Below are 95,922 nucleotides of genomic sequence, written 5' to 3'. Positions count from 1 at the left end.
TGTTCCACCAGCATTCTCCTGAGACTACTCGGATGCCAACCTGTTAATTCTGATACTTGACTAACTCGTGAAAATTTCATTATTATTCTCACCTCATTGAATCTAAATTAGCACATACGTTCGATAAATTCAATGAAGTTTGATAGATTCAATAAAATTTATCTCGTTCAACTAAGGGCGCAATTCCTTAGCCAGTTCTCTTATGAACTTCTCATGTTTTCACATGAGCGCAGACTATATGTTTATCTCTTTAGAGATAGAGGATTTTTCCACCACCATAGGCTTGTGATGTACTCTCGTCAGTTATACGAGATAGTCGTTGAACGTTCATCCTATCAATTTTGACTTAGATGATTCGAGGCGGAAGACCCATTGTTCTAGTGTTTAGGATTTAACCTTGCACGATCTGATTGATTTTTTCTGCTTTCGCGACATTCACGCCCGCTATTTCTAGCCACGTTGTAGTTCAATCAGCTTTAGGGATTGCCCGCAGTTAACCCTCACTACTAGCCAGTCACTTGACTAGCAGGGCTTACTGATATATTTAATTAACTTTCGTTATAATTGGTTAAATAAATCGTAACAGTTAGTTACCCTTCCCAGCGAAAATCAGGATCTAACATGAACCATTCTTCCTCTTTCTCTGTCTTCGATATCATTAAATAATGTGGAAACGGTTTTTGATGAAATTTATTTTCCCTCTCTGGTAATAGAGACATATCAACCATTACAATTACGTAACGATTTCCCGGTTTATTTTCTACTAATTCTAAAAATGTTTCTACATTACTACTTTTATCTTTTGCATGATCATACCATTCGTTCACTTTAATACCGTACAATTTTTCATACCAAAGTAAGTAATTATCATGGTTAATATTTTCGGAATGATATGAAATAATTCCGCCTTCTGTTATATCAAAATCTCCATCCCATAATCCAAAATAAAATGGACGAAAATCTATATCGCTACGCCTTTTTATAATTTCACAAAAACAACTCACTAAGCAGTGCACTTTTATTGAAGTCATACTCTCATCCACTTTCTCCAAGGTTAGTTATTCACATTTACTTCTTGTAACGGCTGTAACTCCTCCATGAAATCCAGCAAAGATCCTACAGTAAGAAACGCTTTTGGATCTACCTCATCCTCTGGAACACATAACTTCAAATCCATTTCTATGTATACGATGAGCTGCAATATCATTACCGAATCTATATATAAATCTTGATTTAAGCGCATCGTTTCTTCTAAATGCGTTACATTTTTCAGTTCCATTTTCCCTGTCATAATTTTCAACACTGCATTCTTTAGCGTTTCACGTCTCATACTGTAACCTCTCTCATTTCTAGTAACTTTCTACTTACTTTTCCAGTTTTATTTTTCGGAATTTCAGTTACACTTTCAATTTCATGCGGAACTTTATATGACGGTAAGTGCTGCATACACCACTCCCTTATTTGCAAGGGATCTATTTGAGAGATCACCTTCGCTTTAACAATTTCGCCCATCACAGGATGTTTGCCTCGATATACAATCGCCTCTTGAACGCCTTCTAATCGAAGCATCGTTTCTTCTACCTCTATAGGAAAGACTTTTAATCCCGAAACGTTAATTACATCATCCATGCGCCCCATGAAATGAAGACCACGCTCAGATTTATATCCTAAATCTTTCGTGAAAATTTCCTTCTCGTTCATTTTCACTATGATTTCTTCAGGTACATTCTCATCTGAACCTATGCATATACTCGCATGAGATAGTGGCTTTCCTAAATCTAAATGACTTTCCATATCATGGCATATACTAATACAACCAGCTTCAGAACAACCATATTGCTGCATCATATAAGTCGTCATTTCTTTTAGTTTATAAAATAATGTTTCTGGCAAAGATGATCCCGATGTCATAATTTTATGAAACTGAAATGTTCCTAGCGGAAAACTCCCCATAATATGTAGCATAAGTGGCACTGCATATATAATATGTTTTTCAGTATTGCGAACAACATTTAATGCGAATTTAGGGTTTTTATTCGTAATGATAATCGGTTTGCTCCCCCGCGTAATCGCAGATAACGTACCACATATTAATCCGTATGAATGTGAAACAGGAGCCATAACGATTGGCACTTCATCTACTTCACAATTTAAAGCTTCATTATAAGCAGCAATTTCTGTATCAACTTCCGTCCATGCTCTACGAATCAGTTTCGGTTCTCCCGTTGTTCCTGAGCTATATTGTAATAAAGAGGGCTCTTCTAATAATGGTTTCACTACTTCTAATTTTGTGAAGTCGCTATATTCTCCATATAAAAGCCCCGTACAATTTGCATGTCTTGCCATTTCAATAGCCGTATCTTTTGGCGTATCTTCATGTATAAGCAGTACAGACGATTGTTTTTCTTTTAAGAAATGTACAAGTGTAATAATATCAAATGGATCTTTGAGACAAAGTGCAAATCTATGTCCCTTTACTTCTTGGAATTGTTCCATTTCCTCGTAAACTTGTACTCTCGATTCAAAATCACTTTTGCTATACTCTTGTTTATTAACAATTAGCATAATTCCCCCCTGTAACAACTGATTTTTGTATGATAAGTTGCCTTGCTTTATACAATGGATTTGGGACTTCATGAACAAGTGATTCCACGTCCAAATATAAACGACGCTTCGTTAATTGCTCGGCATAGAATGTAGGAGTGTATAATTGAATGTTTTCAAATCTATCTTTCAAATGTGGATATTTTCTTAGATGGTTTTCAATTTCTTCGACAACCATCATCCAAAAACTGTCTTCGTTCCATTCATATTCATCCGCAAGTACGAAAGCTAATTCTCCTAAATTAAATAAGAAAAGTGCATCTAATACCATCTCATGCAAACATTCGATACGATCCATTTCAAAGAAATCATTCATTTTCCCCTTCGCATACGTTTTATGCATTTTAGTAAAGTCTGGACATTTGTCAATTTCTTTCAAGAATGGACGATAAAACTCAATTCCTTCATGAAAGTCCTTTAATGCAATACGGACAGGGACCCCTTCTCTATGAACAAAAATCATATTTTGGCCGTGTGATTCTAATGCAATTCCGTGCTCTACAACAAGATGCAAAACCGGTATTATCGCTTTTTGAATAAGTAATTGCAGCCAATTTTCTATTCCATATTTGTTTAACCATGCATCAATAATTGGTGTCCCATCTTTCTCTTTTGCATATAAGCCGTTAAAAGGAACTGCATCCTCTTTTGTATCCAAATACTTATGAACGCTTTCACGCCAAATACATCCTAATGAACCATATACAGATTTCTTATTCGTATCATACGTTACACTCGAGAACTCATGTAACAAAATCATGCGCGATTCATCTCTTAAATATGGATCATGACTTACGACATCATGTAACCAATTCGATATAGCTGGTGCACTCACAACAGAATATGGTTTCAACGTACGGAGCGTTGAAGTGTTGAGTATATTCAGCGATAACTTTACATACGGTTTCTTTAGATTCGTAACATTTCTTAACGTCCTCATAGATTGTTGCGCACAATAATCATCTTCTGATTTCCCTAAATAAATAATACATTTACCCTGTATATGATCAGCATAATTCGGAATGATGAAATTCTCCCACTGCCAAGGATGAACAGGTATAAACACGTACTGTTTTGGATTACATCCTGCACTGTGAATTAGTTCCATAAAACCCTCTAATTTACGCTTGCCAATCTCCTCTATTAAAATTTTGTCATAAATTACTTCATTCTCATAACCTACACTTGTGTATTTTTTATGAGCTGCAATCCATATGAGTTTTATTGGCTGCATAAACTCATATCCGTATTGAAAATTATCACGATATTGAAAGCCAATACGTGCTTTATAGCTAGGATGATAGGGATGGCCATCTATTAAATAACTTTCAAACTCATCGTAAGATTTTTGAGTGTATTCTTCCTTATTATTTCTTTCATATTGTGCAATCGTGTCTTTAAATATCGTTTGTTCTAATTCGTAAATAAAAGAATCTAATTTAGTTTGTTCCACGTTAACAACGCGAAAAACTTCTTCCAAAAATTGCGACACAGATTGTACTTCTTGTTGTTCATCTTGGACTCTTACTATTGATGAGTCTAAAGAAATACGACCGAATGTCATTCGTACTCTTCCATAACATTGGTACGAAACACTTTTGTTTTCTTCATCAAGTCCTTTTATAATAAAAAGAATTTGTTCTTCCTTTTCTATGCGAACCGGTGTAATAATCTCCTCATAAATTAACGATTCTACTAATTGACGTAGCACTCTTCTTCGCACTAAAATGTAATCTTCTGATTCGAGCGCCTTCAATATTTTCGTATGATACATGTCCACTCTCATAAAACCCTCCACTCCATGAAAAAATACCATTATTTGTATTACGTGAAATTTTAATGTCATTTATGAACGAACTGCCACTTCTCTTACAAGTGGATTATCTACTTGTACATAAATTGCTTGTTCTAAAGGATTTGTCAGTTCATCAACATCAAAAAATCTCGTGAGTAAATTCGCTTTACATGCCAACTTATCCTCTTCCAACAATTCTCTTAAAAATGTAGAAGGTTCACGGTTATATGGAAGGAATGATTCAAGTACAGATCTTAATTCAGAGAGAAGAATTTCCTCCTTAATTAGTCCTGCTGTACCAAAACCATTAATGAGTCCAAACATATGATTAAAAATTAAATAGTAACGAAATCTTTCATCTACAATATAATCGTCATATAAATTCCCAGTACGTTCTCCAATACCAGCCAACTCATTATTAAGCATCTCTTTCATTGAATTGCAGAAATAAAACCCTTGATTATCACGGAAATAATATTTTACCGGATAACCATCCTTCAGCTGAACAACACTATTTTGCTGATGAGCTTCTAATGCAACACCATACTGTAAATACATCCATACCATCGGTTTTAAAGAAATATTTATATATCGTCTAAACCACTCTAAACTTACTTCTTCACAGCTTCTACTTTCCAAATTTGCTAGGCGATGAATGATATTCGATAAACGAGTACGTTCCTCAGGTATAGCGTCTTGAACTAACCCAGCAATTAATGTAGCGTCATTTGCATGTTCACTATAAAAAGGATTCTCTCGAATAATCACTTCAAATCCAGATTCTTTTGTTCCATAATTTAATGTAATAAAGGCTGGGTCACAAATAAAATCAAAGCCTGGAAATCTTTCTCGTACTTCACCGATTGCCGTATTTAACATTTCCTTCCCTTCAAGACCACTCTCAAGTTCTTTCAGTTTATTAATACGCATTGAATTCGTTACTTTCACTGGAAATGAAAACTTAAGCATATACTTCGAATCGGGATGATATAGCGTCCTCAGTGATGATGTTGCCATATAATACTTACCTACAGGACCAATATACTCAAGCAATCCTTGTTCTATCGAATCTTGTACGTAAGCTTGATGTAGTAGCCATTCTGCCTGAAGCGGATGAATTGGAATTAATGAATATTGATCTTCCTTACAGTACCTCGCTATAAATTCCTTACTAACCATCTCATCATTACTTAATTCTTCTTTTATAATCGTTGTTGTAGAATCTGATAATAATGATTTTTCATTTACTATACTTTTATGTGCCCGAAAATAATGAAGCTGGCATTCTCCTTTTAATTCTGGAGAATACATTGCGCTTTTCCAATCCAATATACCTTGTCTACTTTTTGGTGTAGGATGAGTTAAATGCCCAAATAATAAAGACTGCTCTGCTTCTATAAAAGTTGTATGGAAACCATATAATACAGATGTATCTTCTGTTCTCTCTTTTGTAAATTCCTCAATATTTTGACAACTACGAATCACTCGAAGCATCAATTCAGCTGGATTCGTCCCTTCTCCGTAGTTGATAGACATCTCTTTTATTAAAAATGTAATAACTGTAACGTAATCTGCTTTTATAACCGTTTTACTTTCTCCAATTTGATAATAAAATTGTTCTCCAAACAAATGACGATCTGTTGGAGATTTATATATAACCTCTCCATACAAAGTAACGTTCTGTGCCGATAGCCGACAGCATAAATAAATAGAGCAAGTATCTCTTTGAAATGAATGGTAGAAAATATCCTCTATCCTTTTATCCTCTGTAATCCATTCTCCACTCCCTGTTTCTCTTAAATAACAATTTAAAAAACTTTGTATTGTTGCATGTTCCGCGATTTGTTTCGCACACTGCATACTTTGCCTCCTCTTTATATGAACGCTATCGGAATTTCATATTACAATTAATTATTGAATATCGTTATCAATTAAGATTCTAATTGATTATCATTATCAATTCAATAGTTTATTTCAGAATTTTTAAATCAGAATAAATATTCCTTTTAATCAGACTCCCTTGGATCTGATTAAAAATACACAAGAAAGCTTCTCACTTTCAAACTACATACTTACTATTTTTCATTATTAATTCATTAAAAATAGTGAAACAAAAGAGGTATACCTTTTTTGGTATACCTCTTTTTAACAACAAGTTTACATAATAATATTATTTATATCTCTCCAACAATACGCTGTTTCTTCTACATTTAATCTTTCTAAAAATTTCGTATCAATTTTTTCAGGATTAAATTTTTCATAAAACTTTTTAGAAGGATTATTCGTAACGACCCAAACTACAAGAGATTGTATATCATGTTTTATACATTCCGACAGTAACGCTTGAAATAACTTTTGTCCTATTTTCATCCCTTGATACTGTTGTAAAAGGTAAATCGCATATAATTCCCCATCGCAATTATATGTACCAGTTCTTTCTATACCTCCATCGATGAATCCAACTATTTCTCCATCTAACGTCTCTGCTACAAATCTATATTGATGATCGCCCTCTTTTTGAAAAATGTTTTTCCATTGTTTTTCTCGTTGTTCATATGTTTTACTTTCTAAAATTTCATTAGCGAATATCCCTTTGTACGTTGTTTTCCAGCTATCAGTGTGTACCTTCGCTATACCTGATATATCATTCTTTATCGCTTTTCTAATATGTATCTCCATCATTTTCTCCCCCTTGTTTCCTCATCATTATATCAATTCATTTCCTTAAAAATCCAAATAAAAAAGAGTGAATTTACTTCACTCTTTTTTACTTACAATTATCTACTTTCCACTTCAACTGAAACAACTCGATCAATCTCTTTTAAAGAGCTATATAACTCCGTTGTATATAAATCTTCTGGAGCTAAAATGACCATCTCCAATTGCTGAAAAGCTCCACTATCAATATCTTTAATTTTCACTCGTTTCACATGCATACCTAAAGTTTTAATTTGCTTAAATATACCATCTAACTCTTGATGCTCTTTTACAGTAATTTTTATAGATAAGTCCTTTTGTCTTAATGAATACGGGCCTGCAATTTTCACAAGATGAGGAAGTACGTTAATCGCTAAAATAATTAAAATCATAGCAACCGTCGCTTGTATATAAAATCCCGCGCCAATTGCAATACCTAAAGCTGAGGCAGCCCATACCATGGAAGCTGTCGTTAATCCAGAAATAACGTCATTACTTCTTCGTAAAATGACACCTGCACCAAGAAAACCAATCCCACTCACAATTTGAGCAGCAAGGCGCATTGGATCCATATTTGTATGTCCTGGAACAGAATATACATGCACTGATTCAATTGAAACCATCGTAATTAAACAACTTGCTACAGAAATAACCATACTTGTTTTCACACCAAGCGGTTTATTCTTTAACTGCCTATCTATCCCGATGAATAATCCTAAAAAGAGTGCTAAACCTAATTTGAATAAAAATTCATATGACATATTTCAATCTCCTTACTTCCTAATGTTTCCCTTGGAATAATTCACTATAACTCTTTTATGATATCAATTCCAGTCTTTTCTATTCATTTAACGTAAAAAACCGAAAAAACATTTGTGACGATGTTTCTCCGGCTTTTTATTACGCTTAAGATTCTTCTTTATTTCTGATCTTTAATCTTAATCTCTGCATCTTTGTAAAATGCTAATTTATTGTCATTATACTCTTTTGTATAATTGTTAAATTGCTCTTTCGACTTTTGTGCTTCCACATTTAACTCATTGACAGTTTTAACGTTTTCACCAATCTCTTTTAATTTCGTTTCTTTTACCTTTAATTTTTCATACAGTTCTTTTTCAGTCGCTAACGCCTTCGTATAATTTTCATTCATCTTTTGGAATGCATCATAACGATTTTTATACGACTCTTCTACTTCTTTCGCTTGCTTTTGCAATTTCTTATCTTCAAGCTTCTCTATGTTACTTTGAACAGATTCCGTTTCCTTCTGAGCTTTTTCTAGCATTTCTTTCTCATTTTTTAATGCTTTTTCACGATCATCTACATTTGCAGTAGCTTTCTCTATCTTCTTCATAACCGCTTCATTATGATCTTTACCTTCTTGTAAAATTTGAGAATATAGTTCTTGACCTTGTTTTTCCAAATCCTCTAATTTTTTCGCTTCATCAACTAAAGACTTTTCTTGTGTCGCTGCTGTTTCAAAAGCTGTATATAGATTTTCTTCTGGCTTTTCACCAAAACAACCTGTTAATAGCCCTACTGATAATGCTCCGACTACTGCTACTTTTCCATACTTCAACGTACATTCCTCCATTACATACGGTTGTCATGCCAGAAGTTCACCGGGAAGTGACTCTCTTCATGATAAGCTTCAAACTCATAACCCTTTTCTTTTAATCCCTTTAAAATTGCTGGTACTGCAGCGACTGATTGCGGATGAATGTCATGCATTAAAATTACTTCTTGTGGTTTTGTTGCATTTGTTATTACATTTTGAGCAATTTGTGCTGCCGCTGCATCAACTTGCATTTTATTATATTTCCAGTCTAATGAATCAATTGTCCAATCCCATACTTTAAATCCGCCCTCTACTACTTTATTTCGAAGTCCTTCATTTAATCCAGGCATCGAACCATATGGGGGACGTGTTAATTTAGGTGACTTCCCAATAATATTAGCGATTAAACCCTGATCTTCTTTCATCTCATTTACATACTCGCCATTTTTATATAACTTTGCAAAATTATGCGTCATACTATGCATTCCTACATAATGACCTTCTGCATTTTCACGTTTTACTAAATCAGGAAACTCTTTTACATTTGCTCCAATTAAAAAGAATGTCGCCTTCGCATCATGTTGTTTTAACGTATTTAACAATTCAGCCGTATATTTCCCTGGGCCATCATCAAATGTCAAATAAGCAACTTTTCTTTCCATTCCATTAAAACGACTTGGTGCCGTTTTATTCATTTCAACTTTCGGTTGTTCACTTGCTAGCTGTACTACATTTTCTTGTTTCGCAACAGCTTTTGCTGGTGAAGTGATTGATTGAAACATAAAATACCCAATAGCTACTACTGCAATCGCTATTAAAACGACTACTGCTCGTTTGATTTTAGAAGCTTTTTCCATTCTATCGAATCCCTCTCCCTATTAATCTTATATATAAATCACCCAATGTAATTATACATCTATTTATTTTTTTACACTATATAAATAGACTTTATATGTATTACAGTGGGAGTTTTATCAAAACGGTTGTTCCTATTCCTTCTTTACTTACGATACTAAGCGTACCTCTATGAAGATCCACCATTTTTTTTACGATAGCTAAACCAAGACCTGCACCTGTAGCATGATTATTAATCTGGTAAAACGACTGTTCTATATATGGTAAATGCTCTTTAGCAATTCCAATTCCTTCGTCTTTCACCTTTATTACTGCTTGTCCTTCATTTTTAGTCGCTTCAATGTATACTGTACCATTTTTATGTGAATATTTAATTGCATTTTCAACGATATTTAAGAAAACTTGCTTTAGCCTATTTCGATCTCCCATCAATTCAATTCGTTCTATATTATTGATGAATTGCATTTGCTTCTTTTCAGCTTTAGGAGTTAATTGCCAAATCGTCTCCTCTAGTATATCGTATAATTGCACCTTTTGTTTATATAAATTAAAATGATTTGATTGTAATCTTGAAAAATCTAGTAATTCTTCTACTAAATGAATCAATCGGTCTGTCTCACCTGAAATAATTCCCATGCCTTGCTTTATTTCTTCTTCCGTTAAATGATCTACTGTTTTTAACGTCTCACTCCAACCTTTAATTCCTGTTAAAGGTGTCCGTATTTCATGAGATATAGAAGCAATAAATTCATTTTTCACCTTTTCTGCTTTTTCCATTTTATCAGACATATAGTTTAAACTATGTGCTAATTCACCTAATTCCCCAGGATAATCTTCTTTAATTTTATTTTTCAATGTTCCCTCTGCGATTTGTGAAGAAGCTTGAATGATAGATTCAATTGGCTCCACAAATGAATTTGCCAAGCGTCTGCTTATTAAGAAAACAATACCTGAAATAACAATACCTACGGAAATAGTAAACATAATGATTTCAATAATCTTTGCATTCATATGTGTTAATACTGTCGTATATTTTAAAACACCGATAGTTTGTCCTTGATGTATAAGCGGGCTCAGCACTTCTAGTTGTTTTTCATTATCTTTCGTAGTAGTAACTTGATTATACATTTCACCTTCCAATAAAGATTGTGGGATATTCACTTTACCTTCTACCTTTTCACCACTTGAAGATTGTATAACCGAACCATGACGATCAATTAACTGTAATTCCGTTCCTTCTAATTGAAAACTACTAATTATGTCACCACTATATTCTTGCAAGCGAATAAAATATAATGAATTGTATTCAGAGAAAAATCGTGTACTCGTCTTCGCATGAGATTCTATATATTGTATAATCCCATTGTAATAATATCTATAAATTGAGACTGAAAATACTATTTCAAATAATACAAGCATTAGGGTAATGACCGTCATAAAATATAAAGTCACTTTCCGTTTCATCTTATAGTTTCCTTCCACACATATCCTTTTCCCCACACAGTATGGATAAACTCTGGTTCTGACGGATTACATTCTATCTTTTGACGTAACCGCCTCATATTTACATCTACTACTTTCGTCTCGCCTACGTAATTGGTTCCCCAAATCATATTTAAAATTTCATCACGCGAAACCGGCTTTGAAGCCTGATTCATTAAATACTGTAATATCATATACTCTGTAGGGGTTAAATCAACTGATTGTCCACCTTTATATAATCTTTCTTCTATGATATTTAACGAAAATGGACCAGACGTGATTGTATTCGTTTTTTCTTCATGTACTTCTATTCTTCTTAATAAAGATTGTATACGTGCAGTTAATTCCACTGGACTAAACGGCTTTGCGACATAATCATCCGCACCAATTCCTAGTCCTTGTACTTTATCCTCATCTTGTACACGTGCGGTTAACATAATAATACCCATCTTTTTATTTTCTTCCCGGATAGCTTTACAAACTTGAAAACCATCAATCCCCGGTAACATTACATCAAGTAACGCTACATCAACAGTATGTTCACATAAAATCTGTAACGCTTCTTCGCCCGTACTAGCTTCTAATACATAAAATCCAGCACGTTTCAAATTTAAGACAATAAAACTACGGATTGGTATTTCATCTTCTAAAACTAAAATTGTTGACATAATTCCCACCTCCTTACTCTTATTGATAATCCGCTAACGGTTTTATATATGCTTTCACTTTTTTAAACTTTGGTTGTTTCGGTACTGCATATACGTGAGAAGCCGTTTTAACTGCTGCCTCATATCCTTTTATTTTGAACCATTCTTTCCGCTTAAAAATATGGACTTCAAGCCATATTTCATTTGTACTTACATTCAAAAACTTTTGAGCATTCGATTCTTTTTGCTCATCTGGGATAGTAATCTTTCCTATTAACTCTTCAGGAATTTTTACAAAATACCCTTTTTCTATATCGATATATCTTTCTTCTATCGGTTTAATTCCCGATTCACTCCACTGTATGTACCGTTCAAAGAGCGGACTCTCACCATGTGATTTATCTTCCCAACCTTTTGGACGTACAGTACGAACAAATTCAATTATGCCGTCCTCATTCACATCTTTACTTTCCACAACATACTCATTGAATAAATCTTCTTTCCCATCCAAAGGTAGTACCTCATAATGATCCTTATCAAATTTTGCTACATAAGTTATACCTGAATGTGCCCCAATTCCTGCATCAATTACAATTGCCTTTAATGAGTTAGAAATACGTCCCATTTGTATCCTTTGAATATTATTAATAAATGGATCAAATGAAACTTCAGATATAGTCTTAAACTGCTCAATGAACTCAACTGTCAACTTCTCATCTTTTTCATAAGTAACGAGGCTTAAATCATTAAGACCGTTTCTATTTAGATCATCTATAAATAACTTTGTATAACTTCGATTATAAATCTCCTTCATATCATCATTTTCTTCCGAAAAAGCATACATAACATGTTCTAAAGATTCACGATTTACAGCGATTCCAATTAATAATTCTCGCTTCACGTTCCCTGTAAAATCACCAACTTCAACGATATCTATATCCTCACCATCAAACGTGTGAGTAGATTTTATTTTCCAGCCGTTGCTGATTTTCTCATATACAGCTAAATACACGCTATGATCTTCATTCGGCAATTTATAAAATAAGATGGCTTCTTTTTTATTATCTTGTTTAAAATCCATTGACCAAATCATCTGTTTATCTTTATTAGACATTGGAGTAAGCAATCGATAATTAACAGGCAAATCTTTATCTATTTGCTCTTTTAGTTCATTAATCCACTTTTCATTGGTAGGAGCTCCCATTAAACTTGTTGGAGCTTCAGACATTTTACATCCAGTCAACATAAAGACGATTCCCATAATGCCTATCCATTTCTGCATATAATATCTTTCCTTATTACAGATTTTAAGTATTTCTCTTTACTTTTTGCTTATCCAATATTCTCATACATATGAGTATAATTTTTCTAAAATAAAAAATCGTTACAGAAAAGTTACAAATCAATTGCCATAAAAAAAGATTGGCAAAGGCCAATCTTTTTTTACTATTCGTTTCGAACTGGTTTTGGAGCTACACCTAAATGCTCATTTAATTTTTCCGAAATCTCTTCCACATTTTTTTCATTTGGAATGTAATAATAAATACCACCGATACGTTTATCCGTACCTTCTACTTGCATTTTTTCCATTTCCAAATTAGATCCTGCCATATTTTTCGTAATAGCAAGCATATCATCAAACGTTAAGTTGGTTTTCATATTGTTATCCACTGCATCAAGTAACGAGCCCATTTTGCTAATTGATTGAACAGACATCGCTTTTTTCGCAATTGCTTCAATTACAAGTTGTTGCCTTTGACCACGCATTGCATCACTATCAATTTTACGTGTTCTTGCAAGTGCAAGTGCTTGTTCTCCATTTAAATGTTGGTAACCTTTTTCTAAATGAATCATACCTGCTTGGTCTTTACTATCTTGCTCTGTGAAAGTAACTGGTACATCAATATCAATTCCACCAAGTGAATCTACAATTTGAACAAATGATTCAAAGTTAAACTTCACATAATAATCAACAGGAACATTTAAAAATCTTTCCACTGTATCTCGTGTACTTTCAACACCACCGAATACGTGTGCATGAGTAATTTTATCTAATTTTTTTCTAGATGGAATATAAACACGTGAGTCACGTGGAATGCTTACTAACTTAACAGACTTATCATCTTTATTAATTGTCGCTAGTAAAAGTGCATCTGTTCGAACCGCTTCACCATATTGGCTTTTTCTCATTTCACTTCCATCTACACCCATGATTAATATTGAAATGTTATCCTTTAAAGGTTCAACTTCTTTATCACGCTTTGATGACTTATCAATTTCTGCATACGCATCACTTACAACAGCTTTTGCTTTGTTATATATAAACGATCCATATCCTACTCCTCCAAAAATAAGTAGGAAAAATGGAATAATAATGAACCATTTTATTGACTTTCTCTTAGAACGTTTTTTATTACTTCTTGTATTTTGTTCTAATTCAGAGCTCATATCCATTCGCCTCTCTTTCTCTTTCCCTAGTATAATGTATGTCTATTAATCTTCATATTGAATTTCCTTTCACTTACCTTACAATTTTGTAAGGTTACTTCATGGATCCAATATGTATTCCATTTCACATTATACTCTTGTACTTATTTTTGGCAAGTCACTATTCATTAAAAATAAACATTAAATCCATATATATTAATCATATTAATTTGGTTTATATATAATTTGCTTCCCGTTGTTAAGAATTAAAGCTGATTTTGCTTTTATTTTCGTTTTTTCTATCTCCACTTCATCATTAGAGAAATTCACAATGATTTTAATGTTTTTTCCATATGAAGCAGATTGCACTAATTTATTTTCTGACAGATATACAAAGTTTGTCATTTCTTCTTTTACTGCTTTTTCATGAACTTCATTCCAAACTTTCAGATGCTGTGTAATTTCTTTTTTATGCTTCTTCCACTCTACTTCATCTAAATGGTATAACGGGGGAACATTATACAATAATTCATATAACATTCTATTTTCAACCTCATCTTTTATCTTTAAACTTCCCCATTCCCAGTGATGCGTTGTAATAACGGAATCATTGTATACTAATTTATATAAAGGTACCGAATATACCGGATTTAAATACACTTGTTTATACTCTTCTTTTAATGGTACTTGTTTTGCATATTTTTCTGGAATATTTTGATTTGGTGACCAATATCCACCAACATAATACGGACTAGTCTTATTTTTTCTCATATCTTCATCGTCCCATTTAATTACAGGTGTTTCAATTCCATGGGCAAATGCAATCGTACTACTTGCAAAATCATTTCCACCCTCAGAGCCAACTACCATCCCTTTTTCTTGCGCAATATAATCCATTCGTTTTAATCTTGCTTTTAAATCTTGCTCTTGTGTTGTTATATGTTTTGTTGAATAATCATCGTAAATTTCACCCGTCGCATCACAATCAATAAACCATGAATTGTATTTAGGGCCATTTTGTAATATATCGTTCATTCGTTCTTTTACACTAGGAAGTGATAATGTCGGGTTTAGTTTTCGTCCTCTACCTAAAAATCCTTGCACTTTTTCTCCATTTTTCTTCGTTACAGTTCCTTCTTCATATAATGATGGATCATTAAAGACAGCTGTATTCCAATTTTTATCACCTTTCTCATGAATAGAGTGATAAGAATCATATGGACCAACTAAATACCCCAATTTCTTAGCCTCTGTAACAAAATTAGGTTGCATATATCCTTGTTCCCAGTTCGGTAGACCAATCCACGCTTTATCTATTCCTGCTTCTTTCATTTCCTTTATAATATCCGTTCCATCTGCGTTACCCCATTTACTTACTTCTTCAACCGCATCACTGAGTACTGACCTTAATAAATGTTTATTTAAGCTATACAGCTCTGTCTTCGATAAGCGATCTAAACCTTTCTTTAAAAACGCACTAGCTTCCTGATCAACTTTCGGGAAAACATCCTCTTTATACAATTCCCTCATTGATAATGCTTCGTTTACATAGCGCAAAATAACATTTTTTTGATACTTATCAATGAAATCTTGTTTACTTACTTGATCAAATACATTTAGTTCTCCAGGCTCTGAACTATTCTTTTGAATAAGCTCTTTTATATGGCTAAATACAGGGCTATTTATTTGCTCTCTTAATATTGGCCAATTTACGTTACTTTCTGATAAACCATTTTGATTCCAAAAATACAAATGTGCTGCGCCGTAAAGCTTTTCTATCTCTTTATTTTTTCTAGCCTTTTCTTGTAATGTTTTAAATTCACCTTTTCGAGCAATATTATCCTTATACAGTTTGGCAATACTTACTGCATCACTATTTGTCACATATAATTGAAAGCCATATGTTTTATTTTTATTTATACTCGGGAATTCATGTGTAAAATCAAACCCTATTTTCGAGTCCGAGTGAAATTTCAATTCATTATTAAACATATTGTTCACAATATATACAATCGAATATTTCGAACCATTTAATGCGAAAAACTTCATAGAAAATGATTCAGCAAATGAATATGCATCATCCTTTAAAAACTTCTTCCAATTCTCATCATTACTTGGAATTTGCTTACCTTCCCATAACGGAAGTGTATAATTTTCAGCCTGTACTTTCGGCCATGTAAAGTTTTCTGCACCAGTCGATTCCACTTCAATATTCAAGTGGTTTTTTTTCTTTTCTAAGTTCACTTTTATTTTTTGATCTGGATATTCCCATGATGTGTGATTCTTGTCTTTTTTTACATTCGACACCTTCATTTTCGGTAACGGTTGTGATGCCTGTTCCTTTATCCCGTCATGTTCTACAGTTAACGCGAAAGTCTCTGGATTTACATCGTAAGTAAAATCTTTATACGTTGCTTTCTTTATTTTAGACTCTTGTACCGCATTATTACCTTTTACATCACAACCGACTAAAATCGAAAATGACATCGTTGTAAGAAGACATATCGCTATCATTTTTTTCATCTTCTGCACCTCCACCACTGAATATACAGGTGCTTTGTTACAGGAATATGGCAAAAAATAATAGAGCTAGCATATTGCTAACTCTATTTTGAGTATTAAAAAGTTGATATGAACAACTATAACCCGCTCAGAATGGATATATCTCCATAAACTTTTATGTACATATTCTTCGAATATCATCCAAATCTTTAATTTTCAAACATATCATGTATTAAATGTTCACTGTACATAAAAGTTTTTCTGTACATAAATAGAATACATGTCTTCGAAGGAACACATTTCCTATTTTACTTTTTACCTTTTTTACATATTTAAAATAGTTTTAGGGAATTCTTCTTACAAAAGGTTCCTTAAAAACCTTATTTTTCAACCTTGATTTTGTATACAAATGTATGCAATAAACGGAGTGGTATAGATGGCAGAAACATTTAGAAGAGGCAAAATAATCGATCATACTAAACGCCTTATTTCCCGTAAAGAGATAATCTCAAGTCAAATGACACAAAATGAATTCTCTTGTATAAGAGAGAGTCTCTTAGGCCAAGCTCAATGTTTAGACTTTATAATAAACGAACTTATTATTGAATTTGACCTTAAAAATGAATTATAAACATCATTCAACTTACATATACCTCAAATTATCAAGATCCTTTATATGTATACATTTGTATACCGAATTTACTTGATGATCACTCCATGAAAAATCCCTTCTTAACACCATTAAAAGAAGGGATTACACTACCAGTATATTTTTCAATTCTTGACGTTATCCATTAAAACTTAAATCTGAAAAATCTACTTTTATCTTCTTTGGTTCTATCTAGTTTTGCTACGATACATTCATTCTCTTAATGAAAAAATACGCTCAAAACAAGCTCTTTTCTTTAGTTGATTTATCAATATTAATAGTAATATTTCAAAGCTACACTAAGACATAAAAAAACACTAATTTCCTGTAAGTGTTTTAAAAGATAGAAAACAACTGTTTACAGTATAAAAATAGTGCTATTACTAAGAGAAATTTTTTACTTTTCCTTAGGATAGCACTACACTACATTAAATAACTTTATTGTCTTTTTACATTTGAGACTTAGATGAATTATACATATAAACGTTTCAATACTTGTTTCATTTCTGGTTTGATATTAATACTTGAACGAATTTCTTTTGCTTTTTGTTCCGCTTCTTCTACGTTAGATGCATGCCCTAATTCTACTAATAATCCAGTTGCAACTGTACCTGTACGATTACGTCCACCGGAACAATGGAAAAATACTTTCTTTTCTTGTTCAACAGCTTCTTTGACAGCTGCAATTGCAGTTTTCACTGACTCATCTTGTCCCTCTACACCTTCTACAATCGGATAAGCATGACGTGTAGTTTCTGCTGGAAATCCTTCTGGTTCTTCTCCTCCGGCACGTAAATCAAATACCTCAGTGATTCCATGCTTTTTTACTGCTTCTTGTATCGCGTCCACTCCACCGATATATACTTTTCCTTTTACGAGTTCGTGATAGGTAGTCATGTTTGTTAGTCTCCTTCAATTTTTTGTTTTTGGGCATAATAAAATTCTTAAGTTGATGGCTGTGGGGTAGCACCACATGCCCATCAACTTAAAAATATTAATTACCTCCAAGTGTAAAAAAACGGTATTTTTATCTGTTAGTTTGATGGACATGTGACTGAACCCCTAATACTTTACTTTAATAATGACTCTTTTCATGAAATAAAACTCAGTTATCAGTCTAAAACATTTTTTAGATCTAACAATAACAAGCGTACATTTTTACCTTTCAGATAGTCTCTTTTATTCTAATTTCTTCATTTCTTTCAGCCGTTCTATATCCTTTTCTGAAGCATTTTCTATTTTATACAGTTCATAGCTACCCTTTATCTCATTTATTACTGCAAATTCAATTTCATTCCGAACATAGCTTTTAGTTTTTCCCTTTTTATAACCAATAACATTATCTAATATAGTTTCCCCACTATCTTTTTTATATAAATTATAGCTAACAGGTGGATGACCAATTACATACTTATTATCAGAAAATCCGACTATATCATCCCTCCCTAATCCTGTTGAAACACTCCAGACAAAAATAATCTGAAATATAGAATAAACAACAATACCGCATAAGAAAAAAAATAGGATTGATTTAAAAAATAACTTTAAAAGTATCCTGCCCAAAAACATTCCCTCCCATTTCATCTCGGAGTAGCAAGAACAAAACACGAATTTTGTACGCTAAGGAACCGAATTTTTTAGATTGTTGAACTCAATCCCCCGTTAGTGCCATAAGAAAAAGAGTTACCGCAGTAACCCTATTGTTTATAATACACGTCATTGGGAAAAGCTATGGATGAATAAAGTCAATCTATTCAATTTCCCACAATCTTTTAATCTCCACCAATTCCTGTCCATTGAATTCCATTCTGTATATATCTGGTTTTGATGTCTGTAGTAAAAAATTCAAATCATACTTACTATCATAATACCCCATCATCAAAGTCATAACAGCTCCATGGGTTCCTAATACTACTTTCTGTCCTCGATAGGTGTTTAATAATTCTTTTAAGACTTTTATAGCACGTTTCTGACAGTCGACATTAGACTCTCCTCCCGTTAAAGCAAAGTCGGGTTCTAAAAATGATTTTGTTATCAAAGGGAATAATTCTTTATCCGACATTCGTTCCTCTTCAGCAATAAAAATTCTCTCTTTTAAGTCTTCAAATACTAAAACTTCTTGTCCTATTTGCTTCGCTAACTGCTGAACAGTTAGAATTGAACGATTGTATGGACTTGAGATAACAATGTCAATTCCCTCACCTTGTAATACATCTGTTATTCGTTGAACATCTAATTTTCCTTTTTCAGTTAATCCTCTTGTTTTTTCTTTTCCAGATTTCGGTGAATCCCCATGTCTCACCATATATATGAAAGTTTTCATAATTCCCTCCATTTTTCCAGGTTCCTTTACAATTCCTTTCTCATATTAGCATATATATCCAATTCAGTTCCCTTATACATAACAGAAAACTGTGAATTCGAAATAAAGTCACGATATTTGTAAGAAAGACGCGAAGTTTTCACTATCCTCTGGTATAAAAAAGCGTTATTCTTTCTAAACAAGCTAGATTAGAAAGGATGATGTTTTTTATGAATCTTTCGATTCAAAGTGAACCCCAATTATTTGCTGAAGAATTATATGAACATCTTACTCCTTCATTTCTGGAAAATCTCGCTAAAGAACTAGGGTTTGTACAACGGAAACGAAAGTTTTTAGCTCATGATTTAGCTACTATCTGTGTTTGGGTTAGTCAACGGGTAGCAAGTGATTCTTTAGTGCGACTATGTAGTCAACTTCATGCTGTTACAGGAACACTTATGAGTCCAGAAGGACTCAATAAGCGTTTCAATAAAAAAGCTGTTTGCTTTTTAAAACATATTTTCTCTACATTACTAAAAATTAAAATTTGTGAAACATCAGCGATTCCAAGCTCTTCAATCGCTTATTTTCAGCGAATTCGTATTTTAGATGCAACAATTTTCCAGGTACCAAAGCATTTAGCTAGTGTGTATCCTGGATCAGGTGGTTGTGCTCAAACAGCGGGTATAAAAATCCAGTTAGAATATGATTTACATAGTGGCCAGTTTTTAAATTTTCAAGTGGAACCAGGGAAAAATAATGATAAAACATTTGGCACAGAGTATTTACCGACATTACGTCCTGGTGATCTATGTATTCGGGATTTAGGCTATTATTCACTGGATGATTTAGATCAAATGGACCAACGTGGTGTGTATTATATATCAAGGCTCAAATTAAACAATATGGTATATATCAAAAATGAGTTTCCTGAATACTTTCGAAATGGGACAGTAAAAAACAGTCTCAGTACATCAAAGTTGATTTAGAACACATTATGAATACCTTAAAACCAGGCCAGGTTTATGAAATAAAAGATGCTTATATTGGAAAGGATAAAAAACTATTCACTAGGGTGATTATGTATCGATTAACAGAAAAACAACTTCGTGAACGTATGAAAAAACAAGTGTATACGGAAAGTAAAAAGGGAATTACGTATTCAGAAAAAAGCAAACGATCAGCTGGCATGAACCTGTATGTTACCAATACACCTTGGGAGATTGTTCCGATGGAACAAATACATGATTTTTACTCTCTCCGCTGGCAAATAGAAATCATCTTTAAAACTTGGAAATCTCTATTTCAAATTCATCATTGGAAAAATATCAAACAAGAGCGATTAGAATGTCATGTTTATGGAAAGCTTATTGCCATTTTTCTATGCTCTTCTACTATGTTTAAGATGCGACAATTAATTTTACAAAAGAAGAAACAAGAATTAAGTGAATATAAAGCAATTGGAATGATTCAAGATCATTTACACATTTTATATCAATCCACACAGCAAAACACCCAAGAAATAACAAAGATCCTAGTCCGCCTGTTCAACCTCCTACAGAAGAATGGACGGAAATCTCATCGATATGAGAAGAAAACAGTCTTTGATATTTTGGGTGTTGTCTATGAGTATAATGGATTGAGAAACCAAAAGAAAGCTTCATAATTTTTAAAAACGATACCTATCTAGGCTTATTTGTTGTGCTCATTTTTAAATATACAAAATATTTTAAAAGTTTTTCCGTTTATGTGAACGAAAGTTCATTTTGTTTCCATTCTTAAGTTGATGGGCATGTATGGTGCCCCCTATTATGTGAAATATTCCAATTTTGCATTTGGGAAAAACTTTTTCATATAAGAATAAAAATGATTTTTTATATCCTCCTCTTCTTCTTTTTGATAAATATATTTTCCAATTCCATATTTCCCCCATTTATATCTTCTTCTCTCTTCATCTAATTCTAATTTGGTCATAGGGTAGTTTTTTTCAATTACCCTCTTAGCTGGCTTTGTAAAACGATGTTGAATAAATTCAAATGTAATATCATCCCTTACATCGAGGGGTAATTCAGCATCAAGGCGTTCAAACATATGATAGTACCCGTCCTGCCAACCTTCATGTAGATAAATAGGAGCTACGATGAACCCTATCGGATATCCTGCTCTAGCTATTTTTCCTGCTGCTTCAATTCGTTTAGCCAACGGAGAGGTCCCAGGCTCAAAGTTTTTAATAACATAATCGGCGTTTACACTAAACCGAAATCTTGTTTTCCCATTATGTTTTGCATCAAGCAAGTGATCCACATGGTGAAATTTCGTCACGAATCGTAATTCCCCATATTCCGAGGCTCCAAAATGTTCAATCGCTCGCTTAAGAGTATGAGTTAAATGATCAATTCCTACAATATCTGATGTACAGGAAGCTTCAAACCTTGTTAATTCAGGCTCGCGATCCTCCATATATTTGTCAGCAGCTTCTAGAATTTCATCGACATTTACATAGGTACGGATATATGGCTTACTTCCCATGGTTGTTTGTAAATAGCAATAGTGACAATGGCCCATACAGCCCGTTGCAAAGGGAATAGCATACTCTGCTGAAGGCTTTGAAGTATCAAATTTCAGTGTTTTTCTAATCCCAACGACAAGAGTAGATTTTGCTACTCGATACTTCTGGAAATCGTTATCACCTGGCAAATCTCTCACTTGATTATGGGAAGTAGTATGCCGAATTTCAACATCCATCTTTGAAAATTTCTCGAAAAGCTCTCTCCCTAATGGATAATCTAATGCTTTGGGTTCAAAATATACAAGTTTAGGCATGAATGGATTATTCATTCTAACATCCCCTCTGAAATATCGCCGTAATAGTAAGTATAGGCTTGGTTTGCCTCTTCTTCAGTAGAATAAACAGCCATCTCATTTGTTAGTGGATAATAAGTTTCGTAAAGAAATAATGCTAATTCATTTGGTCGCTCAGGGTTATTTACAACTGCTGCTGCTTGTATATTGGCTACATCTTGTGTGTGGGGATTTCGGTAAAAAACATAGACAATATCTCCAGCATAATAAGTTTTACTTTTATTAGACAATTTCATTCCATCACCTTTTCTTTTTATAGAATCCACTGAGCAATGTTATTCATTACTAAAATTTTGCCTTTAGTGCGTATAATTATGTTTTCTTTATTATGAAAAAAATAGACGGAATTAACTAAATTTATATAAAGGTGTTTTTGCCGATCCCCTTTTTCGAAGTATTGAAAAAAAAAACCATCTTACATATTTTATAGAAAAGATGACACACTATCTATTAGCTATTACTTAAATAGCTAAATTAATTGTTCATTCAATTGGCAGGTAATACATATTTTTATCTGCCATACTCTTTCCATATGCTTTTAATTTTTTAAAACTTTAATGTTTGGAGGTTATAAAAATGAATTTTCCACATTCGAAAAAAGAAGAGAGTAGTAATTCTAAAAACTTAAAATCAAATACTACACAAATTGGACTTCAACCAGTAGAACAAGCCATGAATGGATTGTATGGAATGCCAGAAACTGATATTGAAGACAAAGAACATCAAAAAAAGGAAATTTGAAAAATACTTAGTATTTCAATATTACTTTTATTATTCATACATATTTCAATTGTAATAAAAAACAAGGGAAATCAAAGTTCCCTTGTTTTTTATTACTCTTTATCCCATGTATTTTGTTTGTGCTTATACGCACCCCTCGAATTCTCTGTTAAATCTACTATATCTGTTTCCTTACCAAATTCAGTACTATAATTAAGTTTTCCATATTCTTTACGATTCATCTCTTGATTCGCATCCTTCATTGGTTGAAACAACTGTGTTAAGCACATTAACCCACTTATTCCAACAAGAGCAAAGATTACTCTTGCTAAAAAGGCATTTTGTCCACCAAATATTGTTCCTACTAAATCAAACTTAAAGAAACCAATTAGCCCCCAATTAATAGCACCAATAATAACTAAAGCTAAGGCAATTCGCTGTATAGTTCTCATTCATATAACACCTCCTTCAGCCTCAACTTTTAAAACTATGTACAGGAATATTCTGTATTCTTCCTGCTTGAATAGTTAGCTTTAATTTCCAATCAAAGTGATAGCTCATAATTCAACATAATACATTCCAGTACCATAATATAAACTTTGACTAACATTTTAATGTTTTTATTATTTAATACCGCGATAAAACTGCATGGTATTGCGGTTATCGGTACTGCAATAATTAACCCTATTTGTACTATCTGCATTATATTAGCTATCATGTTAGTTGCTAGGATTCAATCTTATTATTAGAAGTTAACAATGGTTTCATACACAAAATATCTAATGCATACTCAATTTATTATTTTAATTCTACAAAGTATTCATGATGTTGCATAACCTAACCTTTTCTGAAACAACTTGCTTCTTTTATTTCTTTACTTAACTTTTTTCTAGGTTGAAATCCTACTTGTCTTAAAGACTCATTCCAATTTTCAAAATTTCTTACATAAGTAGATAAAGCAGGTATATTAGGATCTTTTAATATTCCTTTGGCAGTCGGTAATTTTTGATAAGAATGAGCCCATTCCTTTAGCCTGGATAGCAAAATCCTTCTTGTATACATATTTAGCTTGTAACCACCTTATCGTTATAATACATTTAATCATTTAATTCGTTCTTAATTTATGGATTACTTTCAAAAAAATAAACAAAAATAATAAATACTGACGATATTAAAAAGGCAAGCATCAAAATGTGCTTGCCTTTTCTTCTAACGACGATGTTCCACAAGATCAATTACACCTAAAACAACGTGAGCTAAACCAAATCCAAATACTGTATTTGCAATCATCTTATTAGATCCACGAGTTTGCTTCAAGGCATAACCCGCAGCTGTAACTGCTGTACCTAATGTAGTCGGAATTAATCCTTCACGAATATTCATAGTAACGTCCTCCTAGTATCGCAGTTAGTAATCCTGCTTTAATACTTTGGAATTAAAGTACTAAAACAAGTATTAGTATTTTCCTGTCTTGTGAAAATATGTGGCGTTATTTTAAATATCTTCTTTTAATTATGATACAGCGTAACTAAAAATGTTAATGCGTAAGTTTTTTTAATACATTTACATGTTCCCTATCTTTATCTAAAATATCATGTATTAACATATGACTTGCTGGATCTAAATCACCATGTACAATTTCTTCTGATATTTGAACACCATAATAACCTTCGCCCTTTAACGCGCTACTTACAATTCCTTCTGTTGTATCTGGTACTGTAAATTGACCTATCAAACCTTGAACAGACCCAACGATTCCTTCATTATCAACTGGCACTCCTCCAAGATTTTGTATTCTTTCTGCTACTTTTAAGGAATGTTGTTTGTGAGCTTGTTGTATTCTTTGAAATTCCTTTTTTATTTCTGGATCTTTTAACTTCTCTATATAATGCTCATAGGCATGAATACCCATGTACTGCCCTTTTAGAAAGGCATTTAATGTATTGACTACACTCTGTTTTTCCATATCATCACTTCCTTTTTACGTTATCCTTTTACAGAATTCGATGGATTATCCATATCGTGTATGCAATACTATCAGTTAATTTCCTGTTATATTATATCTCTAAATCTTCGCTCCTCTTTCACTCACCTTGATATAAATATCATTTTTGTTTAATCAATCCCCATTAGGCTCATACTAACTTTTGTTTAAAAAATATGAGAAATGGAGCTGGATTAAATATGGAATTTGAAGGTAGAAATTCTACAGAATCTGCACTTCTTCATTATAAGTATGGTTTAGGTTTATTTACTGAGAAGATGCCTAAACTAGCCGAACAATTTAATTCCTTTACAGAGGAATGCTTTAAAGAGGGCACCTTATCAAAAAAACAAAAACAGTTAATTGCTTTAGGTATTAGTCTTTATTCTCAGGATGAATATTGTATCATTTATCACATTAAAGGATGTCTAGATCAAGGAGCTTCAGAACAGGAGATCTTTGAGGCGGTGGGAGTGACAGCTGCATTTGGTGGTGGTGGCACAATAAGTCAGGCAGTAACTCTTGTACAGGAGTGTATCCAAGAGTTAAAGCAGTAATAGGAATATCATTATGAATTGAGGAATATATTTCTCGAGTTGATGTGTTGCTATCTTTACACAATAAATAAAAACAAAAAAACTTGGNNCCAAGTTTTTTTGTTTTTATCCTTAATTCATACTATGAATTGCCCAAGATAAGTATGTGGCAAAGGTAGCGCATAACAAGTAGGGCATTAGAAGCAATGCAGCCACTTTAGATAACATAATGAATAAATGATAAGAATGGAATGTAGTAACGTCCACCAGCAGACAATCTAACGTAGCTAATATTAAATCTTTTTGGTTGAACTGAAAAAAGCTAAAAGTCAGATTTAGAATATACTTTAGAACTAATAGAGCAATTATGTTATTTTTCATCGTGAATAAAAAAACTAGCTCAAATTCATATTTTACATCTTTTAAATGAATAAATAAAAAATCAATAACGCTGTCACTTTACTCATAAGTTGGCCGAAAGTTTTAATAAGAAGCGTTATTTTGCCACAATTAAAAAGAACCATAACCTTGCCACAGTGTAGAGTTATAGTTCGAATCACACAAAAGTTGCTTATTGCTATTCTAGTCTACTTTGCCTCGCTTAAACGGACGCTAGTATTATCCGAATAAATAAGTAAAGTTGTATTTTTAAGACGAAGTGCTACCTGAACCGCCAAGTAAACCACCAAGGGACTTTATCAACTTTTTCAATACTGGTGTAATATCTTCTTCGGAAGTTATTCTAATACACGGTAATTCAACTTGGAGTTTCGTCCCCAAAAGAACAACTGTAATTGGAACTGGAATTGAAACACAAAGAGCTTCTTTCCCATCACATTGACACTTATATTGCTGTTGTTGCTGTTGCTGCTGTTGCTGCTGTTGTTGCCATTGTTGTGGTTGTTGCCATTGTTGTGGTCTTACCCCTCTACTCATATCTATATTTCTGTTGTCCATTACAAAAGGATAAGACTCGTTTGGATAATATTGATGAAAAGAATTTTTGTATTCATAATGACCATTATTCATTTTTTCATCTCCCTCCCGTTACATCGTATTAACCTAGTAGCCAATGGGTTCATTGGATTAACATTATCATTCGCCCATTATTTTATAGTAAAAAGCTTCCATCACTTACCCATATCTTATATTGTGTGTAACTGACCCATCTGGTGAATCCCTTGCTATCATTGACTTAATTAAACTTTCTCTTTTGAGTTACACAGCACGAAATTTATGAGTAACTGTATAGGAGTACCACCAGCATTTTGCAAAATAATCTACACTATGCGGAAAAATACAATAAGCTGCCCATGTGGACAGCTTATTTACATAATTCTCGTTAGCGGAAGTCAATATATCTCTTTATATTAGGAACCAATAATTGTATAATACCGTGTGAAATATCTATAAGAAACACTTTCTGTTACATCTCCTTTTTGAAATGCTAGAGCATTTCTATATATATCTCTGTCTAAAAATTGCCATCCATCTTTTTCTTTCATTTCAATATAGGGCTCTAGTTCCCCTCGTTTTACTAAATAGGTATCGGAAATATCGTCCTTTTGTACTTCCATTATATTTTTATCTGTAAGGATCATCTTTGACATAGCAATTGCGAGTGGTATCGGATTTCCTTCTTGAAAAATGACATCCTTTTTTTGTACAAAGAATACACATGCTATACTGAATATCACTAATAAACTTATGGAAAATATCTTTAATTTCATTAAGTTCTTCCTTTTCCTTTTAATTCCATTCTATCATAAGTGATTTATTTTGATAGAACTATTTTTGATGTATATTTTATTCATGTGAAGTTAACATAACGTCTCATTATCGGTAGCAAGGAAAACAGCGGACCCTTATTCTCACAAGGAATCCGCCTTTTTTTCTTGCTATCAATCTATGCAATTTTTTATACATTCCTATCATGGTGCGGTTTTCCGGTTCTCGTTTGTTACTGGATTAACCCAAAAACTGTATAAAATCTTGTATGCTCGTAGCGTGGGTTTTTTCAAAAATGCTGGCGATACTCCTAAATTTAAAACGAAATAAGCAATGATTAGATTTTAAACCTAGTCATTGCTTTATCCATTGCATCTTGGTTTACACCGATATATCTAAGTGTCACTTTCTCGCTTGAATGATTGAATATCTCCATTAGCAAAGCAATATTCTTCGTTTGCATGTACATATGGTACCCGAATGTTTTACGTAATGTATGAGTGCCTATTTCCTTCAATCCAAACTCTTCTGCTGTGCTTCTGAATATCTTATAAGCCATGCTACGTCCAATTGGTCTATTAGTACCTTCACGACTTTTAATTACATACTCACTGTCATCTCGTTCTTCAATGTACCAACGTAATTCTCTTTTTAACGCTGGAGTTAACTGAATACGTTTTTGTTTCCCTGTCTTTTTTCTCTCATTGAAATATGGCTGCCTTTCAAATCACCTATCTTCAATTTGAGAATGTCACTAATACGTAAACCTGCGTTAATTCCCATTACAAACAAAATAAAATTACGTTCGCTGTTTTCTTTCAGATATTCTTTAATCTGTTGTATTTGCCCTGGATCACGGATAGGTTGGACAAAGTTCATAGGTTATCCCCTCCATTCTGTTCTTCCGTCTCATATATTTCTAATCTAAGAGCAAAAGCTAGTTTATAAAAAGCATTAGATTTATTTCGTCTATATGTACGTTCACTCATACCAATCTCGTTATAAACCATGTAATCAAAAACTTCTTCATCCTCCAAATATCGTTTTACAATAATGTCCCTTTGGGTTTTGCTAAAACGACTTAATGCCTTATCAATTTGAAAAGATAAACGTTGTAATTTCACTTCTCTTTCACTCATAGCAACATTTGCTAAAGCAACATCTTCAGCTGGCTTTCCTATTATGTTTGTTGGACCATGATATCTTACCTCACCAGAGGCTGTGACCTTCATCTCGTTTCTAATCATCCCAAATTGTCTGTAAATACGAACGTTTTCTAAAATCTCTTCTAAACGAACCTGTGTTGCTTTTCGGTCAATTTTAGGTAAGAAAGTTAATTGCATCATATATATAAACACCCCTTATCTATTTTGTTAAAAAAACCAAAAAGCGGACACCAAACTATAGAGCAATACCACTAATGCTCTTTATAGTTTGATGTCCGCTGGTTCTTCCAGTAGGACTAAATGTGTAATTGATATTATTATATCATTTTCTCATATTTTAGTAACTTTCTTATTAGAAAAGGATTATTTTGTAAAAAGTTTATAAAATCCATCTTCATTGAGCAATTTATATCTAAAAGGAGTAATTATGAAAATTTTGAAATACATATTACTTAGCATTGGTTGGATTGCATTATTCGCAATGTGGTGGGCTATATTTTTTCATTAAATACATCTACCCCCTGGATAAAACTCAATATTCCGTCAATACTGTAGATAGGCTGTTAGCCAGAACTCATTTAAAGTAGTTTTCTCTGTATCTCCTTGTAGGGAGCAGTTAGCTTTTGCTAGCTGCTCTTTTGCATACTTTGTTATATTTAAACCCATACTAAACATTAGTTATGTTTATACATGATCAAAATTTCTAATAACAAATTTACTGTTCAAATGCATCCTTTGGTTATTCTCCTGTTGGATGCACTTGAACTTTACAAAATGAGATTTTTATTAAACTCATTTTCACTCCCACATAATATCTTTAATTCTGCTTATACTATAGCTGTAACTAAAAGTTACATATCATTTACTTGTAGGGCCTAATTTTCTTTTGTACAACAAGTAGTTAGCTAATTGAGCTAGCTACTTTTTTGTGCAATATGAAGTTTTTCAATTCACTTTACCCGATGAATAAACTTTTAAGTTTCTAACCATACTACTCATGAGCTATTACAGATGTAGCTCAATCTTTCCAAATCACATTTGTTCGTTCATTTAGCAGGCAGTTCATTTACCAACTGTCTGCTATCTTATTTTCATTGATTCTTTATTATAAAATTCAAGAATTAATTTCCACAAATTGTAGATACTATAGGTAAGCTAACAGCCATTTTAGTTTTCCCATGAAATTGTGCGAATCACATATCCTTAAGAGAAAGTACTAAGAACATTGCAGTTAGCTTAATTAGCTAGCTGCTTTGTTTGTTAACCATTTTTTGCACGAATACAGTTTATATGCATAACTTTTAAATTGAAATCCATACTATATTTAGGTCTTAATATCTAAAACCCTTATTTCAACCTTAGACCTAACAAATCGCTCCTCTCCCTTCCCTGGAGCTAAGCAGTTAGCTATTGCTAGCTGCTCTTTTATTTTTATTAGATTGATGCACCAAAAAATTAAGAAAACTATGGAACTTCCAATGAACATTAGGTGAAAAACATAGAAAACGCAAACCTAAAAAGGGTAAATATAATATTGATTGAGCATTTCAAACGTAAAGTAATACGATAAAAACCCTATTTTATTTTTGGGTTTTACATTGTAAAATTTAATTTTCATCCCAAAGTAAGGGTTTCACTCCTACACTTCGTAATATCATTATCTCGTGAATTATTTTAAAAAAATTTATTTTTATATATAAATTTATATGTATGAATTATTTTACATTCAATTGAACTAACAGTTGCATGTTAAAAATCCCCCTTTAACTAAAAAAGGATGCTTGTCCATGTCAGATAGGGTATTTCTTTCATATCTTGTAATATCTTCATAGAAAGGAGAGAAGATCCTATGGAAAATGTTGTGATACAACAAACTGAAGAATGTCCTACATGTCCAGAAGGCACTGTTTGTGAAGCGAGTGATTTACTATGTATAAACATTCCTTGTACGACTACGGTAGTATTGTTGGGATTGATTCGGTTAAATATTGGTCCATTATGTATTCGAGTTAGTTCAGTAGATGATTTGACAAAATTCTCAGATGAAGAGAGACTTGCCAAAGAACGACAGATATTTGATGAGCTAAGAAATACTCTCCCACATTTAAATTCACTGTTTAAAGAGTAACAATTAGGTGGTCTTCAAACAACACACTCATCCAACCTTTGACATTGAAAATCTCTTGAGTCCTTTCTCGTTTAACCGCCGAACTCGCATGGTCTTTGATATCTGTTCTAAAGTTTCTAGTTTTGATATCGAGTATAAAATCACCATTTTTTATCCTTCGTGTTGCTTGCGTTCTTATGATATTAACAACTTCTCCATTGCGAAGCCCACCCATAAATTGCATGTAAATTCCTAAAGTTATCCTAGGCGCTACCAAGATGGATATCTCTATCAGTAAAGTCAGGTATTGTATCGGAAAAATGTGCTCTTTTTTTGTATTAGCCGATTTAGGATACTTAACTCCCTTAAATGGTGATAAATAGTATTTTTTTCCCCATTGATTCTGTTTTTTACAAACTGATTCAGTGGAGTTTCAGGTAGAAAGCCCTTCGTGACTAAGAAGACGTAAAAATTAGTCAACGTTCTTTCGTACAGCCTTACAGTTCCATTACTCACCTTTACGTCTGTCCCCAAATGATTTAAAAACTCTATACCATGAGATATCTTCAATCCGGAAAGAGAATCTAATTTTAAGTGTTTTCTATTCTTCTGGATATAGTTTAAAAAAACCACTAAAATGTCCGCATACTTCTTCATCGTATTAGGTTTACTGGATGCATATTTACTTAAAAGGAATTCCGATACCGGATGTATGACTTTGACTGTTGCTCCACTTTCTTGATCTATCCTTCTCACTGATATCAATGCAAACTTCTTTTCATCGCCATACCAATCAATCCACATAATATCTGTAAAGAACTCAAATTTATACATAGGCAAGACACCTATGCTTTTGTTATTCTCCGCCATATTCATATTCATCATGTATAAATCTCCCTCAACTTTCTTACAGTTGTTCTATATGTATTTAGCTGTTACTGCTTGTTTTTAAATTCAAGGTCCTCGCACCGAGGCTATGTCCTCCTAAAACTGAAACAAACAATCCCTAATTTTGTACAATTATTATTGGTATTGTTTTACTCTGATAACTCTTAATGCCATGATACTAAAGAAAAAAATATATGTACAAGCGATATCACTCGCATAAAACAAAAAAACCTCTTATATCAAGAGAGATAATCACTTTTAAGAAATTTAATACGTCCAATATCTTTATGTACAATATTGCGGTGATATAGATATGTAATACAATAACTGCGTTTTTTCTCACTAATTATGAAACCAAATAATTCAAAGTTTTAACATGCATTTCTTAACTGAAAAAATAAGTGTATATAATGTAACCTAAAAGTAGTATTAAAATGATTATTCCTGTACCCTTCCAATTCATACCACCTGCCATATCAACAGGACTACCTGATTCCGCTCTATTGAGTCCATCATTTAAAGAACCAGTAGGATTATTTTTTAATTCACTTTGTCTCATACGTTCTCTTTTTTCCTCTGGTGACTCTTTATTCATATAATCACCTCCAAAATGAATGCACTCTTTACTTACATTATACAAAACTTCTATTAAAAATAGGTTTGCAACATAAAGAAAGCTAGCAATGCTAGCTTTCTTTATAATCCAATATGCTCTTCGTTGTTTACAGTAATCCCTTTATGATCGATTTCAAGCTCACATACTTTCATAACTGTGAATACTTTCGCTAATTGCTCAGCAATTTCTTGCCTCTTCTCATAAGGCGTTAATATAAAAATGGATGGTCCCGCGCCGCTAAGTGCTGTGCCATATGCCCCAAATTCTTTTGCACATTTACGGATAGATGGTAATAACGGCACAAGCTCTAAACGATATGGCTCGTGAAAATGATCTTTCTCCATCATTTCCCCTACAACTTCCCACTTCTTTTGGCAAAACGCAGCCACTAATACATTACTTATCGCACTAGCCTTAACCGCTTCATGAAACGGAAACACCTCTGGTAATACAGATCGACTTTCATCTGTATTTAGCTCTTCATTCGGAATGAGAGAGATTACGCCTAACTCCTTACTTTCAATTCTTACAACCGAAACATTCTTTCCATCAAGTGCTCCAATTACAGTTCCGCCTAAAATAGAAGCAGCAACATTGTCTGGATGCCCTTCAAAATTTGTAGCAATTTGAACTTTTTGATCAGTTGTTAAGCTCAAATTGCCAAGTTGATTCGCAAGCTCTATTCCTGCTACAATCGCTGATGCGCTACTTCCTAGACCTCTTGTAAGCGGAATATTACTAGTAACTTCTATTATATGGGGCGATAAAGAAGGACACACTTTACATGCCGTGCTAACGATTAAATTTTTTTCATCTGTTGGAATTGAATCTTCAAAGGAATGGATGACTTGCCATTTATCAGCTTGCTCTTTTACTACCACATCTAAATACAATGACAAAGCTATTCCCACCGAGTCAAATCCAGGTCCAACATTCGCTGTACTAGCAGGAACACGAACGCTTAATGGTATCACGACATAATCACCCCTTTTATATGATCTTTGATTTGTTCTATATCATTCGCAACACTTGCAATGTCAAATTTATTAGAAGAAATAGCGATATCAGGATCTTTCAAACCATTTCCAGTTAATACTGCAACAACTGTTTCTCCCTTTTTGATTTTTCCAGATTGAACATGTTTAATTACACCGGCCAATGAAGCATTTGATCCTGGCTCAGCGAAAACTCCTTCAGTTTTTGCTAACAATCTATACGCATGTAATATTTCCTCATCTGATACCATATCTATTTCACCATTTGACTGCTCAGCAGCCTCTACTGCATACGACCAACTTGCTGGATTCCCAATACGAATCGCTGTTGCAATCGTTTCAGGCGCCTCAATTACATGTCCTTTAACAATCGCTGCTGCTCCCTCCGCTTCAAAACCGTGAATTCTTGGCTTCTTATACCCTTTCTCTTTCTCGTATTCACAGAATCCTTTCCAGTATGCTGTAATATTTCCTGCATTCCCAACAGGGATAGCTAGAACATCTGGCGCTTTTTGCAACTGGTCACAAATTTCAAATGCCGCTGTTTTTTGTCCTTCAATTCGATAAGGATTCACTGAGTTTACTAATGTAATTGGCTCTTCTGCAGCAATATTTCTTACCGCTTTAAGTGCATCATCAAAGTTCCCTTCTATTGAAATGATCTCTGCTCCATAAGCGACTGCTTGCGCTAATTTCCCGTGCGCAATCTTCCCTTCTGGGATTACGATAATACACTTCATTCCGAGACGTGCCGCGTATGCTGCAGCCGATGCCGATGTATTACCTGTTGATGCACAAATGATTGCCTCTGAGCCTTCTTCTTTCGCCTTAGCAACCGCCATTACCATGCCACGATCTTTAAAAGAACCTGTCGGGTTCGCTCCCTCGTACTTCCCATATAACTGAATTCCTAATTGCTTTGATATATTTAATAATGGAATAAGAGGTGTATTCCCTTCCATTAAACTAACATCTGGTGTATTTTCACTTACCGGTAAATATGAAGAATATTGTTTTAAAAGTCCTTTATACATATTGTTTTTCCTCCTCAATACTGTAGTAACTGTTTATTTCACTTGCGATATCTTCAATCGCTCTTAACACTTGTTCAAATTGATATTTTGAAGTGTGATGTGTCACGATAACAACTTCTGCAAGTTCCCTATTCAGCGGCAACTGAATTACCTCTTTTAAACTTACAGAACAATTAGCGAAACATTCTGTTATTTTTTGCAACATCCCAGGTTCATCACTTAATGAAATACGTAAAAAATATTTAGAAACTACTTCTTCATCAGCTTGTAATTCATATGGCTCTGGTTCTTTTAATACACTTTTATGTTTCGGTATTTGATTCATATTTTTAACGACTGAAATAATGTCACTAACTACTGCAGATCCAGTTGGCAGTTTCCCAGCGCCTGGTCCGTAAAACATCACTTCTCCTACCGCTTGACCATGAACATATACCGCATTAAATTCGTTATTCACATTCGATAATGGGTGGTGACTTGGCAATAAAGTCGGTTCTACACTTAAATGAATAGATGATCCTTGCTTCTCCGCTTTACCAATTAGTTTCATAGTAAACCCTAACTTTTTCGCCATCTCTAAATCTTCTTTTTCAACCTTTCGAATCCCTCTAACTTGAACATCATCTAAAGAAACATTCATCGAAAAACCTAAGTTAGCAAGAATCGCTACCTTTCTTGCTGCATCCAGACCATCTACATCTGCTGTTGGATCTGATTCTGCGAAACCTAATTTTTGTGCCTCCTGCAGAGCCTCTTCATACGACCATCCATTTTGACTCATCTTTGTTAACATATAATTAGTTGTTCCATTTACGATTCCCATTATTTTTTCAATTTGATCTGAGGCCAGTCCGTCTGCCAATCCTCTTAATATCGGAATTCCACCTGCTACACTTGCTTCATAAAACAAATCACAATTATTTTCATTTGCTAATTGTAGAAGCTCAGCCCCGTATACAGCCATTAAATCTTTATTTGCAGTTACAACATGTTTTTTACTTTGTAATGCCTTAATAATATGCTGTTTTGCTTCTTCAATTCCGCCCATTACCTCTACTACAATATCTATATTTGAATCATTTAGAACTTCATCCACATTACGCGTAACTACGATTCCATCAATACAAACGTCACGTTCTTTTTCTAAATCACGTACAACGACTGCCTTTACCTTTACTTCACACCCTGTATCAAGTGCGATTTTTTGGTAATGTTCTTTCAAAATATGGACAACACCACTTCCGACAGTGCCTAAACCGATTACCCCAACATTAATTACATTATTCATCTTCTAATCTCCTCCTAAAATTTTATTTTGTTTGCTCTATCAATCACCTTGCTCTGCCATTTTCCCATGCAGGTGGTGGTTTTTTCGGTACGTACTAATCGTTTCATGTTACAGCACCCCCTTTCAAAGTAATAAAAAAACACACTCATCCCTAGGAAAGGGACGAATGTGTTTTCGTGGTTCCACCCTTGTTCCAACCTAGGCTCAATTTCTTCTAGATTGCTCAAGTTCAGATAACGGCTGATACCGTCAATAATTACTAGATTACTCGTTCACTATTGAAGTTCAAAGGTGGTAAAATCATTTCTCGTGTTAGGAAGCTCACACCCTTGGCTTCCCTCTCTGTAAACCGTAAAAATGATTTCATGTCCTTATCGTTACTTTTTCGCTCATGTTCATTTGTTAACTCATTATACTCGCATAAAAAACAAAATCAATACTATTTTTTAATTATTTTAAATTTTCAATCTTAAAACCTATAAAAAAACACACTCATCCCTAGGAAAGGGACGAATGTGTTTTCGTGGTTCCACCCTTGTTCCAACCTAGACTCATTTTCTTCTAGATTGCTCAAGTTCAGATAACGGCTGATACCGTCAATAATTACTAGATTACTCGTTCACTATTGAAGTTCAAAGGTGGTAAAATCATTTCTCGTGTTAGGAAGCTCACACCCTTGGCTTCCCTCTCTGTAAACCGTAAAAATGATTTCATGTCCTTATCATTACTTTTTCGTTCATGTCTATTTGTTAACTTATTATAGTTATCAACTTTTTAAAAAGCAAGCCTATTTTTACTAACTATTTTCAAAATAATTTTTCATTATATTTCACAATAACATTTTACAATGGCTACTTCATTTACCTATTTTGTAATTTTTCAACTTGTAAATCTATGGTCCATATATTAATATCCCATTCTAAAACGAGTAGATTTCCACCCTCTAAAACTATATTAATAAATAATTTTTAATATAATCTTTTCGTATAACTTTCTTCTAAAGAACGTGCAACCTCTTCTTCTGAAGCATTCACTTTCGCATGTTCCATTAACATTTTTGCTGCTGAAGGTAACTCTCTTTTATTTAACCAAGATTCTGGATCCCACATCTTAGAACGAATAAAAGCTTTTGCGCAATGAATATAGCATTCTTCAATTTCAACAACGATTCCAAGTAACGGATTACGTCCATTCGCCTGCATTTCTTTCAAAGTTTCTTCATCGTTTGTAATATATGCTTTACCGTTTATTCGGAGTGTTTCCCCAAGACCAGGAATAAAAAAGATTAACCCTACGCGTGGATTTGAAATAATATTCAAAATGGAGTCTATCCGACGATTGCCCGGTCTTTCTGGAATGATGATTTTATTATTATTTAATATATATACAAATCCAGGTGCATCCCCTCTCGGCGAAGCATCACACTCTCCTAATTTATTTGCAGTAGATAACACTAGAAAAGGAGATTTAGACAGAAAATCTACGCAATGGTGGTCTAGTGATGAAATAACTTTTTTTAAGGCCCGCTCACTTGGTTGCCCCAATATTTGCCGTAATTCTTCCTCTGTTGAAATTATTGATTTTATTTCCTTACTCTCTATCCCCACCTATAACCACTCCTTTTTCTTTATTTTCCCAAAATTCAATATAAATATTGTATAATATAATTTGCAGAAAGGGGAATTAAAATGACAGAGTGGTTAACAATATTTGATTCTGACAGAAATACACTTGGGAAGAAATTACGTGATGAAGTGCATCGTGACGGTGATTGGCACGAAACATTCCATTGCTGGTTTGTAGAAAAAGATGATGAAGATATGTTTTTATACTTCCAATTACGCTCTAAAAACAAAAAAGAAGCTCCGAGTATATGGGATATTACGTCAGCTGGACATATTATGCATAATGAAGATGTACAAATTGGCGGCCTTCGTGAAATTGAAGAAGAATTGGGGCTTTCCTTTCAAACTACTGATTTAGCGTACAAAGGAATCTTTAAAATAGATTATGAAATTTCAAACCTTACTGATCGTGAGTTTTGTCATATGTATTTTCACAATGTACTAAAACCACTTCCATTTGCACCAGGTGAAGAAGTAGACGATGTGATGAAAGTACATGCAACGTCTTTTCTACAACTATTAAAAAGAGAGATTTCATCTTTTACGGCTATTTCTGTTTTAAACAATAATCCGATAACAATAATGTTTGAAGATATTTATCCGTATGATCTTGCATACTATGAATTTGTTGTAGAACAAGGAAAAGAATTGCTGAAAAATAATAGTTTGTAAGTCAACTACCCCACTGAGATGAAACGTTTCAATGGGGGCTTGCGTTAGAACACTAGGTCTTTTCATCTATCGCTAGACAGTTTGACGCTCTAGCATTCATGCCACCTTATGGTAACACCCCAAGTAATTTTTTGGTTGGTACTGGCAACGAACGATTATTTTCCCACTTGCACCACCCTTTCGAAAAAGAGCAATTCATCCTTGCGGAAGAAGCCACCACTCAGATGAATCCGGCGTGTGCTACAAGCCCCGACAAGTCGAGTACACGTTGTCTTACGATATATCCCCTCCTTATCTACGACAGATTATATCGTAAGACAAAACGAAACAAATATTCGCCCTCAAAAAATTGTTATGAACGAAACAAAAGGGGTCAACCTACCTTCTGACGGCAATTCATCTCCACCTGAATTGTTGGGCTTTACCCGTAACACAAATCAGATGGAGTCTTCTTGCCGAAAAAGATAAAATAGGACTCCTAGCCCATATTCGCTGTGAGTCCTATTTTTCATTATTGTTCAAGTGTCTTCAATCTTTTCTCTACTCGAATAAATAAGCGAATGATTAGCAATAGCATAACAACCATAATCGCTATCATTGTATGTGGATATCTAAACAGTATACTAATAACACTTCCAATTAACATCATGATGAATCCATTTTGCTTCATCACTTCTGCACTATACCTATTACCCGCATCCCATAATTCTTTGTTTTTCATAGATCGTTTCGTACGATAACCATATGCCGCGTTAATATCTGTCGGTGGATTTTTTTGAAGTATAAGTGCTGCAAGTATAAATATAATACCAATCAATATGCTTATTCCTATGTTTACTAGTGCATCAATCAATTATATCCCCCCTAACTTACACTTTTATTATACGGCACAACCCTAAATTTCCCAATTCATAACACATTCACTTTCTTTCTTTCGATGTCTGGAACATACTTGAAAGTGTTACAAAACGTGCCCCTTTCGTTTTTAACTGCGGAATGATTTTGTCTAGCGCATCTACCGATCCTTGCAAATGCCCGCCTGGAGTTGAATGCTGAAGTATGACACTACCAGGAAATGAATTCCCTAACACATTATTTGTAATCGTATCAGCACTTACCCCTTTCCAATCAACAGTATCAACACTCCACTGTACAATCATAAAATTTTGCTCTGTTGCCCACTTCAATTGATTTTCAAGTATTTCACCATACGGCGGACGTATAAATTTAGGAGCATAGCCGGCTAAACCTTTTAATATTTCTTCCGTTTTTATAATTTGATTACGGTACTCAGCCTCATTTACTTTCGCTAAATTCGGATGACTATACGTATGATTACCAATTACATGCCCTTCATTCGCGATACGCTTTACTACATTCGGAAACTTTTCAGCATTTTCACCAAGCAAGAAAAACGTAGCTTTCACATTATGTTGTTTTAACTTATCTAATATTTTTGGCGTAAATACTAAATCTGGCCCATCGTCAAATGTAAGAGCTACTTCCGCTTTATTATATGGTCCTGAAAATGCATACGCATATTTTTCAACCCATGAAAATGGTGTCCATGACCCTCGATACTCTTCTTTCATTGGGACATGATAATGCTCTGGGATATTTAATGTATATGGCAATGTATTTATATAGTCTCCATAATAAAATAAGTTATATGGCATATAAGCATACGAAACCTCTCGTTCTAATCCCCATTGAAATGGAACGAAATTTTCTGGTGTATAAAAATAATACATGATAAAAACCTCCCTAAAATTTCATATGTGATTCATCTGCACTTTGTTAGAAAAATTCTTATTCATGAACAAAAATAAGACTGTCCATAATTGGGACAGTCTTACTGCTTTATATAATTAATATATCGATGTACTATCTTTCGGCAAAACTTTCACATATTTTAAATAACTCGTCACTTTATCATCGTCATCTTGCGGATATTGATAACCATAAGTGTCAGCAATTTCATTCGCAACTTCTCTAAATAAATCACCCATTACAAAGAATGACTCCCAAATACTCTCATATTCTGCATTAGAAAATGTCTGTTTAAATTGCTCCCACATATCTTTGTCAATATATTGCTCGAAGTGCTTCCCAAACTTCCCTGTATTAACTGTAAAGTCTGTTTTCATACCAACATGCCATTCTAGCATTACGATTAACATATCTCGTACTGGACCATCAAGCATTCCTTTTACATAAGAAAGTTCTTCTCTCCATAGTCCTTTCGCTACATTCGTGCTGCACCACCAAAATTCATTACAGCAATCCAGAAGCTCTTTTTCTGTAGGCTTTTTTATTAAGTAATCCTTATCGCTTGCTGGTGGGAATTCTTCCATACAATTATCTTTATCAAAAAGAAGTTTACTTAAACTATCTTTTCCAACAAACTTATTTATTAAATGAACTGGAACTAGCGTTAAATCAATTCGATTCCCATCCATGAACTGCATTAAATACGGAAATTTGCCGTCTTCATCAGCTGGGAGTAATGACATTTCTTCTGGCATTTGAACAATCATTATTTCTCCAAATCTATGAATCCAATCATGATTAGATGTAAACGGTTGTACTTCTTTTACAACATAGATAATATCATAGTCTTGAAAACAATCTTTTTTCACATTCGGATTTACACGTGATCCATTCATGATGACAGCTCGAATTCTTTCATCCTCTTTAGCTGTATTTATAATTAAGTCTAGCATTTCTTTTTCAGTTCTCATCTTTTCCTAACCTCCAATTTTTTATATAAACTTATATTGTTATGTAAGTTGGAGGTCCACGAGCTAAATACGTTACACGCGATACACGTTATAAATTTTGAAACTTCTTTTTCATCCCTTTTTCCTCCTTACATCACTCTTTTACGATCGCCATTACAAATCCATCATACCCTTTACTTCCGACAGTTTGAAGCGCCGTAGCACTTACACGCGGCTCAGCAGCTATTAATTCATAGAAACGACGTATCCCTTGTACACGAGGATCGTTACTAGTACTATTAATAACCTCCCCTTCAATTTTTCAATACTTTCTACCATTCACTTTTGATTATACCGAAAATTCTGTTTCATATACAAACAAAGAAGGGACACCCATTCCATTACAGAATAGATGTCCCTTCTTTGTTATAAATTTAGCACTTACGGATTAGTAGACCAAAGTCCAGCTGATTTAATAAATGTACGTTTATTTAATTTCAGCTGCGCTACGATAAACTCTGCAATATCTTCTGCTTGCATTACTTTATCGGGATTCCCATCAGTTAATCCTAAATCTACAGCCATATCAGTTGCTACTGTACTTGGTGTTAAAGCTGTTACACGAATGTTATGTTTGCGAACTTCCATCGCTAACGATTCTGTTAAGCCAAGAACACCAAATTTAGAAGCACTATATGCACTTGTTACAGGTGCACCTTTTTGTCCTGCTGTAGATGAAATATTAATAATATCACCAGATTGTTGTTCAATCATGCTTGGTAAAGCGGCACGAGTTGCATAGTATACACCCATTAAGTTTACTTGAATGATTTTTTCCCAATCAGCAACGTCTAGTTCTAAAAATTTGCCGAACTTAGAAATACCAGCGTTATTAATTAAAATATCGATAGATCCTAAACCGTTCTTTAACGTTTCAATTGCAGTAGTTACCTCTTCATATGAAGATACATCCGCAGTCGCAATAACAGCTTTTACGCCTTCTGCTTCTACTTCTTTCGCTACTGCTTTTAAATTTTCTTCTGAACGAGCTAAAAGACCAACATTTACGCCTTCTTTTGCTAATGCGATCGCTACAGCGCGACCAATCCCTCTACCCGCTCCTGTAATTAAAGCATTTTTGCCTTGTAATAATTCTGCCAAGTATAACACCCCTTAATCATCTCAGTTGTTTATTATATTAAAAGTGTATCTATGTTTATGCAAAAAGGCAATGATGCACTTTCATGTGCGTAGGTTACTTGTAAGTAACTATAGTAATGGTAAATGCATATTTAAAGAAAAACTACAGTAATAAATCGATAACTAATCTTCTCTTCAAAAAAAATAATAAGACAATTATGACTACCTCTCTTTTCAACATAAAAAAGTCCTCTCTAAGTCTCATTCTTTTCTCCACATTACCAGGAGTTTTTGAATTACTACTTAAAGGGGATAGTCTCAAACGAAGTTGTTTTATACACTACAAAACATTATAGGATTTAATCAACTTTTTTAAATTCTTTAGATTCACTTTTGGAATTTCCGGTAAACCGCGAACTACTATAAACAAATGAGGGTTTTATTCAACATTGCTAAATTTTGAGGGCGTAAGTATACTGCTTAGCTAGGATTCGGTAACAATATAAATTATGTAGATAAATGATTTTCTACTAAATTTATTCACTACATTATAGTTGGTTTCGAGTTTCTCTTGAATTGCTTTTGCCATCTTCACAGCATATTCTTCAAGTACATTCTTATCATAAGCATATGAAGATGACGCACAAGCTCATAGTGCTGTTCCTGTCCTGTTCTTCTTCACTAAATCCAAAGCTCTTCCCGAATGGAAGTGAACTGTTACCATCAACAGAATCTATTTCCCTAATTTCACCAAACTGTAATTTTTTTTACCTTTACGAATAATGATAAACCTTCCATCGAATGAGTTTCCAACTGTAACATCTGTATTTACATCCGTTACCTTTTCACCATTCATAGAAATAGCTCCATTATTAATGTCTTCCCTTGCTTGACGTCTAGAAGGCTCAATCCCTAGGTCAACTAACCACTCAACAATATTTTTTGTTTCGTTTGAAGCATGGAAAGTTGGCATATCTTTAAATCCTTGTTCAATTTCATCTGCAGTTAATGATTGAATATCCCCACTAAATAACGCTTCTGTAATTTTTAATGCTTGCGAAAGCGCATGCTCACTATGAACAAATTTCGTCATTTCTTCTGCTAATACTTTTTGTGCTTCACGTTTATGAGGTTCTGTTTGAACCTTAACCGCTAATTCATCAATTCTATCTTTCGTTAAGAAAGTGAAGAATTTTAAGTATTTAATTACATCGCGATCATCTGTATTCACCCAGAACTGATAGAATTCAAATGGTGTTGTTTTTTCTGAATCTAACCAAATCGCCCCACCTGCTGTTTTACCAAACTTTGTGCCATCTGCTTTTAGCATTAAGGGTATTGTTAATCCAAATGCTTTTACCTCTGCCCCTTCTAATTTACGTATTAAATCTAACCCACTTGTTATATTGCCCCATTGGTCACTACCACCAATTTGTAGTTGTACTCCTTCGTATTTGTATAAATGATGGAAGTCCATAGCTTGTAGTATTTGATATGAAAATTCTGTAAAAGAAATCCCGCTCCCTAATCGACTTGCTACAATGTCCTTTGCTAACATCGTATTCACACTAAAATTCTTACCGTAATCACGTAAAAATTCAATAATATTTACCTGATGTGTCCAGTCATAGTTATTTACCATCTTCACTTTACTATTACCACCAAAATCAAATAACTTTTTCATTTGTGTCGTCAATGCCTCAACATTATGCTGTACTTGTTCTAACGTCTGTAATTGACGTTCTGTTTGACGTCCACTTGGATCACCGATTGTCCCAGTAGCTCCTCCAATTAAAATTACTGGATGATGCCCTTCTAATTGGAAACGTTTCATCATCATAAATGGGATTAAATGTCCAATATGCATACTATCACCCGTTGGATCTACCCCACAGTATAGGGAAATTTTTTTCTCTTCTACTAACTCATGTAACCCTTCTGCATCTGTTTGTTGATTGATAGCATTACGCCATTCTAATTCGTCAATGATGTTCATGCTTTTCTAACCCCTTTCATTTTTAAGAATTCGCTTTTTAGTGTGTGTGAAAACAAAGGTCCCTATGTCTAAAAAATACATAAGGACCATTCTTAATCGTATTGCCGCCCAGATTGTACCATTAATATTACTCTCAGCAATTGTATCTATAACTACTGCGCTGCACTTCTTCAACGTTTATCGTATACTACACCTTAAACAGATTCATCATTACTTTTATTTTTCACATTGTAAATTATTTCAAGCTTTTCTTGAATTGCGCTTTCAATCTTATTAGCGTATTCATCGAATACATCTTTATCATGAGCGTACGGAGATAATGCACAAGCTCGTAGTACTGTTACTTTTCTTTCCTTATCCCATTCTTCTTCACTAAATCCAAGACTTTTCACAAATGGAAGTGGGCTATTTCCATAATCAGGGATAGCAAAGTCTGTATGAGAAGTAAGAAATTCATTATAGTATATATTTCCTTTTACATAAGAAGATTGACCAAAAAAATCATGATTTAATTTGTTCATTTTTGCTAAACTTGTGTTTCCTTCTTCATTAAATACATAGTCAACCATATTAAAATCAGGCTTTGTTAATGGATAAACATGAATAGTTTTATCTCCAACTTTAAATTGTTTATCCTGTAAAAAATGATAAAAATGGTAAGCTCCTTCAATACTTGCACCTAGTAATTTACCATAACCAGTCACGTTTAATGGTAATACTTTATGGGCTGTCCAAACTGAGGCTGCAGTTGCCCCCGCTTTAGAACCTTCAAGCATATATGCACCAAGTAATGCAGGAATATCAGCTCCCTTTTCAAACACATATGTTGCGAAGTAAGAAATTACATCACGCATTCTAATATCTTTTACAACAATCCCACCCGCTGAGTATGGTATATACCCCATTTTATGTGGATCGATTGTAACGGTTTCAGCCTGGTCTATTGCCTTGAAAGAATTGTAAATATCTTCTGTTAACCATTCATTTTCTGAATTGAAAATACCATATTTTACATATGTTTCATCGATTTTGTTATAGTCAATAAATTCATTGTTTTCATCTAAGAAAATCGCTCGAGCATACCCGCCATAAGCAGCATCTATATGAATGTAAAAATAAATACCCTCTTGCGCTAATTTTTCACGCAACGCAACAATCTTATCAATACGATCTACTTGTCCTTCTTCTGTTGTACCAATAACAGCTACCACACCAAGAATAGGTATTTTTTCTGCAGCTAATTCTCGGATTTTTTCTTCAAGTTTATCAATGTCCATGCGATAGTTATGATCAACATCAATTGTTTCCACATTATCAAGGCCTATACCAATAATATCCGCTGATTTTAGCCAAGAATAGTGTTTAGTTTGTGGAATCAACCATTTTCCCAGCTCTTGTAGATGTTGACCATTACGCGCAGAATGTGCTTTAATTTCATCAATTTTTCCAGGTATTCTTTCTAAAATATCTAAAATTTCCTCTGTAGACATATTTAATAATTCCCATTCTGATTTACCTTCTACAAATTCAGGAGCTACTTCTTTAATCGCTAAAGGAAGGGATTTCATGTTTCTTGCATACCAAAGGCCTTCTAGATTAGCGATAGAACCATCTGCACAAATATGCCCCCAACTCTCACCTTTTTTATAACTCATAAGAGCAGCAAATTCATGCCCTACTTCTTCTTCCATTTGAGAAGTGCCTGGAGAAGATTCATATGCCACGTTATTCCCATTCCATAACATTGCAGCTGTATATGCAATAATAGCCGGCATTAATGTTTCTGAATTCATATGTCCCCAAAACCGCCCTGCCGAATGCCATGGTAATGAATTGGTACGAAGTTTTGAAGATAACACATCCATTACACTGCGGATATGGTCAGCAGTTTCTACGAAATTTTTCGAGCTTTTATCTTGCGGGGTAATAACTGGTAGGTCTTGTGGTTGGTAATTTTGACGCCAACCTACATGTTCATCTACCATTTTAATTAACAACTCTTTAAATAAATCGGCATTTTCACCTTTATCACCTAAGAATAATGCTTTTAAATTAATATCCGGTATTTTATAGTTCATTTTTCATTTCCTCCAAATTATCACAAATATTCCCTAAGTAACCTCGATACAAAATACATTATTATTTTTTAGTTTTTTCTGCACAAAAAATTCACACATAAATTAATATCTGCCATCAAAAACGGGATATAAAACACTGTTAATCAAATAAACCAGCTCATTTGATAACAAAACTTAAGGAATATGTACCAAATATTTATTTGTTCTTTAGCTTGATTTCCTTATATCCTCTGGTGAGCTATTATCTTTCTTCCACTCTGGTTTTTTAAATTTGTTGATGATAAGTGCTATACCAATCATTACTAATGTAACGACCACTTGATAAATAATATATCCAGTATATTGACTTGGCTTTAAAATAGATGGCGGAATAATACTTACAATAATCGTAAAAACAATACTTATCATTGAAAGAATAGAGACCGTCCATATTAATGCATTCCCTTTACTCCCTAATCTGAATGGTCTATTAACATCTGGCATCTTATAACGCAAACGAACAGCTGAAATAGCAATTAAAGAGTACACAACACAATACAAAATTGTTGTTGTAATTGTTATTATTAAGAATGCACTGTTTACATCTGGAACTACTATATATAAGATAGATACTAATGAAATTACAATTGCTTGAATCATCACAAAAGTGATTGGAATATCTTTCTCTGTTCTCTTTTGAAAAAACTTCGGCAAATTCCCTTCATCTGCCACTTTAATCATAGATTTACTCGGTCCAAGTACCCATGCACTTAGCTGAACTAAAACCCCAATTAAAATCATTAAAGAAATAATATTAACAAAGATAGATGGAATCCCGAGATTTTTAGTGAAAATCATATATGGCTGTGTTATATTCGCAAGCTCCAATTTACCTTTTGGTACCGCATTTGAAACAGTCAACCCAGCAATGATATTAAAAATTGCTAATAAAATTACTGAAGTGATAACAGCAATTGGATAGTTACGTTTTGGATTATCAATATTATTTGCATGTACAGACGAAATTTCTACTCCTGCAAAAATAAAGATAATTCCTGATAAATAAGTTAGACTTCCTAAGTCCTTAAAATTAGGAATAAGATCCCTTGGCTTAAAGCCGCCTAAATAACTATTCGATTGAATCCCGTTTTTCACCATATAAATGACACCTAGAACAACAAGAATGACAAACGGAATGTACACACCAATAACAGCGCCCCAGTTACCCGCAACTTTTACCATATCAAACTTAAGGTTTAATAAAGTCACACTCCAGTATGAAATTAAGATTATGGCAAAAATAAAGTAGTTGTTTGAAGATAGTTCTGGCTTATTAATAACGTAACCCGATAGAACACCAACAGTTGACGCAACCATTACCATCCCAAAAAACATTTGAACCCATAATAACCATGAGGTGACAAATCCCCATTTCTCACCTAATGCATTTTTCACCCAAACTTGAGGTCCACCTTCTTCAGGGAAAGCCGTAGAAAGCTCAGCTGACATCAACGCAATAGGTAGAGCGAATGCAAACGCAGCTATCAGCATATAGAAGATTTGGGTCCAACCAGTAATTGAAAGAGTCGGCACACTTCGTACCGTTCCGAAAAAGGCCATTGTAATACCAATTAACCCAAAGAGTGTCAATTTTTTTATATTAGACATAAAAATCCCTTTCTTTTCCATATTTGAACTAATTCATAAAAAATATTAGATGTACCTTTTTAAAATAGGCATATCAATTGATACTTATGTAAGAAAAGGATTTGGCAAATTTTAATAACTAGGTAAATTTCTTTAATGAGTGTCTTTTCATAAAGGCATATACGGCCTGATGATCTCGTTTTTTACGAAGGTGAATATCCAATGTGTACCCTTCTTTGTTCCTCCACCATATTTCAAATGCGCCAATTACTCCTCATCAAGAAAAAACGAGGAGTAAGCGAATAGAAATAACTTAACAACCCACATTAGCAACAAAACATCACGAAAAGGCATTCCAAATATGGAACGCCTTCTTTTATTTTATAAAATTATCAACTTAAACCTATTTTTCAAATGTACTCTTTAACAATCTGAAATATTCTAATTAACATAACCCATCATTATCAGTAGTCAATAATGAATAGAAATTTAGTTATGGAGGGATTTTGATTCTTTAGGTTCATGGGTATGGGGAAACTTCCCTAACACTATTTTTCATCATAATTCGGAATACGCACAATAAATCCTGTACCATTCCCTTCTTCACTCTCGACTTTTATTTCCCCTTGATGAAGATCCACTACTTTTTTTACAATCGCCAATCCCAATCCGCTACCTCCATGAGCGCGATTCCGTGAAGAATCTGCTTTGTAAAAACGTTCAAAAACATGCTGCTTCTGTTCCTCTGATATACCAATTCCATTATCATGAATACGTACTTCCACTAATTCCTCATGTTCTTTTAACTGAATTGTAATCGTACCACCACTTGGAGTAAATTTAATACTATTATGAATTAAATTAATCCACACTTGACTCATACTTTCTTGGTCGGCAGTAATTTGCACTTTTTCTAAATCAAGTTCTAACTCAATTTCTTTTTCAGCCCAGAGTGGTTCACTATTTAACACAATTTGCTTTAACTGTTGATCTAATCGATAAGTCACTCTTTCTGGTATATACTCTTCTGATTCTAAGAGAGTTAGCTTCAGTAAATTTTGACTCAGTTTAGATAATCTCGTTGTTTCCGTTTCAATAATAGTAAGATAATGCTTTCTTTTTTCTTCAGAAAGATTATTATCTTGTAGCGCTCTAGCAAATCCTTTTATAGATGTTAATGGCGACTGTATTTCATGAGAAACATTCGATACAAATTCTTGCCTCATTTTCTCCATTGCATTCAGTTCATCTGTCATATCATTTATACTTTTTACGAGTACACCAATTTCTCCATCATACTTTTCTTCATTTCGTATTTTTACGGAGAAATCTCCTTTTGCAATTTTTTGTATCGGTTCAATAATAGTCCAAATCATCGCCTCTCGTTTTGGTCTCATTAATATTCCAATCAATGTCCAAATAAGAACAATAAATACAAATCCGGCCATATTACTAATTAAAAAAGTAACAAAAGGCGATACGTTTATCTCAAGAGCTTTCAATACACTAGATGATACAAAAAATGCGATAGACCAGATTATAGTAAGAAAAGAAAAGAGTGCTATTACTGCTCCAATTACTTTCAGCATCTTCAACTTACTCATTCGTTCTATTCTTCTCATTTACTTACCTCTAATCGATACCCTAATCCTCTTATCGTCTTAATACTAAACTTCGAACTCTCTTCTTGAAACTTCTCACGTAACCGATTAATATGAACGTCTAGTGTACGTTCATTCCCTTCAAAATCATATCCCCAGATACCTTCAATTAATTGCTCTCTTGAACAAGTCCTTCCAGCTTTAGATCCTAATGTAAAGAGTAACTCAAATTCTTTTAGCGGCAACATAATGGTCTGTTCTCCAAGTGTAACTTCAAATGTTTTACGATTTAATAATACGTCTCCAACTTGAATCGATTGCGATACTGCAATTTGGTAACGTTTCAATAATGCCTTTACTCTCACAACTAATTCTAAAGGGTCAAATGGTTTTACAAGATAATCATCAGTTCCGAGGTGAAACCCTTTTACTTTTTGCGACGTTTCACCTTTAGCAGTTAGCATCAAAATCGGAATATCATAGTATTTTCTTAATTCAAAACATACATCAAATCCATCCATATTCGGCATCATAATATCAAGAATAACCATATCAACTTTCACTTCGTCTATTTTTCGAAGTGCATCTAGTCCATCAATCGCCTCAAATGTTTGATAACCTTCTCGCTCTAAAAATACAGAAACGAGTTCCCTAATGTGCGGATCATCGTCTACTATTAAAATTTTAGGTATCAAAGGAACCATTCCCTTTCTATTTAACGTCCTTTATATAGCTCTTTAAAACGGAATAATCAGTGAAGTACAATCCCCACTGATTATTCACTTTATAATGCGCCCTCTTTAATTTTCAATTGCTGTGTTGCAAATTCACGATACATGTCATGTGTACGTAATAATTCATCATGCGATCCACTACCTGTAAGATTCCCTTTTTCAATAAAGATAATTTTATCTGCATCTACAACAGTAGAAAGTCTATGTGCAATAACTAAAGTTGTTCTGCCTTTCATTAAGTTATTCAATGCCTTTTGAACGACAGACTCTGATTTACTATCCAAACTTGAAGTCGCTTCGTCTAACATAAGAATTTGTGGATTTCGAAGTAATGCCCGGGCAATCGCGATTCTTTGTCTTTGTCCTCCTGAAAGTTTTATACCACGTTCTCCAACTTCTGTTGCATATCCGTTTGGCAAATCATGAATAAATGCATCAACATATGCCATTGCTGCTACTTTTTCAATTTCTTCATCAGTCACTTCGCCTTCAACTCCGTAACAAATATTATCACGAATCGTTCCATCGATTAACGGACTATCTTGTGAAACGTAACCGATTTGACGTCGCCATGACTGTAAGGAATAGCTCGTAATTGATTCTTTTCCTAATTTAATGGCACCACTAGTTGGCTCATAAAAACGTTCTAATAATGAGAATAACGTTGTTTTCCCGCTACCACTTGGCCCTACAATCGCTGTTACTTTTCCTGATTCAATTGTGAAATCGATATTTTTTAAGACTTGTTCTTCTTCGTTATACTCGAAATGTACATTTTCAAGAACTATCGGTTGCTTAGCATTTACAACCTGCACACCATTTACATGGTCTTCTACTTCATATTCTAAAATCGTATTAATTCTTTCCGTTGCACCAATTGCCTTTTGGAATTGTGTAAAGAACATAGATAACTGACTCATTGGCATTATAATTTGAACTAAATACAAAATAAACGCTACTAGTTCCCCTGTTGTTAAAGCACCGCTAGAAACGCGCATTCCACCATATCCTACAATAATAACAAGTAGTGCCATTAATACAAACGACATAACTGGCGAAATTAAAGCTTGCACTTTTCCTTCTTTCAAACCAAATTGTAATAATTTTTGAATACCTGTATTACCATTTTCATATTCTTTTGCTTCGGTATTTGAAGATTTCACTAGACGAATTTCTGATAACACTTGTGTTAATACACTTGTGAAAGAAGCTGTTTCATCTTGAAGTGTTTTAGAAATCTTATACATTTTACGGCCAAGTGGAACTAAGATTAGTACGGATAATGGAATAACCGTTAACAGTAATGCTGTCATTTTCCAATCTAAAACAAATAATACAATTAATGATCCAACAATGGAGATACCGCCTGTTAACAAGTTTGACAAGTGTTCAGAAATTAATGTTTTCACAACACCTGTATCATTTGTCATTCGGCTTATTGTATCGCCTGTTCTATTTTGATCGTAATAAGATACCGGTAGAATGAGTACTTTTTTCCATAATCGTTCTCTAAGTCCAGCTACAATTTTCTGCCCAATATAATTCAGCAAATAAATAGACAATCCCGCAGCGATAGTTTGCATTATAAAGAAGGCAACTAGCCCAACAATTTGTCCTGTACTAATTGAAGAAAGCGAAAAATTATCTACTAACCCCTTTGTTAACATCGGTATAAATAAACTCGCTCCTGTAGAAAGCAAACTCATTAATAACGCAAAAACAAGAATTCCTTTCGGAGGGTTTGTATCTCGAATAAGGTGTAAAAACTGCCTCCCACTCCCTTTTTTCTTCACTTCATTTCTAACTTCCATTCATGTTCATCTCCTCATGTTAAACCAAACTGTTCTTTCTAAAACTAGAATACGATATAAATGTAAACTGAATGTAAACACCATTCCTCTATTTTTACAAAATATACATTTAAACTCATCTTTACAACAACTATAAATATCTGATATTATTACCTGGTACTTATTATTATTCTATGTGAATGATAGACTACGCATAGAATATATATAACGGATTTTAGCCAATTTAAACTACTAAATAAACCTCCAGTTATTGAAAGGGGTATCATTGTTGCAAACACATAAACATCCTGAAAAGGAAACAATCATTTTTATTCATGGATTAGTTGGAAATCGCCGCGCCTTCAAAAAAGAGCATAAACGATTTTCCACATCCTACAACATTATAACTTATGACTTATTAGGTCACGGCGACGATAAGGGAGCAGCTATCGAATTTTCATTGCAGCGCCTCGTAGATCAATTATTGAACTTGTATGAACAAGAGGGAATTAAAGAGGCTCATATTTGTGCTCTAAGCTATGGCTGTTATATCTCTACGACATTTGCACAAATGCATCCAGAAAAAGTATTAAGTATTTGTCATATTGGTGGACATTATAATAACCCTTCCCGTTTATATAGCGTATTTAAAAATTTTTGGGAAAAGCGTGGAGATGAATATTCAACTTGGCTTTCTCAGTATGCCAATACTATTTTTCCAAGTGGGATATTAAAGGCAAATCCGTTCGCGATTATTTCACGAAATATTTATTACCGTTTCGGATTACAATTACACTCATCGATTATTGCTGAGTCATTACGGCATCGCTTAGAATTCGACTTGAAGTCTAAATTAAAAGCACTTCCTCATCCTATATTATGGGTAATGGGCGAACATGACCATCTTTATAAATCTTGTCTCTTTGATTTAAAGTCCATTCTCCCAAACGTTTTATATAAAGAAATCCCATTAGCAGGACATGCAGCAAACTTATTTCGACCAAACTATTTTCATGATTTATATGCTAAGTTTTTGCATGGGAAATTGAAATAAATACTACTATACTGTCAGGTTATCAAAATATGAAAAAGGCTTCCCAAGTTTCCCTGGAAAGCCTTTTCTCTATACGAAAAGTATAAAATACTTTTTCTTAGTATGCTTTTGTGTAACCTAATAGGTGCTTGCTCCAGTAAGAGTTGTTTACTGAACTAATACGTACACCAGTTTCATCAGTTTCTGCACTAATGAACTGACCGTTTCCTAAGTAAACACCCATGTGAGAAGGACCTGATTTATAAGTATTTTGGAAGTATACTAAATCACCTGGTTGTGGATTGCTAGTTTTTGTTTTAGAGCTCCAGTATCCAGCAACTGTTTGACGAGCGCCTGTATGACCAGTTTGATTTAATACGTAGTGAATGAATCCACTGCAGTCAAAACCAGCAGGTGTTGTACCAGCAGTTCTGTATGGTGAACCATTTAATGATCTAGCGAATCCAGCGATTGAAGATGTATCTCCACCAGTTGTTGGTTGTTGAACTTCTTTAACTGGTTTTTGAACGTTATTGTTATTAGTAACGTTGTTTACTCCGCCTTTTACAAACTTAACAAAGTCTGCACTTACGTAACCTGTGCGGCCGTTATGGTTAATTTTGTACCAACCGTTTTCAGCGCCAGTAACGTTTAATACTGTACCGTTCGTTACTCCACCAATTACAGCGTTATATGTAGCTGGGCCTGTACGTACTTTTAAAGCACCCGTGTTAACAACATAAGAACCACCAGTTTGAACTGTAGTAGTATTGTTGTTGTTTGTAGTTGGTTGTTGTGTTTCGTTAGAAACAGCAGAACCACCTTTTGTTACGAAGTCTTTGCTTACGTATCCAGTTCCACCATTGAAGTTGATTTTAAACCAATCTTGCACTTCACCAACAACTTGTACTGTTTTACCTTTATTTACAGAACCTAATACTGTATGAGAAGTACTTGGGCCTGTACGTACATTAAGTGAAGAAACGTTTACTGTGTAAGTACCTGTTCCTTGTTGAACAGTTGTTCCTTTATTACCACCTTTTGTTACGAAGTCCCCACTTACATAACCTGTTTGGCCATTTACATTAACTTTTAACCAACCATTTTCTTGTCCAATTACTTGTAGTACTTGACCTTCTTTTACTTTAGAAATAACGTCATGTCCTGTACCAGCACCTGAACGAACATTTAATACATCAGCTGTTACTGTGTATTTTAATTCAGAAGTTGTTTCTACGGTTTTTGTTTCAGTACCAGTCGTTTCAGTTACAGTCGTTTGATTTTGTCCATTAATTTCTTTTAGCGCTTCGTTTGAAACTTGTGCATGAGCAGAATCCATACCTGGAACTGCAACACCTGCTACTGAAGCTGCTGCTAAACCTGCAATTATTTTTTTCATAAGTTGTCTTTACTTCCTTTCCCTACTATCCTCTTAAAAAAAACTTATAAACTTAATACTTTACAATATTATCAAAGTAAAATATTCATCAAGTTCCATTTTTTAGCAAGAGTTTTATTTTTCACACGTAGTCATTTTAAACGAAAGAAGTGAACTCCGTGTGAACTTCATGTGAACTTTACCATTAAACACGGTGTTTTTGCAACGATTTTTTCAAATTTCTTATGTATCAAATTAAAATTCGACATTTTATTCATTATTTCAATATAAAATCTACATATTCTATTTACTATAAAAAATTCTATTAACCTAATGCAAAACAAAGTGTGTGTTTCCTTATAAAGTTACTTACATGCAGTGTACCCTTATCATGTCAAAAAACACTTTGTTTATCAATAGTATAATATTTTTAGAAAACTAATTTTCTATACTATATAAGATTTTGAAATAATTTGACGAATTGTAAGATTTAGTTCACAAAACTTCATTCTATTTTAAAGAAAAGACACACTCTATTGACTATTTATTTTTACTACCATGGAATTATTAGGATATTCCTATTATTATATGTATATAAAACAAAACTTTAACAAATAAATGTTTTGTTCATCCCCTCATTAATTATTAGCCCACACGGATTAGGTCGAATAGTGAGGTGAGAATCTTATTAGAATAAACAGAGGAGGCACATTTGTGAAAAACATAATAGACGATCACGTAAATAAAAATATAGAGCTTTACTATGCTTTTATTCAATTCGTTTCATTTATCACATTACAAAAAGTATTTGTTATTGAGGCACGTAAAAACGAATTAAAAAAGCTGATGAAAAATGTCCAACAAAAAAATCCTTATTACTTATAAAAAGGCGAACAGGTCATATTCCTGTTCACCTTTCATGGTGTATACTTTATTTATAAATTTTCACATGAGTTTCTAATGATTGAAATTCTTTTTCACCAGCAAGTACTACCAGTTTATCAAAATAGCATTTGCGCAATAAGTTTCCAGCTTTATGGAACATCCCTGATGATTGCTGAGAACAAGTCTGGAAATTCTCTTTATATAATGCAAATTTTTCTTGAAGTTCTCCCACTGTTTCACATAAAAAAGTAGTTTATCATTACCAAAAATAAGTAACAATAAACTGCCTTTCTTATGTAATGTTCTTACTTAGCATTTTACTTAATTAACTAATCCAAATGCATAAGACATTAACTTATTCGTCTCTGTAAAACGTTTTGTTTTGTCTGATGTTCCCATGACAACTGTAATAATTCGAGTATCACCTTGTTTTGCAGTACCTGTAAAACAATACCCTGCACTATCTGTAAATCCTGTTTTTAGCCCGTCTATTCCTTCTATGTATAAAGCTTTATTATTTTTATTTAACATATCATTTGTACTTATAACATTAATATTATTAAATGCTAGTTGACTTTGACTTAAATGTGTCACTTCTAATATTTCTGGATAATCTTTTATAAGATGATACGCTAATTTTGCTACGTCAGCCGCCGTCATCTTCGTTTCACTTCCGTCAGGCTCTTGTAGCCCTGAAGCATTTGCAAATTTAGCATATTCCGACATTTCCAACTGTTGCGCTTTCGCGTTCATAAGCTGAACAAAATCTTGCTCCGTCTTTGCCATATGCTCTGCTAAAGCCACAGCCGAATTATTAGCCGACTCAATCATTAACGCATGGTATAAGTCTTTAACAGTTAATGTGTCATTAGCTTGTACCGGAATTCTCGCACCCTCTGTTTGTGCCGCTTTCGCACTCATTTTCACTGAATCTTCCCAGTGAACTTTCCCATTATGTACACTCTCTAATAAAAGATAAGCTGTCATCATTTTAGACATACTTGCTGGCGCAAAAGCTTCATTTTCATTATATTGATAAATGATATCTCCATCACTCGCATCGATAACCATAGCCGCTTTTGCATCAATTTTTGGTGGTATGTACTTTTGTGGGACTACTTTTTCAGTTAAGCCTGTTTTAGGTAGCTCTGCCACTTGTAAAGGTGGTCCTTCTACATGTATTGCACTCTTTTGAGTTCCTTGGAATAAGAACCAACATATCCCTAAAATAATGATGAATAGGATTGTTACTCTTCCCCACTTTAACTGCTTCATTTCAAAACTCCTTTAGCAAACCTTTTATACAATCACAGTTAACCATAACAACAACTCCTGCATATCGTCAAGGCAAAAAGCATACTTATTCATCTATAACAATTATTATTTCCAGACCATTCTTTTTACATATATGCTACACTTGGAAATAACAAAAAAGTAAGAATATTCAATGGTAACTACAGACAATAATGCTATTTAGAAAGGATCCATTCAAATGATACTCCCAAAAAAATTAAAACATGGCGATACAATTGGAATATACTCACCCTCTTCACCAGTAACCTATACTTCCCAAAATAGATTTAATCGTGCAAAATCATACTTACAAAAGAAAGGATTTCATATATTAGAAGGTTCACTTACAGGTCAATATGATTATTATCGTTCTGGCAGTATTCAAGAGCGCGCTGAGGAACTAAATAACTTAATAAGGAACCCTAATATTTCTTGCATTATGTCCACAATTGGTGGTATGAATTCAAATTCGTTATTACCTTATATTGATTATGATGCTTTTAAAAATAACCCTAAAATAATGATTGGCTATTCAGACGCAACAGCGCTATTACTAGGAATTTATGCAAAAACAGGAATCCCTACATTTTACGGCCCAGCGCTCGTTCCTTCCTTTGGGGAGTTTGAGCCTTTTGTAGATTACACATACAAATATTTTGCAGAAGCATTACTGACCGATCCACCTCTTCCTTATCACATAAAACAACCGTTATTTTGGTCAGATGAATTTATTAATTGGGAAGAGAAGACGAAAGAAAAAGAACTTAGGCCGAATAATTGGATTTCCGTAACAAATGGACAAGCGACTGGACGTATTATTGGCGGAAACTTACATACAATACAAGGAATTTGGGGTAGCCCCTATATGCCACATATTCAAGAAGGAGATATTCTATTTATTGAAGATAGTTCAAAAGATGCTGCTACTATTGAAAGGAGCTTCTCATTACTTAAGATTAACGGCGTATTTGATAAAGTTTCAGGTATCATCCTAGGAAAACATGAGCAATTTGATGATTGTGATACAAATCGAAAACCTTACGAAATACTATTAGAAGTGCTACAAAATCAAAGAATTCCTTTACTAGCTGAGTTTGATTGTTGTCATACTCATCCAATGATTACTATGCCTATAGGTATTCAAGTGCAGATGGATGCAACCAATAAAACAATACATATTTTAGAAAAATGGAAGGTCTAAATACACTTATATTATAGGAAGGAAATATAATAAACTTTCTCCTTAGAAAACATTAAAAAGCTCCGTTTATCAAAAACGGAGCTTTTTATTATTGCCCTAAATTTTGTATCTTATCTTTCAAATCTTGCACTTGATCTAGCGTCTGCATAAGCTCAGAGTTTTTAAATTGCTCTACATCAATTTTCCCTTCTTCTATCTTCTTCATAGATGTATCAATTAATGCGTTTAACTTTTCATTATATCCGACAATTTGTTGGTGAAGATCCTTCGCAACATCTGGCGGCGTTAATTTATTGAAAGCTGGTATATCTTGTTTAATTTCATTTAGCTTCGTTTCCAATTCTTTACGAGCTTCTTTATCATTAACAGCTTGTTCTGCTAACGCTGGAGCTTCATTTGCAAATGCACTTATTTCATTCACATAGTCTGTTGCTTTTTGAGCGTAATTTAAAGAATTCTTTCCTTCCTCTACTACCGAACACCCCATTAAGCCAATAGAAACTATAAATACTAATAAAATGAATTTTATTTTCATTTTAGACCCCCTTTGTCTTTATAATTGTCTGTAAGCTTCCCTTCACAACTTCTAGCTAAATGGCTTATAACCTTTTTTAAATCACTATTTACACTCTTACATGTCCTATTATCGTTACAACGTCTATTTCTATATGTACGCTAATAATATCTTCAATAATATCCATATATCCTTGTCCTATAGCTGTTCCGTAGTGTAATGAAAGCCCCTTCTTTTCATAAACTGACTTTGGCACTGTGAAAATAAATCTCCTCAGGTTCCTTTCATCAGCAGGTTCCATAATTAAAACAATCCCATCCTCATCAAACATATACACTCGCCCTCCAACTTTACATTCACTATGGCTCAGTATTGCCTTTGTCAACAAAATTTAAAACCTAAAAATAAGTTACATGCTGCTATATAATTAAATAAAGTAAAACTTTAATCAGAGGGGGGCTTGTCCATCCCCTCTGATTATCAGTCCTCACCAAGCGGGCTTTCTCTCTCACCCAGCTACCTTGCATCTGCCGAATCTTGAGGCGGGAGTCTTACTGCCCGGCAAATAGTCGGATAAATCTATACCTTGAAAAGAATATATATTTCTTAATAAAAAAACAGCTACACCATAAGGTGCAGCTATTTTAACAATAAATACATAATCAAATTATATTCCTTTATCTAGCTCATAAAGCATACGATATCTCTCATTTTCTTTAAGCAATTGATCATGACTTCCCTGCATTACAATTTGACCACGATCAAGAAATATAACTTCATCTACATGTTCTATTCCTACAAGATGGTGTGTTATCCAAATTACTGTCTTTTCTTCAGTTGCAGAAAACATTGTTTCGATTAAGGACAATTCCGTCTTTGGATCTAAACCGATAGTTGGTTCATCAAGTACAATAATTGGTGCTTCTTGCATAAGCGTTCTAGCAAAAGCAACCCTTTGTCTTTCCCCACCAGAAAACCTCATTCCCATTTCATGCATTTTTGTTTGCAATCCACCTGGAAGAGAAGCGATATGCGGAGCTAATTGTGCTTTCTCTAAAGCTTTCCATATCTCTTCATCATTCGCCTCCGGTTTACCAATTCGCACATTATTTCCAATTGTCGTATCGAACAAATGCGGCTTTTGATTTAACACAGAAATATATTTGGATAAAAGATTCGTATGAGCTTGTTCACCATTCAATAAAACTTGGCCATTTACCGGACTTAACGCCCCTGTTAACAATTTTAGTAAAGTAGATTTCCCTGTCCCACTTCTACCTAAAATAGCAATTTTCTTTCCTGCTTTTATTTGTAGTGATACGTCTTTTAATACAGACTCATTACTATTCGGATAATTATACGATACATTATTCAGCTCAATGTCTACATGTTTTGGTATAACGTAACCTTGATCTATCAACTCATTACCATCATGCAAAACGTTGTCACTTTCTACACTATATAGTCGCTGAACGGATTCCACGTAAGATGGAATTTTATCGATAGCATCTGAAATAGGAATAAGCGCGTTTGTTACAGATAAAGTCATTAATACGAAAGCAGCGATAACTGTAGGTGCAATCTGTCCACTTGCAGCTTCATTCCCAGTCCATATAATCATTGAAATAACTACAATACCCACTACTAACTGAATGATACTGTCTCTAATATGATACCAGCTTTTCACTCTCTGTTCGGTTTTTAATAACTGAGCATTCTGTTCTACATACGCATCAATAAATTCAGTTTTTCTACCACTTGCCTGCCAATCAGACAATCCAAAAACAGCATCCGTTAGTTGTTGATACAAACGGTTTCTTCCTTGCTTCAAAGTAACGTGATGTTGTTTCATTAAAAGTAATGATACAAACGGAATCAGAAAAACAATGATAGCCAACATACACCCTGCAATAAGTGCAAATACTACGTCAAAAGCACCGATAACAAGTACAAAGATACTATAAACAACTAATGCTAATATACTAGGAAATATTGTACGTAAATATAGGTTTTGCAAATGCTCTATATCCTCGGATAATACGCCTAACATATCACCTGTTTGAAATCGCGAGCGGAAAAATAACGCCTGTGGTTCTACTATTCTATATAGTTTCGTTCTCATTTTTTCTAATATGCGCAGTACGACATCATGTCCCACTAAACGCTCTATATAATGAAAGACCGCTTGTCCTATACTAAACGCACGTGTTGCAACAATAGGAACATACACAACCATTACATTTTCAGGTCTGAGAGCAGATTTAGAAATTAAATACCCTGAAATGAAAAGTAACATCGCACCTGAACTAACTCCAAGAAGTCCAAGAAAAATAGTCAAAGTCATTCTACCTTTATTTCGCTTTATATAAGGTTTAACCCAGCTACTCATCCCTATCCCCTCTCTTTCCTATGAAAATGTAATGTCTCATTCTCTAACAGTTCTTCATATGTTCCACTTTCTTCAATTTTCCCTTTATTTAAAATTAGAATATGATCCATCTGTTTCATCCAATGCAGACGATGCGTTGCGAGAAATACTAATTTCCCTTTAAACAGATGTAACATCGATTGCTTTATTTCAAATTCAGTTTCAATATCAAGGTGTGCCGTAGGCTCGTCTAATAAAATAATTGGCTTTTTACTTAAAAGTGCACGCGCCATAGCGACACGTTGTTCTTGTCCGCCACTAAGCATACGTCCACCTTCTCCAATTCTTTCGTGCATCCCATTTGGAAGTGATGCAACGAGTGAACGAAGACCTACGTCATTAATAACTTTCTCAAATTCTTCATCCGTTGTATTTGTTTCGTAAAAACAAATATTTTCTTTTAATGAAAGCGGAAAAATATACGGTTGCTGCGGAATATAGGCAATATTTTTTTGCCAATCTTCTCGAGTGGATTCACCAATTTCCAAACCATTTACTATCATCTTTCCATTAGATGACGTTAAAAATCCTGCTAGCACATCGATTAACGTTGATTTTCCAGCTCCACTTTCACCAATGATTCCAATAGCACCGTTACCTTCCCAAGTAAAGTCAATTCCTTCTAATATAGCCTTTTCAGATTCATCGTTATTTACTTTTATATCTTGTAACTTTATGCTGCTAGAAGAATCCCATGTAATTTCTACATTTGATTCTTTTATTTCCATTGCCTTTTGTTGCTGTAAAATCCCTTCAATTTGCTCCATCGCAAGTTGTCCATCTAATGTAGCATGATAATTCGCTCCAACTTGCTTAATTGGAAGAAAATATTCCGGTGCTAAAATTAAAATCGTAAGGGCTGGTAACAGTATAATTGTCCCATCTATTAAACGTATCCCCAACCCAACTGCTACAAATGCGATTGATAAACTCGTAAAGAAATCTAATGCAAAAGAAGAAAGAAAAGCAATTCGCAAGGTTCGCATCGTTGCTTTTCTATATCTTTTACTTACTTTTTCAATCTTTCCTTCGTGCTGTTTACTTTTCCCTAAATACTTTAATGTTTCTAATCCTTTTAACGTATCTACAAAATGATTAGAAAGTACACGATATGTCTCATATTGACTATCTGCCATTTTTTGCGCTGCTAATCCTAGAAGAATCATAAATATGATCACGATAGGAATCGTTACAACTAAAATGATTCCAGACTCAATATCTAACGTAAAAACATATAGAGCAATTAGACACGGAACGATACTACTTCTAATCATTTTAGGGATTGTCAATTCAATATATGTTTTAAATTTCTCAATCCCTTCAATCGATAAGGTAACCAGATGACCCGTTCCAACAGTTTGGACATATCTTGGACCTAATGTGAAATATGCCGCTATTAATTGTTTTCTTAGTAACGACCCTGTTTTTTCAGCGAAACGTTCCACTAATATTTGTGATGTTCGAACTAATATTTGACGCGCTACAAATGAGATACCAAAATAAACAATTTCACTTAACACTGTTTGTACTGTCTCTCCATGAAATAAAAATGTAATAGCGCGTGCTAAAAAGATTGTTTGTACAATAATACTTAAAGCTTCTAAAATACTAATCATCGTTAACGCTACATATAAAATACGGCTACCAGGATAAGACGGAAGTCCTCTTTTTCTTTTCATTAGTACTCCAAATCATTGTCTGACTTAACAGGTTGTCTAAATACATAATAACTCCATATTTGACTTCCGATAACGAAAGGTAAAATAGCAATCGCAAAGTAAGTCATAAGTTTTAATGCATAGGCTCCTGATGCTGCATTGTAAATTGTCAAATCATTCATTGCTCCTAAAGAGCTAATCATAACACGTGGGAACATACCGATAAATACACTCGCACTTAGTAAAATGATTGTTAAACTCGTCATAAAGAAAGCCCAACCATCTCTTCTTCTTTTATTTAATAAAGTAGACATTAATAATGCTACAAAAGCTCCAATTGGTACCATAATCCATTCTGTGCCATGGGCAGTGAAAATATCGGTTTTCCATAACCCAATACCAGCAAAAATAAGAAGCGTAATTAATGAAAATGGCGCAATTTTTATTGCAGCAATTCGTGCACGTTCTCTCAATTTACCCGTTGTACGTATTGTAAGGAATTGTAATCCGTGAACAATACATAGTAGAAGGAACATTACTCCTCCAAGTAACGCAAATGGATGAAGTAATTGCAGGAATCCACCTACAACATTTTTACTCTCATCAATAGGTACACCTACCATAAAGTTTGCGATCGCTACTCCCCAAAGGATAGGAGGTAGCATACTTCCAATAAACATACCCCAATCCCATGCACTTTTCCATTTATGATTATCTATTTTCGCACGGAACTTAAAGGAAACACCTCTTAATATTAAGGCAAGCAGCATAAATACAAACGGAATATAAAAACCACTAAATAAAGTTGCATACCAGTGTGGAAATGCTGCAAACATAGCGCCACCAGCACAAACTAACCATACTTCATTCGCATGCCAAAACGGTCCTATTGTATTTAAGTAAACTCGTTTTTCAAAATCATTCTTTCCTAAAAACCTTGAAACCATTCCTACACCAAAATCGAAGCCTTCCAGTACGAAGAATCCAACAAATAAGATTGCAATAACTACAAACCATAACTCATTAAGAGATAACATACTCTTCCTCCTTATCAAATGGATCATGGCTTTGATTATCCTTTTTCGTTTTCTTATTCGTATGTCCCTTAATGATACGAACGAATAAGTAAACACAAATTCCACCCATAATTAAATACATTGATGTGAATGAAATAAGTGAGAATAACACTTCACCGAATGTTACATTTGGTGATACAGCATCTTCTGTTTTCATGACACCAAATACTACCCATGGCTGACGACCCATTTCAGTCATAACCCATCCAACAGTATTACCGATAAACGGTAGTGAAATTGCATACACCATTAATTTTAAATACCACGTTTTTTCAGCTAAACGATCTTTTCTTGATAAGAACCATCCGTAAGCTCCTAAAAGTAGCATGAACGTTCCGCTCATTACCATCGCTCTAAAGCTCCAAAACATTGTATGTACTGGCGGAATATAATCCCCAGGTCCATACTTTTCTTCATATTGCTTTTGAATTTGATTCATACCTTCTACTTGACCGCTAAATTTATCGTACGACAATAGACTTAGCATATAAGGAATTTGAATTTCAAACGAATTTTCTTTCTTCTCTGTATCAATTTTCGCAAATACTGTAAATGGCGCTGGATCCTCACTCGTATTCCATAATGCTTCAGCTGCCGCCATTTTCATCGGATGCGTCTTAATTAAATTTTGTGCTTGTGCATGACCGAAAAATAATACCAATGCTGTTGAAATTGTTCCAACAACGATAGAAACTCGGAAAGACTTCTTAAACACCTCAGTCTCTTGTTGTTTTGTAATTTTCCATGCACTTACACCCGCAATAAAGAATGCACCTGTTGCAAGTGCCGCTGTAATGGTATGCGGGAATTGCACCCATAGTTGTGGATTTTGAATAATTGCAAAGAAATCATTCATCTGCGCACGTCCATCTGCAGCCATTTCATATCCTACAGGTGACTGCATAAATGCATTTGCAGTTAAAATCCAAAACGCTGATAGCATCGTTCCAATTGAAAGAAGCCAAATACATAAAAGGTGGACTTTCTTTGGTAGTTTATCCTCACCGAATACCCATAAACCTAGGAATGTAGACTCGATGAAAAATGCTAATAATCCTTCAATTGCAAGTGATGGACCAAATACATCACCTACGAAACGTGAATATGTTGACCAGTTCATTCCAAACTGAAATTCTTGTAATATACCTGTTACTACACCTACCGCAAAGTTTACTAGGAATATTTGTGTCCAAAACTTCGCCATCTTCTTATATACTTCTTGTCCTTTTACCACATACATCGTTTGCATTAACGCAATAATAAAAGCTAAGCCAATGGATAGCGGAACAAAAAGGTAATGAAATATCGTTGTTGATGCGAATTGTATTCGTGCCAATTCGAGCGTTTCCATGCTAAACTCACTTCCTTCATAGTTTTTATAATAAAAATTAATTGAGCAATCTTAATGAACTCGACTATTAAGAAATACGAAAAGATAAAATTATCCTGTATGTATTTTCATAAAATATGAAATTTCAGTTTTTCAAACTATTACACTTCTATTATTTACCTTTCCACTATTTCTGTAGTGTTTTGATTCGTTAATCGAATTGTATAATATACTTACATAATAAATTCAGATGATTTTTGACGTATTATTGACATCATTTTGTCTGAAATATGTCTTTTGTCATTTTTTTGAATTAGATTTTTTATATTATTAAAATGTATTTTTCGAATGTGAAACTTGCTTTCATTTCAATAAAAGTACTATTTTTCTCTTTATACACTTGACTTCCCTTTTAAAAAATGTCCTTGTAAACGACTAGGAAAAACGCTTGGATTTTGTCAAGAGAAAAATGTATTTTAAAAATTCAATCCTATCATTTTGTTATTCAAAAATAGAAAATAACTCCCTTCTCTCCAAACTAAAAATTCATTTTTTTGTCATTTTTTCAAACTAAATAAATTCATAAAAAAATACCGAGAATCAGCTTGATTCTCGGTATTTTTCAAATTATTTTGCTGTATGTTTTCTAACAGCTGGTAAAATTTCAGTAGCAATTAATTCGATGTTTTTCTCGATTTTGTCAAATGGTACACCACCAAAATCAATTTGTGCCATAAAACGTTGTTGTCCAAATAATTCATATTGATAAAGCATTTTTTCAATAATTTGTTGCGGGCTGCCAATCATTAGCGCGTCACGATAATCTAATGCATTTGTAAATTGTTGCTTCGGATATCCGCCTCCACGTAACGCTATCATTCCAGCATTTATGTGAGGATAATATTCACTCAACGCATCTTGTGAATTTTCTGCTGTATAAAATAAACTCGTTGTTGCAATCGGTAAACTCGCTGGATCAAATCCACTTTGCGTAGCCGCCTCCCGATAAGCATCTACTGATACTTTAAAATTAATAGCTGGTCCACCAAGTGTTGTTATCATCATCGGAACACCTGCGCGCCCCGCTTTTATTGCACTTGCTGGCGGGCCACCTACAGCACGCCAAATTGGTAAGTTATTATTTTTCGCTCTTGGAATAATCGAAGCTTGTTCCAATGGTGCCCTGAACTGCCCCTTCCATGTCATACTCTCTTCTTTATTAATCTTTAATAAAAGATCCATCTTCTCTTCAAATAGCTCTTCATAATCATTTACATCATAACCAAGTAAACTATATCCTCCAATACGAGATCCACGACCAGCTACGATTTCAGCACGGCCATTAGAAATTAAATCAATTGTAGCGAAATCTTCATATACTCGGACTGGATCTGATGTACTTAATATCGTTGCTGAACTTGCAATTTTAATATTTTTCGTCGCTTGTGCAATGGCCCCTAAAATGACTGTATGGGCTTGCGTCGTAAAATGCGTTTGATGGCTTTCCCCAACCGCAAATACATCTAGGCCCGCTTCATCAGCTAACTTTGCTGTTTCAATAAGTTCACGAATTCGCTCCCCTGCACTTAATTTTTTCCCATTATGCGGATTTAAAATATGATCCCCAATTGAATATAATCCAAACTCAATTCCTTTACTTATATCCATGCGGTATTTTTCCATAGTCGCTCTCTCCTTTAATCAAGTGGTATTAGCTTCTCTTCTATTTCTTGTCTTCGTTCTTCTAAAAATGGTGGTAAATCTAGTTCTTTTCCTAATTCTTCAACTACTGAGTCTACTGTAAATCCTGGTCCATCAGTCGCAATCTCAAATAAAATTCCATTTGATTCACGGAAATATAAGCTTTTAAAATAAAAACGATCAATAACTCCAGTTGTCTGAAAACCTCTATTTTTCACTGCTTCATTCCAATAGTTCAGTTCTTCATCATTTTTTACACGAATCGCTAAATGGTGAATACTTCCCTTTCCTGGTCTCTCTCTTTCTCCCTCTTGCTCTTTTACTAAAATTTCTCCGAAAGACTGACCTGAAACAGATTGATATAATCCTTCATTATCAGAGCGAGATACTTCTTTATAACCAAACAATTCAGTTAATGTTTTTGATAATTTATTCAAGCTCCGTACTGTCATTTCAACTGTACTCATACCTAAAATCCGATTGTCTGGCTCTATAGAAGATTCATCCCATGCAGCCCAAAATTCTGGTATTTCTTCTCCGTTATTATTTAGCAATACTAAGCGAAGACCGTCTGGATCTTCAAAATGCAGCGCATCTCGTCCTGCATTTGTTGTCAATTCTCCATGTGTCACCCCGAATGATTCAAAACGTGTTTTCCAGAAAGTAAGGCTCTCTAGTGACGGTACAAGTAATCCTATTTGCGTTATCGCATTCGTACCACGAATTGTTCTGCCAACGTTCGGCATTTCAAAAAATGATAATTCAGTTCCTGCACTACCTGTTAAGTCACCATAAAATAAATGATACATAAACGGATTATCTTGATTGACCGTCTTTTTCACTCGTCGTAATCCTAAAACATCTCGATAAAAATCATTATTCGTTTTCGCATTTTTTGTCACCATAGAAATATGGTGGTGTCCTGGAATTGTATACATAAAACTTCCTCCCCTTTATCACTTGATTAGTCAATTGAATGAGTAAAAAAAAATTACTCATTCGGTAATTCTTTTTTTTCGCTATGTTTGTGAACTTTTGTCATCAACTCGTATAGTATTTTCTGCTCTTCTTCATTTAATACGTCATCAAAAAATGATGATTGGAATGCAAGTTGCTCTGGCAATGCCCTTTCTAAAGCGGCTTCCCCTTGCTCTGTAAGACTAATTGTTTTCGTTTTCCAATCTTGTTTTCGTATAATATAGCCTTCTTTTTCAAGGCGTGTTAACATTCGAGAAATACCACCTTGTGTAACAGTAACCTTTTCAGCTAACTCCATTTGTGTTAACGGCTGATATGTCCGTATTTGCAAAAGCACATCAAATTGAGCTGTTGTTAAATCAAAACGTTTTAAAAACTCATTTGACATTTGATTACTTTGGTTCGTAAATCGTATTAAACGTAACCATATTAACGATCCTATCGTATTATCACGCATATTTGATCACTTCCTATCGTGAATCTTACTATCACTTTACCACTCAAGTGATAGTAATGCAAGTGATAATTACATTTTTTATACAACTCAATTTACTTAAGCTTGAAACAATAAGTTATATCGAAATGCATCACTCGTGTAGTGTCAGGTCTACCTGCCGTTCTCTACATCTCCATACAAAAAAGGATTAAGCTCCAATGCCTAATCCTTATCATGCATTTATTTTTGTTTTCCAAAACGGTATGTTTGAAATTCACACCATCTAACCTAATATTTTTTTGCCGTACCGTCATTTCATTCAAGCTTACCGTTTTCATGTAAAACTTGTATAGGTTTGCCCTTGTTTACACCAATCAGGCTTTTACGAGATACATCATTTAAGTTTCACTTTTACTTCCTCTTTAGACATAACATCAGGTCTATAAATTAATTGAAGATTAGAATCACCTTTTTTCGCTTCAAATGTTATCGCTCCTGTTAACTTACCATTTGGATCTACATCTTTAATTTTAAAAATATTTTTATTGCTAGTTGAAAATGTATGGTCAACAACACTTCCATCGCCTCTTTCAAGGTAAAAATCTAATGGGTTAATTCTAACTTTTTGATTACCAACATTCTCTACTGTAACATGAACAATAACAAACTCATTACCTTTTTCTAGCTTATCATATTCTGCCACTTGTGCTATTTGCACCTTATGGACTGTTAATTTTTGATCTCTAATTTGAGTAGTTTTTTCAACATTATATTCCCTTGTATCTTCTTTCTTCGCATCTTCTTTTTTTTCACTACTTTGCTCTTCCTTAGTATTATTTGATACGGTTTTAGCTACTTCTTCCTTCTCATCGCATGCCGATAAACTGAAAGCTAATGTCCCTGCTAAAGTGATTGTCCCAATTTTTTTAAACATAAATTCCCTTCCCCCAATATAAAAATGATAAAAATTCCCAAAAACTATATGTTATGATAACAGATGGACGAACAGCATGTTGTCATTATGTGTCGAATATAGTAAAGCGATTTATAAGTATGAAGTATCACTTCACTCCTCGTCTGTTCGACATATGATAAAATCTCAAAAATGAGATATCTACCTTACTTACGAACTCTTTCTTCTCATAAAGTGAAACTTTAATCAGTGGAGGTTTTGTTCCCCCCACTGATTATTAGCCCGACTCCCACCTAACTTCTTTGCTTCAGCCTAGAGGTGGGAGTTTTACCACCTACAAATAGCGGGATAAATATGAGTATCTTAAAGTTTCAAATAAGAAAAAATTCAAATAATATGATGAAATTAAACAAAACATTCGTATAAAGGTGGACAGAACATGCATATTTCTAAACAATTTATAAAACCGTTTCCTGCATATGAAGAAGTATTTTATGATAATTTGGAACTGCATAAAAAACACTTTTTACCCATTTGCCCTATAAACTTACAATGTATTGAACCGGAATGGGACGAATGGTTACATATTGTGTCAGCAAAGGAAATTAACGAAGACTGCGTTAACGAAGAAGAAATTTTTGACTATACTAATCTTCTATATGTGCCAAAAGATGAATATGGCCATCCCTTTACATATGTTGGATTTGTCACAGAATATTATTTTCAAGCTTATGGTGCAGATCGTGTATACTTATTCTTCAATAAAGAATTAAGAAAAGCAGTAATTTGTCTTGAGTATACATAAGATAATTAAGAAAAATCCATTTTGAACCTTTTTACTTTACTCAAAATGGATTTTTTATATATAAGCTATCTTTCACATCTACTGTGAAATGTGTAAAACCTCATATATTGTAATATCCTTCATTTCTTCCGTTTCAGGCTTTTTTTCATAAAAATTAAACTGACTATATCCCCACTTATCTGGATTATATACTATTACATTTCCCAAACAATATTCTGTATTTTGTGCATTCTGATTCAAAATGCTAAATTGAGTCCCAATCAATGATTTACTTTGAGAAATACTTCCTGCATATTCAACAACGTATCTACTTTTCTTAAAATCATCACTGAGATTCACAACTAAAGGTATACCTATATTTATTTGTTGCCACCCGAATGATTGTAAAATATTATCGTAATACCCTTCAAAGATAAATTTGTTCATCCCTTCATGACCGTTCCAAATATATAAAGGTGCATAACAGTTATAGAAATTTCCAGCCTTACCTGCCTCAGCAATTAAATAAGCTTTAAAATTCAATTCTTGAAAGCCATCAGTTTTATACCCATTATCCTTTACCCTCTTCCTAATACCCTCCATATCATAATCTTTTGGCAAAATGACCTTATATTGCATACCAATCATGTTTATCACTCACTTTCGATCTTATATACATAATGATAAATCGATGACTGGCTGACGTAAAATAGGTATAAATTATGTTTGATATCATTTATAATGATACCCAATAAGGGGTTGAAATGAATGGAAATAAATGATCTTATCATATTTAAAACTGTAGCTAACGAAGGATCTATTAGTAAAGCTGCTAAAGAGTTAGGCTATGTGCAACCAAATGTGACTGAGCGAATCAAAAAATTAGAACAAGAGTTAGAAACTCCTTTACTACATAGAGATAACAAAGGTGTTTCGCTGTTACCTTCTGGTGACATTTTATTAGAATACACGAATAAAATATTAACTCTATTAGAAGAAGCGAAAAATGAAATCAAAACGAGTGATTCTTCTTATGTAATAGCGACGTCACAATCTATTTTGACAAATTATTTAAGTATGCGTATTAAAAAAAATTTTAGAAGTTATCAAATATACATTGAAAGTAGTAGCCACTTACAAAAATTATTACAGCAACAAAAAGTTGATATGGTCATAACTTATGAGGATTATTCCGACGTAGCGTTTAAAAAAGTATTTACCACTTCAATTTCTGTAGGTTTATTAAAAGCGAAAGAAAAGTCTACCATTGACTATTCAAAGGAACTTTTTTTCGTTAGTAACGACAAGAAGTGTCCTTTTAGAAATAAGACTATACAATTTCTAAAAGAAAATAATCTATCTCAGCGTCAACTTCAGCAATTAGATTCTTATTCGCTTATTGAAGACTTTATTAGTGATGGAAAAGGAATAGCCTTTTTACCGATTAGAAATGAACAATTAGTAACAATTGAAGATGTTCCAATAGAAAAATTAGCTGTCCATTTTTTTACAAATGGAAACTTTATAAAACATATCCCTGTTGAACTATTTGGTTAATATAATGACTTTGTTTACAAACTATCAAATTACATACGCCTGATGTCTTTTTCAAATAAAAATCCCTCCTTAACGAATCGAAAAGAGGGATTTTCATATTATTTGCAATATATTTTTCACACGTTCTGCTCCACTCCAGTACTTTTCTCTTTCTTACTTCTTTTAAAATTCTTCAACTTCTTAATCGTTCCAACTAATCCTTTCGGAAAAACTAGCAATACGATGATATACAATAAACCGAGAATAATCGTCCATCTTTCAAATATTGGATACTCTGTTGCTAGTTCTGATAAATAATATTTCAGTGATTCAATAATTCCAGCTCCAGCAATGGCTCCGATTAATGTCCCAACTCCTCCAATCATTGTCATCAATAATGCATTTAACGTCATTTCGATTGAAAATACAGTCGTATTGACAAAGCGCAATGTGATAACAAATAAACCACCGCTAATTGCGGCTACTACTCCTGCAACAACACTAGCAATAATTTTATAATGAAGAACTTTATAGCCAAGTGCTTCAACTCGTTGTTCATTTTGTGAAATTGCCTTCAATACTTTTCCAATAGAAGATTTTGTGAAAAGACGTAACAGAATAAAAATAAAAATTAAACATATAAGTGTTATATAATAAAACGTAAAACGATCACGGAATATATCTGGTACACCAAAGGTAAAACCATCTCCCCCGTGAGTAAGCCCACGCCATTTTTCAGCAAGTACGAAAAACAACTGTGAAATAGCGAGTGTTAACATTGCATAAAAATGACTTTTTAACCGTAAAGAAAGCAAACCGATTATATAACTAACAATTGCCGAAACGATAATTGCAGCCACTATACCTAAGAAAAAATTCGTTATTGATACTCCTTGCCGATCAAACAAAAGTGCTACCCCATATGCTCCTATTCCAAAGAACATACAGTGACCGAACGATACAATTCCTGTATATCCAAGCAATACATCAAAACTCATTGCAAAAATAGCAAAGATGAAAATTTGCGTGAACAAAATTAACAAGCTCCGTGAATCATTTACGAATGGAAATACGCTTAAACAAATGAGCATAAATACTCCGAAGTATACTTTAATTCGGTTCGATGTGCTGTTCACCATTTCACCCCTTTTCACCAACAAGTCCCGTTGGCTTCACTATTAAGAAAAATAGTAACATCAACATATTAATTGCAAGAGATAAATCTGGCATGAAATAGGCTGTAAACGCACCGGCTAATCCAACAATTAAAGAAGCAATAGCTGAACCTTGTACGCTTCCTAAACCGCCAATTATTACTACAATAAAAGCTAAAATTGCATATTGCATACCCATTTCCGCGAAAATAACGCCTGAATATGGTGCAAGTAGGAATCCACCTAATGCTGCCATCCCTGCTCCTAATAAAAAGACGAATGAGAATATCGCTTTTACGTTAATACCGAGCGCTTGAACCATCTCTTTATCCATTACACCAGCACGAATCATAAGTCCTATTTTTGTTTTTTTCAGCAGTAATAGTAAAGCAATATAAATTAGTATCCCAACTAAAATAACGAATAGGCGATATTTTATTAAGATAACTCCTCCAAATGTAAAACTTCCTTGAAGCCATAAAGGTAACTTTGCAGCAATTGGATTAGGTCCCCAAAATATTTTGATGCACTCGCTCAGAACAAGCATTCCTCCGAGCGTAACGAGAAGCTGCCGAACATGGTTTCCATACACTGGCCTGATAAGAAATTTTTCTAAAATGAACCCAAGAAACATCCCCATAGCGACTGCTCCAATTAATGCTAATAGATAACTACCTGTCACATTGAATAACCAAACGCCTGTAAATGCTCCCCATGCAAATAAACCGCCATGCGCAAAATTCAGTACACTCATTAAACCGAAAATAAGTGATAGACCAGAAGCTAATAAAAATATGAGCATCCCTGTCGACACGCCGTTTACAAATAAGTTAATTAACACATCCACGTTCTATCCCCCCGTATCAATGCTAAGAAATACCTAAATATTTATGACACGTTTCCTTATCCTCACGTAATGCATTCATGAAACCGTTATGCACAATTCTCCCATTATCCATAATGTAAAAATAATCACCGATTTGGCTAGCCATCATAAAATTTTGTTCAACAAGCAAGACAGTCGTTTTCTCTTTCATTTTCAAAATAGCTATCATTAATTTTTCTATCATAATTGGGGATAGCCCTTTACTCGGCTCATCAATAAGTAATAAACCATCACTATTAATAAACGCTCTCGAAATGGCCAACATTTGTTTTTGTCCCCCACTTAAAAGTCCACTTTTCTTATACCAAAATTGTTTTAAGTCTGGAAATAATTCGAGCATCCAATCTATTTTCTCTTCGACTTCTGCTCCTTTTCCCCTCGCAAGAGAGAAGGTCTCTTCTACTGTCAAATCATGAAAAATCCCTTGATTTTCTGGTACATAACCTATACCTTTCCTAGAAATCAAATGCGTAGATAGTCCATTTACTTGTGTACTATCATAATAAACTTCACCATGTGCAATCCGGTGAAACCCCATAACCGATCGTAATGTCGTAGTCTTTCCTGCCCCATTTCTTCCAAACAGTACAGTAATCGTCCCTTTCTCAACAGAAAGGGATACCCCTTGCAAAATATGAAACTGATCTAAATACGTCTCTATATTATTCACTTGTAATAGTGCCACTGTATAGTCCCCCTAAATAAGCACTTTGTACACGCTCATCTTTCATAATCTCTTCTGGCAATCCTTCAGCCAATAACTCACCATGAAATAAAACGATAAGATGGTCTGACAAATCTAGTACCATATCCATTTTGTGTTCAATAAGTACGATTGTGCTCTCTGGATTCTTTTTAATATTTTCAATTACTTGTAATATAGCCGGAACTTCCTCAACCGAAATACCTGCCGTCGGTTCATCCAGTAGTAATACATCCGTTTTTAAAGCGAGCAACATCGCAAGCTCTAACTTTCTTTTTTCCCCATGAGCTAAATCTTTCGCTAATACTTTCTCTTTCTCATGAAGTAATACTGTCTTTATATACCGGCGTGCCTCTCCGATTTGCTGTTTCAAACGTGAGGCATTAGGAAAGAAACTGTAGTAATCTTGAACGAATGATTGAACACTTAAACGTACATTTTCAAGTACTGTTAGCTCCGGAAAAATATTCGTCAGTTGAAAAGAGCGCCCAATCCCTAAGCGCGTTCGATCTGAAATTGATAGTTTTGTAATATCTTGGCCTTTAAAATACACTTCACCTTTCGTTGGAGAAATTTGTCCACTTAGTAAATTAAATAATGTTGTCTTTCCTGCCCCATTCGGTCCAATAATTGAAATGAGCTTCCCTTTTTGTACCGCTAAATTAACGTCCTTAATAACCTGATGTTCACCAAAAGATACACAAAGGTTTTTCGTCTCTAGCAAATGTGTCATGAAATCCCTCCCACTGAAAACCATTTTTATGCAGGAAATTAGTATAAAGAGGGTGTCCCCTCTTTATACTAAACGACAGAAAATTCAGTTTATTTATTCTGAACTGGTGGTTCTGTCTCTTTCATCTTCAATTCTCTCTCTAAAACAGGAACTGGATAATCAACACCATCTTGCTTTTTCAGCGTAATAGAATATAGTGTTTGTAACGCTTGATGATCTTTCTCTCTAAACTTCATCTTTCCTTTCGGCGTATCAAATTCCATCCCTTCCATTTTCTTAATAAGCGTATTTACATCGGTATCACCTTTTGTTTTCTTTAAAGCTTCCACAATAGAAATTGCCGCTGACATTCCTCCTGCTGTAAACAAATCTGGCACCGTACCATTAAATCGTTTTTTATGTTCTTCAACTAACCAATCATTCACCTTATTTTTAGGCAGCGTGTGATAATAAACAGAAAAACCTTGCATTCCTACTAATGCATCCATCGTTTTTAATGCTGGTATATCTGGCGCGCCAGTAGAAACTTTAATGCCTTGTGCTTCTACATTCATATCTTTTAACTGTTTCCACGGTGAATTCGCACCTGCCCAAACGATAAATAAATAATCTGGTTTTGAGCTTATAATGTTTTGAATATTCGCGGTGAAATCAGTTGAATTCGTATCCGCGTATTGCTCGTTTACAATATTCGCACCTAATTTCTTCGCTCCAGCTTTAAATGCAGCAATCCCTTCACGTCCAAAAGCGTTATCTGGGGCAAACGTCGCAATCTTTACATCTTTTTTTGCAATCGCTGCTGCTCCTGCAATTGCATCTTGCGAAGAGTTTCTTCCTGTTCTAAAAATATATTTATTCCAGTTCTTCCCCGTAATACTATCAGCAACTGCTGGTTCTACAACCATAATTTTTTCATATTCCTCTGCTAGTGGTAAAACTGCTAGCGTATCACTTGAACTAGATGATCCAACTAAGAAATCCACTTTCTCTTCTTCTAATAACTTCGTAGCTTTCTTAACCGCTACATCGGCTTTCGTTTCCGTATCTTCTACAACAAACTTAATCTTCTTCCCTTCCACTTTCCCTGTTCCGCCAGTTGCATAGTCTAACCCTAATTCAAACCCGTTCACTGTTTGTTTTCCATATGATTCTAATGGACCTGTTAAGGAAGCAAGAACCCCTACCTTAATTGTTTTTTCATCCTCAGTACTTGTTTTCTTTCCTGAACATGCTGCTGTTACTAATAATGATCCTAAAACACAACCAGTAACCACCGTTTTTAGCCATTTACGTTTTTTCATCGACATTGTGATCCTCCCCATACTTTACTTTCTGATAGAATCAAACACGCCAAATTCCCCTGTCCGTAATCATGACTTTTAAACTTTACAATTGGTAATGGAAAATTCTTGTAGTAATCTCTACATTCGGCACAAATCTATAATCACCTTCCTATTAAATGGAAACGGACATACAATCCATATATATTCCGTTATGCAAATGAAATTACTGTTTCATTACAGGAATCATCACGAAAAAAGCTGCAAATAATTAACTTACGTTAATTATTTGCAGCCTACAGCCTCCCTAAAAAGCACTTAATTATTTTCTACTTTCTCTAACCCTTCAACTAATTGTTTCTTATCTAACCCTTCCCCTATTACTACCAAGTTTGTCGGGAAACCAAAATCTTGTTCCAATAAAGTCGGTACCCCAAACGAATATTGGAATAAATGAGGATATTTATCTCCATGGAATTTCACAAAACCTTTCACACGATAAATACTATCTGGTAAATTCGAAAGCCATTCATATAATTTGTCTTGATCAATCGCTTTTGTAAATTGATACGTCATCGTTTGTATATGTAAATGCTGTTTGACATGTAGTGTCTCGTGTTCTCCATCACTTACAAATTTAGCTTCTTCAATATCACTTAAAGATATATTACAATACTTTGTTTCAAACAATTTCGCATGATTATTTATTGCTTTCACATCTTCAAGTACTTTGTTTTTATCTTCTTCTGTTAGTAAATCTGATTTATTAATTAAAATGTGGCTACCAAACTTCATTTGTTCATGTAGCAATTGCTGAACGTTTGCGCTCAATACACTTCGATTTAACCATCTTACTGCATCTAAAACGACTACAATAGATTTTACTTCAAGAAAAGGTGCTAATATAGGTGATACGCATGCATCTAACACTTCAATCGGATGCGCGACACCTGTTGTTTCTATATAAATTACATCTGGTCTTTCTTGCTGATATAATGAATGCAATTGTATTTCAAGTTCCTCTTTTAACGTACAACAAATACATCCTTTTAAAAGTTCTCTTAACACGTTTTCTTTACCAATAATATCTGTATCGACTGAGTATTCACCAATCTCATTCATTAATACTGCAACTTTTCGATCCTTCTTCTTTTCTGCTAATAATAAATTTTGCAGTAATGTTGATTTTCCGCTACCTAAAAAGCCACCTAATATATGAATTTCTACTTTATTCATTTGACCGACCATCCATTCCTCTACTTCAAATCCCTTCAAAGCGTAATAATTACGATTTATATTTATCATTTTATTAAAAGAATAGTGATTTGTAAATATATCTTCACTCTTCATTAACTTCATGAGCAACTCTAACGCCAGACTCTATCGCTCCTTGCATCCATCCATGTGTCAATGTCGTATGCTCACCTGCAAAATGCACTTTGCCGGCTGGCGGCGTAATATAAGGAAATAACTCTAGCTCTTGGCCTGGCTCAAAAGCTGTAAATGCTCCGCAAGAATACGGATTCTTACTCCAGCTAAAAGATGCCCCTGTAACAAACTCGCTATAGACCACATGCCCATATATTTGCGCTAAATTTTTCAATGCGTAACGAATACGCTCTCTATGCGAGAGGCTATCCCATGTTAAAGCCTCATCCGCCCACGTATAACTTGCTATAACGATAGATGCCCCTGGTGACTGAATGTCATAGCTCGGATAATATGTAAAACGAATAGGTAAATCTGTAATAGACTTACCACCGCATTGCCCTTCTCTTTCCCAAAATCTACTTTTAAACTCTATCGCAATTTTAGTTGCAGCAATATAATTCAACTCACGAATTGCCCGTCTTTTATAATAAGAGAATAAATCATAAGGCTGTATTTCAACAAAACGTAGCGCTGAAAATGGGATAGTAACAATTGCAACATCACCTGTGACCGTAAATTGCTCTAACGTTTGTTCATGGGTTACTTGCATCATCACTTTGTTATCCTCTTGTATAATTTTCCTAACCTTATACTGCATAAATATATTTTCATTTAACTGAGGTAAAAAAGCTTTTGGTAATGCGTCCATCCCGCCAGTTATTTCATAGTATTTCGCCGTTGAAGTAAAAAAGAGCATTTCTCGTAATACTTCTATTAATGACATGCCCATATACGCTTCCATATCCAGAAGTACTCCAATCATATCTATTGCACCGTCTGAATAATATTCATTTAAAAATGAACCTAGCGAATATGTTTTATACTTTTTTTCAACAATAATCCAGTTTTTATTAGGATCTTTCTTAATATAATTCAGGATTGGTTCTAATACGGCCAACATTAATTCTTCTGCTGTTTTCCCTTTTTCTTTATCTAAAATAGGATATCCAAGTACACTTGGATCATTTTCAAACACATTCAATCTCGTTCTAATGTTATTCGTATACAGTATATCTGAAGAAGTTTTATTAATAAAAAGGTTTAACGGTAGTTTAAATTTACGAATGTAGGCTAAAGTTAAATCATGAGTATCCGGAATACGCATAGGACCTGCGTTAAAATATAATCCTGTGCTAAATGGTTCACGAATCGTATACACCCTGCCACCTATTCTGTTATTTGCTTCTATAATCGTTATATTATGACCCGCTTCTTTTAGTAAAGATGCTGCGACTAAACCAGAAATCCCTGCACCAGCAATAATGATTTGTTTTGGCTTATTCGTTTTTAAGAGCCCCACATTAATAATATGAAGCATGTTTTCCATCGTTAACGGCTTCAGCATGTCCTTTTCCCCTTTTGTAAAGGATTTTACTGAATTATATTCGGTTAACTTGATTCCTATGTTTTGTGTAAGGAATTGCCCGGATACATTTTCAAATACTTGAATATCTTTTATAAAATGTAATAAAATAGATATGAACTATAAAGGTAAGACGTATTATCTTACATAATAAAATTAATGAAATTGCGAGGAATTTTGAAATGAAAAAAGGTATTAACCGTGTTGTATTAGTAGGAACAGGAGCAGTTGGATGTAGCTATGCTTATTGTATGATTAACCAAGCAGTTGCTGAAGAATTTGTTTTAGTTGATGTAAATGAAGCAAAAGCAGAAGGAGAAGCAATGGACTTAAGCCATGCCGTACCTTTCGCACCAGCTCCAACAAAAGTTTGGAAAGGTAGCTATGAAGATTGTAAAGACGCAGATCTTGTTGTAATTACAGCTGGGTTACCACAAAAGCCAGGTGAAACACGCTTAGATTTAGTTGAGAAAAACGCTAAAATCTTTAAACAAATCGTTCGCAGTATTATGGATAGCGGATTTGACGGTATCTTCTTAATCGCAACTAATCCTGTAGATATTTTAACTTACGTAACTTGGAAAGAATCTGGTTTACCGAAAGAACGCGTAATCGGTTCTGGTACAACACTTGATTCTGCTCGTTTCCGCTATATGTTAGGTGAGTACTTCGATATTGGGCCTCATAACATTCACGCTTATATTATCGGAGAGCACGGTGATACAGAACTTCCTGTTTGGAGTCACGTATCAATTGGTATTCAAAAGCTAGAAACACTTCTTGAAAAAGACAACACATACAACCAAAAAGATTTAGATGAGATTTTCATAAACGTTCGTGATGCAGCTTATCACATTATTGAGCGAAAAGGTGCTACATACTACGGCATTGGTATGTCACTGCTGCGTGTAACGAAAGCAATCTTAAACAATGAAAACAGTGTATTAACTGTATCAGCATATCTTGAAGGTCAATACGGCCAACAAGACGTTTATATCGGCGTACCTGCTGTCTTAAACCGCGGCGGTGTTCGTGAAATTTTAGAAGTTGAACTAAGTGAAGAGGAAGAATTAAAATTCGATCACTCTGTTCAAGTATTGAAAGAAACAATGGCTCCAGTTCTTTAATCGTATATTCAAAAAAGCAATCCAATTCAATTTGGATTGCTTTTTATATTTTTATTGTTCACCCTCAATCCAAACAGTAATATTATCTATAATAAAAAGGAGTGGTTTCATGAATGATTCTTGGACGATTGCAATCCTCTTACTTGCCGTTGCATCCTTAATACTTTTCCTTTTCTTAATCATCAGAACGCTATTTCCAAATAAAAAATATGATAAGAATCTCGGATTGATTCTAATTATTTTAAGCTTGTTAGCAATGCCGATAAGTATCTTCCTTATCGGAGGATGGGCAGGTATAGGAGTTGGCGTAATCGCATTGTTTATTTTTACTGCTGTTATTATAGCTTTAATTGCAAATACATTCATTAAACTCCCCCTCCAAAGAAAAAATAACAAATAACCGATATTTTCACTCGGAAAAACATCGGTTATTTTCTATCATTTATTATTTTTAATCGGTTCCTCATTATTTACATCAAGTACATCTAATAAAAAGATAAAGATTGGAATCCCAATAATAAGCCCCCATATTCCGAGGAAATGCTCTGAAAAGATAAGAATCATGAATGTATAAAAAACTGGTAAGTTCGTTTTTGCAGACATAAATTTCGGATTTAAAAAATAACTTTCAAGAGCGTGAATCACTGTAATGAATATTAGTATGTAAACAACATATATAACCCCGCCGACGTTATAGGCAATGATACAAAGTGGAAACAATGAAATGATAACACCCGCAACTGGAATCAAGCCGAGTAAAAAGATCATAACTGCTAACACCAGTAACTGCGGAAATCCTAAAATGACAAGCGCTATCACAGTAAGAACACAATTTACAACCGCAATTAAAAACTGTGCTTCAATCACTTTTCCAAACGACCTTGCAAATCTTTCGCCGAAATATGCAATCTCCTCATAAAAAATTTTCAGCCTACTATCTTTAAATTTCGAAGTAAATGATATTATGCGTTCTTTTTCTAGTAAGAAAAATAAGCTTAAAATAAGAGAAAGTAGGATTTGCAAACTGACTTTTCCTATATTTGCTATCGATTGATAAATAACGTCTACACCTTGTTCAATATATTTTGATACTTCCATCCCATTAATAGTCGAAAGTGCATATTTAATGATCTCATTATCAGGTGGATTTTGAAAAAACAACTTAAATTGATAAATTAGTTGTGAAATTTGTACAGTCAGCACAGGTAAATATTTATATAGAGTTGTGACAATAAACGTCACCAATACAATATATAAACAAGCAATAACAACTTTCCTATTTACTTTCAATTTTTTTGAGATAAACTTTTGAAATCGATCCATCAAAAACGTGAGAATAAACGTAATTAATATTAAATTGATCATACTTTTTAATCCATATAATACAAGCGCTAATATTATTAACACGAGAAACCGTTGAAACCCTCTACTTCGAAAGAAATTCTTCACTTCATTCATTAAGAATTAACCTCCCCCTTCAATGGATGGAAATTGGATATAGTACAAAACGTACTTATTCATTGTAATACTATTACATTTTATGAACTTATATAGACAATCTTTCTTACTAATTGGGAAGAATCCTTTTTTCTTTTTATATTGTTAGATTCTTTTACATTCTGTCCACCAACATATTTCGGCGGGGTCTCTTTTTTTCGTTTACTTTTATTATAAATCTAGGTGATTTTCTATTTTTAGACTGCTGTTCATACGCATATCCAATATTGAAAAGAGAGAGTTATCTTTTACTTAACTCTCTCTAAACAAAACACTAAATGCAAAGCTCAATTATTTCAATCTAATCATTTCTTTTTTGCATTTGCTTCGCTAGCAATTCCTTTACTTGATTGTACGTTAACCCTGAATTTTTATTTAAACGCTTTACTTCCTCAACATCCGTACCTACCACTGTATATTTTTTCTCATCATTCATTTTTCCGCTTCCCTTCTCACTGGATTATTTCTTATATTTCTTCCCTAAACGTACATAAATTAACACCCATACAAAAAAGGAAGCTGTTTCTAAGTACAGCTTCCTTCTCATTATTTATTGTATTTCTTAATAAAATTTCACTACATCTTCAGTAGGTAAGAATGTTCTTTCTCCCGCCTCTTCATTGGGTTCACCAAATGGCATTTGACCTACTAAGCTCCACTCTGCTGGAATGTTCCAAGTTTCTTTCACTTCAGCATCTACGATTGGGTTGTAATGTTGCAGTGATGCTCCAATACCTTCAGCAGATAATAGCATCCACACAGTATGTTGTAACATTGCATTTCCCTGATGAGACCAGAATGGGAACTGATCTTTATATAATGGAGCGTTTTCTTGCATCTTTTCTACTGTCGCTTGATCTTCAAAGAATAAAACCGTCCCTACACCTGCATGGAATCCTTTTAGTCTTTCTACAGTCGCTTCAAAGTTTTCTGCTGGTACTCGTGATCTAAGCGTTTCTTTTACAATATCCCAAAACTTTTCATGTTCTCCATCCATTAATACGACCATACGGCCACTTTGCATATTGAATGAAGTTGGTGCGTGTAAAGCTGTTTTTAGAACTTCTTCAATTCTTTCTTTCGTAATTGCATCGTTTTTTGTTACTTTACGAATTGAACGGCGGTTCACAATTGCTTCTTTTAAATTTGTTGTAGTTGCTGACATTTTAATTCCTCCAAGTGTATGTTTTTTATTTAAACAAATCAATTTGATTCTTTCATGCAAGACGAATTAGCAATATCCATCCGTATTACATTGCAGGCCTTCAAATGAATTTGTTTTATCTTTTTCAATCTCTTTATCAATGACTCTTTCTAGCGTTTCTTTACTAGCAAGCCCTTGAATGACTTCATCTCCAATCATAACAGTCGGAACAGCCATAATATTCGCTTCGTCATATGCATGCTGAATTGCTTCTTGATGTTTTTCTTTATATTTACGAGTTACTAAAGCATCTTTAAATTCAGCTTCAGGAAGTCCTACTTCTACCGCTAATTTTGTTAAAACATCAATATCCTCGATGTTTTGTTCCTCTTGGAAAAACGCTGTGAATACGCGGTGGTGATATTCATTTCCTAGTCCACGTTCTTTCGCAAATTGACATCCTTCAAAAGCTAAATGAGTATATGGATGCGGTGAAACACGTGGTAATCGCATTTCAATTCCTAATTTCTCCGCTGTAGGACGAATGAACGCATCCCATGAACCTAACTTATCTGGCTCGTTCCAAGGGTCTATTTTTGAATATGGACTTGGACGTAATTCAAATGGCATCCATTCAATTTCTACATCTTTCTCTTTCGCTACTTCATCTAATGGACCTTTTGCTAAAAAACAAAACGGACATATAAAGTCTGAGTATACTTTCATTTTTACAGTCATAAGTTTTACACCTTACCTTCATAGTTGTAATTTAATTAGTTACATCATTAACAAAAAAATATAGATAATATTTTAAGCATTCATTTTCTCTTGCAAAGATTCAAACAACTGCGCCATCGTAATATTTCTCAAAACTTCTTCCATCGCGGATTGTGCTTGAATCAAAATAACTTCTAATACAGCTTGAATATTCGCACCAATTGGACAATCTGGATTTGGTTGCTCATGAATATGGAATAGTTTATCTTCTTCTACTACATTCAACGCATGGTACACATCTAACAATGTAATTTCATGTAAATCCTTTAATAAACCCGCACCACCCGGGCCGCGATTTACGTAAACAAAGCCAGCTTGTTTTAAGTACGACATAATTTTACGAATGACTACTGGATTTGTATTTACGCTCTCAGCCATATAGTCTGAAGTGCACAGTGAAGATGGATTATTTTTCAAAATAGATAAAATATGAACAGCTATAGAAAAGCGGCTACTAATTTTCATCGTAATCACCACCTCGTTGTAATCATTATAGTTACAACATAAAAATAAGTCAATCCTTTTCATAGATTTTTTAAAGTAAACTAAAAAAGTGCCTCATTACGATATATGAGGCACTTCTTCTTATTCTGCAAATAGCGCTTGAAATTCTTCAATAAATAGCTGCACAGCGATTGAAGAATCTTTTAATGAAGGAACAGCTAAAGCGATTTCTCTCCATACTTGTGGTTCCAATTCTCTCGTTTGTATATTCTTTGGTAAACTCGTCAAAGATAACTCAGCCAAAATTGCAAGTCCTAACCCTTCTTGAATCATATTTAAAGCTGTAGTTACTGTCGAGATTATATACTCAGCCCGAAGTGGTACGTTGGCTTGTTTAAACATATCAATAATGGGTGGTTCGTATCCACCCTTACATAATATGATCGGTTCATTCTCTAAATCACTAATTGTAATAGAGTCCTTCTTACAAAGAGGATGATCCTCTCTTAAGATAACAACCATTTTCCCCTTCGTTAATGGGACAATCTCCATATCTTTATTAGGCAAAATAACAATTCCTATATCAACAACCCTCGATACTAACCAATCTTCAACTTCTTTAATTGTTCCTTCACAAAGAACGACTTCTAAGTTCGGATATTTCTCCTTAAAAAGATTAATCATTTTTGGTAAGAAATGTGCAGAAGCACTCGGAAAACTACCAATTCGAATCGTCCCAACTTCATGCCCTTTCTCCATCGCTACTTCTTGCTCAATTTTCTCAATTCCATTCAATATTTCTCTAATATGAACAAGAATTCTCTCTCCTATGTCAGTAACAATTAAGCCTTCTCGCTTATCACGTATAAGAATCGTAATATCTAATTCTGACTCAATACTTGAAATTGCATGACTAACAGCAGGTTGTGTCATATTAAGTGCTTTTGCTGCTTTCGTAAAACTACCTAATTCAACCGTTTTAATCAAAACTTGTAGTTGTGTAATGGTCATAACTAATCACTTATACCCCTTATAAAAAAGATTCATTTTATTTATCATAGTCGATATCATATCATAGTGAAATGGAATACAACAAGGAGGTCTTACAGTGACACAGCTTTCTCGTACAAAAACGGCCATAATCCTTACCTTTCTTGTTATTATGTGGGGAATTAATTGGCCTTTATCTAAGTTTGCCTTGCATTATACACCACCTGTTTTATTTGCAGGCATTAGAACTTTAATTGGAGGATTCATTTTACTCCTGTTCGCTTTACCAAAATACAAAGAGTTACATTTAAAAGAAACTTGGCATTTATACGTAATTTCTTCTTTGCTCAATATCATTATATTTTACGGACTACAGACTGTCGGCCTTCAATATATGCCTGCTGGGTTATTTTCCGCAATTGTATTTCTACAGCCTGTTTTACTTGGGATTTTCTCATGGATATGGCTTGAAGAATCAATGCACGGTTTAAAAATCTTCGGGCTTGTTCTCGGGTTTATTGGTGTAGGAGTTATTAGCTCTAGTAGTTTAACCGGACATATTTCTGTCATTGGAATCCTTCTTGCATTAGGATGCGCTATTGGCTGGGCACTTGGCACAGTATTTATTAAGAAAACAGGACACCGCGTTAATTCCATTTGGATGGTAACACTTCAGCTTATTATTGGCGGATTTTTCTTAATCGGATTCGGTTCAGAATTTGAAAGTTGGTCTAACATCGCTTGGAGCATACCTTTTGTAGGTGTACTACTCTTTATTTCATTCTTTGTTATTGCAATGGGGTGGCTTGCCTACTTCACACTCGTCGGAACTGGTGAAGCAAGTAAAGTTGGGGCTTATACGTTTCTTATCCCTCTTATCGCTATTATTGCAAGTTCAATTTTCTTACATGAAGCCATTACAATTAGCTTATTTATTGGGCTATTATTTATTGTGGTGAGTATTTGTTTTGTAAATATAAGGCCGAAAGCACTTGCTGTAGGCCAGCAAGTTGAAGTGAAATAAATAAACATAAGAAAGAGCCTACTTGTTTAGGCTCTTTCTTATACCTTACTTTTTACGGCGCACTACAAACACACACGTTCCCACCGACGATACAATCGCCAAAATAGATAAAACAATTGCAATTGTCTGCATATTGCTTGTACCTTCATTTTTTTCAACACTAGACACTTCTCCATGTTCTCCAGTTAAGGACGTACCTTTTGCAATTGTAGTAACTGAATGCGGTTTTTCAGCTTTCTCATCGCCTGTCCATTCAACAATTTCTCCGTCTTTATATTGTTGATATGCATCCCAGGCTATTTTTTGTTCCTTATTTGGATTTTTAGCAACGAAAGTAAATCGTTGGAACTGACCAGATAAAATCCCTTCCCCTGTCGCTTCCCATACTACAGTTTTAACTTTTCCATCTGTATCTTTTTGCTCTTCCACTTTCCATCCTGACACTGGTTCATACTGTTGAAACTCAACGCCGGACGGTATTTTTAGTGTAACTTTTGTTGTTGCCACATTTTTTTCAACGGGTACCTTTATCGTATAAGTCTCCCATGAGTTAGCATCCGAAGTTGCTGGTTGCACAGTTACGTGAGCACTAACAGGTAACGAGAAAATCCCCATTGCAATTATTGTTGCGATCATTGTTGTTCCTAATTTTTTTATACGCTTCATTTTTTATTAACTCCTTTTCATCTATAACGCCTCTTTATCTGCCACCTACAATAAATTTATAATCTGTATCCAAGCTATCAAGAGATTTTGTTAATCCATGCACATGTATATTCCAGTTTCCTGTCATGTTAATATACATACCTTCCGCTTCATATTCTCCTGGTGAAACTGCCGAAACTTTAAATGAACCTTTGCCCATATTCATATCTAACGATTGAGTCGTCAATATAATTTGTTCCATAGCGGTAACAGGCTGTCCGTTCTCATCCTTTAAAGTAATATGGAATGTATTTTGTCCTACCTTATTAGGACTTACATGTAAAGTAAGTTCATATCCATTATCTAATTGTTTACTCTCTGTAAAAGGGCCAGTAGGAGGCATCGGCGGTGTTTGTACATTTGTCATAAAGGCTACGATTACAAAAACGATAATTCCAACAATAAACTCTATTTTCAGCGTAGCTCCTAGCTTTTTCTGTGCTCGCATTCTTCCTTTCACATAATGAATAATTCCTAATATCCCCATGCAAACGAATAGCAGTATCTTTACTAATAAGGCTAATCCATACTTCGTATCAAATAACGAATGAATCGTGGGAATGAAAAATGTGCTATTAAAAAGCCCTGTTATTACAATCACTATGACGGCACCTGTTGCCCATGGTGAAAAACGCTTAATCGCATCCCAATACATAGTCCACTTATCATTCTCTTTACGTAAAAGAAGAATAATCGATGATAGACCACCAATCCATAATGAAGCTGCAAATAAATGTAGAAAGTCCATAACGACAGCAATGTCTTTAAATTTCAAACCATATGCATGACTATTAAAGGCTTTCATAACAAGTAACCCAATAAACAATACAATTGGAATACTCCATACTTTAAACGACGAAAGTTTCTCTCGCTTCACAGCAAAATATGTAACAATCATAAGCAGACTAATAAGAGCCATTTGAGTGCTCCATACATAACCAAAAACAGATAGCTGTAATGTTTCTTTTAATAAGAAAGGATTGAATGCTTCTAACCATGAAACATCAGCATTTATTTTTGCTTGCAATGGTAGATTGAATAGTAAACTAACGAATATACCAAATAATGATATCCATATTATTCTCTTACTTCTTGATTGAACTTCTATTGCATTCCCTTTATACATAATAAGATTAAAGAATAGAACTCCTAAAAATAATGAGAAACTTGTATATAAAATCCCACGTTCCATAATCATATCGATTTGCGGGATATACCCCATCTCTTCTACTTGTACATCGTCTGCTCCCGCTTCGGCTAATCCAATCTGGAACGGAATAACTCCTTGAATTGGATGTCCATCAGCTGAAATAGCTTTCCACTGAATAGAATAGAGACCGTCTTTAAGATTCTCTTTTAACCCTGCTTCTAATAATTTTTTATTTTTTTTATCAATATGAGCATCTTTTAAATCTACTCTTTTACCTGATGTATCTCTTACAAACAATGTATTAAAATGTGAAACTTGTATATCCTCATCAAATTCAATTTTCACAACAGATGGTGCTTTCTTCAACGTTTCATTTTCAGCAGGATTTGATTTCACAACATACGCATGAGCAGACGCGCTTTTTGGTATCAATATGATAAGCACACATGCTATTAATAGCCATGTCCCTAACCTTCTCATTACTTTCACACTCATTTCACTTCTTTCTTCTTTGTTACTACACTTTCAATACTTTTTACTTCTTATGCTTGATTTCCCATCAGAATATTAATCTGGTTAAGTATAAATTTTTATACATTACGATACTCTATTTTCCCCCACCTCTTAACTTCCAATATAATAGTTACTACTTTCATTAATATAACTTACATTTTTTAAGTCGATTATGATTATAACATAAAATATATTTAGGTAATTACCTAAAGAAGAAAAGTTCTCGTGAATCATTTGTGAAAAAAATGTGAAATACATAAATAAAAAAGGTGTTACGTTATTCCGCAACACCTTTTCTCCCTTTATTTCTGTTCTGGATAATCACAATACTCAATAATCGTTCCCTCAGTATCCGCTGGGTTAAGGTAAATTAACCTTCTACCATGTTTATTCATTCTAAGTGTATGTTCTAATGTTCGAATGCCTTGTTCCTTTAATTCTTCTAAAGCTACATCTAAATCCTCTACACGATACGCAACATGGTGGACACCTTTCCCTTTTTGCTTTATAAATCGTGCTATTGGAGAAGTTGTATTATTCGTCGGTGCAAGTAATTCGATTCTATCACCATCAACTTCAAGAATGGCTACTTCGCTTTCCACACCTGGTGCCTCACTTACGTAACGATCTATTAAAGTTCCTGACAAAACCGTTTCATAAAAACGTATCGTACTATCTATATCACGAACTGCGATTCCGATATGATCAATTGTTTTTTTCATGTACTTTTCCCCTACTACTTTATTTTTTCTATCCTTATTAATAGTAACAAAAAAAGTTATAGAAACAAGTTCTATAACTTTTTTTATTTAACCTATTTTCTTATCCGCCCTAGTTGCTGGTTGAACTTGGTTTTTCACTTTTAAAACGCTAATACCATACCCGATAAATCCACCGATGATTGCTGGGAAGATCCACCCTAAACCTACTTCCTGCATCGGAAGGAATTTAGTGAACACTTGGCTTACTACTTCAATGTTAACTCCAGCTGCACTTAATCCATCGAATAAGCTGATGATAAATGTTACGATTAAACTCACTTGATAAACTTCAGCTCTTCCTTTAAATAGTGAATGGAAGAATGTTAAGAAAATCAATACAATCGCTAGTGGATAAATTGCTGTTAATACTGGAACAGAAACTGCGATTAATTGTGTTAATCCTACGTTTGCTACAATTGCACTAAATACACATAGCGTGATTGCGATTGCTTTATAAGGAACATTTGGGAATAACTTATGGAAGAATGAAGAACATGCTGATACAAGTCCCACACTTGTTGTTAAACAAGCAACTGTAATCATTAACCCTAATAATACTCCGCCATATGATCCGAAATAGTAGTTAGAAACTTTCGCTAATACTTCTCCGCCGTTCTCTAAATGTCCAAGCTTTGCAACACTTGAAGCACCCATATAAGAAAGAGCTGTATAAATAATTGCTAAAATAGAAGCCGCAATGATTGTCGCTTTTGCACAAACGACCATAATTTGTGTTTTCGTTTTTGCACCTTTTTCTTTAATTGCATTAATGATGATGATTCCGAATACGAATGATGCAAGCGTGTCCATTGTTAAGTATCCTTCTTGGAATCCTTTAAAGAATGCATGTGATGTATACCCTTCAACTGGTGCTTGCATATCTCCAATCGGATGGATAAAAGCAACGATTACTAAAATACCGATGAATGTCAATTTAATTGGCGTTAATATTTTCCCAACAATATCGACAATTTTCGCAGGATTTAGCGAAAAAAAACAAGTAATGCTAAAGAATATAATTGTAAAAAGAATTAACGGTGTAGAACCTAATCCCTCTGGCATAAACGGCTTAAGACCAATTTCATAAGAAACATTCCCCGTTCTTGGTATTGCAAATAACGGACCGATCGCTAAGTATAAAACTGTTGTAAACACAATTCCGAATACTGGGTGAGCACGACTTGCTAATGACTGTAAATCGTCTTTACCCGAAAAACCAAATGCCAATACGCCTAGTAATGGTAAACCTACTCCTGTTACTAAAAATCCAGCGTTAGCAATCCATACATTCTCTCCTGCTGATTGACCAAGCATCGCTGGGAATATTAAATTTCCTGCTCCAAAAAATAAAGCGAATAACATTAAACCAATTACCACAATGAACGAAAACGGTACTTTATTCGTCATCATATAACCTCCATTCACAATTCCTTATCTCATTTCCATTTTTCACTAATTGAATTTTCTGAATATTTAATTTGAATATCAACTATTCTTGAACTCATTATAGTTTGATATATAATATTTTGCAATACTATTTTCAAACTTTTCTTTTATTTTATAAATATACATTTTTTAACATAGAAAATATACTGAAAAACCAACATGGTCATCCATGTTGGTTTTTCCATTTACTATCAGTAATTAAAATTTCGCAGCTACTTTTTTAACGTTTTCTAAACCTTCTTCAACAATTTGTTGTGAGCGATCTGGATATTGATTGTGTCCTTCGATTACAACTGTTTCTGGATTTGTAATTCCCCAGAATCCAAGCACAGTTGTTACATAATTAACTGCCATTTCCATAGGAGCCATTTGTTCTGAAGAGTAATCTGAACCACGAGCACCTAATACAACTACTTTCTTATCACCAGCTAAACCTTCTGGACCATTTGCTGTATATTTAAACGTTTTTCCTGCTTGAGAAAGGTATGAAATATACGTAATTAATGGTGCTGGCACTGTAAAGTTCCATAATGGGAACGCAAATACAACCTTATCTGCTTCTAAAAATTGATTTAAATATTGATCTACAGTTGCTACAGCCTTCTCTTCTTCAGCTGTTAGCTCCATTCCTTGACTGCGTTTGTATCCACCTGAAATAGCGATATTTCCGTAATAAGGAAGATCTAATGCAAATAAATCTAATTCCGTCACTTCTGTATTTGGATTTGCTTCTTTATAAGTACTTACAAATGTTTCATACATTTTTGAACTAATTGCTTGCTCCGCTGGACGATCGTTCGCTTTTACAAATAATACTTTTGACATAGTTTTATTCTCCTCTACTTTTGTATTTTCTTCTTTTTTACCAAATAATGAGCTAAATAATCCCATTCTCTTCACCTAAACTTTCTTATCATATTCATTATTCATCATCATAAAAATTCTTATTCTAAGAAAAAGTTTCAATAGTTATTTGAAGTTAAGTCATCTAAAACTTTTTATTATTTAATTACCTTATGTAAGTTAGTATATTATTTTCACTTACTTTAGTCAAGTAACTTTTCAAAAAGGAAAAAATCTCGAATTAAAAATAATAAGAAGCGGTATTCCCTCAGTCAAAATGATGAATTCGAAAACACATAAGGAAAATACCTTGTATAATACAACTAGAGAGGGAAATTCACCAATAGAGAGGATTTATTAATGAGTACTTTAGAAAAGATTCAAACCTTTATCATTCTTGCAGCTGTTATATTCGGAGTTATATTAGGACAATTTAATATGATACATATGTATTCAGATAAATTTATTGTCCCCTTCTTATTTTTCATGTTATATGGATTATTCCTCAGCATCCCATTGAAAGAAATAAAAAACGGGTTTCGCAACTTAAAATTTGCTGGAACAAGCCTTACCATTAACTTTTTATGGACACCTTTCCTCGCTTGGGGGTTAGGCGCACTATTTCTTTCAGATCATCCAGCACTTTGGGTTGGATTTATTATGTTGATGGTTACACCATGTACGGATTGGTACTTAATATTTACTGAAATAGCGAAAGGAAATGTAGCACTTTCCACAGCAATTTTACCTGTAAATTTGATTTTACAAGTATTACTGCTACCCGTTTATTTATTTTTATTTGCAGGTGTAATGAAGACTGTAGCGGTTTCTGTTTTAGTAGAAAGTATTGTTATCGTAATCGTCTTACCATTTTTACTAGCGCACGCTACAAAATTTATTATGCATAAAATGAAAAAAGCTGAAACACTTGAGAACAAACTCATTCCGTTTTTCAGCTCTGCTCAAATTGTATTTTTAAGTTTAGCAATTGTAGCGATGTTTGCATCACAAGGGAAATATTTACTTCAAAATATGAATGTTGTGTTATTATTACTGATTCCCGTTCTATTGTTCTTCGTAATTAATTTCTTACTAGGACAATTCATAGGGCGCATTATGCGTTTATCCTATAAAGATACAGTAAGTCTAAACTTAACAACATTAGCGAGAAACTCGCCTGTCGCACTCGCTATTGCTGTGACAGCTTTTCCAGACGAGCCTCTTATTGCTCTTGCACTCGTTATTGGACCGTTGATTGAACTGCCGGTTCTTACTTGTGTTTCACAAGTGTTGTTGCTTATTAAGAAAAAGCAATACTTAGTAAAATAGGAAAAAATAAAAACTCGTCCCAGTGTCTATTTACACACGAGACGAGTTTTATTATTACAATTTTTTAGAGAGCATATAGTAAATGATTTTATAATATAGACTTCCTATAACAATCGCATATCTTCTGTTTTCAATGAGCTATCCGTTGTAACCCATCAAGAATCAAATGATTCATAAAAAAGCATTATCCTTCCCTATAATTCTACAGAAGGATAGCGTTTTTTTTGCTTTATGATTAGTCTAAAACCTTAGCTGGATGGTGATTTATCTATACCCCTATAGATAGATTAAAAGATGGTATTCTCTATATTAATGGTCAGGAGTTGTTATTAGTAAATCTTTTATCAAAGATTCCCACTGCTTAGCAACAATTTCTCCTGTAAAGTCCTTAATTACTTCATATGAATTCTCACTATAGCGTTCTCTCGTTTGATCATGTTGTAACAATTCAATTACTCTTCCAGCAAATTGTTCAATATTATTCGCTTCAACTTTCACAGAATTTTCACCATGTCTTAAGTAATCCCCTAAATAATCAATATCAAAATAAATAACGGGGCATCCACATGAAATTGCTTCTTGGGCAGCTAAACAAAATCCCTCATTGCGACTTGTTAATAAAAAACAGCTACTTTTGTTTAAAATTTGTTTAGGTTCGTACGTAAAGGGATGTATAAAGATATTTTTCTCCATATTATTTTGCTTTATTATATCTATTAATTTGCTTTTTTCTTTACCCTCTCCATAAACATGTAATGTTGCAGAAGGAATTTCTTTCACTACCCTTGTAAAAATTTCAATCATTTTATCAATCTGTTTTTCAGGTGATAATCTTGCAAATAGAACACATTTATTTTTTTCACGTTTTTCAAAAGGAACTTTTTCAATTTCACCAGAAATAGAATGGGGTATTACAGCGAACTTCTCTATTCCCCCAAATCTATTAGAAATATCTTCCTTTTGCTTTTGGGTTAATACCACAACTTTCTCAACTTGATTAAAGTCTTTCCAAATTGGTATATAATTCGAGTTAAGTGCACCCTTTAATTGATCATTTGGATTATTATAAAAAGTATTATGAATGATAGGAACAACGTGCACCTTTGGACTTCTTATTTTTTTTACAATGTTATAATAAAATCGATTTTTGTCCACAAATAAAATGCTTTCATCATCATTTTCTATTTTTTTTGTAATCCAAATATTAATTAATTCGTCTTCCGTTACACTCTTACAAAAATTCCCGCATTCATCCATTAACAAGAAAACATCCTGTTTTACATCTTTAACTAGAGCTATTGTACCATCTGTTCTGTAATACTCTTCACGTACTATTTTTTGTGCCTCATCGAAATACTGCTTACTGGACAATGTACCGTATTCATCAAATAGCTCCTTCATGTACTTTTTTCCATGAATAAAATTGTTAATATAGTTAATTTTTTGTTGGTCTTTCTCATCATATACGATGTATTTTATGACTTCTTTATTTTCATTTATTACTTTCACAACATTTTCTTGATTAGATTCTTGAGTATAGGCCCATATGCTATCACTAACATGTTTAGATATTTTCCTATTTTCCGAGTGCTGAAAATCTTCGTATAGATTTGCGAAATTCACCTTATCAGATAATCCATACGAATCTGTATACATAGATTTACATTTATCTAATGCCCTTCTATATTTTAGTGATAATAGTTTTACATCATAACTTAAAAATTCATCAAAGATTTGAGCCCTCTTCAACGAAGATATCTCAATCCCCGTTAATTTTTCACCATAATCTAAATTTAAGAAATACACTCCTATTTTCCTCATTCAAAATCACCTTTCACTCAAAGTACCTACTATATAATGAAGTTCAACTACAGCTGTATAATAGTCACCTTATTATTAATATTTAATTATATGGATTTTTTAAATAATTAATAAATCCTGAAAGAAAATGTTCCGCATCGTCTATTCTGGCTCTAAAACGATCATGCCTAGAATAGAATCCATATTGTATCCTTTGCGGGTTTTTAAAATACATTGCTACTTCTGGCAGGAAAACACCTGTAATTTCATGTCGAGCACGTTTTGTTCTAATTTTTTCAAACTTCTCTACATCGTATTTTTCTAATAGTTCAGGATGTTCTTTTTTACATTTTTCTATTAATAAATGAGCAGAGTTCATAAGCTCTAGAAGAGTAGGGTATGCCGTTTCTCTTTTATCAATAAACTCCAAGTGTTCAAAAGCATTTTTAATTCCAAAATCGAAATAGTCAGGAGAATTGATATAATATGTAATTTCATTTGCAGCGTAACTTAACCAATGGTCATGATATTTCCAATATTTCTTTTCAATTAAACGGTCAAAAATGCGTTGCGCAAGCTCTAAAATATGCTCGTCTTGAACTAAAGTATATAAACGCATCAATCCAAAAACAGCTTCTCCATCATAATAAACTGTTCGAAACTCTTCTGCCACTTGAAGTGTTTCCCCATCTAAAATATGTATTGTATTTCCATCCTTGTCCACCATTCTTTCAAAGGCGGAAACAACCTGTAAACAAAAGGATTCGTACTCTCTCGACCCAGTAATGGACATATATTTACTTAATGCAAGCAAGGCCATACCTTGCGCACCTAGTTTAATTTCCCCATCTGTACTTTCAATAAAGAATCGTTGATTATCTACTAGTTTACTTAAATGTTTAATCCCCCAGTCAATAGAGGCTTTAATTTTTTTAATCATTGAAAGATCCTTTGTGTATTCAACAACTTCTAATAAGGCATATAAACTAGAAAAATGACGAATTGTATTGTAGCTTATCAAAGTACGATCAAAGCAAGGAAAGTAACCGTATACAAATTTACCGTCATGTGAAAGTTGATTCACTAAAAACTTTCCGCCCTCTTCCACAATATGAGTAAGCAGTTTCTTTTCATTTTTTCCATTTATAAAACGGATTCCGTTATACAATTCTCTTTTTTGCAAGTCAACTAATGTATTGCTTTCTTCAATAAGAAATGATTTCGTTGTGAAGATATGTAAAGATTTTGAGTGAAGCATTTCTTCTTTTAGGAAAAGCGGCTTTTTATACTTTTCAAAAATATATTTATTAAGATTATTAAAATCAAAGTGTAAATCAACATTACCTAATTGTGAAATCCGATAATTAGGACCCGGTTTTAAAATTGCATTTGCATTTATCTCCTGCTCTAAAAATGCTACTTCAAATCGCTCATCAAAAGCAATGCCATATCTAAAGTAATTATTTCTTTCTATAACGCTAAATTGTTGCTGTAACTCTTCATAACTCATAGTACGTACTGAATCAACAACGTCAATCTTAATCCACGGTGAAACGTTGTAGTATCTATCAATATGCCGTTCTATCTTCGTCCAAATTCTATTAGAATTTTCATGTCGAGTTTGCCATACGAAAGCTCGTTTATTTGGAAACCCTACAGAAACAAAAACAATTTTCTGAGAATCATCCTGCGGTAGTGATGTTAATACTCTTTTTTTTACCTTTTCCAGTAACTCTGATCGGGATATACGTGTCATTTCCTCACTCCATTTGTCCATTATATATGTTGTATTATACATGAATTACCATTTTTTTGAAAGTGAATTTCCACTCCCACTTCCACGCTATCCTCCCGTCATATTAAAAGTTTATTTTTCCAATCTTTACATTAAATACATGAGATTATAAAAAAATCCTAAACTTTTCCATTATTATGTGATACCATTATCATAAGTATGACATAATAATGCTGGTTTACAGTACATTTATATCATGCTTGATAACTTTGTGTAACAGTTAATGAAATTATATTTTATACACTTAATATTACACGAAATTAACTTCACCTAATCAATATTATATGGAGTTAATTCATCTAATTAATATTACGTGAAGTTAATTTAGATACTTATATATTACGTGAAAATAATTTATTACTTCTATATTACATGAAGTTAATTCATCTAATCAATATTACATGAAATTAATTTGTTTAATTAATATTACATGGAGTGAATAAAAGGGGAAGAGAATAAATG

The 95,922-nt window shown here is 33.8% G+C and carries 89 protein-coding genes, 6 pseudogenes and 2 other annotated features; of the genes and pseudogenes, 15 read left to right on the top strand and 80 right to left on the bottom strand.

Annotated features, from left to right (window positions below):
- Positions 1–593: 593 nt before the first annotated feature.
- The 14 genes and pseudogenes from COI75_RS02575 to COI75_RS02510 form a co-directional block, all read right to left on the bottom strand.
- Positions 594–1,031, bottom strand: a pseudogene (locus COI75_RS02575) (DUF6005 family protein); the annotation flags it as partial.
- Positions 1,032–1,054: 23 nt separating this feature from the next.
- Positions 1,055–1,330 carry a petrobactin biosynthesis protein AsbD gene (gene asbD, locus COI75_RS02570; RefSeq protein ID WP_001250752.1) on the bottom strand — a complete coding sequence of 92 codons (276 nt, stop codon included), beginning with the start codon at positions 1,328–1,330 and terminating at the stop codon, positions 1,055–1,057.
- The gene (locus COI75_RS02565) at positions 1,327–2,565 is read right to left on the bottom strand and encodes an AMP-binding protein (RefSeq protein WP_000909582.1); all 1,239 of its coding nucleotides are present in this window, start codon (positions 2,563–2,565) and stop codon (positions 1,327–1,329) included. Before COI75_RS02565 ends, asbD begins: the two co-directional genes overlap by 4 nt.
- Positions 2,552–4,390 (bottom strand): IucA/IucC family protein, encoded by a 1,839-nt coding sequence (locus tag COI75_RS02560; protein ID WP_001261809.1) that lies wholly within the window; start codon positions 4,388–4,390, stop codon positions 2,552–2,554. Before COI75_RS02560 ends, COI75_RS02565 begins: the two co-directional genes overlap by 14 nt.
- A 60-nt stretch (positions 4,391–4,450) precedes the next feature.
- A complete protein-coding gene (locus COI75_RS02555) occupies positions 4,451–6,259 on the bottom strand; it encodes an IucA/IucC family protein (RefSeq protein ID WP_001149679.1) in 1,809 nt (602 codons plus the stop codon).
- A gap of 297 nt (positions 6,260–6,556) precedes the next feature.
- A complete protein-coding gene (locus tag COI75_RS02550; protein ID WP_002095722.1) occupies positions 6,557–7,081 on the bottom strand; it encodes a GNAT family N-acetyltransferase in 525 nt (174 codons plus the stop codon).
- Between the two features lie 95 nt (positions 7,082–7,176).
- Entirely contained in the window at positions 7,177–7,857 is a 681-nt protein-coding gene (locus tag COI75_RS02545; RefSeq protein ID WP_000119497.1) for an MgtC/SapB family protein, read from the bottom strand.
- A 158-nt stretch (positions 7,858–8,015) separates the two neighbouring features.
- A complete protein-coding gene (locus tag COI75_RS02540; protein WP_000873550.1) occupies positions 8,016–8,672 on the bottom strand; it encodes a YkyA family protein in 657 nt (218 codons plus the stop codon).
- A gap of 14 nt (positions 8,673–8,686) precedes the next feature.
- Entirely contained in the window at positions 8,687–9,508 is an 822-nt protein-coding gene (locus tag COI75_RS02535; RefSeq protein WP_000409541.1) for a peptidoglycan-N-acetylglucosamine deacetylase, read from the bottom strand.
- 100 nt (positions 9,509–9,608) lie between these two features.
- A complete protein-coding gene (locus tag COI75_RS02530) occupies positions 9,609–10,970 on the bottom strand; it encodes a sensor histidine kinase (protein ID WP_000824519.1) in 1,362 nt (453 codons plus the stop codon).
- The gene (locus tag COI75_RS02525; RefSeq protein WP_000104234.1) at positions 10,967–11,656 is read right to left on the bottom strand and encodes a response regulator transcription factor; all 690 of its coding nucleotides are present in this window, start codon (positions 11,654–11,656) and stop codon (positions 10,967–10,969) included. The genes COI75_RS02530 and COI75_RS02525 overlap by 4 nt, the downstream gene beginning before the upstream one ends.
- A 19-nt stretch (positions 11,657–11,675) precedes the next feature.
- Positions 11,676–12,917 (bottom strand): hypothetical protein, encoded by a 1,242-nt coding sequence (locus tag COI75_RS02520; RefSeq protein ID WP_001174821.1) that lies wholly within the window; start codon positions 12,915–12,917, stop codon positions 11,676–11,678.
- Positions 12,918–13,081: 164 nt separating this feature from the next.
- A complete protein-coding gene (locus COI75_RS02515; RefSeq protein WP_002095725.1) occupies positions 13,082–14,083 on the bottom strand; it encodes an LCP family protein in 1,002 nt (333 codons plus the stop codon).
- A gap of 204 nt (positions 14,084–14,287) precedes the next feature.
- Positions 14,288–16,585 carry a glycoside hydrolase gene (locus tag COI75_RS02510; RefSeq protein WP_000738115.1) on the bottom strand — a complete coding sequence of 766 codons (2,298 nt, stop codon included), beginning with the start codon at positions 16,583–16,585 and terminating at the stop codon, positions 14,288–14,290.
- Positions 16,586–17,000: 415 nt separating this feature from the next.
- On the opposite strand from COI75_RS02510, the gene COI75_RS02505 reads away from it, so the two are divergent.
- On the top strand, positions 17,001–17,195 hold the full coding sequence (locus COI75_RS02505; protein WP_000852179.1) for a hypothetical protein: 195 nt from the start codon (positions 17,001–17,003) through the stop codon (positions 17,193–17,195).
- Between the two features lie 489 nt (positions 17,196–17,684).
- Here the strand turns inward: COI75_RS02505 and COI75_RS02500 are convergent, their stop codons facing one another.
- The 3 genes from COI75_RS02500 to COI75_RS02490 all read right to left on the bottom strand — a co-directional run bounded on the left by COI75_RS02500 (position 17,685) and on the right by COI75_RS02490 (position 19,536).
- Positions 17,685–18,110, bottom strand: coding sequence for a protein-tyrosine phosphatase family protein (locus tag COI75_RS02500; RefSeq protein ID WP_000214753.1), 426 nt, complete (start codon positions 18,108–18,110; stop codon positions 17,685–17,687).
- Positions 18,111–18,392: 282 nt separating this feature from the next.
- Positions 18,393–18,776 (bottom strand): hypothetical protein, encoded by a 384-nt coding sequence (locus tag COI75_RS02495; RefSeq protein WP_000532653.1) that lies wholly within the window; start codon positions 18,774–18,776, stop codon positions 18,393–18,395.
- A 187-nt stretch (positions 18,777–18,963) separates the two neighbouring features.
- Positions 18,964–19,536, bottom strand: coding sequence for a histidine phosphatase family protein (locus tag COI75_RS02490; protein ID WP_000846743.1), 573 nt, complete (start codon positions 19,534–19,536; stop codon positions 18,964–18,966).
- A 209-nt stretch (positions 19,537–19,745) separates the two neighbouring features.
- Between COI75_RS02490 and COI75_RS02485 the strand changes: the two are divergent.
- Positions 19,746–21,181 (top strand): annotated as a pseudogene (locus tag COI75_RS02485) (IS4 family transposase).
- A 143-nt stretch (positions 21,182–21,324) separates the two neighbouring features.
- Here COI75_RS02485 and splB read toward each other — a convergent pair.
- Both splB and COI75_RS02475 read right to left on the bottom strand, forming a co-directional pair.
- A complete protein-coding gene (gene splB, locus COI75_RS02480; RefSeq protein WP_001064151.1) occupies positions 21,325–22,353 on the bottom strand; it encodes a spore photoproduct lyase in 1,029 nt (342 codons plus the stop codon).
- Positions 22,350–22,613, bottom strand: coding sequence for a transcriptional regulator SplA (locus COI75_RS02475; RefSeq protein WP_000777728.1), 264 nt, complete (start codon positions 22,611–22,613; stop codon positions 22,350–22,352). Before COI75_RS02475 ends, splB begins: the two co-directional genes overlap by 4 nt.
- Before the next feature lie 340 nt (positions 22,614–22,953).
- Between COI75_RS02475 and COI75_RS02470 the strand changes: the two genes are divergently transcribed.
- Positions 22,954–23,118, top strand: a complete 165-nt coding sequence (locus tag COI75_RS02470; RefSeq protein ID WP_001010590.1) for a DUF4021 family protein — start codon at positions 22,954–22,956, stop codon at positions 23,116–23,118.
- 92 nt (positions 23,119–23,210) lie between these two features.
- Here COI75_RS02470 and COI75_RS02465 read toward each other — a convergent pair whose 3' ends face one another.
- The 4 genes from COI75_RS02465 to COI75_RS02450 all read right to left on the bottom strand — a co-directional run bounded on the left by COI75_RS02465 (position 23,211) and on the right by COI75_RS02450 (position 25,063).
- A complete protein-coding gene (locus COI75_RS02465) occupies positions 23,211–23,549 on the bottom strand; it encodes a DUF378 domain-containing protein (protein WP_001259245.1) in 339 nt (112 codons plus the stop codon).
- Between the two features lie 385 nt (positions 23,550–23,934).
- Positions 23,935–24,159 carry a homing endonuclease associated repeat-containing protein gene (locus COI75_RS02460; RefSeq protein WP_000288668.1) on the bottom strand — a complete coding sequence of 75 codons (225 nt, stop codon included), beginning with the start codon at positions 24,157–24,159 and terminating at the stop codon, positions 23,935–23,937.
- 147 nt (positions 24,160–24,306) lie between these two features.
- Positions 24,307–24,480 (bottom strand): hypothetical protein, encoded by a 174-nt coding sequence (locus COI75_RS02455; RefSeq protein WP_001025956.1) that lies wholly within the window; start codon positions 24,478–24,480, stop codon positions 24,307–24,309.
- A 154-nt stretch (positions 24,481–24,634) separates the two neighbouring features.
- Positions 24,635–25,063, bottom strand: coding sequence for a ferritin-like domain-containing protein (locus COI75_RS02450; protein ID WP_000415017.1), 429 nt, complete (start codon positions 25,061–25,063; stop codon positions 24,635–24,637).
- A gap of 218 nt (positions 25,064–25,281) precedes the next feature.
- On the opposite strand from COI75_RS02450, the gene COI75_RS02445 reads away from it, so the two are divergent.
- Positions 25,282–25,638, top strand: coding sequence for a carboxymuconolactone decarboxylase family protein (locus tag COI75_RS02445; RefSeq protein ID WP_000393938.1), 357 nt, complete (start codon positions 25,282–25,284; stop codon positions 25,636–25,638).
- Positions 25,639–25,749: 111 nt separating this feature from the next.
- Here COI75_RS02445 and COI75_RS02440 read toward each other — a convergent pair whose 3' ends face one another.
- From COI75_RS02440 to COI75_RS02420, 5 genes and pseudogenes are all read right to left on the bottom strand, one after another.
- Positions 25,750–25,998 (bottom strand): TspO/MBR family protein, encoded by a 249-nt coding sequence (locus COI75_RS02440; protein WP_080013225.1) that lies wholly within the window; start codon positions 25,996–25,998, stop codon positions 25,750–25,752.
- Positions 25,999–26,265: 267 nt separating this feature from the next.
- On the bottom strand, positions 26,266–26,646 hold the full coding sequence (locus COI75_RS02435) for a hypothetical protein (protein WP_001059001.1): 381 nt from the start codon (positions 26,644–26,646) through the stop codon (positions 26,266–26,268).
- A 341-nt stretch (positions 26,647–26,987) separates the two neighbouring features.
- A complete protein-coding gene (locus COI75_RS02430; RefSeq protein WP_000768291.1) occupies positions 26,988–27,347 on the bottom strand; it encodes a hypothetical protein in 360 nt (119 codons plus the stop codon).
- A 335-nt stretch (positions 27,348–27,682) separates the two neighbouring features.
- Positions 27,683–28,224 (bottom strand): annotated as a pseudogene (locus COI75_RS02425) (site-specific integrase).
- Positions 28,221–28,691, bottom strand: a complete 471-nt coding sequence (locus COI75_RS02420) for an ArpU family phage packaging/lysis transcriptional regulator (RefSeq protein WP_000983403.1) — start codon at positions 28,689–28,691, stop codon at positions 28,221–28,223. Before COI75_RS02420 ends, COI75_RS02425 begins: the two are co-directional and overlap by 4 nt.
- Positions 28,692–30,360: 1,669 nt before the next feature.
- Here COI75_RS02420 and COI75_RS02415 point away from each other — a divergent pair.
- Positions 30,361–30,639: a hypothetical protein gene (locus COI75_RS02415; protein WP_000432711.1), complete on the top strand. Its 279-nt coding sequence runs from the start codon at positions 30,361–30,363 to the stop codon at positions 30,637–30,639.
- Positions 30,640–30,918: 279 nt separating this feature from the next.
- Here the strand turns inward: COI75_RS02415 and COI75_RS02405 are convergent, their stop codons facing one another.
- From COI75_RS02405 to COI75_RS02375, 6 genes are all read right to left on the bottom strand, one after another.
- A complete protein-coding gene (locus COI75_RS02405; protein WP_002095735.1) occupies positions 30,919–31,503 on the bottom strand; it encodes a hypothetical protein in 585 nt (194 codons plus the stop codon).
- 388 nt (positions 31,504–31,891) lie between these two features.
- Positions 31,892–32,101, bottom strand: coding sequence for a DUF6366 family protein (locus COI75_RS02400; RefSeq protein WP_001031474.1), 210 nt, complete (start codon positions 32,099–32,101; stop codon positions 31,892–31,894).
- A 101-nt stretch (positions 32,102–32,202) separates the two neighbouring features.
- Positions 32,203–33,096 carry a homoserine kinase gene (gene thrB, locus COI75_RS02395; RefSeq protein WP_000612686.1) on the bottom strand — a complete coding sequence of 298 codons (894 nt, stop codon included), beginning with the start codon at positions 33,094–33,096 and terminating at the stop codon, positions 32,203–32,205.
- On the bottom strand, positions 33,093–34,151 hold the full coding sequence (gene thrC, locus COI75_RS02390) for a threonine synthase (protein ID WP_000276446.1): 1,059 nt from the start codon (positions 34,149–34,151) through the stop codon (positions 33,093–33,095). Before thrC ends, thrB begins: the two co-directional genes overlap by 4 nt.
- Positions 34,144–35,439, bottom strand: a complete 1,296-nt coding sequence (locus tag COI75_RS02385) for a homoserine dehydrogenase (RefSeq protein WP_001066888.1) — start codon at positions 35,437–35,439, stop codon at positions 34,144–34,146. Before COI75_RS02385 ends, thrC begins: the two co-directional genes overlap by 8 nt.
- A gap of 155 nt (positions 35,440–35,594) precedes the next feature.
- Positions 35,595–35,826 (bottom strand) — a binding site (T-box leader).
- A gap of 115 nt (positions 35,827–35,941) precedes the next feature.
- Positions 35,942–36,173: a binding site (T-box leader), on the bottom strand.
- Positions 36,174–36,407: 234 nt separating this feature from the next.
- Complete coding sequence (locus COI75_RS02375; protein WP_000510740.1) at positions 36,408–37,046, bottom strand: pyridoxamine 5'-phosphate oxidase family protein; 639 nt, start codon at positions 37,044–37,046, stop codon at positions 36,408–36,410.
- Positions 37,047–37,127: 81 nt separating this feature from the next.
- Between COI75_RS02375 and COI75_RS02370 the strand changes: the two genes are divergently transcribed.
- Positions 37,128–37,736: an NUDIX hydrolase gene (locus COI75_RS02370; protein ID WP_000141360.1), complete on the top strand. Its 609-nt coding sequence runs from the start codon at positions 37,128–37,130 to the stop codon at positions 37,734–37,736.
- Between the two features lie 511 nt (positions 37,737–38,247).
- Here the strand turns inward: COI75_RS02370 and COI75_RS02355 are convergent.
- From COI75_RS02355 to COI75_RS02300, 12 genes and pseudogenes are all read right to left on the bottom strand, one after another.
- Entirely contained in the window at positions 38,248–38,586 is a 339-nt protein-coding gene (locus tag COI75_RS02355; protein WP_033658017.1) for an SdpI family protein, read from the bottom strand.
- Positions 38,587–38,656: 70 nt separating this feature from the next.
- A complete protein-coding gene (locus tag COI75_RS02350) occupies positions 38,657–39,487 on the bottom strand; it encodes a peptidoglycan-N-acetylglucosamine deacetylase (RefSeq protein WP_000291234.1) in 831 nt (276 codons plus the stop codon).
- A gap of 117 nt (positions 39,488–39,604) precedes the next feature.
- On the bottom strand, positions 39,605–40,477 hold the full coding sequence (locus COI75_RS02345) for an aminoglycoside 6-adenylyltransferase (RefSeq protein WP_001258514.1): 873 nt from the start codon (positions 40,475–40,477) through the stop codon (positions 39,605–39,607).
- A 133-nt stretch (positions 40,478–40,610) separates the two neighbouring features.
- A pseudogene (locus COI75_RS02340) lies at positions 40,611–40,772 on the bottom strand (O-methyltransferase); the annotation flags it as partial.
- 125 nt (positions 40,773–40,897) lie between these two features.
- A complete protein-coding gene (locus COI75_RS02335) occupies positions 40,898–41,617 on the bottom strand; it encodes a 3-ketoacyl-ACP reductase (RefSeq protein ID WP_000818985.1) in 720 nt (239 codons plus the stop codon).
- A gap of 712 nt (positions 41,618–42,329) precedes the next feature.
- Positions 42,330–43,592, bottom strand: a complete 1,263-nt coding sequence (tyrS, locus tag COI75_RS02330; RefSeq protein WP_001021125.1) for a tyrosine--tRNA ligase — start codon at positions 43,590–43,592, stop codon at positions 42,330–42,332.
- 194 nt (positions 43,593–43,786) lie between these two features.
- Positions 43,787–45,670, bottom strand: a complete 1,884-nt coding sequence (gene tdc, locus COI75_RS02325) for a tyrosine decarboxylase (RefSeq protein WP_001106953.1) — start codon at positions 45,668–45,670, stop codon at positions 43,787–43,789.
- 207 nt (positions 45,671–45,877) lie between these two features.
- On the bottom strand, positions 45,878–47,317 hold the full coding sequence (gene tyrP / locus COI75_RS02320) for a tyrosine-tyramine antiporter (protein ID WP_000065349.1): 1,440 nt from the start codon (positions 47,315–47,317) through the stop codon (positions 45,878–45,880).
- A gap of 142 nt (positions 47,318–47,459) precedes the next feature.
- Positions 47,460–47,537, bottom strand: a pseudogene (locus tag COI75_RS27175) (IS6 family transposase); the annotation flags it as partial.
- 307 nt (positions 47,538–47,844) lie between these two features.
- The gene (hitS, locus tag COI75_RS02310) at positions 47,845–48,918 is read right to left on the bottom strand and encodes an envelope stress sensor histidine kinase HitS (RefSeq protein WP_001252683.1); all 1,074 of its coding nucleotides are present in this window, start codon (positions 48,916–48,918) and stop codon (positions 47,845–47,847) included.
- Positions 48,915–49,592, bottom strand: coding sequence for an envelope stress response regulator transcription factor HitR (gene hitR, locus COI75_RS02305; RefSeq protein WP_000612417.1), 678 nt, complete (start codon positions 49,590–49,592; stop codon positions 48,915–48,917). The genes hitS and hitR overlap by 4 nt, the downstream gene beginning before the upstream one ends.
- Before the next feature lie 89 nt (positions 49,593–49,681).
- The gene (locus COI75_RS02300; protein ID WP_000453901.1) at positions 49,682–51,442 is read right to left on the bottom strand and encodes an ABC transporter ATP-binding protein; all 1,761 of its coding nucleotides are present in this window, start codon (positions 51,440–51,442) and stop codon (positions 49,682–49,684) included.
- A gap of 268 nt (positions 51,443–51,710) precedes the next feature.
- Between COI75_RS02300 and COI75_RS02295 the strand changes: the two genes are divergently transcribed.
- Positions 51,711–52,475: an alpha/beta fold hydrolase gene (locus tag COI75_RS02295; RefSeq protein WP_001193080.1), complete on the top strand. Its 765-nt coding sequence runs from the start codon at positions 51,711–51,713 to the stop codon at positions 52,473–52,475.
- Positions 52,476–52,572: 97 nt separating this feature from the next.
- On the opposite strand, the gene entFM is transcribed toward COI75_RS02295, so the two are convergent.
- Positions 52,573–53,853: an enterotoxin EntFM gene (entFM, locus tag COI75_RS02290; protein ID WP_098448214.1), complete on the bottom strand. Its 1,281-nt coding sequence runs from the start codon at positions 53,851–53,853 to the stop codon at positions 52,573–52,575.
- A 666-nt stretch (positions 53,854–54,519) separates the two neighbouring features.
- Here entFM and COI75_RS02285 point away from each other — a divergent pair.
- Entirely contained in the window at positions 54,520–54,717 is a 198-nt protein-coding gene (locus COI75_RS02285) for a DNA mismatch repair protein MutT (protein WP_232288634.1), read from the top strand.
- Between the two features lie 157 nt (positions 54,718–54,874).
- Here COI75_RS02285 and COI75_RS27745 read toward each other — a convergent pair.
- Together COI75_RS27745 and COI75_RS02275 are read right to left on the bottom strand one after the other, a co-directional pair.
- Positions 54,875–54,955 (bottom strand): annotated as a pseudogene (locus COI75_RS27745) (nitroreductase family protein); the annotation flags it as partial.
- 83 nt (positions 54,956–55,038) lie between these two features.
- On the bottom strand, positions 55,039–55,992 hold the full coding sequence (locus COI75_RS02275; RefSeq protein WP_000811561.1) for a D-alanyl-D-alanine carboxypeptidase family protein: 954 nt from the start codon (positions 55,990–55,992) through the stop codon (positions 55,039–55,041).
- Between the two features lie 217 nt (positions 55,993–56,209).
- Here COI75_RS02275 and COI75_RS02270 point away from each other — a divergent pair, with 217 nt between their 5' ends.
- Positions 56,210–57,211 (top strand): S66 family peptidase, encoded by a 1,002-nt coding sequence (locus tag COI75_RS02270; protein ID WP_098448213.1) that lies wholly within the window; start codon positions 56,210–56,212, stop codon positions 57,209–57,211.
- A gap of 88 nt (positions 57,212–57,299) precedes the next feature.
- On the opposite strand, the gene COI75_RS02265 is transcribed toward COI75_RS02270, so the two are convergent.
- From COI75_RS02265 to COI75_RS02220, 10 genes are all read right to left on the bottom strand, one after another.
- On the bottom strand, positions 57,300–57,746 hold the full coding sequence (locus COI75_RS02265) for a DUF6376 family protein (RefSeq protein WP_000693613.1): 447 nt from the start codon (positions 57,744–57,746) through the stop codon (positions 57,300–57,302).
- 88 nt (positions 57,747–57,834) lie between these two features.
- Positions 57,835–58,056, bottom strand: a complete 222-nt coding sequence (locus COI75_RS02260; protein ID WP_000459108.1) for a hypothetical protein — start codon at positions 58,054–58,056, stop codon at positions 57,835–57,837.
- Between the two features lie 336 nt (positions 58,057–58,392).
- A complete protein-coding gene (gene cydC, locus COI75_RS02255) occupies positions 58,393–60,114 on the bottom strand; it encodes a thiol reductant ABC exporter subunit CydC (RefSeq protein ID WP_098448212.1) in 1,722 nt (573 codons plus the stop codon).
- Positions 60,115–60,116: 2 nt separating this feature from the next.
- Positions 60,117–61,832, bottom strand: coding sequence for a thiol reductant ABC exporter subunit CydD (gene cydD, locus COI75_RS02250; protein WP_098448211.1), 1,716 nt, complete (start codon positions 61,830–61,832; stop codon positions 60,117–60,119).
- Positions 61,832–62,848 carry a cytochrome d ubiquinol oxidase subunit II gene (gene cydB, locus COI75_RS02245; RefSeq protein WP_000950093.1) on the bottom strand — a complete coding sequence of 339 codons (1,017 nt, stop codon included), beginning with the start codon at positions 62,846–62,848 and terminating at the stop codon, positions 61,832–61,834. The genes cydD and cydB overlap by 1 nt, the downstream gene beginning before the upstream one ends.
- Complete coding sequence (gene cydA / locus COI75_RS02240; protein ID WP_000448896.1) at positions 62,835–64,238, bottom strand: cytochrome ubiquinol oxidase subunit I; 1,404 nt, start codon at positions 64,236–64,238, stop codon at positions 62,835–62,837. The genes cydB and cydA overlap by 14 nt, the downstream gene beginning before the upstream one ends.
- A 606-nt stretch (positions 64,239–64,844) precedes the next feature.
- Positions 64,845–65,900 (bottom strand): LLM class flavin-dependent oxidoreductase, encoded by a 1,056-nt coding sequence (locus COI75_RS02235; protein WP_000417561.1) that lies wholly within the window; start codon positions 65,898–65,900, stop codon positions 64,845–64,847.
- A 14-nt stretch (positions 65,901–65,914) separates the two neighbouring features.
- Positions 65,915–66,856 carry a ring-cleaving dioxygenase gene (locus COI75_RS02230; protein WP_000288046.1) on the bottom strand — a complete coding sequence of 314 codons (942 nt, stop codon included), beginning with the start codon at positions 66,854–66,856 and terminating at the stop codon, positions 65,915–65,917.
- Between the two features lie 53 nt (positions 66,857–66,909).
- Positions 66,910–67,353, bottom strand: a complete 444-nt coding sequence (locus COI75_RS02225; protein WP_001205512.1) for a MarR family winged helix-turn-helix transcriptional regulator — start codon at positions 67,351–67,353, stop codon at positions 66,910–66,912.
- Positions 67,354–67,726: 373 nt separating this feature from the next.
- On the bottom strand, positions 67,727–68,266 hold the full coding sequence (locus tag COI75_RS02220) for a DUF4352 domain-containing protein (protein WP_000473359.1): 540 nt from the start codon (positions 68,264–68,266) through the stop codon (positions 67,727–67,729).
- A 418-nt stretch (positions 68,267–68,684) separates the two neighbouring features.
- Between COI75_RS02220 and COI75_RS02215 the strand changes: the two genes are divergently transcribed.
- Complete coding sequence (locus COI75_RS02215; protein WP_000548207.1) at positions 68,685–69,050, top strand: hypothetical protein; 366 nt, start codon at positions 68,685–68,687, stop codon at positions 69,048–69,050.
- Between the two features lie 78 nt (positions 69,051–69,128).
- On the opposite strand, the gene COI75_RS02210 is transcribed toward COI75_RS02215, so the two are convergent.
- Positions 69,129–69,677, bottom strand: coding sequence for a DUF4865 family protein (locus COI75_RS02210; protein ID WP_098381304.1), 549 nt, complete (start codon positions 69,675–69,677; stop codon positions 69,129–69,131).
- Between the two features lie 120 nt (positions 69,678–69,797).
- Between COI75_RS02210 and COI75_RS02205 the strand changes: the two genes are divergently transcribed.
- Positions 69,798–70,586, top strand: coding sequence for a LysR family transcriptional regulator (locus tag COI75_RS02205; RefSeq protein WP_000404977.1), 789 nt, complete (start codon positions 69,798–69,800; stop codon positions 70,584–70,586).
- A 116-nt stretch (positions 70,587–70,702) separates the two neighbouring features.
- Here COI75_RS02205 and COI75_RS02200 read toward each other — a convergent pair whose 3' ends face one another.
- The 7 genes from COI75_RS02200 to COI75_RS02170 all read right to left on the bottom strand — a co-directional run bounded on the left by COI75_RS02200 (position 70,703) and on the right by COI75_RS02170 (position 78,097).
- Positions 70,703–71,656: a branched-chain amino acid ABC transporter permease gene (locus COI75_RS02200; protein WP_002095742.1), complete on the bottom strand. Its 954-nt coding sequence runs from the start codon at positions 71,654–71,656 to the stop codon at positions 70,703–70,705.
- A 49-nt stretch (positions 71,657–71,705) separates the two neighbouring features.
- The gene (locus COI75_RS02195; protein WP_000382811.1) at positions 71,706–72,566 is read right to left on the bottom strand and encodes a branched-chain amino acid ABC transporter permease; all 861 of its coding nucleotides are present in this window, start codon (positions 72,564–72,566) and stop codon (positions 71,706–71,708) included.
- Between the two features lie 22 nt (positions 72,567–72,588).
- The gene (locus COI75_RS02190; RefSeq protein WP_001196699.1) at positions 72,589–73,290 is read right to left on the bottom strand and encodes a branched-chain amino acid ABC transporter ATP-binding protein; all 702 of its coding nucleotides are present in this window, start codon (positions 73,288–73,290) and stop codon (positions 72,589–72,591) included.
- Entirely contained in the window at positions 73,268–74,041 is a 774-nt protein-coding gene (locus COI75_RS02185; protein ID WP_000149308.1) for an ABC transporter ATP-binding protein, read from the bottom strand. Before COI75_RS02185 ends, COI75_RS02190 begins: the two co-directional genes overlap by 23 nt.
- 89 nt (positions 74,042–74,130) lie before the next feature.
- The gene (locus tag COI75_RS02180) at positions 74,131–75,348 is read right to left on the bottom strand and encodes a substrate-binding domain-containing protein (RefSeq protein ID WP_000062012.1); all 1,218 of its coding nucleotides are present in this window, start codon (positions 75,346–75,348) and stop codon (positions 74,131–74,133) included.
- A gap of 291 nt (positions 75,349–75,639) precedes the next feature.
- Entirely contained in the window at positions 75,640–76,557 is a 918-nt protein-coding gene (locus COI75_RS02175) for a CobW family GTP-binding protein (protein ID WP_033657175.1), read from the bottom strand.
- 103 nt (positions 76,558–76,660) lie between these two features.
- Positions 76,661–78,097, bottom strand: coding sequence for a flavin monoamine oxidase family protein (locus tag COI75_RS02170; protein ID WP_000917369.1), 1,437 nt, complete (start codon positions 78,095–78,097; stop codon positions 76,661–76,663).
- Between the two features lie 200 nt (positions 78,098–78,297).
- Here COI75_RS02170 and COI75_RS02165 point away from each other — a divergent pair, with 200 nt between their 5' ends.
- Both COI75_RS02165 and COI75_RS02160 read left to right on the top strand, forming a co-directional pair.
- Positions 78,298–79,242 carry an L-lactate dehydrogenase gene (locus tag COI75_RS02165; protein ID WP_000715317.1) on the top strand — a complete coding sequence of 315 codons (945 nt, stop codon included), beginning with the start codon at positions 78,298–78,300 and terminating at the stop codon, positions 79,240–79,242.
- Positions 79,243–79,351: 109 nt separating this feature from the next.
- Entirely contained in the window at positions 79,352–79,642 is a 291-nt protein-coding gene (locus COI75_RS02160) for a YesK family protein (RefSeq protein ID WP_002095745.1), read from the top strand.
- A 38-nt stretch (positions 79,643–79,680) separates the two neighbouring features.
- Here COI75_RS02160 and COI75_RS02155 read toward each other — a convergent pair whose 3' ends face one another.
- The 6 genes from COI75_RS02155 to COI75_RS02130 form a co-directional block, all read right to left on the bottom strand.
- Complete coding sequence (locus tag COI75_RS02155) at positions 79,681–80,700, bottom strand: AI-2E family transporter (protein WP_001006569.1); 1,020 nt, start codon at positions 80,698–80,700, stop codon at positions 79,681–79,683.
- A gap of 340 nt (positions 80,701–81,040) precedes the next feature.
- Complete coding sequence (locus COI75_RS27170; RefSeq protein WP_000997342.1) at positions 81,041–81,175, bottom strand: hypothetical protein; 135 nt, start codon at positions 81,173–81,175, stop codon at positions 81,041–81,043.
- Between the two features lie 126 nt (positions 81,176–81,301).
- The gene (locus COI75_RS02145; protein ID WP_001277033.1) at positions 81,302–81,904 is read right to left on the bottom strand and encodes a nitroreductase family protein; all 603 of its coding nucleotides are present in this window, start codon (positions 81,902–81,904) and stop codon (positions 81,302–81,304) included.
- A gap of 66 nt (positions 81,905–81,970) precedes the next feature.
- Entirely contained in the window at positions 81,971–82,621 is a 651-nt protein-coding gene (locus tag COI75_RS02140) for a DsbA family oxidoreductase (RefSeq protein WP_000216659.1), read from the bottom strand.
- Positions 82,622–82,693: 72 nt separating this feature from the next.
- On the bottom strand, positions 82,694–83,125 hold the full coding sequence (locus COI75_RS02135) for an Rrf2 family transcriptional regulator (RefSeq protein ID WP_000704071.1): 432 nt from the start codon (positions 83,123–83,125) through the stop codon (positions 82,694–82,696).
- Between the two features lie 120 nt (positions 83,126–83,245).
- A complete protein-coding gene (locus tag COI75_RS02130) occupies positions 83,246–84,115 on the bottom strand; it encodes a LysR family transcriptional regulator (RefSeq protein ID WP_000156753.1) in 870 nt (289 codons plus the stop codon).
- 97 nt (positions 84,116–84,212) lie between these two features.
- Between COI75_RS02130 and COI75_RS02125 the strand changes: the two genes are divergently transcribed.
- Positions 84,213–85,118: a DMT family transporter gene (locus tag COI75_RS02125; RefSeq protein WP_098448210.1), complete on the top strand. Its 906-nt coding sequence runs from the start codon at positions 84,213–84,215 to the stop codon at positions 85,116–85,118.
- 45 nt (positions 85,119–85,163) lie between these two features.
- Here COI75_RS02125 and COI75_RS02120 read toward each other — a convergent pair whose 3' ends face one another.
- From COI75_RS02120 to COI75_RS02100, 5 genes are all read right to left on the bottom strand, one after another.
- Positions 85,164–85,784, bottom strand: coding sequence for a YcnI family copper-binding membrane protein (locus COI75_RS02120; RefSeq protein WP_098448209.1), 621 nt, complete (start codon positions 85,782–85,784; stop codon positions 85,164–85,166).
- A gap of 34 nt (positions 85,785–85,818) precedes the next feature.
- Positions 85,819–87,468 (bottom strand): copper resistance CopC/CopD family protein, encoded by a 1,650-nt coding sequence (locus COI75_RS02115; protein ID WP_141535075.1) that lies wholly within the window; start codon positions 87,466–87,468, stop codon positions 85,819–85,821.
- A 320-nt stretch (positions 87,469–87,788) separates the two neighbouring features.
- Entirely contained in the window at positions 87,789–88,208 is a 420-nt protein-coding gene (locus COI75_RS02110) for a VOC family protein (RefSeq protein ID WP_098385716.1), read from the bottom strand.
- Positions 88,209–88,295: 87 nt separating this feature from the next.
- A complete protein-coding gene (brnQ, locus tag COI75_RS02105) occupies positions 88,296–89,654 on the bottom strand; it encodes a branched-chain amino acid transport system II carrier protein (RefSeq protein ID WP_000182716.1) in 1,359 nt (452 codons plus the stop codon).
- Between the two features lie 237 nt (positions 89,655–89,891).
- The gene (locus COI75_RS02100; RefSeq protein ID WP_000522513.1) at positions 89,892–90,584 is read right to left on the bottom strand and encodes an FMN-dependent NADH-azoreductase; all 693 of its coding nucleotides are present in this window, start codon (positions 90,582–90,584) and stop codon (positions 89,892–89,894) included.
- Between the two features lie 312 nt (positions 90,585–90,896).
- Between COI75_RS02100 and COI75_RS02095 the strand changes: the two genes are divergently transcribed.
- Positions 90,897–91,865 (top strand): arsenic resistance protein, encoded by a 969-nt coding sequence (locus tag COI75_RS02095; protein WP_000105402.1) that lies wholly within the window; start codon positions 90,897–90,899, stop codon positions 91,863–91,865.
- Positions 91,866–92,174: 309 nt separating this feature from the next.
- Here COI75_RS02095 and COI75_RS02090 read toward each other — a convergent pair whose 3' ends face one another.
- Together COI75_RS02090 and COI75_RS02085 are read right to left on the bottom strand one after the other, a co-directional pair.
- Positions 92,175–93,671 carry a glycosyltransferase gene (locus COI75_RS02090; RefSeq protein WP_098381313.1) on the bottom strand — a complete coding sequence of 499 codons (1,497 nt, stop codon included), beginning with the start codon at positions 93,669–93,671 and terminating at the stop codon, positions 92,175–92,177.
- A 97-nt stretch (positions 93,672–93,768) separates the two neighbouring features.
- Positions 93,769–95,421 carry a hypothetical protein gene (locus COI75_RS02085; protein ID WP_098381301.1) on the bottom strand — a complete coding sequence of 551 codons (1,653 nt, stop codon included), beginning with the start codon at positions 95,419–95,421 and terminating at the stop codon, positions 93,769–93,771.
- Positions 95,422–95,922: the final 501 nt, after the last annotated feature.

Source organism: Bacillus cereus (assembly GCF_002564555.1).
Classification (GTDB): domain Bacteria; phylum Bacillota; class Bacilli; order Bacillales; family Bacillaceae_G; genus Bacillus_A; species Bacillus_A cereus_K.
Note: the sequence above shows the minus strand (reverse complement) of the source record. Positions and strands in the feature narration are given on the sequence as shown.

What these genes read in the sequence shown, in the direction of transcription:
- COI75_RS02560 (WP_001261809.1), bottom strand. Translation starts at nt 4,390, where the DNA reads ATGAGAGTGGACATGTATCATACGAAAATATTGAAGGCGCTCGAATCA.
- COI75_RS02175 (WP_033657175.1), bottom strand. Translation starts at nt 76,557, where the DNA reads ATGAATAAAGTAGAAATTCATATATTAGGTGGCTTTTTAGGTAGCGGA.
- COI75_RS02160 (WP_002095745.1), top strand. Translation starts at nt 79,352, where the DNA reads ATGAATGATTCTTGGACGATTGCAATCCTCTTACTTGCCGTTGCATCC.
- COI75_RS02345 (WP_001258514.1), bottom strand. Translation starts at nt 40,477, where the DNA reads ATGAGAACTGAAAAAGAAATGCTAGACTTAATTATAAATACAGCTAAA.
- COI75_RS02450 (WP_000415017.1), bottom strand. Translation starts at nt 25,063, where the DNA reads ATGGAAAAACAGAGTGTAGTCAATACATTAAATGCCTTTCTAAAAGGG.
- COI75_RS27170 (WP_000997342.1), bottom strand. Translation starts at nt 81,175, where the DNA reads ATGAATGATGAGAAAAAATATACAGTGGTAGGTACGGATGTTGAGGAA.
- COI75_RS02440 (WP_080013225.1), bottom strand. Translation starts at nt 25,998, where the DNA reads ATGAAAAATAACATAATTGCTCTATTAGTTCTAAAGTATATTCTAAAT.
- COI75_RS02500 (WP_000214753.1), bottom strand. Translation starts at nt 18,110, where the DNA reads ATGACTACCTATCACGAACTCGTAAAAGGAAAAGTATATATCGGTGGA.
- COI75_RS02545 (WP_000119497.1), bottom strand. Translation starts at nt 7,857, where the DNA reads ATGTCATATGAATTTTTATTCAAATTAGGTTTAGCACTCTTTTTAGGA.
- tyrS (WP_001021125.1), bottom strand. Translation starts at nt 43,592, where the DNA reads ATGAACATCATTGACGAATTAGAATGGCGTAATGCTATCAATCAACAA.
- COI75_RS02230 (WP_000288046.1), bottom strand. Translation starts at nt 66,856, where the DNA reads ATGTATACAATTCCAGGACACCACCATATTTCTATGGTGACAAAAAAT.
- asbD (WP_001250752.1), bottom strand. Translation starts at nt 1,330, where the DNA reads ATGAGACGTGAAACGCTAAAGAATGCAGTGTTGAAAATTATGACAGGG.
- COI75_RS02400 (WP_001031474.1), bottom strand. Translation starts at nt 32,101, where the DNA reads ATGAATAAAGAGTCACCAGAGGAAAAAAGAGAACGTATGAGACAAAGT.
- COI75_RS02100 (WP_000522513.1), bottom strand. Translation starts at nt 90,584, where the DNA reads ATGGGATTATTTAGCTCATTATTTGGTAAAAAAGAAGAAAATACAAAA.
- COI75_RS02350 (WP_000291234.1), bottom strand. Translation starts at nt 39,487, where the DNA reads ATGTATTATTTTTATACACCAGAAAATTTCGTTCCATTTCAATGGGGA.
- COI75_RS02385 (WP_001066888.1), bottom strand. Translation starts at nt 35,439, where the DNA reads ATGAATAATGTAATTAATGTTGGGGTAATCGGTTTAGGCACTGTCGGA.
- COI75_RS02115 (WP_141535075.1), bottom strand. Translation starts at nt 87,468, where the DNA reads ATGAGTGTGAAAGTAATGAGAAGGTTAGGGACATGGCTATTAATAGCA.
- COI75_RS02270 (WP_098448213.1), top strand. Translation starts at nt 56,210, where the DNA reads ATGATACTCCCAAAAAAATTAAAACATGGCGATACAATTGGAATATAC.
- cydC (WP_098448212.1), bottom strand. Translation starts at nt 60,114, where the DNA reads ATGAGTAGCTGGGTTAAACCTTATATAAAGCGAAATAAAGGTAGAATG.
- COI75_RS02465 (WP_001259245.1), bottom strand. Translation starts at nt 23,549, where the DNA reads ATGAGAACTATACAGCGAATTGCCTTAGCTTTAGTTATTATTGGTGCT.
- COI75_RS02210 (WP_098381304.1), bottom strand. Translation starts at nt 69,677, where the DNA reads ATGATTGGTATGCAATATAAGGTCATTTTGCCAAAAGATTATGATATG.
- COI75_RS02300 (WP_000453901.1), bottom strand. Translation starts at nt 51,442, where the DNA reads ATGGAAGTTAGAAATGAAGTGAAGAAAAAAGGGAGTGGGAGGCAGTTT.
- COI75_RS02200 (WP_002095742.1), bottom strand. Translation starts at nt 71,656, where the DNA reads ATGCTCATTTGTTTAAGCGTATTTCCATTCGTAAATGATTCACGGAGC.
- COI75_RS02165 (WP_000715317.1), top strand. Translation starts at nt 78,298, where the DNA reads ATGAAAAAAGGTATTAACCGTGTTGTATTAGTAGGAACAGGAGCAGTT.
- COI75_RS02520 (WP_001174821.1), bottom strand. Translation starts at nt 12,917, where the DNA reads ATGCAGAAATGGATAGGCATTATGGGAATCGTCTTTATGTTGACTGGA.
- COI75_RS02095 (WP_000105402.1), top strand. Translation starts at nt 90,897, where the DNA reads ATGAGTACTTTAGAAAAGATTCAAACCTTTATCATTCTTGCAGCTGTT.
- COI75_RS02275 (WP_000811561.1), bottom strand. Translation starts at nt 55,992, where the DNA reads ATGAAGCAGTTAAAGTGGGGAAGAGTAACAATCCTATTCATCATTATT.
- COI75_RS02170 (WP_000917369.1), bottom strand. Translation starts at nt 78,097, where the DNA reads ATGCTGAAGCCGTTAACGATGGAAAACATGCTTCATATTATTAATGTG.
- COI75_RS02435 (WP_001059001.1), bottom strand. Translation starts at nt 26,646, where the DNA reads ATGAATAATGGTCATTATGAATACAAAAATTCTTTTCATCAATATTAT.
- tdc (WP_001106953.1), bottom strand. Translation starts at nt 45,670, where the DNA reads ATGAACTATAAAATACCGGATATTAATTTAAAAGCATTATTCTTAGGT.
- COI75_RS02185 (WP_000149308.1), bottom strand. Translation starts at nt 74,041, where the DNA reads ATGACACATTTGCTAGAGACGAAAAACCTTTGTGTATCTTTTGGTGAA.
- COI75_RS02235 (WP_000417561.1), bottom strand. Translation starts at nt 65,900, where the DNA reads ATGGAAAAATACCGCATGGATATAAGTAAAGGAATTGAGTTTGGATTA.
- COI75_RS02110 (WP_098385716.1), bottom strand. Translation starts at nt 88,208, where the DNA reads ATGAAAAAAACAATTGATCATATCGGAATCGCAGTTCGTGATATAGAT.
- COI75_RS02565 (WP_000909582.1), bottom strand. Translation starts at nt 2,565, where the DNA reads ATGCTAATTGTTAATAAACAAGAGTATAGCAAAAGTGATTTTGAATCG.
- COI75_RS02215 (WP_000548207.1), top strand. Translation starts at nt 68,685, where the DNA reads ATGCATATTTCTAAACAATTTATAAAACCGTTTCCTGCATATGAAGAA.
- COI75_RS02515 (WP_002095725.1), bottom strand. Translation starts at nt 14,083, where the DNA reads ATGAGCTCTGAATTAGAACAAAATACAAGAAGTAATAAAAAACGTTCT.
- COI75_RS02430 (WP_000768291.1), bottom strand. Translation starts at nt 27,347, where the DNA reads ATGAAATTAAAGATATTTTCCATAAGTTTATTAGTGATATTCAGTATA.
- COI75_RS02085 (WP_098381301.1), bottom strand. Translation starts at nt 95,421, where the DNA reads ATGACACGTATATCCCGATCAGAGTTACTGGAAAAGGTAAAAAAAAGA.
- COI75_RS02145 (WP_001277033.1), bottom strand. Translation starts at nt 81,904, where the DNA reads ATGTCAGCAACTACAACAAATTTAAAAGAAGCAATTGTGAACCGCCGT.
- COI75_RS02420 (WP_000983403.1), bottom strand. Translation starts at nt 28,691, where the DNA reads ATGATGCAATTAACTTTCTTACCTAAAATTGACCGAAAAGCAACACAG.
- COI75_RS02525 (WP_000104234.1), bottom strand. Translation starts at nt 11,656, where the DNA reads ATGTCAACAATTTTAGTTTTAGAAGATGAAATACCAATCCGTAGTTTT.
- COI75_RS02180 (WP_000062012.1), bottom strand. Translation starts at nt 75,348, where the DNA reads ATGTCGATGAAAAAACGTAAATGGCTAAAAACGGTGGTTACTGGTTGT.
- COI75_RS02550 (WP_002095722.1), bottom strand. Translation starts at nt 7,081, where the DNA reads ATGATGGAGATACATATTAGAAAAGCGATAAAGAATGATATATCAGGT.
- COI75_RS02205 (WP_000404977.1), top strand. Translation starts at nt 69,798, where the DNA reads ATGGAAATAAATGATCTTATCATATTTAAAACTGTAGCTAACGAAGGA.
- COI75_RS02220 (WP_000473359.1), bottom strand. Translation starts at nt 68,266, where the DNA reads ATGTTTAAAAAAATTGGGACAATCACTTTAGCAGGGACATTAGCTTTC.
- COI75_RS02405 (WP_002095735.1), bottom strand. Translation starts at nt 31,503, where the DNA reads ATGATGAATATGAATATGGCGGAGAATAACAAAAGCATAGGTGTCTTG.
- splB (WP_001064151.1), bottom strand. Translation starts at nt 22,353, where the DNA reads ATGAATAATCCATTCATGCCTAAACTTGTATATTTTGAACCCAAAGCA.
- hitS (WP_001252683.1), bottom strand. Translation starts at nt 48,918, where the DNA reads ATGAGAAGAATAGAACGAATGAGTAAGTTGAAGATGCTGAAAGTAATT.
- COI75_RS02535 (WP_000409541.1), bottom strand. Translation starts at nt 9,508, where the DNA reads ATGGAAAAAGCTTCTAAAATCAAACGAGCAGTAGTCGTTTTAATAGCG.
- COI75_RS02130 (WP_000156753.1), bottom strand. Translation starts at nt 84,115, where the DNA reads ATGACCATTACACAACTACAAGTTTTGATTAAAACGGTTGAATTAGGT.
- cydA (WP_000448896.1), bottom strand. Translation starts at nt 64,238, where the DNA reads ATGGAAACGCTCGAATTGGCACGAATACAATTCGCATCAACAACGATA.
- entFM (WP_098448214.1), bottom strand. Translation starts at nt 53,853, where the DNA reads ATGAAAAAAATAATTGCAGGTTTAGCAGCAGCTTCAGTAGCAGGTGTT.
- COI75_RS02120 (WP_098448209.1), bottom strand. Translation starts at nt 85,784, where the DNA reads ATGAAGCGTATAAAAAAATTAGGAACAACAATGATCGCAACAATAATT.
- COI75_RS02460 (WP_000288668.1), bottom strand. Translation starts at nt 24,159, where the DNA reads ATGTATACAAGAAGGATTTTGCTATCCAGGCTAAAGGAATGGGCTCAT.
- COI75_RS02140 (WP_000216659.1), bottom strand. Translation starts at nt 82,621, where the DNA reads ATGACTGTAAAAATGAAAGTATACTCAGACTTTATATGTCCGTTTTGT.
- COI75_RS02475 (WP_000777728.1), bottom strand. Translation starts at nt 22,613, where the DNA reads ATGAAATTGTCTAATAAAAGTAAAACTTATTATGCTGGAGATATTGTC.
- COI75_RS02490 (WP_000846743.1), bottom strand. Translation starts at nt 19,536, where the DNA reads ATGAAAACTTTCATATATATGGTGAGACATGGGGATTCACCGAAATCT.
- COI75_RS02415 (WP_000432711.1), top strand. Translation starts at nt 30,361, where the DNA reads ATGGAAAATGTTGTGATACAACAAACTGAAGAATGTCCTACATGTCCA.
- COI75_RS02530 (WP_000824519.1), bottom strand. Translation starts at nt 10,970, where the DNA reads ATGAAACGGAAAGTGACTTTATATTTTATGACGGTCATTACCCTAATG.
- COI75_RS02135 (WP_000704071.1), bottom strand. Translation starts at nt 83,125, where the DNA reads ATGAAAATTAGTAGCCGCTTTTCTATAGCTGTTCATATTTTATCTATT.
- COI75_RS02260 (WP_000459108.1), bottom strand. Translation starts at nt 58,056, where the DNA reads ATGTTTGATGAGGATGGGATTGTTTTAATTATGGAACCTGCTGATGAA.
- COI75_RS02445 (WP_000393938.1), top strand. Translation starts at nt 25,282, where the DNA reads ATGGAATTTGAAGGTAGAAATTCTACAGAATCTGCACTTCTTCATTAT.
- brnQ (WP_000182716.1), bottom strand. Translation starts at nt 89,654, where the DNA reads ATGACGAATAAAGTACCGTTTTCGTTCATTGTGGTAATTGGTTTAATG.
- cydB (WP_000950093.1), bottom strand. Translation starts at nt 62,848, where the DNA reads ATGTTATCTCTTAATGAGTTATGGTTTGTAGTTATTGCAATCTTATTT.
- tyrP (WP_000065349.1), bottom strand. Translation starts at nt 47,317, where the DNA reads ATGTCTAATATAAAAAAATTGACACTCTTTGGGTTAATTGGTATTACA.
- COI75_RS02555 (WP_001149679.1), bottom strand. Translation starts at nt 6,259, where the DNA reads ATGCAGTGTGCGAAACAAATCGCGGAACATGCAACAATACAAAGTTTT.
- COI75_RS02370 (WP_000141360.1), top strand. Translation starts at nt 37,128, where the DNA reads ATGACAGAGTGGTTAACAATATTTGATTCTGACAGAAATACACTTGGG.
- COI75_RS02510 (WP_000738115.1), bottom strand. Translation starts at nt 16,585, where the DNA reads ATGAAAAAAATGATAGCGATATGTCTTCTTACAACGATGTCATTTTCG.
- COI75_RS02455 (WP_001025956.1), bottom strand. Translation starts at nt 24,480, where the DNA reads ATGAATATTCGTGAAGGATTAATTCCGACTACATTAGGTACAGCAGTT.
- cydD (WP_098448211.1), bottom strand. Translation starts at nt 61,832, where the DNA reads ATGAAAAGAAAAAGAGGACTTCCGTCTTATCCTGGTAGCCGTATTTTA.
- COI75_RS02505 (WP_000852179.1), top strand. Translation starts at nt 17,001, where the DNA reads ATGGCAGAAACATTTAGAAGAGGCAAAATAATCGATCATACTAAACGC.
- COI75_RS02225 (WP_001205512.1), bottom strand. Translation starts at nt 67,353, where the DNA reads ATGCGTGATAATACGATAGGATCGTTAATATGGTTACGTTTAATACGA.
- COI75_RS02265 (WP_000693613.1), bottom strand. Translation starts at nt 57,746, where the DNA reads ATGAAAATAAAATTCATTTTATTAGTATTTATAGTTTCTATTGGCTTA.
- thrC (WP_000276446.1), bottom strand. Translation starts at nt 34,151, where the DNA reads ATGTATAAAGGACTTTTAAAACAATATTCTTCATATTTACCGGTAAGT.
- COI75_RS02470 (WP_001010590.1), top strand. Translation starts at nt 22,954, where the DNA reads ATGAATTTTCCACATTCGAAAAAAGAAGAGAGTAGTAATTCTAAAAAC.
- COI75_RS02155 (WP_001006569.1), bottom strand. Translation starts at nt 80,700, where the DNA reads ATGAATGAAGTGAAGAATTTCTTTCGAAGTAGAGGGTTTCAACGGTTT.